The following is a 114,766-nucleotide window of genomic DNA, read 5'->3' as shown; positions in this document are numbered from 1 at the left end:
TGGGAGACCTACCCCGAGTATCTCGACGCCATCGACAAGCAGCAGTTCTCGATCGACGTCGGCAGCCAGGTCGCGCACGGCGCCATCCGCGCCTACGCGATGGGCGGTCGGGGTGCCCGCAACGAGCCGGCCACGCCCGAGGACATCGAAGCGATGGGTCGTCTGGTCACCGAGGCGGTCGAGGCGGGCGCACTCGGGTTCTCGACGTCGCGGACGATGGGGCACCGCGCCATGGATGGCGAACCCGTACCCGGCACTTTTGCCGCCGAAGACGAACTGTTCGGCCTGGGTCGGGCCATGGCCGCGGGCGGCCAGGCGGTCTTCGAACTCGCCCCGCAGGGCTCGGCGGGGGAGGACATCATCGCACCCAAGAAGGAGCTCGAGTGGATGCGGCGGCTCGGCGCCGAGATAGACCGTCCGGTGTCGTTCGCGCTGATCCAGGTGGATGCCGACCCCGGGTTGTGGCGGGAGATGCTGGATCTGTCGGCGGATGCACACTCCGCAGGCGCCCGCCTGTACCCCCAGATCGCGGCGCGTCCGTTCGGCATGATGATCGGCTTCCAGGGGCACCACGGGTTCAGCCACCGGCCGACCTACCGGCGACTGAAAGCCGAGTGCGGCCGCGAGGAGCTCGCGCAGCGGCTGGCCGACCCCGCGGTGAAGGCCGCGATCCTGGCCGAGGACGATCTTCCGGTTGATCCGTCCCTGTTGTTCGACGGCATGTTCGCCCTGGTGCAGCACTCGCTGCACCGGCTTTACGCGCTGGGGAACCCGCCCGACTACGAGCCCACGCCGGACCGCACGGTGCAGGCGATCGCGCAGGCGCGCGGCGAAGACCCGCTCTCGACGCTCTACGACCTGATGCTGGAGCGGGACGCGAGCGCGATGCTGATGCTGCCGTTGTTCAACTACGCCGACGGCAACCACGACGCGATCCGGGAGATGCTGCTGCATCCGGCCGGTGTGCTGGGCCTGTCGGACGGCGGCGCGCATTGCGGAATGATCTGCGACGCCTCCTATCCCACGTTCCTGCTGACGCACTGGGCGCGTGACCGGCGCCGTGGGGACAAGTTGTCACTGGAATACGTGATCCGCAAGCAGGCCCGCGACACCGCGCATCTGTTCGGCCTCACCGACCGCGGCACCATCGAGCGCGGCAAGAAAGCCGACCTCAACGTCATCGACATGAACGCGCTGACGCTGCACCCTGCGGCGATGGCGTGGGACCTGCCGGCGGGCGGAAACCGAATCCTGCAGGGCGCCAGCGGATACGACGCGACGATCGTCAGCGGCACCGTGACCCGCCGCAAGGACGTCGACACCGGCGCCCGGCCGGGACGATTGGTGCGTGGCGCGCGTTAGGGTTTCGTCTGTGGACGTGATGGCGGGCAACCCGGCCCGGGTGCGCGACGAGGACGCGATCGGCGACCCGCCGGCGTCTCCGACCCTGGTGCCCGCCGAGCGCTATTATTCACCGGCGTTCGCCGCTTTGGAGATCGAGCGGATGTGGCCGAGGGTTTGGCAGGTCGCCTGCATGGTGGACCACGTCGCCGAGTCGGGCGACTACTTCGAATACCGTTGTGGCCCATACGGAGTGCTGATCGTCCGCGGTGACGACGGGGTGTTGCGCGCCTTCCAGAACGCGTGCCGCCACCGCGGCAACTCGCTGTGCGTCGGCTCGGGTTCAGGGCTGCGCGAACTCAAGTGCGGGTACCACGGCTGGACGTGGGACCTGGCCGGGATGCTCAAGCGGGTGCCCAACCGCAAGGGCTTCGGGTCGTTGAAGATGTCCGAATTCCCGTTGCTGCCCGCCGCTGTCGACACCTGGGGAGGCATGGTCTTCGTCAATCTCGATGTCGATGCGATGCCGTTGATCGAATACCTGGACGCTGTTCCGGCCGACATCGCCTGGTGCAACATCAGCGACTTCCGTTGCTACGCAACGTTGACGGTCGAGGTCGAGGCCAACTGGAAGACGATCGCCGACGGGTACAGCGAGACCTATCATATCCAGACACTGCATCCGGAGTTGTTGCGCTGCGTCGACGATATTCATGCGCCGCAACAGATTTGGGTGCACGCGGGTAAGTCCGATCAGCCGTACGGGGTGCAGAGCCCACGGTTCGAGGGTGCCCTGACCGACGAGGAGGTCTGGGACGCTTACGTGTACACCCAGGGCGCGCTGATGGGAGCGGCGGAGGGCACGCCTTTTCCCGAGCGCACGGGGGATCAGACCGTCGCCGACCTGATCGCGGCCCGCACCCGGGAATTCGCGGCCGGACGCGGGGTGGATCTGGACTGGGCCGACACCGACCGCATCACGCGCCTGCACCAGTACAACGTGTTCCCGAACATGACGTTCCTGGTCAACGCCGACCACCTGACGATCATGACGTCGCGGCCCGGCCCGGATCCGGACCACGGCGAGTTGACCATGTTCCTGATGACTCGGATGCCACCGGGAGCGCCGCGCAACAAGCCCACCGATATGCGGATGTCGGCCGCCGACGCCGAACCGGGAATCGTTCTGACCCAGGACATCCGGGTGTTGCCAGGTTTACAGCGCGGCCTGCATCAGCCCGGCTTGACGCACCTGGTGTTGTCCAACGAGGAACGTCGAGTGATCAACATGCACCGCAACCTGGAGCGCTACCTCGACCTTTAAGCGCGAGCAGACGCAAAAGCGCCCCAAAACGGCACGTTTTGGGTGCTTTTGCGTCTGCTCGCGGGAGTTAGTGACGCGCGGCTTCCTGGGCGAGTTGGACACGGGACGTCAGGCCCAGCTTGGTGTAGACGTGGGTGAGGTGGGTCTCGACGGTGCGCGGTGAGACGAAAAGCCTTGCGGCGATGTCCTTGTTGCCCAGGCCGTCGCTGACCAGCCGGACGACGTCGAGTTCGGCCGGGGTCAGCGAGCCCCAGCCGGTGGACGGGCGTTTGCGCTCGCCGCGGCCGCGCCGCGCATAAGCGATCGCCTCCTCGGTGGAGAGCCCGGCTCCTTCTACGCAGGCTACGTCGAAGTCGTTGTCTCCCATCGCCTCTCGCAGCGCCGCAACCGAGGCTTCGTAGTCGGGCTGATGGATTGCATACCGCACCTCGCCGGTGCGCTGGCGGATACCCGCGGCCGCGCCGAAGAGTCGGGCCGCTTCCACATGGCTCGCACCTCGCGCGGCCAGCCCGGCAAGTCCCTCGAAGACATCGGGCGCGCCCAGCTGCGCCCCGGTATCGGAAGCACACGCCAAAGCCTCATTCGCATAGCGCTCGGCGGCTGCCCAATCGTTCTCGGCGAGAGCCACGCGGACACGGGCATTCAACGCGAGCATCCGGAAATATCCCGCGGTCACCGACACCGCCTGATCGGCCCAGAGGCGGGCCGTGCCGATGTCGCCTGTCGTGCGCTCGGTGTCAGCTCTCCACATCAGGTTCGTCGACGAAAAGCCGGCATCCGGTATCCGGCCGTAGGCCTTTGCCAGAGCGTCCTTGGCGGCCACGGCGTCTCCCGCGGCCAGGTGCGCTGCACCCAGCGCCAGATAACCGAGTCCCTCGATGGACGCGCCGAGCTCGGCGGCGGACTCGATCGCCGCCTCCGCGGCAGCGAGCGCCGCGATTGTCTTGCCCTGCCACCCGAGCACAAAGCTTTGCGCAATCAGGGCGTTGAACCTGGTCAGCAAGTCGCCGGCCGCATCAGCGTCGGCGAGTACATCGCGGACCTCGTCCTCAGCGCCCTGCAGGTCGCCACGCATCGTGCGCCCGCCGGCAATACCGTACAAACGGCACTGGCCCGAGGCGACCCGGTCACCGATCGCGTCGGCAAGTTCGCGCCCTTCGGCGGCCGCGTGCTCCGCGATCGAGCTGCCGGCCATAGACGCCGCATAGGCTTGGAAGCCGAGTAGCTGGCTCAGTCTCCAGTTGTCGCCCAGGGCGCGCGCCAAATCGATGGCTTCGACGAAGAATGTTTCTGCCTGCTCTGGGTTCAAAGCGGCCGCGGTAGCGACGCAGCCAGTGAGGGCACGGACCAGCAGCACAGGGTCGTCGAGTCGGCGAGCGATCGCGAGCGCTTCGGTGGCCTGTTCCATCCGCGCCGGCAGACCGAGCCAGCCGTCGAACAAGGCCGCGTCGCCCAGCGTTCGCGCCAGCACCGCCGGTGCGACCTCGCGATCAGCGGAGTCCGCGTCGGCGAGCGCCTCGTCGATCCACCTCATTCCTTCCCGCAGGCGGCCGCGCGTGAGCCACAGCGGCTGCAGCGACGTCGCGAGCTGCAAGGCCGACTCGATGTCACCGTTGTCGCGGCTCCAGGTGAAAGCCCCGCGCAGGTTGTCGATCTCGGATTCTGTTTGCTCGACCCGGTGCTGGTGGCCGGTGGCGGCGGGCGCGTCGAGCACGGCAGCCATCGCCAGGTAATAGTCCCGGTGACGTGCCCGCACAGCGTCCTCCTCGCCGGATTCACCGAGCTTTTCCGAGGCGTACTGGCGCACGGTCTCCAACAGGCGATAACGCATCTGACCGCCGGTGTCGTCGGCCACCACCAGTGACTTGTCCACCAGCAGAGTGAGCTGGTCGAGGACCTGGTACCGCTCGATCCCGGTGTCTCCGGCGACAGCACGCGCGGCGGCGAGGTCGAATCCACCCTGGAATGCGGCGAGGCGTCGGAACAGCACCCGCTCGGAGTCGGTCAGCAGCGCGTGCGACCAGTCCACCGACGCGCGCAACGTCTGCTGGCGACGCACGGCGAGGCGCCCGCCGCCGGTCAGCAACCGGAAGCGGTCGTGCAGGCTGTCGACGATCTCGTCGAGTGACAACGCCCGCACTCGCGCCGCCGCCAATTCGATGGCCAGCGGCATGCCGTCCAGGCGACGGCAGATCTCCTTGATTGCAAGGACTTTGGCGTCGGCTATGTCCAGATCGGATCGCACCCGCCGCGCCCGATCGACAAACAGCGCGACCGCATCGTCATCCAGCGACAGGGACGGCACCCGCCAGGTCACCTCACCTGGCACGTCGATCGGCTCGCGACTGGTCGCCAACAACGTCAACCCGGGGCATGGGGTCAGCAGCGCGACCGCCAGTGCGGCAACCGCGTCGAGAAGGTGTTCGCAGTTGTCCAGCACCACCAACATTTGACGGTCTGCTATGAACCGGGTCAACGCTTCGGTAGTGGAACGGCTCGGTTGATCGGCCAAACCGAAGGCACCCATCATCGCGTCCGGCACCAGATCGGCATCGGTGATCGGCGTGAGGTCGACATACCAGGAGCCGTTGCCGAAATCGGCGGCTACCTGCCCCGCCACCTGGATGGCAAGCCGGGTCTTACCCACGCCGCCGGCACCGGTCAGGGTGATCAGCCGGTTGCCTGCAAGGATCTGCTTCACCCCGTCGATCTCGGCGCCCCGGCCGATGAAGTTCGTCAGTTGAACCGGAAGATGTTCAGCGCCAACGTGTCTGGATGTTTTGAGCGGCGGGAAGTCGTTGTTGATGTCGGAGTGGCACAGCTGGGCCACCCGTTCGGGACGCGTGATTCCGCGCAGTTCGTGCCTGCCGAGGTCGGTCAGCCACGCATCGGGCGGCAGCGAGTCTACGACGATGTCTTCGGTGGTGCCGGACAGCACCGTCTGGCCGCCGTGGGCGAGATCGCGCAGCCGCGCCGTCCTGTTGATGGTCGGGCCGACGTAGTTTCCCTCATCCCGTAGCTGCACCTCACCGGTGTGCAGGCCGATGCGTAACCGGATCGGAGCGAGCGGCGCCCGCTGCAACGCCAGTGCGCACGCAACCGCAGCGGTGGCGCGGGCGAACGCGACCACAAAGCTGTCGCCCTCGCCTTGCTCCACGGGCCGCACCCCGCCGTGTACGACGAGTAGTTCGTCCAGCACCCGGTCCAAACGGGCAACAGCCGCCGTCATCTCCTCCTGTTGGGTTTCCCACAACCGCGTGGAGTTCTCGACGTCGGCGAGCAGCAGCGTCACCGTGCCGGTTGGCAGCTCACCCACGACCAACTCATTCCAGGTCAACGACGGCGGATCCGCACGTGGATCAGTCTCGGTCATGCTAGCCAGCATCCGCTGGCGAAGGGCTGCAAAACATCGTGGAAACCCCGTAGCGGGGGCGCATTCACTCTGCGCTCAGGGCGAACCCTGCTCGCGCTTTCGTCGCCGTAGCCGCAGATACGCCGTCTTCGGATTTCCGCGTTCTCCCCGATGATGCGCGGCCCCGAACACCAGATAGTCGATTTCGAACCGACTCGAGGAGGATCTCCATGACCGTCACGACCCAGTGCCCCGGTGTTTTCGAAGCCGGGCTTCCGACCGTCGACTACGAATCCGCCCAGCACCCAGACGACGCTCACGCGATCATTCAGCGCGTCCGCGCGGAGTCGCCGATCGCCGTCGGCGCCTACGGACCCGAGTTGCTGAGTTACGACCTCGTCCACACCGCACTCCGCGACCCGCGTTTCCGGGTACCGCAGGGCATGTTCCTTGCGGCGCAGGGAATTACGTCCGGACCGCTGTGGGACCGCATCGGCGATCTCATCATCAGTCTCGACGGCGAACAGCACCATCGGCTGCGCCGACTGGTCAGTAAAGCCTTCACACCCAAGGCGACGGCACGGTTACGCACGACGATCGTCGACATCATCACCGGGTTGGTCGACAGCGTGAGCGCGAGCGGGCGATGCGACGTCGTCACCGACATCGCCCGGCAATATCCCATTCCGGTCATCTGCGCATTGATCGGCGCGCCACCCGAGGACTGGGAGCTGATTTCGGACTGGGCCGATGACATCATGGAGGCCTTCGGCTGGAACGCCGCGAGCCAGGCGCCGCAAATTCTGGCAGCGTGGGAGGCATTCGACGCCTACCTCGACGAGATGCTCGCCTACCGGCGCCGGGCACTCAAAGACGACCTGATCTCCGAGCTGATCCGCGCCGAGGACGACGGCGACCGCCTCAATGGCGATGAACTGCGCAACATGGTCGCCGCGTTGCTGCTGGCAGGTACCGACACTACCCGCTTGCAACTGGCTGCGGCGGTGCACGTGCTCTGCGATCACCCCGACCAGTGGGCACTGCTGGGCCGGCAGCCTGAACTCGCCGCCGGCGCCGTCCACGAGTTGATCCGTCACTCGCCGATGTCGTTCGTCACCTTGCGCATCGCCGTACAGGACGTCGAACTCGCCGGCGTCACGATTCCGGCGGGCACCATCGTCGTCGTCAACACCGGCGCCGCCAACCGCGACCCCGCCGTCTACGACGATCCCGACCGTCTCGACATCACCCGCGTGGGAGCCGCACCGATGCAAACGTTCGGCGGCGGCGCGCACTACTGCCTGGGCGCCAACCTGGCCCGTCTCGAGTTGGCCGAAGCGCTGGCGGTGATGACCCGGCGGATGCCGAATGCCCGACGCACCGGGCCCGCCCTGTGGAACCGGGTGAGCGCGTTGGGTGGGCCCGTCACCCTGCCGATCGAATTCGACACCTGACAGCCAGGTATCGTGCTCACCCATCGACACAGACCGTGACCCCACGCTGCCGGAGAACGCGAACGCGCCCGGCGGTGACACGACATCCGGCAAGGTCCAGTTCGCGGGTCTGAGTGACGTGGGTCGACTGCGCGCCACCAACCAGGACCATTGGGGCGTCGACGCCGATCAGTCGCTGTTCATCGTCGCCGACGGGGTGGCCCGCAGCACCGACGGCGCGCTGGCCGCCCACCTGGTTGTCGAACTGTTGCCCACCTATGTGGCCCGCCATCTCAAGCCGGACGACGACGCCACAGCCGAGTTACTGGGACAGGCAATGATCGACTACTGCAACGACTTTCGCACCTACGCGGCCACCGACACCCGCGCCGCCGGCGCCAACACGACCGTGGTGGCTGCCGTCGTCGCCGGGTCACGCGCACTGCTGGCTCACCTCGGCGACAGCCGCGCATATCTGTTCCGCGACAACAAGATCGAACAGCTGACCCGCGATCACAGCGTGATTCAGGACCTGATCGACGCGGGCGAGGTCTCGCCCGAGGAGGCCGAACAACACCCCACCCGCGCCATCCTGACCCGGCACGTGGCGATGATTCCGGATCCGTTGCCCGACACCGCCACCGTGGATCTGCTGCCGGGTGATCGGATCCTGCTGTGCAGCGACGGATTGCACGGTGTCCTCGACGACGCCACTCTGGCCGCGATTCTCGACTCGGATCCCGAACCGTCGGATGCGTGCGCAGCCATGATCGCCGCGGCCAACGAGGCCGGCGGGCCGGACAACATCACCGCGCTGGTTGTCGATATCTCCGACGATCAATAGCCTTACGCGATGACAAGTCGCTTGGCCGTGATGGCGGCCCTGCTCACCGCACTGATTGTGCCCGTCGCCGGGTGCTCGACTTCGAGCCGACCTGCTGCTACCAGCACCAGCGCGTCGGCCCCGTCGAATCGACCGGCAACCACCACGCCCACGACGTCCGCACCCGAAGGGCCAAGGCGCCACGGAACGGCCGACGGCCTGTCCATCACCCTTGCTCCGCAAGGCGACACGACCATCAGACCGGGCGGGCGGCCGCTGTCCTTCAACGTCGCGCTGCTCAACACCACCCCGGCCGACATGAGCCAGATCGGATTGGTGGTGTCCCTGGGTCACTGCGGCTGCGGCTCACCCGAGGAACACATGATGCCGCTCGGGTCGTTGCGCATGCTCGACCCGAACACAAACAAGTGGGTCGTCGCTCCCTACAACCGGCAGGCAGGCGGAATGGACTTCCTGCTGCAGACGCTGGTGCCGCCGTTCGACCTCAAGGCCGGGCAGATCGTCAACTATCAACTCGAGTTGCAGCTCGACGCGCACCAGGACTTCACCGTCGGCAAAGGTGACGGCGCCGTCAACGTCACCAGGACCAACGTCGGCACCCATGATCCGATCGGCCCCAATCCCGCGGCGGCCCTTCGGTTTTCGGTGGAACCATCATGAGGGATGAGGGGCACTGGTCCGAATCCGCCGACGTCGTGGTGGTCGGCTTCGGGGCGGCCGGAACGTGCGCGGCGATCGCCGCGCGGGAAGAAGGCGCCGACGTCGTCGCCGTCGATCGCGCCAATGGCGGTGGCTCGACCGCGATTTCGGGTGGAATCATCTACGCCGGCGGCGGTACCTGGGTTCAGCAAGAGGCCGGCGTCGAGGACACCGCCGAGCAGATGCTGGCCTACCTTCGCCTCGAGGTCGGCGATGCCGTCAGTCCCGAAACCTTGGAGTCCTTCGTGGCGGGCAGCCCGGAGATGATCCGCTGGCTCAGCGAACGCGGCGTGCCGTTCGACTCAACGTTGTGCCCCTACAAGACGTCGTACCCGAACAACCGCTACTACCTGTACCACTCCGGCAGTGAGAACGCCGGCGCCTTCCGCAGCCGCACCCCGCCCGTCCAGCGGGGACACCGGGTGAAGGGCAAAGGCACCTCCGGCAAGGAGCTGTATGCGCCGCTGGCGAGATCCGCACTGGCCCTAGGTGTTCAATTCCATCCGCACACCATCGTCACGGATTTGGTGCAGGACTCGGCCGCCCGGGTGACCGGGATACGTGCCATGACGATGCGCGATGCGCCGCCCCGCATCCGGCAGGTGTACTCCCGGTTGGCCGCGCTGTCGACCAAACCCGGTATCTACTACCCACCGCTGCGCACTCAGATGGAACGACGGCTGCGAGGTCTCGAGCGCCGGTACGCACGCCCGATACAGATCGAAGCGCGACGCGGCGTAATCCTCTGTGCCGGCGGCTATATGGCGAACAACGAGTGGATCCAGCGGTACGCGCCGCAATACGCCGGGGGTCTGCAGCTCGGCACCAGCGGTGACGACGGCAGCGGTATCGCGCTGGCGCAGAGCGTCGGCGCCGTCACCGAGCGGATGGACAATGTCTCGGCGTGGCGATTCATCACGCCGCCAAGCGCTTTCATCAGCGCGATCATCGTCGACGAGCAGGGCCGGCGCATCATCGACGAGACCCGCTACGGCGCGGCGGTCGGACACGCCATGGTGCGACACCACGACGGCAAGGGCTGGATCCTGGCCGACGCTGATCTGATGAAAGAAGCACGACGGCAGATGATTTCGCAACCGTTGTGGTTTCAGCGCGGGCAATCGGCCGCGCAGATGCTGCTCTCGTCGTCCAAAGGCGCTTCACTGCGCGAGGTCGCCGAACGCGCCGGCATCGACCCCGACGGACTGACAGCCACCGTCGATGCGCACAACCAGGCGTTCGATGCCGGTGACCCGGATCCGGTCGGGAAGCCAAGCGATTTCGTGCGCCGCATCAGCACGCCCCCGTACACCCTGCTGAACATTTCGATCCGGCCGAATCTGTTCAATCCGACCCCGATGCTGACCCTTGGCGGTATCCGGGTGGATGAAGCCACCAAAGCGGTGCTCGACGGATCGGGCGCACCGATTCCCGGCCTGTACAGCGCGGGACGCACCGCGACCGGGATCTGCTCCAACTCCTACGTCAGCGGACTGTCGCTGGCCGACTGCGTGTTCGGCGGCCGGCGCGCAGGCACGCATGCCGCCGCTCAGCGGTTGGTGCCGGACCGCTGAATCACCAGCTCGACGGCGGCCGCGACGAGGTCGGGTTGGTGGATCTGGACGAAATGGTCACTGCCGGTGGCCTGCACGTGGGGTGTCTGCGGCCGCAGACCGACGAGTTTGGCGGTGGCGTCGCGCCAGGCCTGTTCGAGCTTGGCGGCTTTGTCGGCCGGCAGGTCCGGCGGGATCAGGAACGGTTCGGTCCGGGTCAGGACGACGGTGGGGATGGCCGGGAACGGTGCTGCCGCGGCGACTTGGGCGACACTGGCGTCGATGTCGATCTCCTCGAACCACTTCGGGTCCCCGATCTGCGCGGGCGGTGCGTCCAGTTCGCGCCGATAGTCGGGCCAGTCGGGTCCCATCAGGTCGGGGATTTCGATGCCGAACGCGTCGACGAACACCATCGCGCGCACCTGGTCCGGGTAGGTCTGGGCATACAACCGCGCGAACAGGCCGCCCAGCGAGTGCCCGGCAAGCACGTACGGGCCCGGCACGTGCGCGGCGTCGAGCAGCGTGTGCAGGTCGGTGACCACGTCGCGTGCGGTGCGCGGCATGGGCACAGGTGAGCTGCTGTCGACGACGACGGGCGGATCGGAGAAGCGCAACGTACCGGGCCGGTCGTAGGCACAGACACGATGTTCACGGGCAATCGTGGACAGCACCGCGGGACCGGTCGCCGGAGCGGTCGCGTCGGACTTGCTCCACGGATCCGACGAGTTGTGGTAACCGGATTCCAGAATGACCGTCGGGGCGCCCTGGCCGCGGCACTCCAGATAAAGGTGCCGTCCGTTGCCGATCTCTACCGGACCGGCGATGTCACCCGGGGCGAGCGGCGCGGGCCGGCTGCCCGCAGGTTTGCCGGCGCAACCCGTCAAAGCGAGAAGCAGCGCAGCGATCAACAGGGATTGGCGGAGACCCGATGCCAGCATTGGGCCATTGTGTCGGGTGTGCGCACCGGCGCGTAGGTTGAGCCTCACGTCACCACGGAGGATGCAATGAAATGTCGTGCCGCTGTGCTGCGGGGGGTCGGTGAGCGTTGGGAGATCGTCGAAATCGATCTCGGCGCGCCGCGCACCGGTGAGGTCCTGGTGCGGATGGCCGTCGCGGGTGTCTGCCATTCCGATGACCACCTGATCACTGGTGATGTGGTGCCGACGCCGGAAGTGCTGGCCGCGAGCGGAATGGTCGCGCCGGACTGGTTTCCGCTGTTGGGTGGTCACGAAGGCGCCGGCGTCGTCGAAGAGGTCGGTCCCGGCGTGACGACGGTGCAGCCCGGGGACCGGGTGGCGATGTCTTTCATCCCCGCATGCGGGAACTGCCGATTCTGCGTCAACGGCCAGAGCTACATCTGCGACGCCGGCGCCAGCCTGTTCGCTAAAGAGATGCCCACCGACGGAACCTGTCGTCGTCACCTCGACGGCGAAAAGCTGTTGGCTTACGGCCAACTCGGCACGTTCGCCGAATACGCGGTGCTGTCGGAACGGTCCGTCATCAAGATCGACGACGCGATTCCCTTTCACGCCGCCTCGCTGGTGTCGTGCGGCGTCAGCACCGGCTGGGGTTCGGCGACGGTGTCGGCGGGGACCGAGCCGGGCGACACCGTTGTCGTCATCGGCACCGGCGGTGTCGGGATGAACTCGCTGCAGGGTGCGCGCGCCGCGGGGGCAACTTATATCGTCGGAGTCGATCCCGTTGACACCAAGCGGGATTCGGCCAAGATCTTCGGCGCCACGCATACCGTCGCCAGCTGCGAGGAGGCGATCCCACTCACCGAAGCCCTCACCGCCGGGGTGATGGCAGACCGCGTCATCGTGACAGCCGGCGTGGTGCATGTGGACCTGATCCCGTTGGCGATGCGGCTGCTGCGCAAGGGCGGTACGTGCGTGGTCACCGGCATCACCCCGTACAGCGAACCCTTGGTGCCGCTGGTGTTGCAGGAGATGGTGCTGTCGGCCAAACAGCTCAAAGGGGTGCTCTACGGCGGGATGAATCCACGCACCAGCGTGCCGAAGCTGCTGTCGATGTATCGCGCCGGGACCCTGAAACTCGACGAGTTGGTCACCCGCCAATACCGGCTCGACGACATCAACGAAGCCTTCGAGGACCTGCGCGACGGCCGGAACATCCGCGGCATCATCGAGTTTGGCGACCTGTGAGTCAGCGGGCGACCCATTCCGATGTCAGCGCGAATTCGGAGAGGTACTTCGTCGCGCTCCAGCCGCCGTCTACGACTATCGTCTGCCCGTTGATGAAACTCCCACCCGGTGAGCACAGGAACGCGACGGTGCTGGCGATGTCGTCGATGCTGCCCAGCCGCTGATGGGGCGTCATCTCGGTGTTGATCTTGCGGAATCGCGGGTCTTCCAAACGCTTTTCGGTCATCGGCGTCACCGCCACCCCCGGCGCGACCGCGTTGCAACGAATGCCTGACGCCCCGTATTGACAGGCGATGTGGGTGGTCAGCGCGGTCAGTCCGCCTTTGGCAGCGGAGTACGCGCCGCCGCGGAGACCGCCGATGACAGCGAAAGTCGACGTGACGTTGATGATCGCCGCTCCGGCCCGCATGTGGGGCAGCACGTCGCGGGCCAACCGGAACGGGGCACGCAGCATCAGATCCAGGAAATAGTCCAGCGTTTCGTCGTCGGTTTCGTGTAGTGGCTTGGGACTGCCCACCCCGGCGTTGTTGACCAGGAAATCGATGCGGCCCCACCGATCTACCGCACGTTCCACGATGCGCCGCGGTGCGTCGTCGTCGGTCAGATCGACAGCCAGCGTCGCGACCCGGTGCGGATCGTCGATGGCGTCCTCCAGCTCCGCCAACCGCTCGTCGCTGCGCCCGGTGCCCAGGACCGCCATTCCCATCTCGGCGAGTTTCGTCGCGCACCCGAAACCAATGCCACTGCTTGCTCCCGTGACGATTGCGACCTGCATCTCAGCCATCCTTCTGCACCAGCACCGCTCTGATCTGATGCTTGAGAACTTTCCCCGCATCGTTTTTGGGCAACGCATCCCAGATGAAGACCTGTTCTGGCGCTTTGAATTTCGCGACACCCATCCGTTCGAGCATCGACCTCAGACTTGCGACGTCCGGTGGCTGCGGGCCGGCTGGCACGATCACCGCGCACGCCCGTTCCCCGGTGCGCTGGTCGGGAACCCCGACGACCGCGATTTCGGCGATGCCGTCGTGGCCGACGAGCCAGTCTTCGACTTCTTTGGCCGAAATGTTCTCGCCATTGCGCACGATGATGTCCTTGGCCCGACCGGTCACGACGAGGTACCGGTCCTCGACCCAACGGCCCAGATCACCGGAGCGGAAAAACCCGGCGGCGTCGAAGCAGTCGCGGTCGTCCTCCGGATGCCGGTAACCGACCAGCATCTGCGGACCGCGCAGACAGATCTCCCCTTCGCCTGCTGGCGCGGCGGGGTGGGCGGCGAGCGTGATCTCGGCGATGCCGGGTCGTCCGTCGGTGTCTGCGGCGTACCCCGCTTCGTCGGGGCGCGGTGCGCCGACGGTCGCGACGGGCACCTCGGTGCAACCGTAGACCCGGGTGATCACCGCCCGCTCGAAATGAGCGGCGGCACGGCGGATCAGCGTCGGTGACACCGCGGCACCCCCGCAGATGAACACCCGCAAATGGGGCAGGCGGTTGCCGGTACTGTCGGCGGCCGCCAGAAGTTGCTGCAGAAAAGGTGTCGCCCCGGCCATGTGAGTGCACCGCTCACCGTCCATCAGCGCCAACGCCGTTGCCGGATCCCACTTGTCCATCAGTACCGCGGTGGTGCCCAGCAGCAGCGGGCACTCGACCGCGTAGATCGAGCCGCCGATGTGGGCGACCGGGGACGGCACCAAAAAGGTGTCGCCCGGCTCGACGGCCCAGGCCTCGCGGATCTGGCGGATCAGTGCATGGATCGAGTTGTGGCTGTGCAGAACACCTTTGGGGCGTCCCGTGGTACCTGATGTGTACAGCACCAGGCGCACGGCGTCGGGGTTCAGCTCCGGTAGCGGCTCCGGTTCGGGATCGCTTAGCTGCAGCAACGCCGAAAACGGTGTGTGCGAGCCGGAATCCCCACGCACCACCACCACCTCGGGGGGCGAGCTCATCGCGGCCGCCACCCGGTCGAGCATCCCCGCGTAGTCGTGACCGCCGAATTGCCCCGGGACGAAGATCATCCCAGCCCCGACGTCTTCGAGGATCACCCGCAGATCGTGATCCCGCAGCGACGGCAGGATCGGGTTGACCACCATCCCGGCCAGCGTCGCGGCCAAATACACCACGGCGGCCTCGTGCCAGTTCGGCAACATGAACGACACCACGCTGCCGGTCGGCAGGCGGGACAGCAGTGCGCCCGCCAGGGTGGTCGCCTGGTCGTAGAGCGTCGCGCAGTCCAGTCGGACATCGTTGTCCACCAATACTATTCGCTGGGGAGAGCTGGCCGCGGCAGCGCGGATCGAGTCCGCCAGCGTGGTATGCACCCACAACCCGCGCCGGTATGCCTCCGCCGCGCGGGCCGGGTCCTGATGCGCCCGGACCGTCACCTCAACCGGCGTATCCAGTCACGCGGCGCATGGTGATCGCGTACCGAAAGCTCGACGACAGGTGCGTGTTGACGGTCACCTGCGCGATCTCGCCGTCCGAGGTTTTGTACGTGCGCCGCATCTGCAGCGCCGCCGTTCCCGTCTCGACGCCGAGCGGGCCGGCTTCCTCGGGTGGCAGCAGCACGGCGGCGATCTCCTGCTGCAACTCGGCGATACTGACGCCGAACAAGTCCTCGATCAACGGGAACACCGGGCCGGTGTGCCGTTGCAGGAGCCTGCCGACCGCGGCGAATGCCCGGTTGATGTAGTACTCCGCCCGGCACAGCGGCACCGACGCGTCGTCGGCCTGCCGGTAGCCCCGCACCGACAGCCACTGCGTGCCGACGTCGAGTCCGGTGCGGCCGGCAAGCTCGCCGTCGATTGTCACCATCGCGTTGGACTCGATGGTGAGCTGCGCCCCGGAGGCGAAGGCGAGCAGGTCGTCGATCGACATCACGTCCTGCGCATAGGAACTCGCCGTCGCCCGGGGTACCACGCGGGTGCCCGCGCGTGGCCGCGACGCGACGAGGTTGTCTTCACGCAGCCGCCGCAGCGCTTCGCGCACTGTGTAGCGGCTGACGGCGAATCGCTCGCACAACTGCTGCTCGGTCGGCAGTTGCGAGCCCACCGGATACACGCCGTCGACGATCTCCTTGCGCAGGGTGCGCGCGATCTGCAGATAACGGTGATCGTTCGAGATGGCCTGGGACATCACGGCCCGTCCGGTGACGGGCGCAGGGCCAGTACGCTGCCGTCGGCGTCGGCCGAGATGAACAACGTGCCGTCGGGCGCGGCCGCGATGCCGGCGAAGGGTCCCTGGGGTCCGGAGAACGGCGGCATGCCCTTCAACGGTTTGGCGACCACACCCGGCGCAGGTCCGACCGGCAGGCCGGACACCAGGGTGCGCCGCGCATTGGTCTGCAGATCGTAGGAGATCAACTGCTTGGCTCCGGAGTCGACGATGTACAACACACCGTCGCGCACCAGAATGCCTTCCGGGCGTTGCAGATTGGTGACGACGGCCTCGGCATTCAGGCCACCGACTTTCACCACTTGCCCGGCGCCGGCCTCCGCGGTCAGACACGCTCCGTCGGCGTCGATTGCGACCCCGATCGGTTCGCGCAGCCCGGTCGCGAGCACCTCTGTGTGTCCCGACCGCACGGACAGCACCCGCCCGGTGCCGAACTCGGCAACGATCACCCCGCCCGGCACGACCGCGACACCATAGAGTTGGTCGAAACCCTCGGCCAGTACTTCGCTTTCGTTCGCGGCCGGTCGGTAGCGGGTGACCTGTCCGATGGAGGTGGTCACGATGAACTCACCGGGTCCGCTGACGTCGACGCCGCGCAGGAATCCCGGATAGCCGGGACTGAACAGCATCGCCACGGTCTGCAGGGAGCCGCCGGGCTCAGCGGCGTAGAAGTACGTGCCGTCGGCGATGTAGAGCCGCCCATCGTGGCCGACGGTCAGATCCAGCGGCCAGTTCAGGCCACCCGGCAACACCATCCGCATCCCACCGTCCGGGGACAGCTCGGTGATCTCGCCGGTGAAGTTGGACACGAGCAGCTTGTCGTCGACGAAGGTGCAGTTGTCCAGGCCCGGATTGAGTTGGGCCAGCACCTGTTTGGCGCCGCTGCGCGGATCGATGCGCAGCACCTGTCCACTGGCCACCTGGGTCGAGACGATGAAGCCCTGCGCGTCGAACTTGACCGAGTCGGGTACCCCGAGATCGCCTGCGACGACCTGGGCTTCGCCGCCCTCCGGATCGACGCGCCAGATCTCGTTGGCGCCCATCACCGGGAAGTACAGCAGTCCGTCCGGACCGACCTCCATCGCGTTGGGCATCGGCAGGTTCTCCAACAGCAACCGGGGCGGGCCGCCGTTGAGATCCAGTTCCAGCAGCCGGCCACCTTCCCGGCACTCGTTGATGAACAACCGGTCCTGATAGACGGTGATGCCGTTGGCCGACGGAAGATCGTCGCGCAGCAGACGAGTTCCCCCGGCGGGATCGAGCATGCTCACCCGACCGTCCATCACCTCGGTCGCATAGAGGTTCCCGTTGGTGTCGAACGCGACGTCGTCGGGCGCGATGATGTCGCCACCCTTGGCGCTGACCGTTGTCACCAGTCCGGTGCGGTGATCCAATGCGCTGATCTGACTGCCGGTCACCTGCGCGATGTAGATGCGGCCGTCCGGGCCGGTTCGCAGACCGTTGGCGCCGAATAGACGACTCGGCGGGGTGACCCGTTCGAGTCGCCAGCCCTCGGCGACTTCGACCGGGTGCGCCAGTGCGTACCGCGAGGGCTGCGCCATCAGAGCCATGGTCCCGCTCGGATCCTTCCGCTTCGAAACACGTGCGTCGTCGGGACGTTATCAAGATGCAGCTAGTCCAGACAATAGCTGCGTAAGCAGCTGCCCTCATCTTGACAGGCCCGTCTCACGATCGGAATAGTGTTCTCGTATAGACAGAATGCCATATTTTGTCCGGACAAAATGGCGGCAGCGACTTTCGCCCGGCCGCAGCAACGGAAGCAGGTATGGAGGACTTCCTCAGACTCGACGGTCGCATCGTGGTAGTTTCCGGCGCCGGCGGCGGCGGTATCGGCACCACGGTGACCGCGATGACGGCCCGTGCGGGCGCCACCGTGATCGCGGTCAGCCGATCGCAGCAAAACCTCGACGAGCACGTCGCACCGCTGGCGCGCGAAGGTCTCGCGGTCATCCCTGTCGCGGCCGACGCGTCCACCGACGAAGGCATCGAGTCGATCATGGAGCAGGTGCGGCGTACCGACGGCAGCCTCTACGGTCTGGTCAACGTCGCCGGCGGCGCCGCGCCATCGACGTGGATGCCGTCCACCCGGGTCGCGCGCAGCGACTGGCGCCAGATCTTCACCGACAATCTCGAAACGGCGTTCTTCATGAGCCGCGCCGTCGCAGCCGAACTCGTTGCGCAGCAGCTACCCGGATCGATCGTGTCGATCTCGTCGATCAGCGGCATGAACAGCGCTCCCTTCCACATCGCCTACGGCACAGCGAAAGCCGCGGTCGTCGCCATGACGCGCACGATGGCTGTCGAGCTCGCACCGTCGGGCATCCGGGTCAATGCGGTCGCGCCGGGGGTCACCGAGACCGCGGCCTCGCGCACCTACACCGAAGCGGACCCCGAACGGGATCAGCGGGCGATCGCCATGGGCAGGCGGGGCCGCCCCGAGGAGCAGGCCGGCGCCATCCTCTTCCTGCTCTCGGAGCTGTCGGGCTACATCACCGGACAGACGCTGCTCGTCGACGGCGGGCTCAACCTCAAATGGAACCATCTGGGTGCCGACAACACGTCGCTGTTTCTCAAAGACGAATCCTTCCGCGCGTCGATTAGGAGGATGTGATGACCGATGTCGCGAAAGACGTGAATTCTGCTGCGGCCGAGGAACTCTCGACCCCGATGACCATCGGTGTCGACGCATACATCAGCGCGGACTATGCCCGAGCCGAGCGCGACAAGCTGTGGCGGAAGGTCTGGCAGCAGGTCGGCCGGGTCGAAGAACTGCCCGACGTGGGCAGCTACCTGACCTACGACATTCTCGACGACTCGATCATCGTGGTGCGCACCGGCGAGCACGAGTTTCACGCGCACCACAACGTCTGCATGCACCGCGGCCGTCGCTTGATCGACACCCCCGAGGGCGCCAAGAACGCCCGCGGGCGCGCCCGCAAGTCGTTCGTCTGCGGCTTCCACGGCTGGACCTACAGCCTGGACGGGGCATGCACCCACATCCGCGAGCAAGACGACTGGCAGGGGACGCTGTCCTCCGACAACACCCGACTGCGCCCGGTCCGAGTCGACACCTGGGGCGGTTGGTTGTGGATCAACATGGACCCCGACTGCGAGCCGCTGGCCGATTACCTGTTTCCCGCCGCCAAGATCCTCGACCCGTTCGGCCTGGAGAACATGCGCTGCAAATGGCGCAAATGGCTGTCCTTCGACTGCAATTGGAAGGTCGCGCTCGAGGCGTTCAACGAGACCTACCACGTTTTCACCACGCACCCGGAATTCAACAAGTTCGGCGAATTCAAGGGCTGGGCCAAGGCGCAGGGCCGGCACAGCAACATCGGCTATGACGCTCCGAAGGACATGGAGGCCACCAAGTCCAAGATCCGCCTCGGCATCGGCACCGATCCGCGTGTGTCGACCGCGGAGATGCAGATCTACACGATGGAGGAGACCAACGCCACCACCACCGAGACGCTGGTGAAAGCCGCCAAGCGTCTGGTGGACGAACTGCCCGAGGGGACACCGGCCGACAAGGTGCTCGAACACTGGTTGGCCTCGGCACGCCGAGACGACGAAGCGCGCGGCGTGGTCTGGCCGACGATTCCGGCCGACATCCTGGGTCAGGCCGGTACCGCGTGGCAGATCTTTCCGAACTTCCAGATCGGGCAGGGCCTGACCAGCGCGCTGTGCTACGGCGCGCGGCCGCACCCCAGCTACAACCCCGACAAATGCATCTTCGAGGTCTCGGTCTTCGAGCTGTACCCGAAAGGTCAAGAGCCGCAGACGGAGTGGGAGTACACCCCGGTGGGTGACCCCAGGTGGCGATCGGTGCTGCCGCAGGACTTCTCCAACATGGCCGCGGTACAGCAGGGCATGAAATCCCTTGGCTTCCCGGGCACCAAGCCCAACCCGTACCGCGAACGCAGCACCGTCAACCTCCACTACCAACTGGCGAAATACATGGGTACCGGCGAACCGCAGGAGCTTCGAGACAAATGACACTATTCGAGACCTGCGGACCCACGCGGACCCCCGACGACATCGACATCGACGCGCTGCGAGAGAAGTACCGGATAGAGCGCGACAAGCGTCTTCGCCCGGAAGGGTCCAAGCAGTACCTGGAACTCGCGGGCGACTTCTCGGAGTTCTCGGAGGTCGATCCGCACACCCCGGTGACGCCCCGAACGCCGATCGACGAGAACATCGAAGTCGCGGTTCTCGGTGGCGGCATCACCGGCCTGCTGGCCGGCGCCTACCTGAAGAAGGCGGGCGTCGACGACGTCCACATCATCGAGATGGGCGGAGACTTCGGCGGGGTCTGGTACTGGAACCGCTTCCCGGGCATCCAGTGCGACAACGACGCCTACTGCTACATCCCCATGCTGGAAGAACTCAACTACATCCCGTCCAAGAAGTTCGCCGACGGCGCCGAGATCTACCAGCACTGCCAGCGCATCGCAAAACATTTCGGTCTCTACGACGGTGCGATCTTCTCGACCCAGGTGCGCGAGGCGCGCTGGGACGAGTCGATCAAGCGGTGGCGCTTGAGCACCAATCGCGGCGACGACATCCGGGCCCGGTTCGTGGTCATGGCGCAGGGCTCGTTCAACCGTCCGAAGCTGCCCGGCATCCCAGGAATCAAAGACTTCCAGGGACACATCTTCCATTCCGCCCGTTGGGATTACGACTACACCGGTGGGGATGCCAACGGCGGACTGCACAAGCTGCACGACAAGCGGGTCGCGCTGGTCGGCACCGGTGCGACCGGGGTCCAGCTGGTACCCCACCTGGGCCGAGATGCGCAGCATCTGTACGTCTTTCAGCGCACCCCCTCGTCGGTGGACCTGCGCGGCAACGTGCCCACCGACCCGCAGTGGGCGGCAGCACTGCAGCCGGGCTGGCAGGAAGAACGCAAGCGCAACTTCCACCGTTGGTCGCCGCTGGGGGAGGGCGCGGTGTTCGACGAACCGGACATGGTCTGCGACTTCTGGACGGAGCTGGGGCGCAACCTGACCGCGCGAATCGCCGCTTCCGAGGATCCGACCGCGCTGAGCATCGAGCAGATCATGACCTTCCGCGAAGAAGAGGATTACAAGGTCATGGAGCGACTGCGGCGTCGTGTCGAGGAGGTCGTCGAGGATCCGGCGACCGCCGAGGCCCTGAAGCCGTACTACCGCTTCATGTGTAAGCGTCCCTGCTCCAACGACGAATACCTGCCGACCTTCAACCGTCCGAACGTCACGCTGGTCGACGTGTCGGAATCCAAAGGGGTGGAACGGCTTACCCCGAAGGGGATCGTCGCCGGCGGCGTCGAGTACGAGGTGGATTGCGTGATCTTCGCCAGCGGTTTCGAGATCACCACGGACATCAGCCGGCGGTACGCGCTCGACGCGATCGAGGGCCGCGGCGGCCTGTCGCTCTTCGATCACTGGCGCGACGGATACAAGTCGCTGCACGGCATGACGAGCCGCGGCTTTCCCAACCAGTTCTTCACCGGCTTCATCCAGGGCGGGGTGGCCGGCAACACCACCGCGATGCTCGAGCAACAGGCCGAACACATCGCCTACATCATCTCCGAGGCAACAGCGCGCGGTGCGGCGACCGTCGAACCGAGCCAGCAAGCCCAGGACGACTGGGTCCAGACGATCCGCGAAACCTCCATCGACGCATCGGAATTCGCGATCTCCTGCACACCCGGCTACTACAACAACGAGGGCGGCGGGGGTGGGGAAGGCATTCGTTCGGCAATCGGGGACCCCTACATGCCGGGCTTCTACGTCTTCGACGAACTCCTCGCGCAATGGCGCGCCCAAGGCGACCTCTCCGGCCTGGTTCTCGGTAAATAGGTGGCTGACTTGCGATTCGACGGCAGGGTGGCGGTTGTCACCGGCGGTGGGCGCGGGTTGGGCCGCAGCTACGCCACACTGCTCGCGGCCAGGGGGGCGGCGGTCGTCGTCAACGATCCCGGCGGTGGTCTGACCGGTGACGGTGGCGACGGCGCTCCGGCCTCTCAGGTGGTGCGCGAGATCGTCGCCGCCGGCGGTCACGCCGTCGCCAACACCGACTCCGTGGCCACCGCAGCCGGCGGCAAGGCGATCATCGACGCGGCGCTCGACACCTATGGCCGCCTCGACATCCTGGTGCACAACGCCGGGATCGTGCGCCGCGCATCGCTCAAAGAGATGAGCTACGAAGACTTCGAGGCGGTGCTCGACGTCCATCTACGTGGGGCCTTTCATGTTGTGCGGCCTGCGTTTCCGGTGATGTGCGCCGCGGGCTACGGCCGCATCGTCCTGACGTCGTCCATCGGCGGGCTGTACGGAAATCACGGGGTGGCCAACTACGCGGTCGCCAAAGCCGGTGTGATCGGGCTGTCCCACGTCGCCGCTCTGGAGGGGGCGGCCGAGGGAGTGAAGAGCAACGTGATCGTGCCGGCGGCCGTGACGAGGATGGCCGAAGGCATCGACACGTCGGCATATCCGCCGATGGAACCTGAACTGGTGGCGCCGGTGGTGGGCTGGCTGGCGCACCAGTCCTGTTCGGTGACAGGCGAAGTGCTGATCGCGTTGGCCGGTCGGGTAGCCAGGGCCGTCGTCGCCGAAGCGCCTGGTGTGTATCGGCCCTCGTGGTCGATCGAGGATGTGGACGCCGCTATCGAGGCGATCCGCGACACGTCGAACCCGGTCGTGTTCCCGGTGGTGCCGGACGGGCACGGTGAGCACATCCGCTACAGCTTTTCGATGGCCGCCCAGGACGCGCGCCGTGCCTAGCGGCGATCGCAAGCGCGGCGATAGCCGGGCGCCGCGGGTCGCCGCCAATGGACCTAGCGGCGATCGCAAGCGCGGCGATAGCCGGGCGCCGCGGGTCGCCGCCAATGGACCTAGCGGCGATCGCAAGCGCGGCGATAGCCGGGCGCCGCGGGTCGCCGCCAATGGACCTAGCGGTGATCGCAAGCGCGGCGATAGCCGGGCGCCGCGGGTCGCCGCCAATCGACCTAGCGGTCCACTGGCCGGCATCCGCGTCATCGACCTCACCGCGATGGTGATGGGGCCGTACTGCACGCAGATCATGGCCGACATGGGTGCGGACGTCGTCAAAGTTGAACCGCCACAAGGCGACAACACCCGCTATATCTCGGTGGGCCCCGCACCGGGCATGAGCGGGGTGTTCGTGAACGTCAACCGCGGCAAGCGCAGTGTCGTGCTGGACCTGCGGACCGACGCCGGGGCGCGGGAACTGCGGATGCTGATCGAGACCGCGGACGTCTTCATCCACTCGATGCGCGCCAAAGCCATTGCCAAGCTCGGATTCGGCTACGACGACGTCGCCGCCATCAACCCGGCGATCGTCTACACCAACTGTTACGGGTACGGCCGTCGCGGACCCGCCCGTGACCGGCCGGCCTACGACGACACCATCCAAGCCGAATGCGGCCTGCCGGCTGTCCAGCAGCAACTCACCGGCGAGGCCGACTACGTCGGGACCATCATGGCCGACAAGATCGCCGGGTTGACGGCGCTGTACGCGACCACCATGGCTTTGTTCCACCGGGAGCGCACCGGGACGGGTCAGGAAGTCGAAGTCGCCATGTTCGAAGCCATGGCGTCGTTCATGCTCGTCGAACACGCCAACGGTGCGCTGTTCGATCCGCCCCTGGGACCGGCGGTATATCCACGCACCGTGGCACCCAACCGTCGTCCGTACCGCACCAGCGACGGCTTCGTCGCCGCGCTGATCTACAACGACAAGCACTGGAACGCGTTCATGAACTCGGTACGGCCCCCGTGGGCCGACGAGTCGTACTCGACGCTGGAGCAGCGCGCGCGTCAGATCGACACCATCTACGGATTGGTGGCCGAGACCATGAAGGAACGCACCACCGGTGAGTGGCTGAGGCTGTTCGACGAACTCGAGATCCCCGCCGCCCCGCTGAACGAACCCGGCGCGTTGTTCGACGACCCGCACCTCAACGCCGTCGGCATGTTCGAGACCGTCGACACCCCGCACGGACCGGTGCGTTTCCCCGGCGTGCCCACCTGGTTCTCCCAGACGCCCGGCCGCGTTGCAGGCCCGGCACCAGAACTGGGCGCCCACACCGAGGAAGTGCTCGCTGAAATCGGCGCGCGCAAACGCAACAACTCCCCCAATGGCCTGCCCGATGGGGAGTTCACACTCCCCCGCAAGCGGGCGGTACCCCCGGCCCGCGAAGGAAAGGAAGTCTGACCATGACCGTGCCCGTGTACAAACGGATCCTGGATCTGTTCGAAGCCGAAGGTGTGCGCACGATTTTCGGCATCCCCGACCCGAACTTCGTGCACATGTTCCACGAGGCGGACGCGCGTGGCTGGTCGGTGGTGGCACCGCACCACGAGTTGAGCGCCGGGTTCATGGCCGAGGCGGTGTCGCGGATGACCGGCCAGCCCGGCCTGTGCATCGGCACCCTGGGCCCCGGTGTCGCCAACATCGCCGGCGCGATGATGTGCGCCTTGGTGGAGAACTCGCCGGTGATCTTCCTCGGGGGTCAGCGAGCCCGCATCACCGAACGGCGGGTGCGCCGCGGCCGAATCCAATTCGTGCAACAGGAAGGTCTGTTCACCCCGTCGGTCAAATACAGCAGCTCGATCGAGTACGCCGACCAGACCGACGAGATCGTCCACGAAGCGATCCGCCGATCGATGTCCGGTACCCCGGGACCGTCCTACATCGAGTTCCCGTCGCACGTGATCCTCGAAGAGCTCGACGTCGCCGACCCGTTGCCGCCCAACAGGTATCGCCTCGTCAACCAGGGCGCCGGAGCGGGTGAGGTCGACGAAGCCGTCCGGTTGATCCGGGCGGCCAAGAGCCCGATCCTGCTGGTGGGACACGGCGTGCACACCTCCCGCACCGGGGCGGCGGTCAAGGAACTCGCGGACCTGATGGCCTGCCCGGTGATTCAGACTTCCGGCGGCACATCGTTCATCGCCGGGCTGGAGGACCGCACCTTCGCCTACGGCTTCTCACCGGCCGCTGTCGAGGCAGTGGTGCAATCCGACCTGTGCCTGGCGCTCGGCACCGAACTCGGCGAGCCGAGCCATTACGGCAGGACGCGGCACTGGGCGAAGAACAACGCCGAACGCAAATGGATTCTGGTCGAGCAGGATCCGGTTGCGATCGGTGTGAACCGTCCAATCGACGTGCCGTTGGTCGGGGACCTGCGCGGCGTCGTCCCCCAGCTCGTCGACGCGCTGCGCGACAATCCGCGCCAGCCCTCCGCTGACCTCGATCGCTGGATTCGGGAGGACGCCGAAGAACTCGCCCAACTCGCGGAGAATGCGCCCAGCGGGCGAACCCCGGTGCATCCGGCCCGCTTCGTCGTCGAGGCGACCCGAGCCTTCCCCGAAGACGGCATCCTGGTGCGCGACGGCGGGGCGACTGTGATCTTCCAATGGACCTACTCGCAAGCCAAGCCGCACGACGTGATCTGGAATCAGAACTTCGGCCATCTCGGCACCGGTCTGCCGTACGCGGTGGGCGCGTCGGTCGCCGACGGCGGCAAGCGCCCGGTCATGCTGCTGACCAGTGACTCCGCGTTCCTGTTCCATATCGCCGAATTGGAAACCGCTGCGCGGCACAATCTTCCGCTGGTGTGCGTGGTCGGCGTCGACCACCAGTGGGGGCTGGAGGTAGGCGTCTACAAGCGCACGTTCGCCCAGCCGTCGGCGCAACCCGGGGTGCACTGGAGTAAGGACGTGCGATTCGACAAGATCGCCGAGGGATTCGGTTGCCACGGTGAGTATGTCGAGAAGGAGGACGAGATCGGCCCCGTCATCGCGCGGGCCTACGCCAGCGGCAAGACAGCCGTGGTTCATGTTTGCATCGACCCGAAGGCAAACTCCGAAGAGATGCCCAAGTACGACGAATTCAGAACGTGGTACGCCGAAGGCACCCAGTGATGCGCGAGCAGGAAGGCTGATCCCATGCGTGAATACCTGAAGTTCTACATCGACGGCCAATGGGTCGACCCGTTGCGGCCCAACACTTTCGACGTCGAAAACCCGGCCACCGAACAGGTCTCGGGAAAGATCTCACTCGGTTCGGCCGCCGACGTCGACGTGGCGGTCAACGCGGCCCGGCGCGCCTTCGCCTCCTGGTCGCAGAGCAGCCGCGAAGAGCGTTTGGACCTGCTGCAGGCCATTCTCGCCGAATACCAGAAGCGGGCAACGGATCTCGCCGATGCGGTCACCGAGGAGATGGGCGCACCGCCGTCGCTGGCTGCCGGCCCGCAGGTCCAGCTGGGTATCGGTCACCTGATGACGGCGATCGACGTGCTGAAGAATTTCTCCTTCGAACAACAGCGTGACGCGACGCTGATCCTCAAGGAGCCGATCGGCGTCTGCGGGCTTATCACCCCGTGGAACTGGCCGCTCAACCAGATCGCGGTCAAGGTCTACCCGGCATTGGCGACGGGTTGCACCATGATCCTCAAACCGTCGGAGGTGGCGCCGTACTCGGCCCACATCTTCACCGAGGTGCTCGCGTCGGCGGGAGTGCCGGCCGGGGTGTTCAACCTGGTCAACGGAGACGGTCCGGGCGTCGGCATGGCTCTTTCCAGCCATCCCGACATCGACATGGTGTCGTTCACCGGATCCACCCGGGCCGGAGTCGAAGTGGCGCGCAACGCCGCGCCGACAGTGAAGCGGGTGACGCAGGAACTCGGCGGCAAGAGCCCCAACATCGTCCTCGACGACGCGGCTTTTCAGGACAGTGTGCGCGCCGGGGTGCGCAACATGATGCCCAACTCGGGGCAGAGCTGTAACGCACCGTCGCGGATGCTGGTGCCGAATTCGCGGATGGCCGAAGCGATCGACATCGCGCGGGAGGCGGCCGAGCAGGTCAAGGTCGGTGATCCCGCGGACAAGACCGCAATCGGACCGGTGGCGTCCAAGATGCAGTTCGAGAAAGTCCAGGGCCTGATCCAGAAAGGCATCGAGGAGGGCGCGACCGTGGTCGCCGGTGGCGCGGGCCGGCCGGACTCGTTGGACAACGGCTACTACGTCAAGCCGACCGTCTTCGCGAACGTCACCAACGACATGACCATCGCGCGCCAAGAGATCTTCGGTCCGGTGCTGTGCATCCTCGGCTATGACGACCTGGACGAGGCCGTCGCGATCGCCAACGACACCGATTACGGTCTGGCCGGATACGTGTCGGGTGCCGACCTGGGCAAGGCGCGGGAGGTGGCCCGCAAGATCCGCGCCGGTTGGGTGACGATCAATCACGCTTTCGACATGAACGCACCGTTCGGCGGTTACAAGCACAGCGGCAACGGCCGCGAGTGGAGCGACGCCGGGTTCCACGAATACCTGGAGGTCAAAAGCGCCTTGGGCTACGCACCCGACGAAAAGGAGTGAGACACAGATGTTTTCCGCAGTTCTGATCGAAAAGGGCGGGGACGGCCAGACGGTCGGCGTCACCGAGGTGGACGAGGCGCAGCTGCCCGACGGTGATGTCAGCATTGAGGTCGAGTACTCCACGCTGAACTACAAGGACGGGCTGGCCATCACCGGCAAATCTCCGGTGGTACGCAAGTTTCCGATGGTCGCCGGTATCGACCTGGCCGGAACGGTGACCGACAGCGACCACAGCGACTGGAAGCAGGGTGACCGTGTCGTACTGAACGGGTGGGGCGTCGGCGAAACCCATTGGGGCGGACTGGCTCAGCGTGCGCGGCTCGACGGTAACTGGCTGGTGCCGCTGCCGTCGCAGTTCACCACCCGCCAGGCGATGGCGATCGGCACCGCCGGATACACCGCCAGCCTGTGCGTGGAAGCTCTGATCCAGCAAGGGGTTTCACCCGATGCAGGTGAGATCCTGGTCACCGGCGCCACCGGCGGCGTCGGGACCGTCGCCGTCGCGCTGTTGGCCGCAGCCGGATTCAAACCGGTCGCCTCCACCGGGAAATCGTCCGAAGAGCAGTTCCTGAAGCAACTCGGTGCCGTCGCGATCCTGGACCGCGCCGAGTTGAGCGAGAAGGGCAAACCGTTGCAGAAGGAACGGTGGGCGGGTGTCGTCGACACCGTCGGCAGCCATACCTTGGTCAACGCCTGCGCGCAGACCCGCTACGGCGGGGCGGTAGCCGCCTGCGGACTGGCGCAGGGCATGGACTTTCCGGCGACAGTTGCCCCGTTCATCCTGCGGGGTGTTTCGCTGCTGGGCATCGACAGCGTGATGGCACCCAAGGAGCGCCGCCTGACAGCCTGGGAACGACTGGCACGCGACCTGGACCCGCAGGCGCTGGATTCGATCGCCCGGGAGATCGGCCTGGGCGAGGCAATCGACTCGGCACGAGAACTGATGGACGGCAAGGTGCGCGGGCGCATCGTCGTCGACGTCAACCGCTGAGGGAGCGCTGAGATGCCCGAGCACAGTCCGCAACTCGATCTGTCCGACGTCGAGCACCGGGTCGGCAAACCCGTGGGCGGCGGCCAATTGTGGGACCCGTGTAGTTCCTCCGACATCCGCCGCTGGGTGATGGCGATGGACTACCCGAACCCGCTGCACTGGGACGAGCGCTTCGCCCGTGACTCGAAGTTCGGCGGCATCGTCGCGCCCCAGTCCATCGCGGTCGCCCTGGACTACGGGCACGGCGCCGCGCCGGCCTGCGTGGGCCATATTCCCAACAGCCACTTGATCTTCGGTGGTGAGGAATGGTGGTTCTACGGTTGTCCGGTGCGACCCGGGGACAAGCTGTTCCAAGAGCGGCGGTTTCACGACTACAAGGTGACCGAGACGAAATTCGCGGGCCCGACGATGTTTTCCCGCGGCGACACCACCCACACCAACCAGCACGGCACCCTGGTCGCCCGGGAGCGTTCCACCGCGATCCGCTACCTCTACGAGGAAGCGACCAAACGGGGAATGTTCGAAAGCCAGCTCGGTGAGATCAAGCGCTGGACCCAACTCGAACTGGAGGAGATCGAGCGGCTGCGCCGGGATTGGCTGGAGTCCAACCGGACGGGTGTTTCGCCGCGCTTCGACGAAGTGAAGATCGGTGATACGTTGCCGCGCCGGGTGATCGGCCCGCACAGCATCGCCAGCTTCACCACCGAATACCGGGCGTTTCTGTTCAACATCTGGGGGACGTTCCACTGGGTCGCGCCGCCCGGTATGGACGATCCGTGGGTCTACCAGGATCCCGGCTGGGGCAAGGATTTCGCCTTCGACGAGGAAGACGCGATGATCGATCCCCGCAAGCGCGACGGCCTGTACGTCGGCCCGTCGCGCGGGCATATCGACGCCGACCGGGCCAGCGAGGTCGGCATGGCGCGCGCCTACGGTTACGGCGCGACGATGGGCGCCTGGTGCACCGACTATTTGGCGTACTGGGCCGGCCACGAGGGCATGGTGCGCCACTCCAAGGCCGACTTCCGAACCCCCGCCTTCGAGGGCGACGTGACCTACTTCGACGCCGAGGTCGTCGACAAGAAGGCGGAATCGACCTGGGGTGTTCCCCTGGTGCAGGTCAAGCTGCGTCTGACCAATCAGAACGGCGAGCTGCTGGTGGGCTGCACAGCCGAGGTCGAGCTGCCGCTGTAGCCATGGTTGACGATACGGAACCGCCAGCGGCGCACAATCTTTCGCTCGTCTCCGGGCCGCCGCTGTCCGAGGAGCCCGGGCTCGGGACGTTGACGCTGCCGGGATTTCTGCGCGAGGTCACGCAGGCCTACGGCGAACGCGAGGCGCTGGTCTGGCACGCCGGCGACGACGTCACCCGGTGGACGTATACGCAATTGTGGGAACGGGCGGTCGAGGTAGCGCAGGCGCTGCGCGGGTGCGGACTGGGTAAGGACGCCCGGGTCGGGGTGTTGATGACCAATAGGCCCGAATGGCTTGCCGCGGTATTCGGGACGGCGCTGGCCGGCGGGGTGGCGGTCACCCTCAGCACCTTCTCCACGCCGGCCGAACTCGACTATCTGCTGCGGGCCTCCTCGGTTTCGGTGCTGCTCCTCGAGCGCCGGGTGCTGACCAAGGACTTCGCGGCGACTCTGGTCGAGCTGGAGCCGGCGATCGGCGTTGCGGGCCCGCTGCAATCGGCGAAGTATCCGTTCCTGCGCCGCATCGCGGCGGTGGGCGACGCGGCGCCCGGCATCGAGACATGGGATGAGTTCTTGGCCGCCGGCTACGACGAGCCCCGCGAAGTCGTCGAGGCGACAGCCGCGGCGGTGCTGCCCAGCGATGCGGCGGTGCTGTTCTTCTCGTCGGGCTCGACAAGCAAGCCCAAGGGAATCCTCAGCTCCCACCGCGGGGTCTCGATCCAGCTGTGGCGGTTCCGCCGCATGTACCGCTTCACCCCCGACGACCGCGTCCGGGGCTGGACCGCCAACGGCTTCTTCTGGTCCGGCAACTTCGCGATGGTGCTCGGCTCGACACTGGCCAGCGGCGGATCCCTCGTCCTGCAGTCCACCTTCGACGCCGCCGGAGCGCTCGAGTTGATGCAGGCCGAGCGGGTGAACTTCCCGTTCGCCTGGCCGCACCAATGGGCCCAATTGGAGGGCGCACCGAACTGGAACGAGGTGGACCTGAGCTGCGTCAGGTTCGCGGACTTCAAGACCCCGATCGCGCATCATCCAACGGTCTCCGGCGAGTGGTACGAGCCGGGCCACGCCTACGGCAACACCGAAACATTCACCATCACAACGGGTTACCCGGCCAACACCCCGCCCGATGTCCATCGGGACAGTTTCGGGGTGCCGTTGTCCGGGGTGACCCTGAAGATCACCGACCCGCTCACCGGGCAGATCGTTGCGCGCGGGGAGCCCGGCGAGATCGGCGTCAAGGGACCCACGCTGATGCTCGGCTATATCGGCATCCCGCTGGCCGAAACGCTGGACTCGGAGGGCTTCTTCCCCACCGGCGACGGCGGCTACCTCGACGACGACGGCCGGCTCTTCTGGCAGGGCCGGCTCACCGACATCATCAAGACCGGCGGGGCCAACGTCTCGCCACGCGAGGTGGACGAGGCGCTCATCGCGCACTCCGGGGTCCGGGTTGCGCAGACGGTCGGCGTCCCGCACGACAAGCTCGGCGAGCTCGTCGTCTCCTGCGTCGTCCCGCACGACGGAGCGACCATCGACACCGAAGAGCTGTTGGTGTTCCTGCGGCAGCGGTTGGCCAGCTACAAGGTGCCGCGTCACGTGCTGTTCTTCCGTGAGGACGAAGTGGCGGTCACCGGGAACGCCAAGATCAAGGCCGGTGAGCTCCGCGAACTGGCCGTTCAGAGACTGTCAGCCAGGTGACGTCGCAGCGTCTGACCCGAACCCCGATCGGCCCCGTACGTTAGGGTCGCTGGTGTGGCTGACGAAGAACTGAGCCCTCCACAATCCGACCGACACTGACGCCGGGAGACTACGCATGAGCGCCGAGCAGCCGACCATCATCTACACGCTGACCGACGAGGCGCCTTTGCTGGCGACCTACGCTTTCCTGCCGATAGTGCGGGCCTTCGCCGAGCCGGCCGGCATCAAGATCAAGACCAGTGACATCTCGGTCGCGGCCCGGATCCTCGCCCAGTTCCCGGACGAACTCGACGAAGATCAGCGCGTGCCCGACAACCTGGCAGAGCTGGGCAAACTCACCCAGGATCCGGACACCAACATCATCAAGTTGCCCAACATCAGTGCCTCGGTGCCGCAGCTGGTCGCGGCAATCAAAGAACTGCAGAACAAGGGCTACAACATTCCGGACTTCCCCGGCAACCCGAAGACCGACGAGGAGAAGGAGATTCGGCAGCGTTACGCCAACGTCCTGGGTAGCGCGGTCAATCCCGTTCTGCGGGAAGGCAACTCGGATCGGCGTGCGCCCAAGGCGGTCAAGGAGTACGCGCGCAGGCACCCGCACAGCATGGGCGAGTGGTCACAGGCCTCCCGCACCCACGTCGCGACCATGAAGCACGGCGACTTCTATCACGGCGAGAAGTCGATGACGCTGGACCGGGCGCGCAACGTGAAGATGGTGCTGAATACCAAGAGCGGGGAGACCATCGAGCTCAAGCCGAAAGTCGAGCTGCTCGAGGGCGACATCATCGACAGCATGTTCATGAGCAAGAAGGCTCTGATCGAGTTCTACGAAGAGGAGATGGAGGACGCGCACAAAACCGGTGTGATGTTCTCGCTGCACGTCAAGGCGACGATGATGAAGGTCAGCCACCCGATCGTGTTCGGGCATGCGGTGCGCATCTTCTACAAGGACGCCTTCGCCAAGCACCAAGAGCTGTTCGACGAGCTGGGCGTCAACGTCAACAACGGGCTGACCGACCTCTACGACAAGATCGAGTCACTGCCGGCGTCCCTGCACGACGAGATCATCCGGGACCTGCACGCCTGCCACGAACACCGCCCCGAGTTGGCGATGGTCGATTCGGCCAAGGGGATCTCGAACTTCCATTCCCCCAGCGACGTGATCGTCGACGCTTCGATGCCCGCGATGATCCGCGCCGGCGGCAAGATGTACGGCGCCGACGGGCGGCAGAAGGACACCAAGGCCGTCAACCCTGAATCCACGTTCTCCCGCATCTACCAAGAGATCATCAACTTCTGTAAGACCAACGGCCAGTTCGATCCCACCACGATGGGCACCGTGCCCAACGTCGGTCTGATGGCCCAGCGCGCCGAGGAATACGGCTCGCACGACAAGACATTCGAGATCCCCGAGGACGGGGTGGCCGACATCGTCGATCTCGAATCGGGTGAAGTGCTGCTCACCCAGAACGTCGAGGAAGGCGACATCTGGCGGATGCCCATCGTGCGGGACGAACCGATTCGGGACTGGGTCAAACTGGCCGTCAACCGGGCACGCAACTCGGGCATGCCGGTGCTGTTCTGGCTCGACCCGTACCGCCCGCACGAGAACGAGCTGATCAATAAGGTCAACACCTATCTGAAGGATCACGACACCGAAGGTCTGGACATTCAGATCATGTCGCAGGTGCGTTCCATGCGGTACACCCTCGAGCGCCTGATCCGCGGCCTGGACACCATCGCCGCCACCGGCAACATCCTGCGCGACTACCTGACCGACCTGTTCCCGATCCTGGAGCTCGGCACCAGCGCGAAGATGCTGTCCATCGTGCCGCTGATGAAGGGCGGCGGACTGTACGAAACCGGCGCAGGCGGTTCGGCGCCCAAGCACGTGCACCAGCTCAAGGAGGAGAACCACCTGCGCTGGGATTCACTCGGCGAGTTCCTCGCGCTGGGCGCCTGCTTCGAGGACATCGGGATCAAGACGGACAACGCGAGGGCCAAGATCCTGGGCAAGACTCTGGATCAGGCGATCGGCAAACTGCTGGAGAACAACAAGAGTCCGTCGCGCAAGACCGGCGAGCTCGACAACCGGGGCAGCCAGTTCTACCTCGCGCTGTACTGGGCGCAGGAACTAGCCAATCAGGACGACGACGAAGAACTGAAGGAGCACTTCGGCAAGCTCGCCGACGTGTTCGCCAAGAACGAAGAAAAGATCGTGTCCGAGCTCAACGAGGCGCAGGGCAGCGAAGCCGACATCGGCGGCTACTACTACCCGGATGCGGAGAAGACCGCGGCGGTGATGCGGCCGAGCAAGACACTCAACGACGCGCTGGACGACGCGCGGGAGTAACGCCGCGCCCTGGCGAGCTTGGCTTGGCTCCCGGCTTGGCCACGTCTTCGGGCTTGGCCGCGCCCTCAGGCTTGGCGGCGCTTCAAGCTTGGCCGCGCCCTCGGGCTTGGCCGCGAGCGTGACGCCACTGCGAAATTTTGAACGGAAAATCGCAGCCACGTCACGTTCGCGGCCACGCCCCTCAATGACAGCATGCTGTCATTGGGGGTGACGCTATGTTGTCACAATGCGCACGACCGTAACTCTGGACGACGACACGGTCGTCGTGGTGCAGCAACTGATGCGGGAGCGTGGCGTGTCGTTCAAGCAGGCGCTCAATGACGCAATACGCGCCGGTGCCCGAGGCCGTCCCGCACCGCCGCCCTTCCAGACCCGCGTCGCCGATCTGGGGACTGGTGCGCCGCCCCCTCCGCTACCGCGGCGCAATGGAACTCGGCCCGCTACCGCGTTATCCGCGCAGTCAACTGAATCTCCACCAGCGCGCCGGGAACGGCGAGTTCGGTGACGCCGACCGCCGTCCACGCCGGATAGGGTGCGACTATGAACTCGTCCTTGACCGTCGTGAAAGTCGTTATGTGCGTCTGCAATCCGACATGGTAAGAGTTGATCTCCGTCACGTCGGCGAATGTCAGACCGGCCTCGTCGAGAAGTCCGCGCAGGTTCTCGAAGGCCTGAGTGAACTGTGCCGCCGGGTCTTCCGGAACGCTGAGATCCGGTCGCAGCCCGATCATTCCCGAGCACCGCAGGTGCTCGCCGTCGATCAGCGCGGGCGCGAAATGATGGGTGTCGTAGAGCGGCTTCATCCACTCCGGAATGATTTGCTTCATGGCTTGGTCCTCACTCAGCGCAGTTGGGCAAAGTAGTTGGGGTGGTAGGGATCTCCCGCGACCAGCGACGGGTCGTTGAGGGAACTCGGATCGGCCGCGAAATTGGCCCGCTTCTCCGGCAGCGGCCGGTAGAACAACTTGTCGCCGAAGAACCTGAGCACCAGGGTGTGACGGACCGGGCAGGCCGGCGACACCGGAGCGCCGCCGTGCAGACTTCCGGAGTGGAACACCAGCGCATCGCCCGGTTCGATGTCCCACGAGATGACGTCCCAGGACGTCGGGTCCTGCTTGCGCTCGGTCTCGATGTCAGGCAGCCGGGGGAAGTGCTCCGCACCCCAGACCGGCGCGGTGGGATCTGTCGGATCGAGGTAGGACGTACCGTCGTATTCGACGCCGCGGTGCGAGCCGCGCACGAACTCCAGTGAGTTCTCCTTCGGGATCCGCTCGAAGCTGATCCAGATGTTGAGCAGGTGGGGGCCGTTGGCCGGCATGTAGGCGGTGTCCTGATGCCAGGGTGAGCGGCCGGCCTTGCCGCCGGACTTGATGAACAGTTCCTCGCCGAGGAACCAGACGTTCTGCGAATCCCACAGGGACGCAACGAATTCTTCGAGTTCGAGTTCCTTGATGAGCGCCAGGTACTGCTCGATGTTGGCGGGGTTGCCGTACTCGTTGAAGTGTTCGTCGTCGGTTCCCTCGTAGACCTTGCTGGCCTGTCCCGGGTGCGCGATGCCGTAATCGAAGCACTCCCGTACCCGCTGCAGTTGTTCGGGCGGAAACAGACCGCGGACGACGATGGCGCCGTCGGTGGCCAGGTCGTGCTTCATTTGCTGGGTGACTAGCATGGCATGCTCCTAGTTTCTCAAACTCGATTCGTAATCGACTTTAAGGTTTGCGATGAGCGGTTGTCAATGCACGAGTCGAGTCTTTGTCGAACACGGTTACCGCACAACATGATTGAGCCGAGCCATCGGCGGCTGATACGATCTCGACTCGTGTTCGATGATTCCGCCCGCCCGGCCGTGGTGCAGCGCCGCGGGATCGAACGCGTGCAGGCGATCCTCGATGCGGCCGAGTTTCTGCTCGGCGAGCACGGCTACGAAGCCGCGACGCTGAAGGCGATCGGCGAGCGTGCCGGCATCCCGACCGCCTCGCTGTACCACTACTTTTCGGACCGGCATCAGGTCGACGCCGCGCTGGTGCAACGTCATCTGCGCGAACTCGATGCGCAGATCTCCGCCTCGGTGGGCAATTCGAAGGTGCGCACCCTGGGCGACGCCGTCGACGCCGTCGTCGATCCCTACCTCGCCTACTTCCGCGAGCACCCCGACTTCCTGCAACTGTGGTTCGCCGGTCGGACCCCGACGCTGAGCGAACTGGCGCTGCAATTCGACGAGTTCCAGGCCAAGCAGTTCTGGAGCTATCTGATCGACCGGAAGTTGGTTCGCGCCGACACACCTCAGCTTGTCGTGCAGTTGGCCTTCGAGGCCGGCAACCGACTGTTCGACGTCGCCTTTCGGGGGTCTCCCGCCGGTGACGAAGCGGTGCTGGCTGAGGTGCGTCGTTTGTTGACCGCCTATCTCCAGACGTATGCGGCACGCCGGTCGAGATAGTCGGGCGTGAAGCCTGGGCGTTGGGTGTGAAGCCTGGGCGTTGGGCGTGAAGCCTGGGCGTTGGACGTGAAGCCTGGGTGCGGATCTGGCCGAAATCCCACCCTGAGCTCACTCTCAACGCCGTAGTTTCACAATGAACGCCAACGGTTCACACGCAAGCATGAAACGGCACCAGCGAATGCTCGCCGTCGGAAGTAGCCCGCGGTCGAGATAGTCGGGTGTGAAGCCTGGGCGTTGGGCGTGAAGCCTGGGCGTCGGGTGTGAAGCCTGGGCGTTGGGCGTGAAGCCTGGGTGCGGATCTGGCCGAAATCCCGCCCTGAGCTCACTCTGAACGCCGTAGTTTCACAATGAACGCCAACGGTTCACACGCAAGCATGAAACGGCACCAGCGAATGCTCGCCGTCGGAAGTAGCCCGCGGTCCGACTCCACGCTGGTATCGCACCCCATGCCTTGCTGCGAAGGCAGCAGCCAACTCTCGGAATGGCTCGCGAGTGGCGGCGGAGTTCAGTTGTCGCTGGCAAGTCGCGCAATGTGATGGCCATCAGCGATGCATAGGTCGCGATAGTAAGCACTGTCTTTTGGTCCCCTGATATTACCCACGCTCGTCGTATCCCGCTCGATGCACTCGGCCGCATCATGCATCATCGGCTCAGCAGCAAGGTTTTTGACATATCGGACTTCGTCGCGATGAAGGAGCATGTCCACCAGATTGTAAAAAGTTTCTGCCGCATATCGCGCGCTTGAACGCGACTCAGTCGAGTCCTCCCAGGCGCGAATAGAGTAAATCGTTGAAGTGAGCGCATCATTCACGACAGAGTTATAAAAACCGTAGGACTCGTCGTCCTCGTCTACGAGGCGTGCCATGAGAGGCGGAAGCAACGAGGTCAGAGTGGATACATCCCGTGTGTCGCGCACAGACCAGCATGTATCGAGTGCACCGAGCAGAACTTCCCGGTCCTCACTTTGCACGCCGTGTAGGACGTCTTCGGCTAACGTCCACGCCCGTTGTGCGCTCGAGAGCGCAAACAACCCCCGATGAACCGGCGATGCTGTTGACAGAAAACGTGCAATAGAAGTCCCGGGAAACGGCTGCATCATGACAAATTAGCTCCCGATCCATCCGGTAACAGAGTGCCGCCCGAATCAAGGATAGTCTCCGGCGCGATGCTCACCCGCACCGAAAAGACCATCCGTGGCTGAAGCTCGACGAACTAGTGACGACCAGGTGGTCAACCAGAGCTACCAGGATCTGCGCGACGGCAAGAACATTCGCGGCGTCATCATCCATTAGGGGCGCACGGTGTAGGAAGGGAAGAACACACCGTCTCCCTAGATGGCCGAGGTCCTCATGTCCCTGTTCGACATCTCCGATCGCGCCCGGCAATATCAAACCGATCTGCTCGAGTTCATGGATTCGCATGTCTACCCGGCCGAGGCGGTTTACGACCAGCAGATGCGGGACGCCGGTGATCCGCACTATCACCCCCCCATCCTCGAGGATCTCAAGACCGAGGCGCGAAAACGCGGTCTGTGGAACCTGTTTCACCCGCACCCCGAGTGGGGTCCCGGACTGACAAATCTCGAGTACGCGCCGCTGGCCGAGATCATGGGCCGTAGCCATTTGGCATCCGAGGCGTGCAACTGCAGCGCTCCGGACACCGGCAACATGGAGGTGCTGACGCTGTTCGGCACCGGAGAGCACCAGGAGCGCTACCTCAAGCCGCTGCTGGACGGCACGATCCGGTCGGCCTTCGCGATGACTGAGCCGGCGGTCGCGAGCTCAGATGCGACCAACGTCGAGATGTCGATGGTCCGCGACGGTGACGACTATCTTCTGAACGGTCGAAAGTGGTTCGCCTCCAACGGCATGCACCGCAACTGCAAGGTGCTGATCGTGATGGGTAAGACCGATCCGGATGCCGCCCCGCACCGCCAGCAGTCGATGATGGTGGTGCCGATCGACGCGCCCGGGCTCACTGTTCGGCGCAATCTCTCGGTCTTCGGCTACCAGGACCGCGAGGGACATGCCGAGATCGACTTCGTCGACGTGCGAGTGCCCGTCAAAGATGTCCTCAAGGGTGAGGGTGAGGGGTTTGCGATCAGCCAGGCCCGGCTGGGACCCGGACGCATCCATCACTGCATGCGCGCCATCGGGATGGCCGAACGCGCGCTGGAGCTGTTGTGCAGGAGGGCCCAATCCCGCGTCACCTTCGGGAAGCCGATCAGCGACAATGCCAACATCCGGGACTGGATCGCCGAGGCCCGCATCGACATCGAGATGATCCGATTGCTCACCCTGAAGGCCGCCTACCTGATGGACACCGTGGGAAACAAAGAGGCCCGCACCGAGATCGCCGCGATCAAAGTAGCCGCACCCAACATCGCATTGAAGATCGTCGACCGCGCCATCCAGGTGCATGGCGGCGGCGGTGTCACCGACGACTTTCCGCTGGCGATGGCGTGGGCGCATCTGCGCACGCTGCGGCTGGCCGACGGGCCCGACGAGGTGCACAAGCGCGCCATCGCCAGCCAGGAATTGCGCAAGTACCGCGCAGAGGCACCGTCATGACCCCCGGAGCAAAGACCGCGGGACTCGACCCCGACGCCGTCGCACGCTGGTTCACCACGCTGGGCATCGAGTTCGAGATGCCTCTGCAGTTCCAGCGGATCGGCCTGGGTCAGTCGAATCTGACGTATCGCGTCGAGGACGCCGCCGGGCGCGCCTGGGTGCTGCGCCGCCCGCCGCTGGGTCACTTGTTGGCGTCAGCACACGACGTCCTGCGGGAAGCACGCATCATCGCAGCCCTGGCCGACACCGATGTGCCCGTACCTCAAATCCTTGCCACCACAACCGATCCCGAGTTCTGCGACGCGCCGCTGGTGCTGATGGAGTTCGTCGACGGGTTGGTCGTCGACACGATGAAGGTCGCCGAGGCGCTGACCCCGCAGCAGCGTCATCAGATCGCGGTGGACCTGCCGCGCACGCTGACCAGGATTCACGCCGTCGACCTCGCCGAAGTGGGATTGGCGGACCTGGCCAGCCATAAGCCGTATGCGCAACGCCAGATCAAACGCTGGACGGGCCAATGGGAGTTGTCCAAGACGCGGGATCTGCCGGAACTCGACGACCTCACCCGTCGACTCACTGCCGCCGCACCCGAACAACGCGAAATCAGCCTGGTCCACGGCGATTTTCACCTGCGCAACCTCATCACTTCGCCGGAGACCGGGGAGATCGTGGCGACCCTGGACTGGGAGTTGTCCACCCTGGGAGATCCGTTGGCCGACATGGGTTCACTGCTCACCTACTGGGCGGAGCCGGGTGAAGCGTTGCAGGGTGACTACGCGCCGTCGACCCTGCGGGGTTTTCCCGACCGCGCGGAGATGACCCGGCTGTATCTCGAAGCGACGGGGCGTGATTCGAGTGCGTTGCAGTACTGGCACGCACTGGGGCTGTGGAAACTGGCGATCATCGCCGAAGGTGTGATGCGCCGCGCGCTGGACCATCCCCTGAACAAGGCGTCGGCGGGCACTCCCGATACCAGCTGGATCGACGCACGGGTACGCAGGGCACGCGAAATCGCCGACGCTGCCGGCATTTAACTCTGCCGCCGACCAGCCCGGTGCCAGGTGCGCATGACGTCCTTGTCTTTGACGTCGAGGGCGCCGCGCTCTTCGAACGGTTTGGCTAAGCCGCGTATCGCCGCTAACGCACGACTTCGCGGTGGCCGTCGTCGACTCGGCGGGTCCAGCCGCGGGCGTCGAGATGTTCCAGCAGCGGTATCGCGACACGTCTGGTGGTGTTAAGTGCTTGTCGCGCTTGGCTTGTGGTGAAGGGTTGATCGAGCTGGGCGAGTTGCCGCATCGCCAGCGCGGGCGCGCTGGGCAGCAGCACGATGCCGTCACGCAACCGCAGCACCCTTCCGGCGCGCTCGGCGGCTGCCAATTCACGGATGCCGAGCGTCAGTGCTTGCAGTTCGTGAGCTTCCGGGGCCCGGAACGGTTCGGCCCGGAGCCGGGTTTCCAATTCGGTGATCGCGGTTTCTGCAACGCCGAGGTCGGTGCGAGCGCCTGGCGCTCTGAAGTGGCCGGCGTGCTGTTCCAGACCCGCGTCGCGGGCGACGGCATCGACGAGGGCCTCGTCCGGCAACGCCAGCAGATCGGCCGCCGCACCCCGAGAGATGCCGTCGGCCAGTGGATCTCGTGCGGCCAAATCCTGAATCGCCGCCCGCAACCGCTGCTGCCAAACGTCATATGTCGGGGTGTGTATCCACCAATCATCGATTACGCGAACCTGTTCCGGGACCGCGGCAGGCGACAGCCCGAGCCGCCGTAGGTGGCTGGCCCGCACCGCTCCCCGACGCGCCACCTCGTGGCCGACGTCGCCGGCAGCGTCCAACCCGTTCAGCGCCGCGGCGCGCAGGGCGCTGTCGCCGCGCCGCCGGAGCGCGGGCGGTTCGGCGTCGAGCACCTGAGATCCACCCAGCACCCGGGCACTGCCCGGATCACGCAACACCAGGCGGTCACCCAACACCAACGGCAACCGGCGGTCCAGGGTGAGGCGGGCGTGCTCGTCGTCGAACGGCCGCAGCCGCGCGGGCACGGCCGCGGTGCCCACATGGACGACGAGCTGCGCGGGTGCGTCGGTGAACGGCCCGCCGGTGGTGCGGCGAATGTCGAGCGTCCGGGTGCTCGGCCACCTGCCGGGAGTGACCAGCGCATCCCCGCGACGGACGGAGTCGCGAGCGACGCCGCGCAGGTTCAGCGCTGCCCGGGTCACCGGACCCAGCCTCGGATGCGCTTCGCCGCAGCTCTGCAGTCCGCGGATCGTCACGTCCCGGCCGCGTGAGCTGCCGAGGAGTTCGAGTCGGTCACCGACGGCCAGCGAGCCCGCCGACAGGGTTCCGGTCACCACTGTGCCGGCACCGGTGATGGTGAACGACCGGTCGACCCACAGCCGCAACCGGGCGCCGGTCGGCGGAGCGGGAACGTGTGCCAGGACATCGTCCAGGGCAGCACGCAGGTCGCTCAGACCGGTGCCCGCTGTCGCCGAGACGACGACTGACGGCGCGTTGCGCAGACCGGTGTCGGCCAGCTCCGCGCGGGCCTGCGCCAGAGCTTCGGCGCCTTGGTCCGGTGCCCGGTCGGCACGGGTGACGACGATGAGTCCGTGTCGAATATCCAGTGCCGCAACGGCATCGCGGTGGTCACTGGACTGCGCCTGCCATCCTTCGTCGGCGGCCACGACGAAGCAGACCACTGGGGCCGGTCCGAGTCCGGCCAGTGTGTTGCCGAGGAACCGGTGGTGACCGGGCACGTCGACGAACGCGACTCGTCGACCCGACGGCAACGTGGTCCAGGCGAATCCGAGGTCGATCGTCAGGCCGCGGCGGCGTTCCTCCTCCCACCGGTCGGGCTCCATGCCGGTGAGCGCGTGGATGAGGGTGCTCTTGCCGTGGTCGACGTGGCCGGCGGTGGCCACCACGTGCGTCGTGTTCAGCGTTGTGCACCCAACGCCGTACGTACCGCGGCAAGCAAGCGACCGTCGTCGGCTTCGGGGATGCAGCGCAGGTCCAGCAGGCAGGCCCCGTCATGCACCCGGGGCAGCACAGCGGGGTCGCCAGCGCGCAACGCGGCGGCCGTCGACTCCGGTAGGCGCACTGCCCATCCCGGCAGCGGCACCCCGGGTGCTCCCCCGCCGCCGACGCGTCCGTCGTGCGCGACGACGGTCGCTCCCACTGCGGCGGCGAGCGTTTCGGTGCGGCTCCGCAACCGTTCACGGTCGGCGTGCAATGCCTGCGTCACCGGCGAGTCACCCGCACGGACGGTGGCTTCCAGGGCGGCCAACGTGAGCTTGTCGGCGCGGACGGCGCGCGCCAGCGGATGCCGCGCGAGGCGGCCGAGAATCTCAGCGCGACCCAGGATGATGCCGGCCTGCGGGCCGCCGAGCAGTTTGTCGCCGCTGGCGGTGACGACGTCGGCGCCCTCGGACAGCGCGCTGGCGGCGTCGGGCTCGTCGGGTAGCAGCGGGTCGGGTTGCAGCAGGCCGCTGCCGAGATCGGCGATCAGCGGAATCTGGTTGGCGTCGGCCAACTTTCGCAACTCCGTGAGCGGCGTGGCGGCGGTGAACCCGTCCACCCGGAAGTTGCTCTGATGCACTTTGAGCACGCAGCCGGTGTCGGGTCCGATCGCGGTCTGGTAGTCGTGCAGATGCGTGCGGTTGGTGGTGCCGACTTCACGCAGCCGGGCGCCGGTGGAGGCGATCAGGTCGGGCAACCGGAAGCCGGCGCCGATCTCGATCAGCTCACCGCGGCTGACGACCACCTCGCGGCCGGTGGACAATGCCGTGGTGGCCAGTACCAACGCGGCGGCGCCGTTGTTGACGACGAGCGCGTCCTCGGCGGCCGGGCAGGCGTGGCGCAGCGCCTGGCGGACGCCGACGCCGCGCTTGGACCGGGTGCCGGTGCCCAGGTCGAGTTCGACGTCGACGTAGCCGCTGGCCGCGACCAGCGCCTCGACCGCGCCTTCCGACAGTGGTGCGCGTCCGAGGTTGGTGTGGACGACGACGCCGGTGGCGTTGAGCACCGGGCGCAGCGAGGTGGTCCGGTGGCTTTCCAGCGCTGCCGCGAGGGCGTCCTGCACCTGATCGGGCGGTAGGTCACCGCGGCGGGCGCGGTCCTGCAGCTCGCGCACAATCGCGCGAACAACGTTGTCGCCGAGCCGATTTCGTGACTCCTGCACGGCGGGCAGGGCAAGCAACTGATCCGTGCGGGGAATCGCCCGGCGCGGGTCCGCTTGCGTCACTGCTCGTCCCTGCTTCCGTGGTAGGGCCGTACGCGGAGGCGGACGGGAATCGAACCCGCCAGACCGAGATACTCGATCTCACCGGTTTTGAAGACCGGGGGGACCACCAGGAACCCAAACGCCTCCACCGGTGAACTTAGTCGGACAATCGGGCCGTCCAGCCGGGGACCTCGCGGACCAACCCGGCAGCCACCCGCCCCCCGCGTACGCTCGCCCCATGACGCGGCTCACCGGGTACGCCCACGGCGGCGGCTGTGCCTGCAAGATCCCGCCCGGCGAGCTCGAAGAAGCGGTGCGCGGTCTGGTCGGCCAGCACGGCGACAACGTGCTGGTCGGTCTCGACGACGGCGACGATGCCGCCGCGGTGCTGGTCGGCGACCTCGCGGTGCTGTCCACCGCGGACTTCTTCACCCCGGTCGTCGACGACGCCTACGACTGGGGCCGGATCGCCGCCGCGAACGCGTTGTCGGACATCTACGCGATGGGCGGCCGCCCGGTCGTCGCCATCAACCTGGTCGGCTGGCCGCGCGACAAACTCCCGCTCGAGCTGATGACCGAGGTGCTGCGCGGCGGGTTGGCGGTGGCATCGGAAGCCGGCTGCCCGGTGATCGGCGGGCACTCGATCGACGACCCGGAACCGAAATACGGCATGGCCGTCACCGGCGTCGCCGACCCGACCAAGCTGCTGCGCAACGACGCGGCCGAACCAGGTCTGCCGCTCACCCTCACCAAACCGCTGGGCACCGGCCTGCTCAACAACCGGCACAAACAGACCGGCGAGGTCTGCGCCGAAGCCGTCGCAACAATGACTCAGCTCAACCGGGACGCCGCCGCAGCCGCCGCCGCGGCGGGTGCAAAGGCGGCCACCGACGTCACCGGATTCGGGCTGCTCGGTCACCTGCACAAGATGTGCCGGGCCTCGAACGTGGGTGCGGTCGTCGACCGCGCGGCTGTGCCGGTGCTCGAGGCCGCCCGCGCGGCACTGCGGGACGGGTTCGTCTCCGGCGGCACCCGACGCAACCTGGACTGGGTGCGGCCACACCTACGTCACGACGTGCCCGAGGACGACCTGCTGCTGCTGGCCGATGCGCAGACCTCCGGTGGGCTGCTGGTGGTCGGCGAAGTGCCCGGCTATGCGGTGATCGGGCACACCGTCACGGAACCGGGGATCCAGATCCGCTAACCGGCCGTCGTGATCGAGTCGTCGGTGATACCCGCCGCGCGCCGCGCCGCCAGCCGCCGCTTCTGCGGCTCGATGGTGTAGCGCGGATCGCGCGCCGACGCCTTGCCCGCCTCGAAGAAGCCGAACCGCATGAAAGCCGACGCTGTCATGAGGGCAAGGCCAGACAACACGGCGACGCCGCGGTGCCGTCCACCGAGCAAAGCGGCCAAACCGCCTGCGATAGCGAGCCTTTCGCTCCACGGCAGCATCCACCCGGGCGTGCCGTGGTGCAGCGGTTCAGTGGTCACCGGGTCCATCCGGTGCTCGGTGACCCGGGCGGAGACCAGATCGCCGATCGCACCGATGACGGCGAGCCGCCGCGCCGGGCCGGCCTCGGCGACCGGCGTGGTGATCATCGCCAATCCGGACGCGGCCATGCTCGCCGAACTGACGAACACGAACGGCAGATCCTTGTAAGCCGCGTTCCAGGTCGGGGTCGCGGTGTCGGACAGCAGCACCGCGGTGTAAGCCGCCAAGGGCGCGGCAAACACCGCGGCCTCCAGACCGGCCGGCCCCTCCACCGCCCGCAGCACCGGACGCAACACACCCAGCGGCAACCGCGACCCCGTCAGCCGATCCAGTTCCGACACCGAGGCAACGCCGATACCGGCGCTGAAGGCGCTGAGAATCCACGAGCCGACGCTCATCGGGGACGTCAGCTTGATGGTCCGCAACATGTTGACGAACCGCTCCGGCCGGCCCAGGTCGTACACCAGAGCACCCGCGCTCAGCACCACCGCCGCCAGAGCGGACAGCCGGGTATTGCGCCGCAGCAACGGCCGCCCGGTGAGCTGCGCACCCGCGGCCAGCAAGCCCGAACCTCCGGCCAGACCGCCCAGGAACAGGTAGGCCGCCACCTCGTGGCCCCACGGCGCCGGCTTGACCACCGGGCGTCCGTAGTAACTGCTGAACTCCGCCTCCGGCACCATCAGCGACTCGTCGCGGCGGCGCCGGTTACCCCGACGGCGACGCTTCGGGCCGCGGGCGGGTTCGGGCGGACGCAGACTGTCGAACTCCGACGTCGTCACCGGCGCCCCCCGAGGAATGCCCAAGCCGCCGCGGCGACCATGCCCGCTCCGGCGAGGCCAGCGCGCTTGAACATGGTCACCAGGTCCGTCGTGCACACCCGCGGATCGGGCGGCAGCCCGTAGACCTCCGGCTCGTCCAGCAACAGGAAGACCGACCCTATGCCGCCCACCCCGTCGTGCTCGTTGGCGCCGTACAGGCGGGCTTCGGTGAGTCCCTGCGCGTGCAGTTTGGCGACGCGTTCGCGGGCCTGGGCGACGAGATCGTCGTGATCGCCGTACTTGATCGAGGTCGTCGGGCAGGCTTGCGCGCACGCCGGTGTCTGGTCCTCGAGCAATCGGTCGTAACACAGGGTGCACTTCTGGGCGACACCGGTGACGAACTCGTGCCCCGGCTGCTCGGAGCGTTTGACCGGTGTGGCGTAGGTGCCGTCGCTGCGGCGTTCGACCACGCCGAACGGACACCCGGCCACACACGTGCCGCACCCGTTGCAGACGTCGTGCTGCACGACGACGGTGCCGAACTCGGTGCGGAACAGCGCACCCGTCGGGCAGACGTCCAGGCACCCGGCGTGCGTGCAGTGCTTGCACACGTCGGACGCCATCAACCAGCGAAACTCCGGAGTGTCCGGCGGGCTGGTGTCCGGACGTCCCGCGACCCCGGGCATCCCCAAATCGACCAGCGCACGCCCGGATTCGCGGGCCTGTTCGATGCGCTCGCGCCCCTGCTCGACGAACGCGACGTGCCGCCAGGTGCTGGCACCCAGCTGGCCGGTGTTGTCGTAGGACGACCCGAGTATCTGCAGGTCGCCGTCGAGCGGATTGCGGTTCCACTCTTTGCAGGCCACCTCACATGCTTTGCAGCCGATGCAGATCGAAGTGTCGGTGAAGAAACCCTTGCGTGGCTGAGGTTGCGGCCATCTCGCGTCCGCGGTGGGATCGGTCGGCCCGGCCAGCTGGCCCATCAGCCCTCCCTCTCGGCGTCGGTGACGCGCCTATTGTCCGTCTCGACGGTTACCCCCGCGCGCGACTGGTATTCCTCGATGAGCCGCAGCAATGCCTCACCCTGGGGTCGGCGACCGGGCCGGATGTCACAGGACCCCGCCTTCGATTCCTGGATCTGCACGTTCGGGTCCAGCGTGACACCCAGCAGATCGTTGGCCGCGTCCCCGCTGACGACGGCGTCACCCCCGACGCCCCAGTGATAGGGCAGGCCGATCTGGTGGATGGTCTGCCCGCCGATCACCAGCGGTGACATTCGTTCTGTCACAAGCACTTTGGCCTCAATCGCCGCGCGCGGCGAGATGATGGTGGCCCACCCGTACGGTTCGATACCGCGTTCGGCGGCCAGTTCCGGTGAGACCTCGCAGAACATCTCCGGTTGCAACTCGGACAGGTACGGCAGCCAGCGGCTCATGCCGCCGGCGGTGTGGTGTTCGGTGAGCCGGTAGGTGGTGAAGACGAACGGGTAGACGTCGACGCCGGGCTCCCCCGCGCTGGGCGCCCACAGATTGTCCTTGCGCGGGAACATGATCCGTGACGGATTCTGCTGTTGCGGGTAGAGCAGGTTGGCGACGGGGGACTCCTGCGGTTCGTAGTGGGTGGGCAGCGGTCCGTCCACCAGGCCCTTGGGCGCGAACAGCCAGGCCTTCCCGTCGGCCTGCATGATGAACGGATCGTCGCCGGCCAACGCATCCGGCCCGCCGACGTCCGGGTCGGGCCGAGCGTGCGGTGGGCGGTCTTCGGGAAAGTCGGGAACGTCGTCGCCGACCCAGCGACCCCGTTGCTCGTCCCACCAGATGTAACGCTTGCGCTCACTCCACGGCCTGCCGTCGGGGTCGGCCGAGGCACGGTTGTAGAGGATGCGCCGGTCGGCGGGCCACGCCCAACCCCACTCGGACTGGCTCGGGCTCGGTCCGCCCAGCGGCGCGCGGCGCGCGGCCATATTCACGCCCTCGGCGTACACCCCGGCGTAGATCCAGCACCCACACGACGTCGTGCCGTCGGCCCGCAATTCGGGATAGCCGGACACAGGTCGGCCGGCGTCGGGGCCGGCGAGGTGGCAGCCGTTGATCTCGGCGAGCACCGCCTCCGAGTCCGGCTCGCCGTGCTCGTCGACGGGATAGTCCCAAGTCAGATCGAGCAATGGCCGGTCGCGTGGGTCGGTCGAACCGGCGAGGCGCCGGCGGATCCGGTGACCCAACTCGACGAAGAACTGCAGCTCGCTCTGGCAGTCCCCGGGCGGGTTGACGGCCTGATGCCGCCACTGCACCATGCGTTGGGTCTGGGTGAACGAGCCGGCCTTCTCGACGTGCGTCGCCGCCGGGAAGAAGAACACCTCGGTCTCGATGTCCTCGGTGTTCAGCTCGCCCGACGCGATCTCCGGGCCGTCCTTCCAGAACGTGGCCGACTCGATGAGGTTGAGGTCGCGCACCACCAACCATTTCAGGTGCGACATACCCATCCGCTGCATCCGGCCGTGCGCGGATCCGACGGCCGGGTTCTGGCCCAGCAGGAAGTACCCGTCGACTTCGTCGTCGAGCATCGCCATCACGGTCTGATAGGTACCGTGCGGACCCGACAGCCGCGGCAGGTAGTCGTAGGCCCAGTCGTTGTCCTCGCGGGCGGCCTCCCCCCACCACGCCTTGAGCAGGCTGACCAGGTACCTGTCGGCGTCGGCCCAGAAACCCTTCTGCTGTTTGGGTCCGACCGCCTCGACGTAGTCGCGGAAGGTGTCGTGACTGCCGGCTTTGGGCATCGGCAGATAGCCGGGCAGGAGGTTGAACAGTGTCGGGATGTCGGTGGAGCCCTGGATGGTGGCGTGGCCGCGCAGCGCCATGATGCCGCCGCCCGGACGGCCGATGTTGCCCAGCAGCAGCTGCAGAATCGTTGCGGCGCGGATGAATTGAGCACCCAGCGTGTGCTGGGTCCAGCCCACGGCATAGGCGAAACAGGTGGTCCGTTCGCGTCCCGAATTCTCGGTCACCGCGCGCGCCAGGTAGGTGAAATCCTCGATGCTGATGCCGCAGACGTCGCGCACCATCTCCGGTGTGTAGCGGGCGTAATGCCGCTTGAGGATCTGGAACACGGTGCGCGGATGCTGCAGCGTCTCGTCGCGTTGCACGTGGGCATGCCGCAGCGGGGGGCCGCCGCTGCCATGATCATCCCCTGCGGCGCGCGCCGAAGCACTCGCGCCGTGTTCGTCGTCTGATTCGTGTTCGGCATAGGCCCACGTCGAGGGGTCGTAGTGGCCCGTTTCGGGATCGAACCCGGAGAACAGCCCGTTCAAATCCTCTGTGTCGCGGTACTTCTCGTTGATCAGCGTGGCGGCGTTGGTGTAGGCGATGACGTAGTCGGCGAACCACAGGTCGTGGGTGATCACGTAGTTGATCAACGCACCGAGCAGCACCACGTCCGACCCGGCCCGGATCCCGATGTGCTTGTCGGACACCGCCGACGTACGGGTGAAGCGCGGGTCGACGTGAATGACCTTGGCGCCGCGGGCTTTAGCTTCCTCCACCCACTGGAAGCCGACGGGGTGACACTCGGCCATGTTGGAGCCCTGGATGACGATGCAGTCCGCGTTGGCCATGTCTTGCAGTGATTGAGTGGCGCCGCCGCGCCCGAAGGAGGTTCCCAGACCGGGAACCGTGGAGCTGTGTCAAATACGCGCTTGGTTCTCGATCTGTATGGCGCCCGCGGCGGTGAAGAGTTTCTTGATGACGTAGTTCTCTTCGTTGTCCAGCGTGGCCCCGCCCAACGCCGCGATTTTCATGGTGCGCCGCAGGGGGTGGCCCTTCTTGTCGATGTCCTGCCAGGCGTGGCGGCGCGCTTCGATGAACCGGTCGGCCACCATGTCGATAGCGGTGTCCACGTCCAGTGACTGCCACTCGGTGGCCCGGGGCGGCCGATACAACATCTTGGTCTGCCGCCCCGGCGAGTTCACCAATTGTTCGCTGGCCGAACCCTTCGGGCAGAGCCGGCCGCGGGAAACCGGCGAATCCGGGTCGCCTTCGATCTGGACGACTCGCTCGTCCTTGACGTAGACCCGTTGCCCGCAACCGACCGCGCAGTACGGGCACACGCTCTGCACCACCCGGTCGGCCGTGGCGGTGCGCGGGGTGAGCGCCCGGGTCTGCTTGGAGGTCACCGCCGGACCGCGGCCCAACACGTCACCGGACCGCAACTGCCGCACCACGGGCCATTCCAGGAACAGGCGGGACAGGTTTTTGGGAGCCATAGTCGAAGACTAGTGCGTCCGCGTCGACGACAGCCACGCCGAACGCGGGCTCTTCGCGCGTTGACAGGCCAGTGCCGCTGAGCGAAACTCGCTTCCGATGGTCACGGGCGGCTCGGGCGACGGCTGGCGGGATCTGATTTCCGGGCTGTCGGCTGCCAGTGAAGCGATGTCGGCTGCCGAAGACGATGCCGACGCTCAACTCGCGTTGTTGCGGGCGCTGAACAATCTGCTCGGACGGGTCGAAATCGACCGTGATGTCCCCGAACTCGTGCCGTTCAACGGTTGGCGCGAGAAGTTCTTCATGGACAATCCGGATTACCGCTACTGGATCACCGACATCCGCGACGACGGCGAGTACCGGATCACCGGCAACATCGGCGACTCGGTGTATCAGTCGGTCACGGTCTACGCCGGGACGAATATCGCGACGACGAGCGCCGTGGCGCGCATCGACAGCGGCGACCTGGTACCCGACGCCGCCGGTGAGTTCTCGATCGCGTTGTCCCCCAACAGCTCCGATGATGGTGTGGCTTTGCGGTTGCCGGAAGGTTCGACCTCGGTGTGGGTGCGTTACGTCCACGACGAGACTCGTCCGGCCCGTCCGGGGTGGTGTCGCATCGAGGCGCTGAACGGTGCGGCCGTGGCACCGGTCGACCGGCGACGCGTGGACCGCGAGCTGTCTCGGGTCGGCACGTTCGTGGGTCAGCTGCCCACGCTGCTCGGGTTCGCTGTGGCCGACGACCTCAAGGCGCCCAACACCGTACGTCACTGGACGTCGATGGTCGGCGGGGCGGCGTTCACCGAGCCCGGGATCCACTATCTACGCGGAGCCTGGCAGCTGGGACCCGACGAAGCGCTTGTCGTGGAGGGGCCATCGGTGACATGCCGGCATTGGAACATCGTGCTGTACAACCGTTTCCTGAACTCGCTGGACTATCGCCATCGGGTCGTTTCACGTACCGGGGCGACCAGCACGCTCACCGACGGACGCTTTCGCTTCGTACTCGCCGGCCGGGATCCGCACGTCGCCGGATACGACTGGCTCGACACCGAAGGACGTGCCTTCGGCCTGTTCGTCATGCGGTTCCTGCAGCCGGCAACCGAACCGGAGCTGCCCACCGTGCGCCGCGTCCCACTCGGTGAGCTCGGATGAGCTGGCGCGCCCCGGCACGAAGCCCGGAGGCAGCCGCCATCTATGCGGCCGCCGAACGGGAACGCGCAGAGCATCCCGAGCGATACCTCCTCGATCCGCAAGCCGTGATCGAGAAGGCCTCGCGCCGCTGCGACGAATCGCTGTTCGCCGACGGCTGGCGCAACGGACTGGACGCGTTCTTGAAGTCAGCGCACCAGGATGCGCGGCTCAACGCGATCGGGATACGAATGGCGCGTCAACTGGCCGTCGGCAGACTGACCGCCGGTGCCACCATCGCTCAGTACCGTGCCGATCACCCCGAAGTCGCTGCCGCACAGCTCGTCCCGCCGATCGTCATCATCGGTGGCTGGCGGACGGGAACGACGTTTCTGTTCCGGCTGCTGGGTAGCGACCCACGTTTGCGCGCTCCGCTGCCCGCAGAACTCGTCGCCCCATGGCTGTTCGCCGGCCCACAACCGCCCCCGGACCCGTTCATCACCGCGCCGGCAACCCTGATGCTGCACACACTCAATCCCGATATGGCGTTCGTTCATCCGTCGGGACCCACGCTGCCCGAGGAATGCGTGTTGGGGATGGGGACCGACCTGCGCAACTGGGGTTTCACGTCGATGCTGCGGTTGCCGCAGTACGCAAAGTGGTTGTCCGAGCAGGACTTCGGCGCCAGCTACGCCCGCTATCGGGAAGTCTTGCAGCTGCTGGCGACGCACGACGACCGCCGCTTCGTCCTCAAAGCACCGGCCCACACCGCGGAACTGCGGCATCTGGTCGCCACCTTTCCCGGCGCCGTCGTCGTACAGATCGAACGCGACATCGTGGAGACGCTGACGTCGGGATCCAGCTTGTTCGCCGTGTACCGGTCCACCTACAGCGACGACGTCGATGCAGTCGAGGTCGGCCGACAACAGGTCGAGCAGAGCGAACTGTGGTTGCGTCGGGCGAGCGAGTTCCGCGCGTCGCCCGCAGCGAACGACGTGACCTTCGTCGACCTCGACTACCGCCGATTCACCGCGAATCCTGCTGCCGCACTGGATGTCATCTATCGTGCCGCGGGCATGGAGCCGCCGGGCGCACTCGAGCAATTCGTCGCCGACTACCATTCGTCGCACACCGCCGACAGGGGACGGCACCGCTACACGCCAGCGGAGTTCGGGATCGATGAGGACGAGCTGCGGGAACGGTTCGCCTTTCTGTCCCGAACGGGTGCCCCTAGACCCTCGAGGGAGAAGCGATGACGGACCGGTGCACGACATCTGCGCCCAGAGTCGTGATCATCGGCGCGGGGCTGGCGGGGATCACCGCGCTGCACGTCTTCACCCAACGCGGATTCGACGACGTCACCGTGCTGGAGAAGGGCACCGACGTCGGCGGAGTCTGGCACTGGAACCGTTACCCCGGCCTGACCTGCGACGTACCCTCGCAGATCTACCAATTCGGGTTCGCGCCCAAGCCCGATTGGTCCCATATCTGGGCCGACGGGGACGCCATCCAGCGCTACCACCGCGACGTGGTCGACCGACTCGGGCTCGCCGAGCGGATCCGGCTGAACACCGAAGTCGTTGCCGCGCAATGGGATGAGGACCGTGCCGGCTGGACGTTGTGCACCGACGCCGGCGAGGAGATCGCTGCCGACGTGGTCGTCTGCGCGACGGGCGTGCTGCACCATCCCGCCATCCCCGACATACCCGGACTCGATGAGTTCATTGGCCCGGTCGTGCACACCGCACGGTGGGACGACACCGTCGACACGGTCGGGAAGCAGATCGCGGTGATCGGGACCGGATCCACCGGCGTGCAGATCGTGTCCGCCCTGCAACCGAAGGCGCGCTCCGTCACTCACTACGTCCGCTCTGCGCAATGGATCCTGTGGGCCCCGATGTCGTTGCGGCAGAGCAGCTTTCTCGGGGCCGCGCTACAGCGCTTCCCTACCGCCCACGACTGGATGTATCAGAGGTTGCTGTGGGTTTCGGGCATTCTGGCCGACGTCACCACCCGCCCGTCCTGGCGGCGGCGCGCGGTACAGGGTTATGCCCGCCTGTGTCTGCGTATACAGGTGCGTGACCAAGCACTGCGGGCAAAGCTCACTCCCGACTATCAGCCGCTGTGCAAACGGCAAGTGGTCTCGGGAACCTATTACCGCGCAATCCAATCCGACAACGCCGAGCTGGTGACCGAGCGGATCGCCGAGGTCACCCCGGCCGGTGTCCGCACGGCCGACGGCCGGACCCGGCCTGCCGACGTCATCGTGCTGGCCACCGGATTCCTGGCGCACAACTACATGCGCCCCATGGAGATCACCGGACGCGACGGCCTGACCATCGACAAGGCCTGGGCCGCCGGACCGAGGGCGTACCGGATGACGGCGATCCCGGGATTCCCCAATCTTTTCACCGTCCTGGGCCCCAACTCCCCCACCGGATCCATCTCGCTGCAGTATTCGGCGGAACGGACGGCCAACTACATCGCCCGGTTCTTGGAGATGCTTCGCGACGGCGAGGCCACGTCGATCGAAGTGACCGAGGAAGCCACCGACGAATTCAATGCCGACGTGGCCGAGGCGATGGGACCGACGGTGTGGAACACCGGCTGCAACTCGTGGTATCTGACCGAGAACAACAGCGTCGACCTGTGGCCGTACGACCGCGCGACGCTGACGAGCATGCTCGCCGAACCGGAGTCCGGCCACTTCACGGTCCGCTAGGGCCGGCCCCGGTCAGGTAGTGCGCGAGCACCGGCCGCAACCACTCGGTCAGAGTCGCGTCGTCCATGTCGGCCAGTGCCGGAATCCGCAACACGTAGCGTGCGGTCGCCAAGCCCAGTATCTGCGATCCGACCAGCGCGGCGCGCTCGGCGGCGCGATCGGGAACGGCTGCGGCCAGGGCCGGGGCCACCCGCTCGACGAACACCTCGAGCAACGCGTCCGCGGCAACGGGGTTGGTGGCCGCGGCGCGCAGCAGGGGCAGAAACGGTCCCTCCGAACCCCACACCGAGACGAACATCGGCAGCAGCACGTCGGCGAGGCGCTCGGGCGCGACACCGGACAGATCCGGGAACGTGATGTCGAATCGCGAAGCGGCGGCGAACAATTCGGCCTTGCTTCCGAAGTAGTGCATGACCAGCGCGGGGTCGACACCGGCCGCGGACGCCACCGAACGGATGGTCGTGCGTTCGAAACCGTGGTCACCGAACTGGGACCGCGCGGTGGCCAGGATCGTCGCCCGGGTGGTCTGCCCGTCTCGGGTATCGCGCGTCCTGGAAGCCATGCCAGCAGTGTATTCAACAACTGTTGACATGGCCATCCGCGGGGTCTACGTTGAGATTCAACAGTTGTTGAACTCGCGGCAGGAGGTAGCGGACATGGCCGTCACAGCAATCCAGATCGGGCTCGATCCCGACGTGATCGACTACTCCTCGCCCGACTTCGCCCAGTTCCCGGGCCTGAACAGGGAGGGGCTGCGCGCCGCCAACGACGACAACGTCGCCGCGTTGCGCGCCGCCGGTTACCACGTCGACAACTGCCTGATCGGCTTCGGCGAGCCCGGTGCCGCCAAAGCCCGCCGGTGGCTGGAAGCCGGCCACTACGACGCGGTACTCATCGGAGCCGGCGTACGACTGGTCGCAGCCAACACGTTGCTGTTCGAAGCCATCATCAACGCCGCGCACATCAGCCAACCCGGCTGTCGATTCGTCTTCAATCGCGCGGCCCAGTCCACCCCGGACGACATCCGGCGCTGGTACCCCGAGGCGGTGGCGAAATGACCGCTCATGACGTTGACGTGCTGGTCGTGGGCGCCGGACCCACCGGACTCACCGCCGCCGGTGACCTGGCCTGGGCGGGCCGGTCGGTGATCGTGCTCGACCGCTGGCCGACGGTGAACCCGTCCAGCCGCGCGTTCGCCACCATGGCCCGCACTCTCGAGGTGCTGGACGCCCGCGGCCTGGCCGAGGATCTGCTGGCTCAGGCGCATCGGGCGCCGGGTGTGACGATTTTCGGCGGTGCGCGCATCGACCTGACCCATCTCGACTCGGCCTACCGTTTCGTGATGGTGACGCCGCAGGTCAATGTCGACCAGGCACTACATGACTACGCCGCCGCCCACGGTGCCGACATCCGCCGCGGCGTCGAAGTCACCGAACTCCAGCAAGACGCCGACGGTGTCACCGTCACGACCAAAGACGGAACCCGTTGGCGCGCACGCTATGTCATCGGTGCTGACGGTGCGCACAGCACGGTTCGCACGCTACTGGGCGCGGACTTTCCCGGAAAGACGATCTTGTCGTCGGTGGTGCTGGCCGACATCAAGGTGGCACGCCGACCGGCCGGCGACAGCCTGCGAGTCGGCAGCACCCGGAACACCTTCGCGTTCCTGGCGCCCTACCGCCGCACCGACGCCGCCGGCACCTGGTACCGCACGATGGTCTGGGACCGCAACAACCAGCTACCCGACAGCGAACCGGTACGAGACGCCGAAATCACCGGCATCCTGGCCCAATCGATCGGCGCCGACCTCGACGTGCTCGACATCGAGTGGAAGTCCCGTTTCCATTCTGAGGAAAGGCAAGTCACGCGCTATCGGCACGGCCGCGTCTTCCTGGCAGGCGACGCCGCGCACGTCCACTCCCCGATGGGAGGGCAGGGCATGAACACCGGCATCCAGGACGCGGCGAACCTGGCATGGAAGATCGACGCGGTACTCGACGGCGCCGCCGATGCCGTACTGGACACCTATCACGACGAGCGTCACCCGATCGGCAAGCGAGTCCTGCTGCAATCCGGCCTGCTGGCCCGGGCCGTCACCCTCCATCCGCGGCCGGCACGCGCGCTGCGAAACATGTTGGCGCCCTTGTTGCTACGTCGGCCCCGGGTACGGGACGCGGTAGCCGGCAGTTTCGCCGGGACGGCGCTGCGGTATCCGCGCCGGCGCGGCGAGAGCCCGCTGGTGGGCACCCGGGCCACCCAGATTCCGCTGATGACCGGACGGCGACTGACCGAATTGCAGCGTCTGCTACCGGGTTTCGTGCTCGTCCGCGAACGCGGAGCACACCCCGTCGATGCGTTCGACCTGGTCCAGGCCGAACGGACGGACGACGGCCCGGCGGTGCTGGTGCGTCCCGACGGCTACATCGCCTGGGCGGGAGACTCGACCGATCGACCGGCGTGGTCCGCGGTGCTGCGGCGCTGGACCGAAGCGGCTCTGGTCACCGCCGCCGGTAACCATCTGGCGGGCAACTGATTTCTAATCCGGCCGGCTGGGCGGGAACGGCGCGCGGTCGGCGATCGCGTCGCGGTAAGCCCCCACTCGCCCTGTCACGGTTGCCAAAACCGCAATCGTCTGGCCGTTGCGTCCATAGGCGGCAACGAATTCCCACCCGTCCGGATCGCCTTCGACAACCTCGACTGCGTCGTAATCCGTTGGCACACCCAGCATCTGGACCTTGACGGCATACTGATCGGACCAGAAGTACGGAATCTCGTCATATTCACGTCCGTGTCCGGGCCCCGCGAGCAGCGTTTGAGCCGCCACCACGCCTTGCTGGCCGGCATGGTCCCAGTGTTCGACACGCAGCTGGCGCTCATAGAGCGGATGCCACCACGACGCCACGTCACCAACGGCGACGACGCCCTCACCGCCTTCGGCTGCGCCTGTTGCGTCGCAGACGACGCCGTCGTCGACGCGCAGTCCCGAGCCGTCCAGCCAATCGGTGGCCGGAGTCACCCCCAGCCCGATGATGACAAGGTCGGCCGGCAGCTCCGACCCGTCGGTCAGTCGCACCGACTGGACCTGCCCGTTGCCGATGAACTCGTCGACGCCGACGCCGACGCGCAGGTCGACGCCATGCTGACGGTGCAGGTCGGCCCAACGGGGAGCCAACTCCTTTCCCAGCGCGCCGAGTAAGGGATTATCACCCTGCTCGACGAGGACCACGTCCAACCCGATCGAGCGGCAGGTTGCCGCGACCTCGGCACCGATGAATCCCCCACCGACGATCACTACCCGGGGTCGCGAGGCAAGGCGTTCGCGGATGGCCAGGCAGTCCTCGACCGTGCGGAGCACCAAGACGCCGTCGGGAACCGGTCCCGCCGGCCATTCGCGGGGGACTGCGCCGCTGGCGATCACCAGACCGTCGAACGGCAGCGCGAGTTCGTCGTCACCGTCTCGGACCCGCACGGTCCTCGAGGACATGTCGACGCTCAGCGCCGATGCTCCGCGCAGTACGCGTGCCTCCATATCGAATTGCGGAGCCAGATCGATGCCGGCCCGGTGCACCTGCCCACTGAGGAACTTCTTCGACAACGGCGGACGATGGTACGGCGCGTGCCGTTCGGACCCCACGACGGTGAGTTCGCCGTCGTAGCCCTCCAACCGCAACGTCTCGGCGGCCCGCGTCCCGGCGACCCCGGCGCCGACGACGACCACCCGTTTCAGATCGGTCGGCATCACTTAGTCCCGCACCGTGATCGCCTGAGTCGGACAGGACACTTCAGCGCCCTTCAACTGCTGGCGCAGCGCTGCCTCGGGCTCGTCCTGAAGTACGTGCAGCCCGTCTTCCCGCACGTCGAACACCTCGTGGCAAATGCTCATGCAGACGCCGTTCCCATCGCATGTGTCGAGATCCACCGAGACTCTCATCGCACCGCGACCCTCTCCGCTCCCCCATCGAAACTGTCGAAACGTGCTGCGCCACGCGCGCGTTCGCGCGCCGCCTTGGCCACCGGCGAATAGTTCAGGTAATCGATCGCCATCTGGCTGTCGGCTTCGGCGCCGGGGTGATGGCTGGGCCGCATGTACCGGGCGGGTGAGGTCACCAGCAGTTTCCAGGGTCCGGGCAGCCGGTACTGACGCGCCGCCCGCATCCAGTCGCGCCACCGCCATTTGTCGTCGATGGTCGGGTCGCTGTTCATCAGGTATCTGGCGCCGGCGATCCACCAGCCGATGAACAGCGGGGCGGTCATCAGCATGGAGAAAGCCCGGATGGCGTAGTTCCCGCACACGTGCTGGTAGACGTCGAAGACCAGCGAGCGGTGCTCGACCTCCTCGGCCCCGTGCCAACGCAACAGATCAAGCATCATGGGGTCGGCCTTCGCGTAGTCCAGACCGCGGTTGGTCAGCACCCACTCGCCCAGCATCGCGGTGAAATGTTCCAGCGCGGCCACATCCGCCAGGCGTCGATACAGCCACCAGCGCTTGAGCGCAGGCGGAAAGAACTTGGGCGGATCACCGAGGCTGACCGACAACGTCTTCCCGAGCCGGTCGGTGTACGGCTTGGTGTCGATGCCCTGTTCGGCCAGATGGTCCAGCACGATCTGATGCGCCCAGGCATGCCAGGACTCCTGCTGGATGAAAGGTTTGATCGCCGCTTCCAGTTCCGGATCGTCGACCAGCGACGACGCCTCGAGGACGGCCTTGATGAAATGCCGCTCTCCCTCCGGCAGCAGCAGATGCAACACATTGATCATGTGTGTCGAGAACGGGTCATCCGGCACCCAGTGCAGGGGCGTGTCCGACCAATCGAAGCGCACCATCCGGCGATACTTCGGGTATCCGTCGTGATGAAGTGCGACTTCAGGCATGAATACTCCTCCGCGAATCGAGCCTTCAAGGCGCTGCGGGCCGCACCCCGTTTTAGCTCTGCGAACAACCGTTCACTCAAACATGTACCCACCTGGCGCCATGGCGTAACGCCTCAGCGAAGGACACTTCCCTGGCAATTTGCTGCGAGCGCTCGCGTAATCCCGCCAGCTGATCTGCTTCGGCCGACCGTCAGTGTCGAGCCGCGCACTCCAAAGTTCTTGCATCGCGGCATGATAGGCCGGTGAACACCGAAATCCGTGTGCTCGACACCGAGGAACAGCTCATCGCGGCGTCCAACGTGTTCCGCACGGCGATGGTCGGATTCCCGCCGCTCAGTCTGCAGCCCGGCCAGATCGGCACCCTGCTGGAACCGGGGCGCACTATCGGGGCGTTCGTCGACGGCCGACTGGTCGGCACCGCAGATGCCGTGACCAGCCGGCTGACGCTGCCCGGCGGAGCGATCGTCGGCCATGCCGCCGTCACGCATATCGGGGTGCTGCCGTCGTCTACCCGGCAGGGCATCGCGACCGAGTTGGTGCACCACCAATTACGCGACTTCGCCGCCCGCGGCGAAGTGGTCGCGACGTTGCGGGCGTCGGAGGCGACGATCTACGAGCGCTACGGCTACGGCGTGGCGAGTTCGGTGCAGAGCGTGGAGGTCACGACGGCGCGGGCGACGTTACGTCCCGGCGCCGGCTCGGGAGGTCCGGTTCGGCTCTTGGATGCGGCCGAAGCGTGGGAGCTGCTGCCGCGCATCTATTCCGAGCATCGGCCGTCCCGGCCCGGCAGCCTCGACCGGCCCCAGGTGTGGTGGCAGAGCGTGCGGCTGCGCAACGAATCATCGCCGGGACCTTCGTATTTCGCGGTGCACGGTGAACCGGGTGCCGAGTCGGGCTTCGTGCGCTACCGTCCCATCGACACCGAGAAATGGTTCGTCAGCGATCAGCGCACCATTGTGGTGGAAGACCTCTTCGCACCAAACCCCGACGCCTACCTCGGGTTGCTGCGGTTCCTCTTCGGACTGGATCTCATTGACCGCGTGCTGTTCTGGATGCTGCCCCTCGACGATCCGCTGCCGGTGCTGCTGCGCGATCGGCGGGCCGCGAAGGTCACCGCGGTGTACGACGAGACCTGGCTGCGCATCGTCGACGTCGCAAAGGCCCTGGCGGCCCGCCGCTATGCCGGTGCAGACTCGGTCACCATCGCCGTCGATGACCCACTCTTGCAACAGAATTCGGCTACCTACGCCATCACCGGCGACGGTGCCGAGCCGACCGGGAAGTGTCCGCAACTGCGGGTCGGAATCGCCGGGCTCGGCAGCGTACTGCTGGGCGGAGCCACCTGGGCCGGCCTCGCGGTGGCCGGACTGGTGCAGGCGGAGGATCCTGCCGTGCTGGCGGCGGCCGATCGGTTGTTCGCCGTGCCGCAGGCGCCCTACGCCGGGTTCTACTTCTGACGAGGATCGTCGTTCGGTGCGGGAAGCTGCGGCTTGGTGGTCCTCGCCTGACGGCCCGGTGATGCTTGCCACAGATTTTGCCGGCCACGTCGGTGAGTGAGTACTCTCTCACCTTATGGGAACCGCTGGACGCGACCGGCTACTCGCCGAAGCGCTGAAGCTGTTCGCGGCCAAGGGGTACGCGGCCACGTCGGTGGCCGATATCCAACGGGCGTCGGGTCTGGCACCCGGATCCGGGGCGCTCTACAAGCACTTCGGCTCCAAACGCGAGTTGCTGGAAGCCGCCGTCGCGCACCGCATCGACGGGGTCGTCGCCGCCCGCGAGCAGTACGACGCCGAAGAGCCCGAGGGCGTCGAACACGCCGTGCGCACCGCGGGCCGGCTGATCTGGCACCACATGAAGGAGAGCGAGGATCTGCTGAAGGTCATGCTCCGGGAGCCCGACGAACTCGGCGACCTCGATGACAAGACCTGGCAGGTGATCACCGACAACGCCTACCAGCGATTCGCCGACGAACTCGCCGTGTCCAACCGCAGCGGCCGCACCGACATCCCGGATCCGGAGGCGGCCGCGGCGGTGGCCATCGGATCGCTGTCGTACGCCGCGACGCTGCAGGCGCTGACCGGCCGGCTGCCCGGCAACATCGACGAAGACCGCTACTTCGAGGCGTGGGTGAATCAGACGCTCAGCGTCCTCGCGCAGTACCGAACACCGAAATCGACACCATCAGGAGCACAGCCGTGACTTTCAACATGCAACTCAGCGACGACGTGATCGAGGTGCGCGACTGGGTGCACAAGTTCGCCGCCGACGTGATCCGTCCGGCCGCCGCCGAATGGGACGAGCGCGAGGAAACCCCGTGGCCGGTGATCCAGGAGGCGGCGAAGGTCGGTCTGTACTCCCCGGACTTCTTCGCACAGCAGGCCGCCGAGGAGACCGGACTGGGCATGCTGACCGCGTTCGAGGAGATGTTCTGGGGTGACGCGGGCATCGCGTTGTCCATCATGGGCACCGGGCTGGCCGCAGCGGCGTTGGCGGGCAACGGAACTCCCGAGCAGCTCGGACAATGGCTGCCCGAGATGTTCGGCACCGCCGACGAGCCCAAACTGGGTGCGTTCTGCTCCTCGGAGCCCGACGCCGGTTCCGATGTCGGCGGTATCCGCACCAGGGCGCGCTACGACGAGGCGACCGGCGAGTGGGTGCTCAACGGCACCAAGACCTGGGCCACCAACGGTGGTATCGCCAACGTGCACATCGTGGTGGCCTCGGTCTATCCCGAGCTCGGCACCCGGGGCCAGGCCAGCTTCGTCATCGGGCCCGACACGAAAGGCCTTGCGCAGGGCCAGAAGTTCAAAAAGCACGGCATCCGCGCGTCGCACACCGCCGAGGTGGTGCTCGACAACGTCCGGTTGCCCGAGGACGCGATCCTGGGTGGCCGGGAGAAGTTCGAGGCCCGGATCGCCCGGGTCAAGTCCGGCGCGTCCGCCGGCGGACAGGCGGCGATGAAGACGTTCGAGCGGACCCGGCCCACCGTCGGCGCGATGGCCGTCGGCGTGGCCCGCGCCGCCTACGAGTACGCGCTCGACTACGCCTGCCAGCGTGAGCAATTCGGCCGCAAGATCGGCGAGTTCCAGGCGGTGGCGTTCAAGCTGGCCGACATGAAGAGCCGGATCGACTCTGCCCGGCTGCTGGTATGGCGGGCCGGCTGGATGGCCCGCAACAACCAGAACTTCGAATCCGCCGAGGGCTCGATGGCCAAGCTGGTCGCCAGCGAGACCGCCGTCTACGTCACCGACGAGGCGATCCAGATCCTGGGCGGCAACGGTTACACGCGCGACTACCCGGTGGAGCGGATGCACCGGGATGCCAAGATCTTCACGATCTTCGAGGGCACCAGCGAGATCCAGCGCCTGGTGATCTCTCGCGCGCTGACCGGGTTGGCTATCCGCTAGGCCGCGCCGAGGTTCCGTCGGGCAGCTGCCATGATGGCAGCCATGGCGATTGCGTTGGATTCGGCGGTTGCGGCCGACAGTGACTCGGTGGTGGGCTCGATCGCCGTCCAGGACAGCGTCGCGGTGGCGGGTTCGGTCGCGATTGCGGGCAGTGTCGCGGTGGCCGGGTCGGCGACGACCGCAGGAAGCGTCGCGGTCGCCGGATCGGTTGCGACCGCGGGCAGCGTGGCGGTCGCGGCATCGGCGGCCACTGCCGGCAGCGTCGCTGTGGTCGCAAGCCTGCTGACGGTGGTGTGCGTCGCCGTGCGGGAATGCGTGGCGTGCCTGGCCTGCGTGGCCTGCACCCGCTGCGTTGCCTGCTTCGCGTGCGTGCGCTGCACCGATTGCGTCGGTTGCATCGGCTGCGTTAACTGCTCGGGTTTGCGAAACGTCAAGGGCGCCAGGAATATTCATCTGGTTCCCGCGGCGTGAGTAGGCACGGAAGAGGTTAGCCGGCTTGGCAGCGCGACTCGGGGCCGTCCTGTGGATCCTGGGACCAGTCGGATACCTGCTCCTGGAAGCGATCGCGGCAACCGCCCTCGGATCCGATTACAGCTACGCGCACAACTACATCAGTGACCTCGGCCTGTTCGGTCCTCGGACGCGCCTGATGCATTTCGCGTTCTGCTGGCAAGGCGTGCTGTTCCTGCTCGGAGCGGGTTTGATCATCGGTCGGCCGCCCATGGGCGGCGCCCGTGTCTTGCTCGGCCTGGCCGCCGCGAATGCCGTCGGCAACTGCATAGTCGGCACCGTGCACCGCGGCACGTTGCACGCCGTCGGGGCCGTGCTGGCGATCGTGGGCGGAAACGCCGCCGTCGTGGCCGGTTCGGGCGTGCTCAGTCAGCGCGCCTGGTACCGCAGGGTCTCCAAAGCGATTGCAGCACTGGGTTTTCTATGCTTTGTGGGGTTCGCCAGCGGGTTGCCGGTGCTGCAGTCGATTCCCAAGGGCACATGGGAACGCGGCAGTGTGTACTCGATCCTGTTGTGGCAGTTGCTCACCGCGCTGTGCCTGCTGAGTGATCGGGATCATTGACCGTCCGGTGGCCTCGCCGAGGTGGGACGGAATCCGGATTGCGCGATGGCGACCGCGACACCGTTGCCTATCGGCCCGTTCTGGTCGACGAGGACGGCCGCACCGGTGGCGACCCCGTCGTTGCTGTAGTGCGTCAGTGACGCAAGACCGATATGAGGTCCGTCGGGCAGTCGGCTCAGGGTGAGCGTGTAGTCGACGTTGATGAACTGCAACCCTTTGGTGCCCCAGTTAGCGATCGACGCCGTGATGTCGCCTGCCATTGCGGCACGGGTGAAGGGCGTGAACGGTTCGTCGTCGATCAGAGGCCGGGTCTCCTGTAGCCAGGTGTACTTGGGACCCTGCTGCTGCGTCCATTCCGGATCGGGATTCTGCACCTCGGTGCCCCAACCGTAGGTCCGGATGAACAGTGACTGGACGCCGTCCGGATCGGTTGGTAGCGGCGGCAGTTGCACCGGTGTCGACCACACCTGTCCGTCGGGCTGTTCACCGCGCCGCAAGAACAGCGCGCTGGCGTTCGCGACGATCGCCCCGTCCTGGATCAAGGTGGCTTCGACGGTTCGCAGCCGTCGCCGGTCCTGCTGCACGCGGGTGTGCACCTCGAGCGGTTTCAGCGCGGTCGGCCGGGGCAGGTCGACGGTGAGCCGTGCCGGTTGGAACTGCGGGTCGTCGACCGCGCGTTCTGCCGCCCAGCCGAGCAGGCCGCCGACAACGTGGCCGCTCAGCGAGGGCCCCCAGCCCCCTCGGGCGATAACGGTTGGGACGTAATGGTTTTCGTCACGCACGAAGTACGGCAACGAAGCCGCGTCGGTGGCGTCGGGAAAATCGCCTGGCACATGATTTTTCTACAGCACACCCGGATCGGTTCCGCGGCGGGTCACGTCAACCCCGTCAGACGAGCCGTGCGGCCGCGGTCCGGATCTCGTTGACCCGGGCCGCCGGGATGCCCCAGGGACGCTCGACTCCGACCTGCTCGTCGAGGTCCCACAGCACGCATTGCTCTCCGGGTTGAGCCACCAAGTGCCAGGCGATCACGGTGCGGCGCAGTTGCTCGTCGGCCGAATCGCTCGCCGCGCGGCTCCCCTCCGGCGCAGCACCATCGGGGTGGTGGTGCAGAAACCGGCCGTACGCCTGATCACAGAACGTCGCATACCGGGCGGTACACAGGATCAGACCGTGCCAGGCCTCGTCTACCGCGTGGGACGGCATGCCGATCACCTGTTTGTCCCGCAACGCCGGTGCGCAGCACCGAAGCCATTGGCGCAGCCCGGTCTCGATGAGCGCGCGCGGCTGCCAGGAGCACGTCTTGAAGACGGCCTCCGGCAACTGGAGATCAGCGACCGCACGGCTTGCTCGTTCGTATCGATCCTGTCGTCGATACCGCACCGCATCACTGTAGAGCGGCGCATCGAGATGCCGGCAGATACGCGTGATATCCGGCGTAACCTTGGCGCATGTCGAGCGTCGTACTGGGCATCATCGGCGGGGCCGGTGGCCTGCTGCTCTGGGGCGTCGTCCAAGGTTTGCGCAACTCGCCAGACGCCCGACGCAATGGGGGTCGTGGGATCTGGTCGTCCGGATCGGGTTCGGACGGGTCGGGTGGTTGCGGCGGCGGCGATGCCGGCGGTTGCAGCGGCGGCGACGGCGGAGGGTGCGCCGGCGGGTGTGGTGGCGGCTGCGGCGGTGGCGACTAGGTCTCGCCCAGCGCGGGTCGACGTACGTGGGACGAATTGGCCGCTGCCGCAGATGTTTGTGGTTGATGGACGCGACTCAACGAATTAAGTTGCCCACTAACGCATCTCGAGCTCAGCACGCAACCTGCGCCTGGTGACCACGCCGGAGGTGGGCGCACCGGCACCTCCTATCACCTCGGTGGACAACACCAGGCGCTATTGCGGGATGTCGACCGGTCGGGCTCCGCATCCGCACTTATCCACAGTTGAATGTTTGTGCACAGCTTGGCCTTTGGCTTCGCGTGCTTGTCGGTGCCCCTTCGTAGAATCATGGCATGCCGGCCAGCACGTACGCGGAGATCGAGGAGGTCCTCGTCGCGTATGGTGATGCTTTGGATCGTTTGTGCGAGTTGAGTTTTGATGCGCTGGACAATTCGCGGCGGATGGAGATCATGGACCGCATCGAGCGGGGGATCCGTCGGGCGCGGGTGCCTCAGCACGCGTTGATCAATCAACTCGGTGCCGAAGCCACCGCGCAGGAGCTGGGGGGTTCGTTGCGCGAGGCGTTAGCGAACCGGTTGCGGATCACCAAGGCCGAGGCCGCTCAGCGCATCGCCCACGCCGCCGATCTGGGTCCGCGCCGCGCGCTCACGGGGGAGCCGCTGGAGCCGGTGTTGCCGGCGGTGGCCGCCGCCGAGCGTGAGGGGCTGCTCGGCGGCGAGCAGGTGGGGATCGTGCAGAAGTTCTTCAAGAAGCTGCCCGAGGCGGTGGACGCACCCACCCGTGTTGATGCCGAAGCCAAGCTGGTGTTGGTGGGCACCGGGTTTCGCCCCGATGAGTTGGCCGAATACGCCCAGGTGCTCAAGGACTGCCTCAAACCCGACGGCGACTTCGAACCCGAGGAGGCCGAGCGGGCCCGCAGCAGACGCGGCATCACCATCGGGCGCCAGCAGGCTGATGGGATGTCCAAGCTCAGTGGGCTGATCTCCCCGCAGTTTCGGGCCACCCTGGAGCCGGTGTTGGCCAAACTGGGCGCCCCGGGAATGTGTAACCCCGCAGATGAGCACCCGACGGTCGACGGGCGCGCCCCGCAGGAGGCGGTGCAGCGTGATGCCCGCAGTGCTGAGCAACGCAACCACGACGGGCTGCTGGCCGCGCTGCGCGCGCTGCTGATGTCGAAGAAGTTAGGCCGCCATCACGGGTTGCCGACCTGCATCGTGATCACCACCACCCTGGCCGAACTCGAAGCCGGCGCCGGACACGGGCTGACCGCCGGAGGCACCCTGTTGCCGATGGCCGATGTGATCGCCCAAGCCTCGCATGCCTACCAATATTTGGCGGTGTTCGACAAGGACAAAACCAAAGCCCTCTATCACGGCAAGCGCATCGCTTCGCCCGAGCAGCGGCTGGTGCTGCTGTCTAAAGAGCGGGGTTGCACCTGCCCGGGCTGCACCGTCAAGGGCTACTGGACCCAGGTCCATCATCTGGAGGGCTGGTTCGCCAAGCGCCGCACCCACATCGACGAGCTGACCCTGGCCTGCGGACCGCATAACCGCATGGTCGAACTACGCAAATACACCACCTGCAAGAACGCCCACGGCCAAACCGAACCGTAGGGTCAGAACGCGTCCGTCCGGGACACTAGTGTCCGTACCGCCTACTTCCAGGCGAACAGCGGTTGCTCGAGTTCGTCGACCGGGTCGTGCTTGCCTTCCAAACACCACCATCGAAGTTGCAGCAGCACGGCGCCAGTCGGTGCGTGAATCAAGTCGTTACCCAACGGCATCTGGACCACCGGACGCGGGCTCTCCGGGATCGTGATGAAGCGCGGGGAATCCTCACGCAGTAGCTGATGCAACCCCACTCGGTATACGGCGACCACCTCCGCCGGCGCCGGCCGCAGATCGAGCCGGCCACCGCCCCAGACGACCACCGGGGTGATCACGTATCCCGACCGGGTCGGGTAGTCGTCGAGCAGGCCCAGCACGGCCGAGTCGGGCAGCGTGACGCCGACCTCCTCGTCCAGTTCACGGAGCGCGGCGTCGACGGCGGTTTCCCCCGGGTCCAGCCGACCACCCGGCAGCGCCCACTGCGCGGCATGCGACGAGAGACGAGATGTCCTGCGGCACAGGAGGAAAGCCGCACCGCCGGCTACGTCGACCATGTGTCCGTCAAGACCGCCTGGCATTGGCCGGTCGGCGATCCAGTCGTCCACCGGCGCGGGGTCCACCCTGTCCTCGCCGGCCTCGGAATCGACGAGAACCACCGCTACCGCGGCATGCCGCTTCGCGGGGTCGGTCACCGCACGCCGCTCGTGCTGCGCCAGCCGGCCCCGAATCTGTTCACGCAGCGCGTCGTCGTAGCCGATGGTCACAGCTCGACCATAGGCCGCGCGACGACCAGCACGCACCCCGATGTGACTGGGCCAACATAGTTAGGGCGCTAACTATTGGCGTACTATGGGATGCAAAGCAATTCCGAAACTCAGGAGCGATGATGGCTTCCGTGCGCCCGAACCTCTGGCAGTACCTCACGTACTCGTACGGACGGCGTCTGCCCGACTCGATGCGCGAGTGGGTTGCCAACGACCTCGCCGGCCCGGGCGCCATCCGCCGGCACATGATCCGGGTTTCGATACCGCCCCTATTCGTCCTTGCGCCGTTGTGGCTGCTGCCGGCGTCGTTGTACGTGCACCTGGAGATGACGGCGCCGATCTACATCTGGAGCCTGCTGATCGCGTTCGCACTGAACAAGGTGTGGCGACGACACCGCCTGGCGCAGCACGGTCTGGATCCCAATCTCGTCGACGTACTCAAGCGCCAACGCGACGCGCACATCCACGAGGACTACGCACGCCGCTTCGGGCCCCGCCCGGAATCAGCAGAGTGGCAGGCGAACAGTAGCCCGTTCTAGTGCGAGGAGCCGCGGAGATGCGCCGACAAACGGCCACGGCAATTGCCCCGGACATCGACCCCTTGTCGTTGGAGCGTCAGGTCTGCTTCGCGCTGGCCGTGACCAACCGCGCGGTGCTGGCGGTGTACCGTCCGTTGCTCGAGCCACTCGGACTGACCCATCCGCAATACCTGGTGATGCTGGCCCTGTGGGACAACGCCAAATCCGGCGGAGCGCCACTTTCGGTCAAAGACGTTGCCGCGCTGCTGCAAATGGATCCGGCCACCCTGTCACCGATGCTCAAACGGCTGCAGGCGCAGGGTCTGATCACCCGTACCCGCAGCGCCGCCGACGAACGGACCACCCACATCGAGTTGACCCCGCAGGGGCGCAAGCTGCGTCGCCAGGCGCTGAAGGTTCCGCCGGCGGTGGTCGAACGGCTCGGTGTCGATCTTGCCGAACTCGAGCAGCTGCGTGAGGCGCTGACCAAGGTCAACGCCGCGGCCCTGGGGGTCGGCGCGCTCGACCTGTAGGGCGCATCCGGCGGCCGACCACGGGAAATACCGTAAGCCGTACAGTACGATCTTTCGGATGGCTGGCCATCTCGTCCACAAACCCACGTTCTGCCGGATCTGCGAGCCGTTGTGCGGCATGGTGGCCACCGTCGAGGACGGCAAGCTGGTGGCGTTGCGTCCCGACAAAGACCATCCGCTGTCCGCCGGATTCGCCTGCCAGAAGGGTATTGCGTTCGCCGAGGTCGTCAACGATCCCGATCGGGTGCAGACACCGTTGCGCCGCACCGAGACCGGGTTCGAGCCGGTGTCGTGGGACGACGCGCTCGACGACATCGCCACCCGCGTCGCGGCGATCCACCGCACGCACGGCTCCGGCGCATTCGGCTGGTATTTGGGCAATCCGGCGGCGTTCAGCTACTCGCACCTGTTCGCCGCAATGTCGTTCATCAAGGGCATCGGCCGGCACAGCCACTTCTTCACGTCGTCGTCGCAGGACACCAGCAGTCGGCTCATCGCCAGTCAACTGCTTTACGGATCGCCGATGTCGGTGCCGATCCCGGACCTGTCGCGTACCGACCTGCTGGTCATGATGGGAGCCAATCCCGTTGTCTCGCACGGTAGTTTCCTGACCGCCCCACGCATCAAAGACCGCATGCACGACATCGTCAAGCGCGGCGGCCGCGTGATCGTGGTCGACCCGCGCCGCTCGGAGACAGCCGCCCAGTTCGAATGGCTGGGCATCGTGCCGGACACCGACGCGTACCTGCTGCTCTCGCTGTTGGAAGTGATGTTCAGCGAGTCACTCGTCGATCGCGCTGCGGTGGCGGACTGCGCCGACGACGTGGCATGGCTGGAACAGCAGTGCGCGCCGTTCACTCCGGAGCGCACCGAACGGCACACCGGGATCGCGCCGGCGACGGTGCGCACGCTGGCCAGGACGCTGGCGTCCACGCCGCGGGCCGCGGTGTACGGGCGCCTCGGCACCTGCGTGGGCAGACAGGGCACCCTGACCACCTATCTGATCGATGCGGTGAACCTGGTCGCGGGCAACCTCGACCGTCCGGGTGGCAGCGTCTTCAGCACGCTCGGGATGCCGGGACAGAAGTGGACGCTGAAGTTGGCGGGCTGGTCGCTGCGCCGCACCTACCGCCGCAAACGCACCCGCGTCGGGGGTTTCGGCGCGGCCATCGGGGCGGAGCCCGCCGCGCTGATGGCGAAGGAGATCACCACGCCCGGCAATCGGCAGATCAAGGCGCTGTTCGTCGGGGCCGGCAACCCGGTGCTGTCGGTCCCCAATGGCGACGAATTGGAGCGCGCCGTTGCCGGTTTGGACCTGATGGTCGGGCTCGACCTGTATGTCAACGAGACGACGGCGCACTGCGACTACGTGCTGCCCGTCACCACGATGTACGAGCGCGACGACTTCGCCGTGACTTTTCAGACGTTCCAGGCCACGCCATTCCGTCAGGTCACCGAGGCGGTCGTGGAGCCGGTGGGCCAGGCGCGCACCGAGTGGGACATCATCACCGATCTGATCGCCCGAATGGCCACCCGCACACCCGTGTTCGCAGCGCTGTCCGGGTTGCGGCGCGTGCTCGCCGCGACGGGCAGAAGTATGCAGCCCAGGCCGGTGGTCGACCTGATGATCCGGATGTCCGAAGGGGGCGACCGATTCGGTATCCGGCGCGGCGGGTTGACCTTCCGCCGGCTGTCCGGCCGTCATCCGCACGGGGTCGTCGTCGCACCGCACCTCCGAACCGGTCTGCTGAGCGAGGTGGTTGCATACTTCGACGGACGAATCAAGCTGCGGCACAACGCGATCGCGCAGGAGATCACTGCGCTGTCGAATCGGGTTGCCCCGGTGGAGTACCCGTTGCGGATGATCGGCATGCGCGAATCGCGTTCGGAGAACTCATGGCTGCACAATTCTCCACTGTTGATGCGCGGCAACCGTTCTCACACCGCGTTGATGCACGCCGACGACGCCGCGCAGCGCGACGTCGTCGACGGGGACACGGTCACGGTGCGCTCGCCGTACGGGCAGATCACCATCGCGGTGGCGTTGAGCACCGATCTTGTCCGCGGAACCGTCGCCATTCCCCACGGGTGGGGCCACAAGGGCACCGGCAGATGGCAATTGGCCAACCGGGCCGGCGGTGCGAACGTGAATCAGCTGACGTCCAGCGCCCCCGAGGACCTGGAGGCGCTGGCCGGCATGTCCTGGCTGACCGGGGTGCCGGTCGAGGTGGACGGGGCCGGCTTCGCCAACGGATCTCGGTAGCAGCGGCTCAGCCGGCGGGCGCCGAAACCGCCTCTCCCGTCCCGGAGAAACCCGCCGCGTCGCGCAACTCGGCAAAGGCGGCGACGAACGCGTCGGTCACCTCGTGGGTGTCGTCCAGCGTCGTGTCGTCGCTCAGAACCGCGACGCTGAGTTGGTCGACATAACTCCAGACGGTGATGTTCAGCGCGGCGCCCGCGGCCAGCGGTCCCACCGAATAGAACTCGGTCACCACGGCACCGGCGACGTGGCCCCGTTCGCGGGGGCCGGGGACGTTGGAGACGATCAGGTTGAACAGTTGGTTGGGCGCCTCCCGCCGCGACATCCACCCGAACGTCGCGCGGGTGAGTGTCGGCGGCACGAACTCCAGCCACCGACCGACCAGGGTCGGGCCGAGCAGTTGGTGATCCTCCTTCGCGATGCGCGTCGAGGTCCGGATCAGCCGCAACCGCTCCATCGGGTCCTCGACCTGCACCGGCAGCGACACCAGCATCGTCGCCAACGCGTTGCCGGTGATCCGGTCCGGCGAGGTGTCGGTGGCCGTGGGAATCGAGGCGACCAGCGGCCGCTGAGCGGATTCGCCGTGGTTCAGCAGCACCCGCCGCATCGCACCTGCCGTGACGGTCAGCACCAGATCGTTGATGGTCACTTCGAGCTTCTTGCTGACCGCCTTGACGTCGGCCAACGGCAGCGCGGCGCTGGCGAAAGTCCGTCCCGGCGAGAGCTTGTGGTTGAGGAAGCTGGGTGCCGGATCGAACCGGTCGGCCAGTTCCGGCTCCCGCAGACGCTGACGCGCCCGGCGCTGCAATCGGTAGGCGCCGATCACGCCGTCGCGGACCGCCGACGGCAACGTCCGGATCCGGCTCGCGTGGTCGCGGGCCGCGAACCGCGCGACATCCCCGGTGGTCGGGTGCGGCACCCCCGGTTGCGCCCGTCGCGCCGGGTCGGCGCCGGGGTCCTCCATCGTCCGGGCCATCAGATTGGCCGAGGCGACACCGTCGGCCAGCACGTGATGGACCTTGCCGATCACCGCGACGCGACGGTCGGCCAGACCTTCGGCGTAATAGAACTGCCACAGCGGGCGGCTGCGGTCCAGCGGTGAACTGGCGATCGCGCCGATCACCGCGTCGAGTTCGCGGCGGCCGCCCGGGGCGGGCACCTGCACGTGTTGCAGGTGATAGTCCAGGTCCAGTGGGGCGTCTTCGTGCCAGATCGGGCGATGGAACCGCAACGGCGCCGCCACCATCTGGTAGCGCATCGGCTCGAGCACCGGCAGTCGGTCCCGGAACACCTCGCGGAACGCCTCGAACGTCGCCTTGCCCTGGAACTCGGAGGTGTCGACGACCGCCACCTTCAGCGTGTGCTGGTGGACGTTCGGCGTCTCGCTGGCCAGCATGAACACGTCCCAACCACTGAGTCGCTTCACCGCCGCTCCTCTCAGCGAACGCGTCGGGCTACGGGACTGCCCGCCTGCCATCGTGGCACGCGGGCAACCGGCGGTGTACCGATTCGACCGCTTGGCTGACCCCGGCGACGAATGCCGTCGGCGCGAAGGTGCACCCGGCGTGCCCGGCGTCGATCTCGATCGCTTCCGCGTCCGGGATCTGGTCGGCCAGCCACTGCTGCCGACGGACGCCGAAGGCACGATCCTTCATGGTCACGACCACCGCGGTCGGCACGTCGATGTCGGCCACCCAGGACGTCGAGTCGAACCGGACCACTTCGGCGACGGCGCGGGTGATGCCGCCCGGCGACGTGGCGCGGAACTGACCCAGCACCCACTGGTGGTCCGGCAGCAGACCGCGGCTCACCGCTGCGGCGGGCTCGCAGCGCCGCGGCGCCGGGGTGAGTGACTCGATGAGGGCTGCGAACAGGCCGGTGGCCACCCGTTCGTAGGCGGCGCGACTGACCGCGGCCGCGGCGGCGCACAGCACCAGCCCGTCGACCCGCTCGCGGTGGCGCCGCCAGACCAGTTGGGCCACCAGGGATCCCATCGAGTACCCGACCGGCACGAAGGAGTCGATCTCCAGGACGTCGGCCAGCGCGGCGACGTCGTCGGCGCAGTCTTCCAGCAGCATCCGTGGCGGCGAGATCCCTTGTCCGTGGCAGCGCTGGTCGAATACCACCACGCGACCGAATTCGCGGATCACGTCCAGCGCGGGATACCACGTCATCATCCCGGTGCAGGCGAGCGAGTGCAGCAGCACGAAGGTCGGGCCGTCGGAGGGACCCGAATCGAAGACATACGTGCTGCCCCGGCCAGGGAGGTCCACGACCGCGCCGGCCGGGAGCTGACCGACGGGAGCCACCGCGGGCACCTTCGGAAACCGCATCATGGGGGACTCCACCGCAAGCTGTCGATGGGTAATTAGAACACGTTTCAGTTTCCGCCCGGCGCGGTGGCCGGTCAGCGGCGGTTGTGATCGCTACCCGATCGATACCTCGAGTGCCTCGTCCATCGGATAGGCGTCGATCAGCTGCGCCACCACGTAGTCGGTCAGAGTGCCGCGTTCCCCGTCGGCCACTTCGAACAGCAGGTCGTCGCCGAGCGGCGCCAGCATGCGTGACTTCAACCCGGCCGCCGTTATCAGCTGGTCGACGTTGATCATCGCCAGCTTGACCAAGTCGGCGACGCTGCCCTCGACGGACATCTGCACGGCGTCGCGCTCGGCGGCCAGCCGCAACCGGTGGACGCTGCTGGACAGGTCGGGCAGATACCGCCGGCGGCCCAGCAGTGTGGACGCGTACCCCGTCCGGCGCGCGTCCTCGACGAGTTCGCGGTGACCAGCCCCGGCGGTCATGTGGTCGATGATCCGCCTCTCGATGTCGCGGTAGCCCACCGTCATCAGCTGGTAGCCGTCCGCCGCGACCAGCGCGGCGCGCAGCTCGAGTCCCAGAGCCGGCCGCGACCACGCCAGCCGACCAGTCACGGCGCCGGTCGGGACCAGGATGGGATGGATGCGCCCGTCCGGGCCAATCGATTGCGGCAATTCATCACCGGCCACCCTTGCCTGATCCACCGCAATGCCCGTGGTCTCCAGCCGTGCCAGCACCCCGGCGGCCGGCAGCTCCACCCGTCCCAGCAGGGATGAGGCGTCGATTCGCGCCAATTCTTCGTCGAGCACATCGGCCAGGTCCAGGACTGCGCAGGTCCGCAGGATCAGCGCCTGCATTGCCGGCTCGCTGGCCGAAAAGTGTTGTTCTGCAACGGCTTCGGCGGGCAACGCGCAACGCATATGACGCACCAGGAGGTCGTTGAGCGACCACCGCCGCTGCTCGGGCCGCAACAAGTGCGCCGCCAGCAGCGTGTCGGAGGTGACCCCGCGCAGCGTCCAGCCGCGACCCGCCAGCGCATGCATGGTCGCCTTCACGTCGTGCACCGCCTTGGGTGGGCCCGGATCGGCCAGCCACGACGCCAATGCTGCTTCGTCGTCGGCGATCAGCGCCGCGATGTCGATAGAGCGGCCGTCGCCGTCTGCGGCAACAATCGCCAGCGCCTGGTCGCCGACGACGGCGAGGCCGAACCGATTGCCCAGACTGTGCTCGGCCAACCACGCGGCGAGCTCACCGGCGCGCAACGCCCGCCCGCGTACGTCGAAACCACCCGGCACGGTGAACAATTTTGGTGGCTGACCCGGCGCGGTCGCGACCCGGGTGTGTACGCGTGAACGCGGCGAACCTGAGCCGCTGCAGTACGGTTTGGGATCCCCAACCGTCGGCCCTAGCTACAGCAACCGCGATCGCCACCGCCCGCGTCGGCTCCCCGGTGATCGTCCGTGATGTCAGGCCCAGCGCATCGGCGTCACAGCGCTGGTCGCCCGCGCCGCCAACTGCTCGTACTGGTGCACCAGCACGCTCTTGCCCTGCACCGTGATCCAGCCGTAGTCGCCGAATTCCAGCAGCACCTTGTTCGCCGTCTCGCGGGAGGTGCCGGCCAGCTGGGCGATCTCTTCCTGCGACAGTCCGTGGTCCAGCCGCCAGGAGGTACCCACTCGCACCCCGAATCGCTTGGTGAGCAGCACCAGTTGTTGGGCGACCCGTCCGGGCACGTCGTTGAAGACGAGATCCGAAACGGTGTTGTTGGTACGGCGGATCCGGCGGGCCAACAGCCGCAGCAGCTGGTCGGCGACCTCCGGGCGCCCGTCGAGCCAGGCACGCATCGTGTCGCCCTCCATCACCGCCGCGCGGACCCGGGTCAGCGCCACAGCGGTGGAGGAACGCGGTGCGGGATCGAAGACCGAGAGTTCGCCCAGCATGTCGGACGGGCCGAGCAAGGTGATCAGCGTCTGCCGGCCGTCGCGGCCCTTGCAGCCGATCTTCACCTTGCCCTCGGCGATGATGTAGAGGCAGTCGCCGGCCTGACCTTCGACGAAGATCGTCTGCCGACGGGCGAACGTCACCATCGGTAGCGACTTCGCGAGCTCACTGAGCACACCCCGGTCCACGCCGTGGAACAACCCGGCCCGCGCCACATTGTCGTCCAGGTCGTCCACCAGACCCTGCCTCTCGTGTAGTGCGCAATGATCATACAGCACGACTAGACGACTTGTCTGACTTGTCTAGTCGCGGCCGCTTGCCAGGTCCCTGCGCGGCTCTGGTGTCGTTCCAAACCCCATCGGGGACTGCAGCCGTGCGGGCGGCAGGTGCTCCGTAGGCTGCATGAGGAGACGATGGAGGTTGCTGTGGCAGGTTCGAAGGCTGGCCAGATCCCGTTGGTGGACTATCTGGTGCTCGACGACGGCGAGCCGCACCTCGTCGCGCAGGAATGCACCACCTGCGGCGCCCGGTTCTTCGACCGACGCAACGCCTGCGCCGCGTGCTTCGCCACCGAGTTCACCACGGTTCCCGTCGCGACCGAGGGCACGGTGCGCACCTTCACGATCGTCACGTTCGCTGCGCCCGGGATCCCCACCCCGTTCGTGGCCTCGGTGGTGGACTGTGACGGCACCCAGGTCCGCGCCAATCTCATCAACGTCGAGCCCGACCCCGAGCATGTCCGCGACGGGATGAAAGTGCGGCTGGCCACGTATCCGCTGGGCACCGACTCCGAAGGCACCGAGGCGATCGGGTTCGGGTTCGAACCCGCGACCTGAGACGCCGCTCAATCCAACGCAAGGAGCAACGACATGGGCGCCAGCGACGAGATCTGGATCCTTGGCATCAAGATGACCAAGTTCGGCAAGCACCCGGACTCCGACACCGTCGACTTGGCCGCCGAGGCCGCGACCGGCGCGCTTGCCGACGCGGGTCTGACGATGGCCGACATCGGCGTGCTCGCCGCCGGGAATCTGATGGCGGCCAACGCCGGAATCGGGCAGCAACTACAGAAGCAGATCGGTCAGACCGGCATCCCGGTCTACAACGTGGCCAACGCGTGCGCGACCGGCGCCACCGCGTTGCGGACCGCGATCATGGCCGTGAAGGCGGGCGAGGTCAAGTACGGAATGGCCGTCGGCGTGGAGAAACTGTCCGGTGCCGGATTGCTGGGCGGGGGCGGCAAGAAGACGAGCGACGCCGACGTCTGGGCGCCCAAGGGCCGCTACGGCGCGGTCGCGCCGGTCGACGGGCGGATCGGCACCGAGGCCATGCCCGGCGTCTTCGCCCAGATCGGCACCGAGTACGGCCACAAGTACGGCGGGACGAGCTTCGAGTTGTTCGCCAGGATCAGCGAGAAGAACCACGCGCACTCAACGCTGAACCCGTTGGCCGCCTACCAGAAGCGGTTCACCCTCGACCAGATCATGAACGACGTGATGATCGCCTACCCGAACACGCGGGCGATGTGCTCGGCCAACTGTGACGGCGCCGCCGCCGCGATCGTGTGCAACGGCAAGACGCTGAAGTCGCTGTCGCTGGAACAGCGTCGCCGCGCGGTGAAGGTGTCGGCGTCGGTGCTGACCACCGACCCCTTCGAAGACGGCTGCCAGGTGCTGCCGAATGTCAACACGCTGACCCGCAACGCCGCGATGACCGCCTATGACCAGGCCGGCATCGGGCCGGCCGACCTCGACCTGGTCGAGCTGCACGACTGCTTCGCGACCGCCGAGCTGGTGCATTACGACAACCTCATGCTGTGTGAAGAGGGCGGCGCCGCCGACTTTTTCAACACCGGCGCCACGTGGCGCGACGGTTCGACGCCGGTGAACGTCTCCGGCGGGCTGCAGTCCAAGGGCCATCCCATCGCGGCCACCGGCATCGCCAACATCTGGGAGGTCTGCCACCATCTGCGCGGCGAGGCCGGGGACCGTCAGATCGAGAACGCCAAGGTCGGGTTGGCCCACGTGATCGGACTGGGTTCGGCGTGCGGGGTGCACGTGTTGGAGAAGTCGGCCGTTTAACCCCGGCTCGGGTGTGACCGGCGCTGCCCGGACTTCGTGCGTAATCTCGAAAAGAGCCCCGACGACGAAAGATTCACACACTATGCAGGCAACGGTGACCCCTGAAGCCGAGAACGCCATCACCGAGATCGCGCAGCGCCACGGCCTGTCCCGCGAAGCGGTGCTGGCGATGCTGTTCGCCATTCACACCGGCGGGGGCACGATGGCACAGTTCTCCATCCCCGAACTCGGCGGTTCCGGGCAGTGGATGCGGGGCGGGATGACGATGGTCGGCAACATGTTCGACAACGCACTCAAGGCACGCGTCGACGCGCTGTGCAACGAGCTGACCCAGCTGATGGCCACCACCCCCGTCTTCCGCAACGCGAGCAACGCGACCAGCGGATCCCAGCCCCACTCCCAATCGCAATTCCAAGGCGCCGGACCGTCCGCCGGCTTCACCTCCGCCAACTGGTGGCCCGCGGACCTCGGCGTGCCGAGCGCAACCGGCGGACAGAACGACGCGCGCTACGCGGTGTTCCCGAACACCCGCCGGCTGGCGATCCAGATCAACGGCGTCACAAAGGTTTTCGACACCGGCGAACACCAGATCAGCGGTGTGCAGCAACAGCAGGGCGGCGGCTACGGTTCGGTGTACTTCACCAGCCAGATCGGCACCTTCGACGTATCCAGCCTTCGTGAGCTCGGTGCGCATCAGGTGGCGGAGACCCCGGCCGCCGCGCCCGCCCCGCACTCCCAGCCGGTGTCCGCGCCGCCGGCGGGGGCGCCTGACGATTCCGCGGGCATCGTGGCGGCCATCGAGTCGCTGGCCGGGCTGCATCAGCGCGGCATCCTCTCCGACGAGGAGTTCGCCGCGAAGAAGGCGGAGTTGCTCGCCCGACTCTGAGGTGGGGCGTGGCGCGCCATCACGGCTCGTGGGAATAGCGCTACCGCGACACTGCGTTTGAAACCCGCATGAAGAAATTCTCGGATGCCGAACGTCAGCAGTTCCTCGCCGACAAGCACGTCGCCGTGCTGTCCGTCGACGCCGCCGATGGCCGGCCGCCGGCCAGCGCCCCGATCTGGTACGACTACACGCCGGGCGGGAACATCCGGATCACCACCGGCCCGGCGACCCGCAAAGCCAGGCTCATCGAGCGGGCCGGTGCGGTGACACTGGTCGTGCAGCGGGAGGAACCGCCGTACCAGTACGTGGTGGTGGAGGGCTCCGTCGTCGAGACCACCGCACCCGCCCCGGCGGACGTGCAGGAAGAGATCGCCGTCCGCTACCTCGGCGACGAAGCCGGACGCGCCTTCGCCCGGCAACTCGACGGCCAGGACACCGTGCTGCTCACCATCCGGCCCGAGCGCTGGCTCACCGCGGATTTCTCCGACGAGCTCTGAAACGCGGATTTACCTCGCGCGCAATACGGTTCGTTGACAAGCGGGGTGTGAGACGACGGCGGCCGGGTATACCTGCCGCGTGTTCGCATCCGCGCTGTTGAGCGCCGACAATGGCCGGTGACGGTGGGCGCCGGACCCATCCCCGATGACCTGCGCCGGGTGGCCGCTGCACACGGGGTGGCAACCAGCTATCGAAACGAGCGCCGTGAACCGGTCGAAGTAGACCCCGATGTCGTGATCCGGGTGCTGGGACTGCTCGACGTCGAGGCCGGCACCGAAACCGACCGGCGACGTGAGCTGACCCGGCTCGCCGAACTCGACAAGGCCGGCACACTGGCACCGACGGTCGCGGTGCGTCTGACCGGGCGACCGCATCCGATGCCCGGCGCGGCCCTGCTGGAGGCCGAAGACGGCAGCCGCAGCGAGGTGCGCGACGAGTTACCGGCCGAGCTGCAGCCCGGCTGGTACCGGCTGCACACTCTCGACGGCCAGCAGGCCACGCTGGTGGCGGCGCCCCCCGGAGTGCCTCCGACGCCGGACACGTGGGGCTGGATGCTGCAGCTCTACGCGCTGCGCTCGGCTCGTTCGTGGGGGATCGGTGACCTGGGTGACCTGCGGGATTTCGTGGAGTGGACCGCGACTGAGCACGGGGCCGGCGCGGTGCTGCTCAACCCGCTGCACGCGCCCGGCCCGACGCATCCGGTGCAGCCCTCCCCGTACACCCCGTCGAGTCGCCGGTTCGCAAACCCGTTGGCGCTGCGCATCGAAGACCTCGATGCGTACCGGCGCGCCGATCCGGACACCCGGAGCGAGGTGGATGCGCTTCGGGTATCGGCGAGCACTCCGCGCATCGACCACGATTTGGTCTGGGCGGCCAAACGGGCTGCGCTGGAGTTGTTGTGGCGCTCGGAGGGCAGGCCCGGTCCGGGAGAGGGCGCAGCGTCGGGACTGACCGACTGGGCCACCTATTGCGCGCTGGCCGAGCGGCACGGCGGCCGATGGACCCGGTGGCCAGAACCGTTGCGCGACGTCGCGAGCGCGGCGGTCGGGGCGGCGCGCCGAGAGCTGGCGCCCAGGGTCGCGTTCCACGCGTGGGTGCAACAGCGCTGCGCCGAGCAGCTGACCGCGGTGCGCCGGGCAGCCCGCGACGCCGGCATGACGCTGGGCGTGCTGCACGATCTCGCGGTTGGAGTCGACCCCGAAGGCGCCGACGCTTGGGCGCTGGCCGACGTACTCGCGACGGGGGTGAGCGTGGGGGCGCCGCCGGACAATTTCACTCCGCGCGGCCAGGACTGGGGCCTGCCGCCGTGGCGGCCCGACCGTCTCGCCGCCACCGGCTACGCGGCGATGCGGGAGATGGTGCGGGCTGTCCTCGCCCACGCCGACGGGCTGCGGATAGACCATGTTGCCGGCCTGTGGCGGCTGTGGTGGATCCCGCCGGGCGACGGCCCGGACCGTGGGACCTATGTGCACTACGACGCCGACGTGATGCTGGCCGTCCTGGCCCTGGAAGCGCACCGCGCCGGGGCCACCGTGGTGGGCGAGGACCTGGGCACCGTCGAACCGGAAGTCACCGAAGCCCTTGCGGCTAACGGGATGTTGGGCTGTGCGGTGTCCTGGTTCACCCGGGACCAGTCCGCCCCGGACGAGCCGCTGCTGCCGGCGGCGCGCTGGCCCGCGCGGGCTGCCGCCACCCTCTCCACGCACGACTTACCCACGGCGGCAGGGTTTCTCAGCGGCGAACACGTGCGGGCGCGCGCCGAACTCGGCTTGCTCGACGATGTACCGGCCGAACGGTCCGGCGCGGAGAAGGAACGGACGGAATGGCTGGCGCTGCTGCGCTCCGAAGGGCTGCTCGACGAGACGACCGAGCCCGACGACAACGCGATAATCGTTGCGATGCATCGTTTTCTGGCAGCAACTCCGAGCCGGCTGAAGTTGATTTCGCCGTACGACGTATTGGGCGAGACGCGTCAACCGAATCTGCCGGGCACGGTGGACGAGTATCCGAACTGGCGGTTGCCGCTGCCGCAGACTCTGGAACAACTGCGTGACGACGACAGGGTGGCCGAGACGATCGCCGTCTTCCGCGCGGCCGCCGGCGGTTGATGCTCACGCGTGACGCAGCGCCGACAACTCATCGGCGCGGCGGCAACACGGGAGTCACCAACTCACCGCTGGCCAGGTAACTGTCCAGGTTGCGGATTGCCAGCAGCGCCATCGCTTTGCGGGTGCGTGCCGTGGCACTGCCGATGTGCGGGAACAGCACCACGTTGTCCAGGTCGAACAGTTCGGCCGGGACGTTCGGTTCGTCGGCGAAGACGTCCAGCCCGGCGCCGCCCAGGCCGCCGGCGGTGAGCAGCGCGACCAACGCATCCTCGTCGACGACGCTGCCGCGGGCGATGTTGACCAGGTAGCCGTCGGGGCCCAGCGCTTCGAGCACGCGCCGGTCCACCAGGTTGCGGGTGTCGTGACCGCCCGTCGTGGCCACGACCAGCACGTCGACCGACTCGGCCAGTTGCACCGGCGATTCGGTGTAGCGATACGGCGAGCCGTCGACTCGACGACGATTGTGGTAGGCGATGGTGCAACCGAATCCCTGCAGCCGGGATGCGATCGCCGAGCCGATCCGGCCCAGGCCCAGGATCCCGATCCGCAGCCCGCTGACGTCCGTGGTGTAGCGGAACGGGCCTTCGTCGGTCCACCGGCCGGCCCGCACATAGCGGTCGGCGGCGCCGAATCGGCGCACCGACATCAGGATCAAGCCCAACGCCGTGTCGGCGACGGTGTCGGAAAGCACGTCCGGGGTGTTGCTCACCCCGATGCCGAGCCGCTCGGCCGCCGCCAGATCGATCGAGTCGACCCCGGCGCCGTTGTTGACGATGACCTCCAGACCGGGCAGCGCGGCCATGGTTTCGGCGTCCACACCGGGCGGTCCCGAGGTCACCACGATGCGGACCTCGGCCGCGCGCTGCGTCAGGTACTGGGCACGGCCCGGTCCGTCGGGTAGCTTCGGCAACTCGTAACGTGCGGCCAGCTCCGCTGCGAAGGTCCGCTCCAACTCACCGATTTGCAGGACATCGTTCAGCTTTCGCGCCGTCACGCGTCCATCATCACTCAACGCGGCGCGCTGCCCACCGTCTCCTCGACGGGGCGGACGAATTCGGTGCCCAGCGTGATGGTCTTCTCGGCCTTCGGGTACCACCCTTGCGGGGCGTACTGGCTGGTGTGCAGGTAACACTGGACGCGCACCTCGCGGCTTCCCGGGATGAACGTCAACAACCTGCTGATCGGTAGCGTGGTGATCGGCATGTGGTAGCGGCTGAGCGATGCGGCGTTGAGAAACCAAGTGCCCCACCGTTGTTCGATGTGGGTTTTGCCGCCGAAATTGTCGTCGGGGTGGGTGTGGGTGTGGCCGGCTATCCACAACGCCACCCGGCCCGGGTGTTGGGCCAGAAACTGTTCGAACGCACCGGAGTCCGGTTGGCTGTCGACCCAGTAGAGGTAGGACGCGCCCTGCGGAGTGCCCTGCTCGAATGGTCGATGGTAGTGCTCGCACCATCGGCCGTCCGCGTCCTTGCGCACGCCCTCCCACTCGCCGGAAGCCACCGTGGTGTCCTTCAGCACATAGTGGTGCACGGTGACGATGATCGCGTCCGGGTTGCTCAGCACCATGCGTTTCCACCAGCGGAAGGTCTCACCGGTGACGACCCCGCCGGGATTGCCGCCCAGGGTGCCGCGCCCGACCACCTGGGTGGGTTCGTTGCGGTCGCTGAGCATCAAGAACAGCAGGTTGCCGACGCGGAAGGAGTAGTGGTGCCATGTCCCGCGCACCGGGTAGCGCCGGGCCGACGGGTCGACACCGGAATAGGCCGTGTGCTGTCCCAGCGGGTCGACCCATTTCTGCCACCACCAGGCTTCGGGTTCGTCGAGCCCACTACGGTCGTGGTTGCCGCACACACTGAAGACGTCTTCGCGGCGGTGTCGACGCAGAAACCCGAACTGCCGCCGCAGTTCTCGGCCTTCGGCGTCGTCGGGCAGGTGGTGATGCGCCCCGGACATGTCACCGGCGTCGATTGCGATGTCCCAGTCGAACGGTGGCCCACCTTCGTTGCCGCCGTGCTCCGACTGCGAGATCGCCTCGGCCAGGCTGTCTCTACCGTGCTCCTTGTCGGTTCCGACATGCGCGTCGCCGAACGCCCAAATCCTGAACGGCTCAGCCATACTCGGCCTCCAGCAGTCCCCAGCGGCGGCGGATGCGCCGGTCGGCGGCGGCGAACGCGGCATCCATCACGATGCCGATCAGCAGAATGACGATCATGATGGCGATCGCCGACGGCATGTCGGTCATGTTCTGCGCATTCTCCAGGAGCACCCCGATCGAGGCGGTGTTGTTCACCAAGACCACCAGTTCGCCGGCCATCAGGCTGCGCCAGGCGAAGGCCCAGCCCTGGCGCAAACCGCTGACGAACATGGGCAGCGATGCGGGCATGATCACGTGCCGGTACAGCGCGAACCGTTGCAGATTCATGGTTTTCGCGGCCCTCAACAACAGCGGGGGGATATGGTCTGCGCCGGTGATCACGCCGATGGCTACCGACGGCGCCGCCCCGATGACGATCACGAACAGGATCGCCGAGGTGTGCAGACCGAAGAAGATGATGGCGAACGGAAACCAGGAGATGGCCGGCATGGTCTGCAGACTGGTGACGACCGGGCCGAAGGCGCTGCGCGCCAGCCTGTTCCGCGAAATCGCGGCACCGGCAACCGCCCCGATGACCACCGCCAGAGCGAATCCGATCAGCGCGCGGTTCATCGTCGTCCAGATAGCCTCCCAGAGCAGCGGCTCCTGCAGCTGTTGCCAGAGGTTCGCCAGCACCGTCCCCGGGCTGGGCAGCACGACCGACGGCTTCCAGCCGCTGAGGTAGAGGACCTGCCACGCCACCAAGATGACGGCAACGGCAAGCAGTTTCGCCCGTATCGACGCCAGCCCGGCCTTCAGCGTCGAGCCGCGCAAGCGGGTTGCGCCGGTGACCAGAGGGTGCCGGCGGGGAGCAATGTTGTTGGGAGCGGACATCATCCGGCCCCTTCTCGGTGCAGGCGGGCCGTGATGCGCGAGGCCAGTTCGGCGACGTCGGCGGTGTTGATGTCCCGCGGTCGCGGCGCAGGAACGTCGAACTCCTCCACGATGCGTCCCGGTCGAGCGCTGAGCACGATCACCCGGTCGGCAAGACGCGCCGCCTCCCGTACGTTGTGCGTGACGAAGACCACGGTCAGGCCGCGCTGCTCGACGATGCGTTCGAGTTCCCCGTGCAGGCGGTCGCGGGTCAATGCGTCGAGCGCGCCGAACGGCTCGTCCATCAACAGCACATCGGCATCTTGGGCAAGCGCGCGAGCCAACGCCACGCGCTGCCGCATCCCGCCGGACAGTTGGTGTGGCCGTTTGCCGGAGAAGTCACTCAGTCCCACCGTCGCCAGCAGGTGCGCCACACGCCGGCGCCGTTCGGCGCGCGGCACACCACGGGCCCGCAGTGCGAGCTCGACGTTGCCGGCAGCGGTCAGCCACGGAAACAGCGCCGATTCCTGAAACATCAGCGCCACCCGCCGGCCACCGGTGTCGATCACACCGCTGGTCGGCTCGTCCAGACCGGCGATCAGCGAGAGCAGGGTGCTCTTGCCGCATCCGGAAGCTCCTACGACGCACAGGAATTCACCGCTGTGCACAGTCAGCGAGATCTCGTCGACGGCGGCGGTCGTCGACCCGCGCTGTCCGTAGCGCTTGGTGACGCCGTGTAACTGCACCGCCGCGGCGGGCGGTCCTTGGTTCACCGCGCGATCCCGGGGATAGGCGACGCGCGTCATGTGGCGACCGGGGGCCGGCCGGACGCGGCCAGTACCCCGTTGAGTGGGGCCTGGTCGAACAAGCCGTTGATGTCGAGCGGCTTGAGCAATCCGATCGCGACCGCCTTGTCGACCTGGTCTTTCAGCGAGGCCATACCGGGGTCGTTGGTGAAGGTCGTCTCCTGAAACGACGCGGTCAGCACATCGGGCTCCAGGCCCTTGCCGAGCGCCCGGGCCAACGCGGCGTTGGCCGATTGCGCCGCGCCCGCCGGGTCATGGGCGATCTTGTCGTTCGCCGCGACCTGTCCGCGCAGCAGGCCCGCCACCACATCGGGATGCGCGGCCAAGAACTCCTGCCGCACCACCAGCACCGTGATGGTGTTGGGGTCAGACCACAGCCGCACCCCGCCGGCCTTGACCAACTGCACATCGAACGGCGCCGAGTCGATGGCGCCCTGGATCTGGTCGGAGATGAACTGCTGCACGATAGCCGACTCCGGGCTGGTCGGCTTGATCGAAACATCCCCTCCGCCTTGAGTATTCGTGTGTAAGCCGCTCTTGGCCAACCAGTGCCGCAGGCTGACGTCCTGGGTCCCGCCCAGTGCGGGGTCGGCCACCGTCTTGCCGCGCAGATCCTGCGCTGCATTGATCCCGGGCTTGACCACCAGCGACGTGCCGCCGCTGGCTGCGCCGGAGACGATCCTGACGGCTTTGCCACCCGATCGCTGCCAGGCGTTGAACACCGGGTTGGGTCCGATGTAGGCCGCGTCGAGCTGACCCGACAGCAGCGCGGTCACCTCCTCGGTGCCCTGGCTGAACGGTTGGGTCGTCAGGTTGACCCCTGCTCCGAGTTCTCTGCTGAACAATCCGTCGGTGATGCCGACGAGCGCGGACGCATGGGTGACGCGGGTCAGATAACCCAACCGCAGTGGGACGGCGCCCGAGGACGTCGGGGACGTGGTGGAGTGCGAGCACCCCGTCAAACCCGTTGCCAGGGCGGCAAAGGCGACTGTGGCGGCGATGGCGTTGGCGAACAGACGATGGCGCGACATGAGGGGATCCTTCGGGACTCGGCGCATCTAAGCGCCAGGGATTGCTAGACCAGGAGGCTTGCAGCCCGACAGGCCGCACGCGTGACGCGCTGCAAGTCGATGTGCAGCCGGCGGATCAGACGGCGGTGGGTCATCGGGACCGCCGGGCGCCGGAGCGGTCGACGAACAACGGGCTGGTCCAGACCTGGTGGCCGTCGAACTGCCGTGCGCGCAGGTACACCGCGCTGCTCGCGGCCGGCAGCCGCAATTTCAGGGCGCCGCTGACGGTGGCGGGTAATGCCGCGGGTTCGGCGATGCGTTCCAATCGAATCCTCAAGTTCAGACCGCCGACGACGACGTCGCGATGGCGCTCGGCGGCGAGCTCGGCGCCGGTCAGTGTGACCCCGGCGGTCAGGTCGTCCTCCTGCACCGTCGTCTCGAGTTCGAAGCGCGCTCGGGTGAGGTCGGCGACCCTGACCACGATGCCGACGTCGGAACCATAGGTGACGGTCCGCCAGCTGGCCCCGTCCTGGCTCATGCTGATGGCCTGTTCGGGATGCGTTGTGGCCCAAGGTGTTATATCGTGCACCGCGGTTCCGGCGATCGTTATCTTGCCCTGCCAGGTCGCCCAGCGGTAGCGGTCGCGGTGCCGCGCGCCGCCCCAGCGGATCCGGACCAGATTCCCGGAGAGCCCCGTCTCGCCGTGCAAGTCGCGCCGCCAGGCGGCTCCGGCGCTGTCGTACACGGCGAGGTCGTCCCAGCCCGTCGTGCCGTAGAGCGCATAGCTGGCGGTCAATTGGTCACTGTCGCTGATGATTTCGTCGCCCATCCAGTTGTCTGCGCTGCGCAGCAGGGCGACGGCGCGGGCGCCCGTCGTGGCCCAGGTGCGCCGGGCGCGTAGTCCCCGTCCGACGTCGGCGGCGGTGAGCGACGGGGCCAGGACGCCCGTCAGCCCACCGAAACCACCGAAGATGTTCGCCCCTGGCGCACCTCCGCCGGGCCTGCCGCGATGCTCGTCGCTGGCGGCGCTCGCCCCCAGCCGCAGACCCCGGGACAGCGCGTCTTCCAGGAACCATGGGCTGCTACCCCAACTCGAATGCACCTCGATCAGCCGTTCCAAATCAGGATGATGCCAATCGAGGATCGCGCGGCGGCCGCCGACATGTGGGACGAGGAGATAGGACTCCGGGTCCTTCTCGTACGCGGCGTACAACTGCGTCACCGGCCAGGTCTGCGGGGTGGGTGAGGTGCTGGACATGCCCTGGCGCCATTCCATCGAGCGGGCCAGTGTGGTGTCCTCGCCGAGGAAGACGACGTTATGGTCGCCACCGACGCCGGCGGTTCCGCACCACTCGACGCCGGGAAAGCAGACGAACGCACCGTCCTTCGATGCCGCACGGCATGCGGCCACCACGTCGACCCACGCCTCGTCGGTGATTTGAAAGTCGTTGGCGGTGTAGCCCAAGACGTCCAGCGCGCCGATGTCGCGTCCGTACCGCAGGTTCCACCCGGTGTCCTGGGTGCCGACGGTGTCGTTGGAATGCACGTGCAGGTCGCAGAAGAAGGCCCGCGGCGCCGGGAAGTCGTCGACGACATCGACCATGGTCGAACCGCGGCCGAGCACCTGTCCGCCGGATTCGGCGACCACGTCGATGCGGCCCGGGTTTGCCGGCACCACGAGCCGGGTGGCGGCCCAGCCGGTCGCCGGGGTGCGGCCCTGGGCGACCTGAACGTCGTCGGCGTAGGCGCGCAGGACGCCCGGCAGATCGGTGCAGGTGTTGCCCCAACGGTCCTGCACGTGAGTCCGTAGTTCGATCGAGGATGTGTCGGCGCGTACCAGCCGCGGACCGTGCACGACGACTCGATCGGGCGCACCCGGCACGACGGCGACCTTGCTGATTCCCGCGCGAGCCATTCGTGAAGTGCCCAGCGGGTCGACGAACAAGTGGAACTCGAACTCGTCCTCGACGAATGTCTGCACGCGAGTGCCGGGGCCTCCGAAGCGGCGGTCTCCCAGCCGGATTTCAATGACGTCGCCAGGGCGCAGATACCCGTCGACCACGTGGACGAGCAACGATTTCTGAAACGGCCGCTCCCCGCCCTTCACGTCGTAGCGGATCAGCAACTGGCGCACCGTCGCGACGCCGTCCTGCGATGCACCGCCGACCAGAGACCGGCTGACCAGACGGGCCGAGACGTAGTCGCGGCGACCGGGATCGGAGGTCTGCAAGTCCCAGTCGGAGTAGTACCGGAAGCACAGCTTCAGCCAGCCACTGTCGGCGATTCCGGAGCGGCCCACGGTGTAGGTGAACACCACCTCGGCGAGCGAGCCGGCGACCAGCCTCCGGTGGGAACACACCAGCTCGCCGAGGAAAGGCAGTGCGTCGAATTGCGCGGTGATCCGATCGCGCACCGCAGCCACCGAGCAGTCGTTGCCGGACGGCGGGCCCTGCGGGCGCAACGCCACGACTGGCGGGTGGCCGGGCACTGACATGGGCTCATCCTGCTGTCCGGCGACCTAGGAGTCCAACGAATAGATTTGATGCGATTTATCATCGATACTGATCAATCGTGAACCTGCAGCAGCTGCGCTACGCCGTGGCCCTTGCCGAAACGAAGAGTTTCACCCGGGCGGCCGAAGGCATGTTCGTGGTTCAGTCCGCGCTGAGCCAGCAGGTGCGTCGTCTCGAATCGGAACTCGGCGTGCAGTTGTTCGAGCGGACGACGCGCACGGTGACCCTCACCCCGGCCGGCGAATCACTGATGCCGCTGCTGAATCAGGTGGTGGCCGGTATCGAGCAGATCAAGTTCGACGCGCAAGCGCTCAGCGGCACCGTCGCCGGCCGCCTCACGATCGGCATGATGGAAGTCCCGTCGGAGAGCCTGGACGTGGCGGCCCTGATGGCGAATTTCCACGCCCGCTATCCCGACGTCAGCGTGACCCTGCGCAGCGGCGGCAGCGACGTCCTGATCAAGGCCGCCGGCGAACGACGACTCGATGCGGCCATCGTGGGCTCCAACGTGTCCCGGGCCGGCGACCAACTCGTCTTCACCCGGTTGTTCAGCGAATCGTTGGTGGCCGTCATGCCAGCCGATCACAACCTGACCCGCCACACCTCGGTGTCGGTCACCGAGCTGGCCGAGCTCCCCTTCATCGACTTTCCGCCCGGATACGGCCTGCGTCACGAGACAGACCGCGGCTTCGCCGGTGTGCCCCGGCGGGTTGCTTTCGAAGTCACCCGGGTGGACGAGGTCATTCACTTCGTGCGCAGGAACCTCGGGGTGGCGCTGTTGCCCGAGTCGGTCGCCAGAAGCCGCGCTGACTCCGACTCGACCCTCGCCCTGCGCTCGGTAGCCGGCGCCGACATGCACCGCCAGGTCCACCTCGTGACCACCCGCCCACAACTACGGTCGGTGGCGTGTCAGGCCTTCATCGACTGCGTAGCGGATCACCTGCGGCATACCGGGGACGGCCGCCGCTAGCGAACGGCGCACTCAATTGCGATGTGCGCGTAGTTGATACAGCCCATGGGTGGTGGCGACCACGGTTCCGGCCGCATCGGTGACCACCGCATCCAGCGTGTAATCCGCCTTGCCCTGCGCGGCCGCCTCCGCCTCGACGCGGGCGATCGTCTCGTCGTCCATCGCCGTCTCGGCGCGCAATTCCGTTGTGGCGCGACCGACGAAAGCGATGTCGACGCTCTTCACCAGCGGAAAATACTTGCCGGAGTCGAACGTCGCCAACGCGATGATGCCGCCCAGGATCTCGGCGACGGTGAACTGCACGCCGGCATAGACGACACCGAAATGGTTGCCGTTGCCCTCCACCGGAACGCTGGCGGCAGCAAATCCCCGTCGCGCTTCCAGCACCCGCACCCCCATGCGGGCAGCGGCCGGGATGGTCGATGCCATACCGGCATTCATCATTTCGACGAACTCGTCAGCCACGTCGTCGATCGTCGCACACGGGCGCGACGGCGACGGCTGCCGGTCCGGCCGGTCCAGTCAGCAGAGTCGATGGTGGTGACACCCGTTACCACCGAGACGTTTGGCCTGGTACATCGCCGCGTCGGAGGCGGTGATCAACTGGTCCAGCAACTCTTGATGCTCGCTGGGCGGAGCGTCGTCGAGCAAAATACATGCGGTGCCGATGCTGGCCGTGACCCCCGCGGTCGACGTCCCGATGGCCTTACACATCTGGCTGGCCAACGACTCGGCGTTGCAGTGCCCCGCGGTGCCGGCCACCAGGAACTCCTCGCCGCCACTTCGCGCCACCACCGTCTGGTCGTCGGCCGCGGCCAGCAACACTTGCGCGACCTGAACCAGCGCGTTGTCGCCGGCCGCGTGCCCGCGCCGGTCGTTGAGGCTCTTGAAGTTGTCCAGGTCGATGACCAACACCACCAGGTGCTCGTCGATGCCGCGCCGCGCGAGCATCATGCCCAGGGCATGGTGCTGGAACGCTCGTCTGTTGAGCAGACCCGTCAGCGGGTCACGGTCCGCGCGCAGCAAATCCCCCGCCAGGGCGCGGACCAGTATCCGGATGGCCAGTGGCAACGCGATGTTGACTTCCAGCACCAGCCACAGGTCCACCCCCGCGAGGTAGGGATGCCCGGACGCGGCCAGGCGGGCGGCCTGGAACGACGCCACGCCCGCCGCGATCGCGAAGTTGTACAGCACGAAAGCCGTCGTGTGGAAGAACGCGATGTATGCGCCGAAGGTGGCGAAGGCGATGCACCCGATCAATGCGGCGAGCGGATTGGGGTGGGCCAGACAGGCCAGGGCAACCGCGGTGTTGCACATCACCGCAAAGGCGATCGACAGGCCGCGGGTGGGCCAGCGCCAGACCCACAGCAAAGCACCCGCGACTCCGCCGGCGACAGCGATCCCGGTCATCGCGACGGGACCCGCCCCCCGAGGTCCGTCCGAGCCGGCCAGCAGCGCGATCAAGCACAACACCATCGACGACGCGATGAACGCCATCAGGGCACGGGTGGCGCCGCTCAGGCCCCGGGCCGCCAGGTAGCCGGACAGCCAGTCGAACTGGTCGCCCCGACGCCACCGGCTGAATGCCGCAGTTCCTGTTGCCTTAATTGCTTCCACCGAGATCGAAGTCGGGCCTGCGGCCCCGATGTACGGCTGCGCCGACATCGTCGAAAAAGATTATGGCTGATGCGGGGGTTTAGCTCGGCCGGGTGGTACGGCAACGCCGGCTGATCACAGGAGATTTCATCTGCCGCGGTGGGGCGGTGCGATGTAATGCATGCAAACAGTGGTCCCTTCGGGACGGACTTTGATGGTGCACTGCTCCGACAGTGCCTGCATCAAGGTGATCCCGCGCGAGGCTCGGGGGTCGACTCGCGACCGTGACGCGGGCCGGCGCCAGGTGCCGCGGTCGCTGACGCATATGTGCAGACTCCGCGCGGTCCGGTCGTAGCTGACCTGCAGTTCCATCGGTCCGACCCCATCTTGCGCGCGGTAGGCGTGTTCGACGCAGTTCGCCAGGGCCTCGTTGACGCTCAGCACGATGTCACCGACCTCTGGGGAGTCGTCCACCACCTCCTGCAGCCACCTCTGCAAATCGCGGCGGAACTTGCCCGCCGTCGAGGCGTCAGCAGCACCGGCCGAACTCATCTCGCAGACCTGGCCGACGGCCGTCCGTGACAACGAATTCATAAGTGGGGCATACCCCGTCGGCCGTGGACCTGAAACCCACGACGGGTCTCGCGGCCGCTACGAATGGATGTCGTTACAGCGGCGCGACCCGGTCGGTCCACGGGGCCGCCTGCTCGAGTTGGGCGGCCAGCTGGATCAGGAGCGATTCGCCACCCAGGGGCGCCACGAACTGCACACCGAGCGGCAGGCCGTCGGCGGTCCAGTGCAGCGGGAGTGAGATCGCCGGTCGGCCGGTGAGATTCGCCAGCTGCGTGTACGGCACCCAGCCGAGGTTCTTGTCCACCATGTCGTCGACGATGTTGGTGTAGCGCAGCAACCGGGCGCTGCGCGTCTTGATCAGGGCGTCGGCGCCGCGCTGCAGGACGACCGGTAAGTCGAACTCGCCGATCTGTGGCGGCGGCGTCGCCAACGTAGGCGTGAGCAGCAGGTCGTAGGAGTCGAAGAACTCGGTCAACCGGCGGACGTGGTCGTGGCGCCGTTGCACCGCGTCCACGTAGTCGACGCTGCGGGTCGCTCGACCGAGCGCAGCCATGATCAGGGTGTCGCGCTCGAACGACTCGTCCCCGGCGCCGGTCAAGCGCTTGGCGTCGTCGACTTCCCACGCGATGTTGACGAACCAGGTGAGCAGGAACTCGCGCGCCAGCGCGGCGTCGTCGTAGGGCGCCCGCGGCAGTTCGTCGACGAAGTGGCCGAGGTCGGTCAGCGTCCGCACCGCGCCTTCGACCGCCGCGAACGCTTCGGGATGCGGCTGGGGCTTGATCGCCGACGGCACGCGGACTCCGATGCGAAGCTTGCCGGGATCCGATCCCACGCACTCGGCAAAAGGCGCCGCGGGTATCGCGGGCAGGTACGGCCCCACCGGCTCGCCGCCGCTGATGACGTCCAGCATGGCGGCGGTGTCACGCACCGTGCGCGACACCACCCCCTGGACCGCCGCGCCGTGCATGAATTCGCTCGCCGCAGGTCCCACCGGGGTGAGCCCGCGACCCGGCTTCAGCCCGACCAGTCCACAGCATGCCGCTGGGATGCGGGTGGAACCGCCACCGTCATTGGCGCCTGCGCACGGCACGATGCCCGCGGCCACCGCCGCCGCCGATCCGCCCGAGGAACCGCCCGGCGTACGGTCCAGGTCCCAGGGGTTGCGTGCCGGCCCCCAGGCGACGGACTCGGTGATCGCCTTCGCACCGAACTCGGGCAGGTTGGTCTTGCCGAAGATCACCAACCCGGCGTCGATCCAGCGCTGCACCACCGTCGCGTGCTCGGCGGCCGGGGTGGACATCAACGAGCGGGACCCTTGCGAGGTGGGCAACCCCGCATAGTCCTGCGAGATGTCCTTGATCAGGAACGGGACACCGGCGAACGGGCCGCTGCGCCGGTCAGTGGGCGAGGCGGGGATGTCGCGCACGATGGCGTTGATCCGCGGGTTCACCACCGCCGCGCGGTCTCTGGCCAGCGTGAGCAACTCGGCGGCGGTGACCTGCCCATCGGCGACGAGCTTCGCCAGGCCGGTGGCGTCGTAGGTGCGGTACTCGTCGAAGTCCATGACCTGACCGTAGGTGTCGCCGGCGTCGCTATCCAGGTTCACCCGTTTCGGAATCCGCGGTTCTGGCGATCCTGGCGGGAGCATGGTGAGGATTCTCGAGGAGGTTTCGCGTGGACCAGCACACCGACGGCGACCCGGCGCCGGTGCCCAAGGACGCCAGAGAGACGACCGAAGCGCAGCGTGCAGAAGAGGCGCAGCTGGAGCATTCCGGCGGCGAGGACCCGGACGCGCCCGGACTGCAGCAGTCTGCCGACCGGATCGCCGACGAGAGCCGACGGTAGCGGCCGGCCGGTGCTGCGGACGGGGCTACCCGCCTTGACGTCGACTGCGTATGCCCATCGAGTCCGACACCAGCCCGCCGGGCATCACCCATTGCTGCGGCTCGCGCCGGATGAACTGGGCCATCGCGTCGGCGATGCGCTGCGAGGTCGCCGGCACCAGCTCCCGCAGCCGGGGGTCGTCGCGGGCGTACGGGCCGCCGGCGAAGATCGGCTGACCCAGCACCGGCTCGCGCAGATGTCCCTTCTGCAGGACCGTGCCGGGCACGATCGCCGCGCCGGTCCGCAAGGCCAGCAACGCCGGTCCGGCGCCGATCGTGCGCCGGGTCCCGGCCAGTTCGACTTCGACCCCTTTGCTCGTCTCGTCGCGGGAGCGGAAATAATCCCCGGCGATCACCACGACCCGGCCGCGCCGGATCGCGGCTTCCAGTTCGGCGGTGAGACTTTCGCCCTTCTCGCGGTCGACGACCACCAATTCCAGGCCCGCCTTGTGCGCGCCGCGGGTGATCACCCACTGCATCAACCCCACCTGCCGGTTGGCCACGACGGTCACCGGCACACCGTTGATCGCCAGCACGACCGGCAACGCCGCGTAGGAACCCAGATGCGGGAAAGCAACGATCACCCCGACATTTGTCTGCCGCCCCACCTCGAGCGCGACGGCGATGGGTCCCGGGTCCGCCAAATGGAAGCGCCGCAGCACAGCCGCGTGGGATGCGGTGACGAACCAGATTCCGTCGCTGGCGTTGCGGACCACCGCGCGGTACATCGCCTGGACGGGCCGCCACTTCCGTGACGAGAACTGCGCTGTCGGGTCGACGTTGTCGCGAAAGTCCTGCAGCACCTGCTGGTGCAGGCCGTGGCCCTTCCAATAGATGAGGCGGGCCGCCACGGTGGACACCGCATCCGACAGCCAGCCCGGCAGCAGTCGGTAGCAGGTCGAGACCAGCAGCGTCAGTTGCCTGCCGACCAACGAGACCCGTTGCCGGCGGCTAGGTTCTGACATCCGGCCGGTCCAGTCCTAGGTCCTCGTCAGTTCCGCGTACCGCGCGACGTGCTGGTCGGTGGTTCCGAACTCGTACTGAATCGCGGTGAGCCGCTTGAAGTAATGGCCGATCGCCAGCTCTTCGGTCATCCCCATCCCGCCGTGCAGCTGCACGGCCTGCTGACCGATGAACCGCGCGGCGCGGCCGACGGTGGCTTTGGCGGCCGACACCGCGCGGGCGCGCGTCGGCTCGTCTTCGTCGAGTTTGAGGATCGCCAGATACACCGCGGCGACCGACTGTTCGAGTTCCATGTACATGTCCACCATGCGGTGCTGCAGCACTTGGAAGCTGCCGATCGGCTGACCGAACTGCTGGCGCTGCTTGCAGTATTCGACGGTGTCCGCCAACACTTTCCGCATGAGGCCGACGGCCTCGGAGCAGATCGCCGCGGCGCCTTCGTCGCGCGCGCGACGCAGCGACGGCCCCGCCCCACCCGGCTCGCCGAGTAACGCCTCCGGGCCGAGCCGCACGTTGTCGAACGTGATGTCGGCGGCCCGCCGGTCGTCGATGGTGCGATAGGGGTGCATCTCGAGGCCCGCTGCGTCGATCTCGGTGAGCAACAACGAGATTCCGTCTTCGGTGTCCGCGGTGACCAACAGGTGGGTGGCCAGCGGCGCGCCCACCGCCATCATCTTCTGACCGTTCAGCACCCAGCCGTCGCCGTCGCGTTCGGCTCGCGTCGAGACGTCCTGCCGGTGATCGGCGGACACCGGTTCGGCATCGGCCAAGGCCACCAGCGCCGAACCGTCGATGATCTTCTCCAACAACGCGGTCGCGGCCGGACCACCGGCACGGTGCAACAGTCCGCCCGCCACCACCACGGTGTCGACGTACGGTTCGATCACCAGCGCATGCCCCAGCTGCTCGGTGATGACCATGAGTTCGGTTGGGCCGCCGCCGATTCCACCGACTTCTTCCGGGAATGTGGCACCGAGGATGCCCAGCTCGGTCGCGAACCCGCGCCAGATGTCCGGCTGCCAGCCGGCACCGGTCTTGGCGGCCGCACGGCTCTTGTCCAGGTCGTAGCGGACGGACAGGAACTTGCCCAGCCCGTCCCGTAGCAGTTCTTGCTCTTCGGTGAGATTGAAGTCCATCTACAGCCCCAGTGCCGCCTTGGCGAGGATATTGCGTTGAATCTCGTTGCTGCCGGCGTAGATTGAGCCGGCCCGGTCGTTGAAGTAGCGCAGTGGCGCCACCGCCTGCCACGGCTCACCGGCGGCGTATCCGTCCGCGGGCGGCACGAATTCGGCGATCCGGCCTCCGGGTGCGGTCACGTGCGGCTGGTAGGCGCGGCCCCACGGTCCGGCCGCCTCCAGTGCCAGTTCGGTGAGGGCCTGGCTGAGTTCGGTGCCCAGGATCTTCAGCATCGACGACGCCGCACCGGGATTGCGGCCCTGCGCCACCGCGGCCAGCACCCGATACTCCAGGATCTCCAACACCTCGGCCCGGATTCGCGCGTCCGCCAACTTATTTGCGAAGGCCGGATCGTCGGCCAGCGCTCCGCCGGCCGGCCCGGGCTGGCGTTGGGCTGCCGTGCCGATTTCCTCCGCCATCACCTGCAGGCCCGGCGCCACCGCGCCGCCACCGCGCTCGAACTCCAACAGGTACTTGGCGACCGTCCAGCCCTGGTCGATCTCGCCGAGCACGTTGGACTTGGGCACCCGCACCTCGTCGAAGAACACCTGGTTCTGTACCTCTTCTCCCGACGTCATCACCAGGGGCCGAATCTCGATCCCTGGCGAGGTCATGTCGATGAGGACGAAGGTGATGCCCTGTTGCTTCTTCTGGGAGCGGGTCGTGCGCACCAGGGCGAACATCCAATTCGCTTCTGTGGCATGGGTTGTCCAGATCTTGCTGCCGGTGCACACCAGGTCGTCGCCGTCGGAGGTGGCGGCCATCGTCAGTGCGGCGAGGTCGGATCCGGCCTCCGGCTCGGAGTAGCCCTGGCAGAAGAACACCTCGCCGGTCAGGATCCGCGGCAGGAAATAGTCCTTCTGCGCGTCGGTGCCGTAGCGGATGATCGCGTGTGCGACCATCCGAATCCCCATCGGCGACAAGGACGGGGCGCCCGCCAGCATCGATTCCCGGGTGAAGATGTAGTGCTGGGTCAGGCTCCAATCGCAGCCGCCGTGTTCGACCGGCCAGGCCGGTGCCGCCCAGCCGCGCTCGTGCAGAATCGCCTGCCACGCCATGCTCGCCTCGTGGTCGGCGTACACACTGGTCATCAGCCGCCCGGCGCGCCGCAGCTCGGGAGTGAGCTTCTGGGTCAGGAAATCCCGGACCTCGTCACGGAAGTCCAGCTCGTCCTTCGACCACTGCAAATCCATGGGTTACCGGCCTAGCGTCGTCGCAAGCGAATTGTCGGCGCGAGTCTAGCCCAGCTCGCGGATCAGCCGGCACCCTTGCCGTTGTCGACTCGATAGACCGCGCCGTGGACGGCCGCCGCGTCGTCGCTGGCGAGGAAGGCGATCACGCGGGCGACGTCATCGGGCTGCATCATCCCGCGCGGCGCGGCCGAGCGCATGATCAGGTCGTAGTTCGGGTCCTCGGGCGCACTGAATCGCTCGATCTGCGGGGTCATCATGCCGCCGGGGCATACGGCGTTGACGCGCAACCGATCCGCGGTGTACTCGACGGCCAGCGCCCGGGTCAGACCGATCAATCCGTGTTTGGCCGAGCAGTAACCGGCGGAATAGGCCTGGCCTTCGACGCCGGCTATGGAGGCCACGTTGACGATATTGCCGCCGCGGGCCAGCAGGTGTGGCAGCGCGGCCCGGCACAGGTAGAACGGGCCGTTGAGGTTGACCGCGAGGTCTTGGGCCCAGTCGTCGTCGCTCATCGACTCGGTGCGGCGCATCTGGTGCCGGCCGGCGATGTTGACCAGCACGTCGAGTCCGCCGAATTCCGCGACGCATTGTTCGACGGCCCCGCGGCAGGCCTGCGGTTCGGTCACGTCGACGACGGCGTACGCGCCTGCGTCGGCGAACACTTCGCTGAGCCGGTCTTCGTCACGCGCAATTCCGAAAACCTTTGCGCCGCGCCGGGAGAACAGCCGCGCCGTTTCCGCACCCAACCCGGACGACGCGCCGGTCACTAGCACGATCTTGTTTTCGAACGATGTCATGAATTGCCTTTCGACGTAGCTTGCGGTGAGACGAACGGAACCAGCACATCGTCGACGAGGCGGACGATCAACTCGTCGTCGATCGGGTCCCCGGTCACCAGCAGACGGTGCCACAGCACGCTCTGACCGAGCTCGCGGGCAATCTCGACGGGCACGTCGGCGCGCACGTCGCCGCGGGCGATCCCGCGGGCCAACAGCTCGCTCATCTCCTTCTTGCGCCAGCCGATCACGTCGGTGCGGAAGGCCTCGGCTAGTTCGGCATCGTGTGTCGTCGCACCGATCGCGGCCCGGATGACGCCGGCGCGCGGACCGGTGAACAGCTGTGCCCACCCGCGCAGGATCGCCAGCATGTCCTGCCGGTAACTGCCGGTGTCCTCGTGCGGGATCGCGGTGACGGCGATGCGCAGCAGGGTGTCGCGCACCAGCGCCCGACCGTCCGGCCAGCGGCGGTAGAGCACCGGCTTGCTGGTGCCGGCGGCCGCGGCGACGGCTTCCATCGTGACGCCCGCCGCACCGTGCTCGGCGACGAGTTGCAACACCGCGTCTCTGATGGCCGCATCCAGTTCCGCGCCGTGGCGTCGTGGCATCCAACGTCCTTTCGAGAAACGGTTGCGTTTCTTAGCTGGCCGACGTACGGTCTGGAGAAACGTTACCGTATCTTGGAGGTCGACATGCAGGCTCGTCCCGTTCTGTATCCGCTGCGCTCGGTCGACACCGCGACGGTGCGCATCACCACTTTCGCCCATCATCGCCGCCGCGTCACGATCGACCATCGCGTGCTCGATGGCGTCACTCCCGCGGGGCTGCTGGACTGGTTCACTCACCTCGGCGGGACCATGTCATACGGCGGCGAGCTCGTCGACCGGTATCTGGCCTGGCATCCGATCGATCACATTCGATGGGAACTGGCGAAACCGGCACCGGGTGGCGGCGCTGCGGAGGGGGCGCGCTTCCGCATCGTCGAGGCCTTCGGTGGCCGCCCGGAGTTCAAGGTCGACGTCGTCGACCGCGTGGAGAAGCTGGACGAGACGGGCATCCGCCTGGTGAGCCGAATCGCCGGGGCCATCGTCTTTCAACTCGAGCACACCTGGTCGGCGGGCGCGGACGGCGCGCACTACGTGACGGTGCTGGACGTCGGGGCGCGCACACCGCTGTTCGCCCCGATCAACCGCCTGCTCTACCGCCGGTTTCCCGACCACATGCTGCATGCCTGGGTCCGGCACAACATCGAAGAGGTGGGCCAGCTCGAATACCTACTGCCGCAACTCCGGATACCACTGGAGGGAGTCGTACCGGTGGGCAACGTCAGCCAGTGAGGCGTGATTCACGCTGTCGGCGAGAAGACGACCGGCAGCGATTCCAGGCCGCTGACGAAGTTGGCCGGGCGCAGCGGCAGCTGGGCGCCGTCGGCCAGGGTCAAATCCGGCATCCGCCGCAACACCGTGCCCACCATGGTGGACAGTTCCAGCCGGGCGAGCTGGTTACCCAGACAGAAGTGGGTCCCGAAGCCGAATGCCAAGTGGTTGTTGGGGTTTCGGCGGATGTCGAACTCCTCGGGATCGGCGAACACCGCCTCGTCGAAGTTGGCCGACTCGAACAGCAGCATGATCTTCTCCCCGGCATGAAGATCGGTGCCGTGAAAGACGTTGTCGGCGGTCAAGGTTCGGCACATGTTCTTCACCGGCGACGTCCAGCGCAGCATCTCCTCGATCGCCGAGCCGAGCAGACCCGGCTCGCCACGCAGCGCCGCCCACTGCTCGGGCCGCTGGATCAGGGCGGCGACCCCACCGGACAGGGTGTGCCGGGTGGTCTCGTCACCCCCGATGAGAATGAGCAGGGTCTCGGCGGTGATCTCGTCGTCGGAAAGCCGGCGCCCGTCGATCTCGGCGGCCACCAGAACACTCACCAGATCGTCGCCGGGATTTCTGCGGCGCTGCCCGATCAGGTCCTGCATGTGCTGGTTGTAGGCGCCCAGGGACGCCATCGATCGTGTCAGCAGTTCGGGGGAAGCCGTGGAGCTCAGCGCGACGACCATGTCGTCGGACCACGCCAGGAACATGTCGCGCTCCTCGGGCAGTACACCGAGCATGTCGCCGATCACCGCCATCGGCAGCGGCGCGGCGATGTCGGCCACGAAATCGCACTCACCTCGTTCGCAGACCGCGTCGACCAGCGCCTCACACAGCGAACGAATCGAATCTGCATGTGCAGCAACACGTTTGCGGGTGAAGCCGGTGTTGACGAGTTTGCGTCGCAGCAAATGGGCGGGGTCGTCCATGTCGATCATGTGCAGCAGCGGCGGAGTGGCGGGCCGGATGCCGCCGGCATTGGAGAACAGGCCCGGATCTCGTTCCGCATCGATCACAGCCCGGTAGCTGGCGGCGGCGGCGAGCCCGTTGCGATCCCGGAAGACCGGCCGGTGGGTGCGCATCCAGCGGTAGGCCGCGTGCGCCTCGCCGCTCGAATAGAACCGCCCGTCGGTGAGGTCGACGTCGGGCGGTGTCAACACTGTCTGCTTACTGGCCGGCGTTTTGACCCAGCTCGATGGCGTAGGAACTCACGAAACGTCCGGCCGACGGCCCGCCGTTGCAGGATCCGTCGGACTCTCCCGGCCGCTTGATCCAGAGATAAGCATCGGCGTGCCCGCCGGCGGTGGCCGTGGTGGGCGGGGTGCCCAGCGCCCGGCCACTGGGGTTGCACCAGCTCAGCGCGGAGTCGGGTGCGGGTCCGGCACCGTTGCGTCCGGTGTCGATCACGTAGTGCGCGCCGCCCGTCATCCCGGAAATGGCTTCGCCGTAGCCGGTTTCTTCATCGGTGGTGAAGAAGTTGGACACGTTCAGGCTGAAGCCGCGCGCGTGGCCGACGCCCGCGGCGTTGAGCCGGTTGGCCATTTCCTCCGCGCTCACCCAGCGCGAGTGCCCGCCGTCGACGTACACGGCGGCGTTCGGATCACGGGTCAGCGTGTCGACGGCGTAACGGACCAGGTTGTAGCGCTCTTGGCGCTGGTCACCGGACAGGCAGTCCGCCATGGCGAGCGCGTCGGGTTCGACGATGATCGCCACCGGCGAGGCGCCGAGGCCAGAGGAGATCGAGTCGATCCACGCGCTGTAGTCCGCTCCCGAGGAGAAGCCGCCGGAGGCGTAGCTGCCGCAGTCGCGGTGCGGGATTCCGTACAGGGTGATGATCGGCATGCTCCCGGCGGCCTGCGCCGCACCGACGTAACTGGCGACCCGGCCGCCGACGGAGCCGGCCGGAAACGCCTGGTCGAGCCAGTACGACTGGGGGGTGTTGGCGATGGCGGTCAGCTGGGCGCTGGGTGGATTGGCCCCGCGCGCGGCGTTCATCGCCGCCGAACCCGGGTCGACATAGAAGGGCTGCCCGGCCAACGGGTTGCCCGCGTCGACCAGACGCATCGCTGGGGCGGAACCGCTCGGGGTAGCCGTGAAAGCTCCCGCGGCAACGGCCGCCACGGCCAGGCAAGGGACGATCGATCGCGCGACTGCACCAGCAGCTGAGAACATCACGAAAGCAAAATAGTGCCGAACCGTGATAATCGCCAGCGAATCGAGGTTCTAGCAGCCGTGCCCCTCACATCGCCGAGGTCGGGTACGACCATCGCGGCGCGGGTCGGCGTAGGTTGGGTGGCACGGAGCCCGCGCGAACCGCCTGGCGATGTTCTGAGTTTCAGCACGACAGCCAGGGGTAAGCCGTGCCGAGCCGCGAACAACCAGGAGTAGCGCATGACCGACGTTGCCGCTTTGCCGCCCGATCCCGACGACACCCGGGACATCCTCACCGACCGGCAAGGCCACCCGATCTACGACAATCAGAACCAGCGCACCATCGGTGCCCGCGGGCCGGCCACCCTGGAGAATTACCACTACCTGGAGAAGATCAGCCACTTCGACCGCGAACGCATACCGGAGCGGGTGGTGCACGCTCGAGGCTTCGTCGCCTACGGCTACTTCGAAGCGACCGGAAAGTGGGGCGACGAGCCGATCGCGAACTACACCAGGGCCAAGCTATTCGCCGAACCGGGCAAGCGCACCGACCTGGCCATCCGGTTCTCCACCGTCATCGGGGGCCGCGACTCGTCGGAGGCGGCGCGCGACCCCCGCGGGTTCGCGGTCAAGTTCTACACCGAAGACGGCAACTGGGATCTGGTGGGCAACAACCTCGGCGTCTTCTTCATCCGCGACGCGGTGAAGTTCCCCGACGTCATCCATGCGCTCAAGCCGGATCCGGTCACCTTCCGACAGGAGCCCGCCCGCATCTTCGACTTCATGTCCCAGACCCCGGAGTCGATGCACATGCTGGTCAACCTGTTCTCTCCCCGCGGCATCCCGGCCAACTACCGCACCATGCAGGGCTTCGGCGTCAACACCTACCGGTGGGTCAACGCTGACGGGGAGTCGCGCCTGGTGAAGTACCACTGGATGCCCAAGATCGGCGTGCAGAGTCTGACCGAGGCGGACGCCGCGGCCATCCAGGGCCAGGACCTCGGCCACGCCAGCCGAGATCTCTACGAGGCCATCGAGAACGGCGACTTCCCGGAATGGCAGCTGCTCGTGCAGATCATGAGCGATGACGACCACCCCGAGTTGGACTTCGACCCGCTCGACGACACCAAAGTGTGGCCCGAGAACGAATTCCCACCGAAGCTGGTCGGCACGATGGTGCTCAACCGCAATGTCTCCAACTTCTTCAACGAAAACGAACAGTCCGCTTTCGGCACCGGGGTGCTGGTCGACGGGCTGGAGTTTTCCGACGACAAGATGCTGGTCGGGCGGACGTTCTCCTATTCCGACACCCAGCGTTACCGGGTGGGTGCGAACTATCTGCAACTGCCGGTGAACCAGCCCAAGCACGCCAAGGTGGCGACCAATCAGCAGGGCGGACAGATGCAGTACGGCGTCGACAACAACGGCGCCAATCCGCACGTCAACTACGAGCCGTCCATCACCGGCGGCCTGCGGGAGGCCACCAGCCCCCTACCGGACGAGGTCGGTCCCGAGATCCGCGGGCGGTTGACCAAGAAGCGGATTCCGCGGACCGACGACTACACCCAGGCCGGACAGCGTTATCAGCTGATGGAGCAGTGGGAGAAGGACGACCTGGTGCTCAACCTGGTCGACGGCATCTCCGAGGCGGTGCGCGAGGTCCAGGAGCGCATGGTCTGGCACTTCCTGATGTGCGACGACGAGCTCGGCACCCGGGTCGGCGAGGGGCTGGGCATCACCCCGGACGACGTGCGGCATCTGGAGCCGTTGAGGTCCCAGACGCTGTCGGAGGACGAAGAGCAGCGTCGGGCCAACCTCGGCAAGAACGGACCGCGCGACGTCGCAGGGCTGACGATGACGCACTGCGTGCCCAACAAGCACGTCGCCGCGGCACAGTCCTAGGTCAGGCGGCGAGCAGGTCGTCGATCTGGTTGATCGCCGCCGACGCGCCCTCGACCACGCCCATGTCCAGCACCTGCTGAAGCGCCTCGGCGGATGCGTACGTGCTGACGAATACCGCGCGGGTGCCGCCGTTGTGCTCGGTGAAGGTGTAGACGTTGCGGGAGACCGGCAGCTCGGGGTTGGGGTTGAGGTCCGAGTCGGCGAAGCCGTCGACGAAGGAGAAGCTGGTCGGCTCGTCGACCGCCGTGACCTCCCAGTACCCGGCGTGCTTGTCGCCCTCCGGCCCGGTCATGTAATACGTGACGCGACCACCGGGCGTGAGGTCGTGATCGACCACAGTCGCCGGATAGGTCGGCGGCCCCCACACTTTCTCCAGTTGACGCGGGTCGGCGTAGATCTGCCAGATCCGCTGCACCGGGGCCGCGAAGTCGGCGGTGATGGTCAGGGTCAAGTTGTCGAGGTCTTGTTGGACGTCGGTCACGGGCATGGTTCAGTCCTCCTTCGGGTCCGATGAGATGAGTTCGTCGATACTCGCGACGCGATGCCGCCAGATCTGTTCCAGCTCGGTGAGCATCGAGGCCACCGACCGCACCGCTGTCACGTCACCGCTGGCCAGCTGCTCGCGACCGGTGCGTCGCTTGGTGAGCAGGCCGGCCCTCTCCAGCACGGCGACGTGTTTTTGGACCGCGGCGAAGCTCATCTCGTAATTCACCGCGAGCGCAGAAACCGAGTGCTCCCCGGTCAGTACCCGGCGCATGATGTCGCGCCGGGTCCGGTCGGCGAGCGCGTGGAACAAGGCGTCAGCCCTGTCCTCGATGTCCACGGTCACGAGTCCAAACATACAACCAATCGGTTGTATGTTGTCAACCCCTCGCCCTTCTGTAGTCCGGCATAGACCCGCCGGTTGTGGGTATGCGGGACGGATGAGCGAATCTCCTTCTGTCGCAGGCAGCACCGTGGTGATCACCGGGGCGTCCAGTGGTTTCGGTCGCGGCACGGCTTTGGAGCTGGCCCGGCGGGGCGCGAAAGTCGTTGTGGCAGCACGCCGTCAGCATGTCCTCGACGAGCTCGCCGCCGAGATCGAGGCGGCCGGTGGGACGGCCGTCGCGGTTCCGACCGACGTCAGCGAAGCCGGTGACATAGCCAAACTCGCCGCTGTGACGCTGGAACGGTTCGGTGGCTTCGACGTCTGGATCAACAACGTCGGCGTCGGGGCGCTCGGATTGTTCTGGGACATCCCCATCGAAGACCACGCCCGCCTCGTCGACGTGAACCTCAAGGGTCTGATCTATGGGACCCACGCCGCGTTGCTTCAGTTTCGCGCACAGGGCAAGGGCACCTTGATCAACATCGGTTCGGTGGACAGCGAAGTTCCGTTGGCCTACCAAAACACGTACGCCGCCACCAAGGCGGCGGTGCTGAGCCTCGGACGTTCGTTGACCGAGGAATTGCGACTCAACGGTGACACCGACATCAAGGTCGCCACCATCATGCCGTGGGCGGTGGACACACCGTGGTGGACGCACGCGGCGAACTACACCGGCCACGCACCGCGGATGGCGGCGATGGACGACCCGAAGATCGTCGTCGAAGCCATCGTGAAAGCCTGCACCGATCCGAAGGAACAACAACCCGTCGGGGTGAAAGCGCACGCCGCCAACATCTCTCACGAACTCTTCCCGGGCCTCACCGAGCGGATGTCCGGCAAGACCGCCAAGTCGGAGATCGAGAAGGCCGACCCGGTGCCGCGCAACTCCGGTTCCATCCACGAACCGATGGCCGAAGGCACCACGGTCGGCGGCGGGATTCGCGACCGGATGAAGCGCGAGGACAGCAGCGACTGACGAGCCGCTAGTGCCCGGAGAATTCGTCCATCGAGTTGTAGACGCCGACGCGGCGTAGGTAGAGGTCCCGCAGCCGGATCGGCAGCACCGCGGTCAGGACCTTGTTCATCTTCGACGTCCACGGCATCACGACGAACGGGTCACCGGCGAGCATCGCGGCCCAGGTGCGGTCGACGACGTCTTCCTGCTCGAGCATCGGCGTGAACAGGATGCCCTTCGCGCCGTCGAACATGCCGGTGTTGATGTAGGTCGGGCAGACAGTGGTGACCTTCACCTGGTCGTGGCCGGCCTGTTCCAGCTCGAGCCGTACCGAGTCGGAGAAGCCGATCGCCGCCCACTTGGAGGCCGAGTACGCGGCCATCCGGGGGATGGCGTTCAGACCCGCCGACGATGCGATGTTGACGACACGACATTGGATGTTGGACTCGATCATCGCCGGCAGGAACTCCCGCAGCACCCGCATGGGGCCGATGGAGTTGACTTCCATGGTCAGCGTGAAGTCGCGTGGTTCGTTCTCCCAGAAGTAGCCGTTGCCGCGCACGATGCCCGCGTTGTTGAACAGCACATGGATCGCGCCGACGTCGGTACGGACCCGTTCGGCAGCCTCGGCCACCCGATCCTGCGAGGTGACGTCGACGGTGTCGTAGTGGACCTTGCCCCCGGCCGCTTCCAATTCGGTCGCGGTCTCTTTGAGCGCCGCCTCGTTGGCGTCCCAGAGGACCACCGAAGCGGCGCTTTCCTTGACGGCATTGGTGGCAAAGAGTTTGCCGAGGCCCATCGCGGCCCCGGTGACCAGAACGTTGGTTCCCTTTACGGACTCCATCTGCTGAGCTCCTCTACGGCGTCGTGCGCGAAGCGATCGGATAGCTCTATATACCCCGTTCGCGCACCGCCGAAGAAGAATTTCGTCAGACGGTATTCGCGACGGCTCGGTCGGCCCAACCTGAGTCCGCCACCACATCGGTAAAGTCGATCCGCGGTCCGTTGTTGATCGACTCGTGCAGGTGCGCGGGGAACGAGAACGGGGGCGCTTTCCCCGGATTGGCCCGAACGTCCTCGGCGATGGCCCGGGCGATCGCATAACCCAGATCGAGGCGGGGCCATCCGGCCAGCACCCGATCGGTGAAACCGGTTGAGAGACGGTGCCTTTCCCTGCCGTCGATATCCAGCGAGATTCCGCGGTGCGCGGAGGACTGGACGGGGCCGAAGCGATGCGCCAGACCGACACTGGTGTGCAGCGCGATCGCTTGCCACACGGTGTCCAATCGGTCGTCGGGCAGCGCGTGCTCGCGGAGGAAACGCACGGCGGCATCGGCTCCCTCGACCTCGAAACGCTGATCACCCGCGCCGTAGGCGGTCACACCGAGGTCGTGCAGGATGCAGGCGAGGAAGAGCAGTTCCTCGTCGTAACCTGCGCCGCCGTCAGCGGCGGCCAATTCTCGCGCGAACAGGTAGCTGCGCACGCAATGATTGGCTAGATACGGCGGTGAGACGTCGTGCAGTAAGGCCATTGCGGCCGAACAGATTTCCGTGTCCGGGAATGCCCACTGGACGAGCTGGCCAGTGTTGAAGTCGCTCATCAGATCACCGTGCCGAACCTGCACGGATCTGTACCAGTGGGTTCATTGCCAGAATCCGCCGGGATCTGGACAGACTTACCGGGTCGGCGGGCGGCAAAGGGTGTCACCGTGCACTGCCTGGTAGGTGCCCGCGTTAGTGTGCTGGGGTCTGCCTCAGAGAAAAGTTGAATTTGATGACCACAGCAGAAGCGTCGGCGATCGAATCACGGGTCGGCCACTTCTACCAGATGGACAACACCTACCTGGTCGGCCGGGAGAAGGTACGCGAGTACGCCCGTGCCGTGCAGGACTATCACCCTGCACACTGGGACGTCGCTGCCGCCGCCGAGTTGGGATATCCGGACCTGGTGGCCCCGCTGACGTTCACGTCGGTGCCGGGCATGGCCTGTAACCGGCGCATGTTCGAATCCGTCGTCGTCGGCTACGACACCTATGTGCAGACCGAAGAGGTCTTCGAGCAGCACCGCCCCATCGTGGCCGGCGACGAACTCGTCGTCGATGTCGAACTGACGGCCGTGCGCAAAGTCGCCGGCCGAGAACTGATCACGGTGACCAACACCTTCACCGACCTCTCCGGCGAGCGGGTCCACACCCTGCACACCACCGTCGTCGGTGTCACGACCGAGGAGGTCGATCCCGCCGTCAAGGCCGCCGTGCAGAACGCGATGATGCACGACGTCAAGGTGATGGTGAACGAGGCTGACGACGCGTCCTACCGGAAGACCGTGCGTCCCGACGGCGAGATCCGGATTGCCGACGGAGGCGACCGCACCCCCGGGACGCCGTCCTTCGATGATCTGCAGGTGGGCGACGAGCTGCCCTTACAGACCGCCCATCTGTCCCGCGGGGACGTGGTGAACTATTCCGGCGTCGCCGGTGACGCCAACCCGATCCACTGGGACGAGAACCTCGCCAGGCTGGCCGGGCTGCCCGACGTGATCGCGCACGGGATGCTGACCATGGGTCTGGGTGCCGGATTCGCCTCAGCGTGGTCGGGTGACCCGGGAGCGGTCACCCGGTACGCGGTGCGGCTGTCGGCGCCCGCGATCGTGTCGGCCATCGAGGGCGCCGACATCGAATTCAGCGGCCGGGTCAAGTCGTTGAACCCGGAAACCCGCACCGGTGTCGTCATCGTCGGCGCGAAATCGGGCGGGCGGAAGATCTTCGGGTTGGCGACGCTGGACGTGCGCTTCCGCTGACCCGGCGGTAGCGCGTCTGCTGACGCAAATGTTCTTAGGCACAACAATATCGGGTTCGCGCGCGGACTGAATACGACAATCCGGGTTTCCGATGCAGCTGTCGGCAAGTTTCGCGCGGGCCAAACCGGGTTACGCACTGCATTGATGGCGGCACGGACAGGGTGCCCAGCATCGCAGAGAAAGTCCAACGATGACGGCCAACGTGACCGAGAAATTGATCGATTCGCATCTGGTCTCAGGTGAGCTGAAACCGGGTGAGGAGATCGCCATCCGGATCGACCAGACGCTGACCCAGGACGCGACGGGCACGCTGGTGATGCAGGAACTGGAAGCGCTCGACCTGGACCGCGCCCAAACCGAGGTCAGCGTGCAATACGTCGACCACAACTTGCTGCAGACCGACGAGAAGAACGCCGAGGACCACGAGTACTTGCGTACCGCCGCGCAGCATTTCGGCTTGTGGTTCTCCAAGGCGGGCAACGGGGTGTCGCACCCGACGCACATGCAGCGCTTCGGCATTCCCGGCAAGACGATGGTCGGCTCGGATTCGCACACGCCGGCGGCGGGCTCGCTCGGCATGCTGGCGATCGGGGTCGGCGGTTTGGAGGTGGCCGTCGCCATCGCGGGCAAGCCGCTGCATCTACGCATGCCCGAAGTGTGGGGCGTGCGGCTGGAAGGCGAACTGCCGCAATGGTGTTCGGCCAAAGACGTGATCCTGGAGATGTTGCGCCGCCATGACGTCAAGGGTGGGGTGAACCGCATCATCGAGTACTACGGGCCGGGATTGGCCAGTGTTACCGCGATGGACCGACACGTCATCGCCAATATGGGTGCCGAACTCGGCGCCACCACGTCGGTGTTTCCCAGCGACGACGCCATCCGGGACTTCCTGCGCGCCGAGGGCCGCGAGGATGACTGGGTCGAGCTACTGGCGGACGACGGCGCGGACTACGACGTCGACGAGACCATCGATCTTTCCGAACTCGAACCCTTGATCGCCAAACCATCGTCGCCCGGCAACGTGGTACCGGTACGGGAAGTAGCGGGCGAGCCGATCGGCCAGGTGGTGATCGGGTCGAGTGCCAACCCCGGCCTTCGTGACTTCGCGATCGCCGCGGCGATGGTCGACGGTCGTCAGACCTCACCCGAGGTCAGCTTCGACATCAACCCGACCTCGCGCCAGATTCTGGCCGACCTGATGTCCATGGGTGCGACGACCTCCCTGGTGATGGCCGGTGCCCGCATTCACCAGGCGGGGTGCATGGGCTGCATCGGAATGGGTCAGGCGCCGGCGACCGGACACAACTCGCTGCGCACCATGCCACGCAATTTCCCGGGCCGGTCGGGCACCAAGGAAGACAAAGTGTGGCTGTGCTCGCCCGAGACAGCCGCCGCTTCGGCGCTGACCGGAGTGATCACCGACCCGCGGGACTGGGCTCGCGACGAAGACGTGGAGTACCCGACGTTGAATCTCCCGGAGAACAGCAGCGTCAACACCGCGATGCTGGTGCCGCCGTTGGACCCTGACGAGGCGGCGGAGGTCGATCCGGTCAAGGGGCCCAACATTTCTGGGCTGCCCGACCTGGAGCCAATTCCCGACGAATTCGAGGCCCCGGTGCTGTTGAAGGTCGGTGACAACATTTCCACCGACGAAATTTCTCCCGCTGGCGCCCGCGCACTGCCGTTTCGGTCGAACATCCCGAAGCTCGCGACGTTCGCCTTCACCCAGGTCGACGAGTCCTACCCCGACCGCGCCCAGGAGACCGAGGAAACCGGCCACGTCATCGTCGGCGGCGACAACTACGGTCAGGGTTCCTCGCGCGAGCACGCGGCCATCGCGCTGCGCCACCTCGGGTTGCGGGTCGTCATCGCGAAGTCGTACGCCCGCATCCACTGGCAGAACCTCGCCAACTTCGGGGTATTGGCGTTGGAGTTCGCCCATCCTGACGACTACGACAGCATCGAGCAGGACGACACCTTGGCGTTCAGTGACCTTCGCGAGGCGCTGGACAGATCCGATCGCATTACCGTCAAGAACGTCACGCAGGACACGACAATTGAAGTGTGTCACCGGCTTTCGCCGCGACAAGTCGAATACATCCTGGCCGGCGGACTTATCCCGCAGTTGACGAAGGAAGACGACTGACCCCGCTGGAGCATTCGGACGAACCCTTGGCTTTGGGTGTGAACACTGGGCTTTGCCGGGGCAGCCTTGGCGGGATTTCGCGTCGTGGCCTCACGCCGAAAGCCGCTGCGTCACAATCAAATCCGACACCGAAATCGTGACGCAGCCAAACGTCTTACGCTGCCGCAGGAAACGGTGCTCTGCCGGTGAAGTCAAGGTTAGACCCAGAACACCGTTCCCCGGCGCGACCTCGTTCCGCGAAGGTGCGCTCGAGCCTCGCCTGGCCAGTGGCCAGGAAACCCCAGCGACACCGACGCCGTTGTCGGACATGCCTTAGTTTGGCTAGCCCGCTATCGATTCGCGCACGTCGAGCAATGCCATATCCGCCGCCGCGCGCCCGGCGCCCCAGCCGGCGCCGTTGGACGCTGCCACCGGATGCGGCCTCGTCGATGGGAACAGACGGGCGGTGAACTCCTCGACCTTTTGGCTGGTGGCCGCCAGAACGGGGAGCAGCCGACGATCTTGTTTGATCTCTTCGGTGACCGATGCGCTGGTGCTGTCGAGCCGTTCGCCGATGCGCTGGGCGTAGGCGACGAGGAACGAATGCCGAAACGACCGGGTTCGGGTCTGACCGTCGGCGCCGCTGCGTCGTCCAGCAGCGAGCATGGCTCGGTTGGCTTGCACCAACAGCGATGTGGTGAGTAGCTCGACCAGGTTGAGGTCGGTGTCGGAACCGACGACGGTGGCCAGTCCGAGATTCTCCACCCACACTGCGCGACAGCGGTTGGCTTGGCATACTGCGTGCACCAGCACCGCCTTGGCAGCGGCGTAGGGATTCTCGATCCAGATCCGTCGAGCACCCGCCACCGGCGCCCGGCCACGGTCGTGATCGGCGATCGCTTCATGTAGCGAGTGCCTGCTCATCAGTTCTTGCGCCTTGGCTGAGAGGGCTTCCGCTTCGTCGGGGAATCCCGTGGCCTCGGCCTTGGCCAGCAAAGCGCGCACCTTGGCGAGCGTCTTCTCGTCGACGTTGCTCACTGTCGATGGGATGTGTCTGTAGGCACCGGGTGGCGGCAACAGAACCGCGAGGGCAGGAAGTCTCCCGAGCAGAGTCAACACTGCCAGGACGGCGGTCAAAGCTGCATGGCGGTCGACGCCGTTCGCCGTTGCCCAGCGCCCCATCTGCGGTACCTGCGCTACGGGACCGACGACGGTTGCAATATCGGCGAGGTCCGACCGCCATTTCGGGTGCAGTGTCGCGACCGCGTACCGCTGGGACTCAACGACGATGGCCTCGTCGAGGTAGCGGGCGTCGGCTGACTGCAACTTGCGTCGGGCGATCTCGTGCAGGTCCGAGGGCAACCAGCCGTGCTCCCAGGCCGCTCTGATCGCCTCTTGCACGGCGAGCTCGGCCGCAATGTCGAGGTCACTTTCGGACGTCCCGTACTCGGCGAGAATGTCAGCGGCGTGCCGTGCCGCGTGGTCATCAGGACACGAAGCGGCCTGGCTCAAGGCCAAGACGAGGCGTTGAAGGAGTAGCACCCGGTCCGGACCCGGGGAAAAGCCAGCGCGTTCTCGTCCGGCTGCGCCCCGACGCCGGTTCTTCTGCTTGGCTGCCCGCTTCTCACGGTTGCGTCGACTCATGCTTGGAGTCTGCCCACGGGGTGTGACAACTTTCGGTTGCAGCGCCGTCGGCTAGAGCGGATGGCGGGTCACCCGCGAACTTCACCTTCAGCGGTGGTGAGCCAGTGAGCCGATCGGCTCACTCCTCGACGGCGTTTTGGTCCAGATTTCGATTCGAGGGCACCGTCGACCGCGGCGACCGTCGCCGCGGAATCCGGTCTGCGATGCCACTGAGTGAGTTGATCATCCTGTTGAGGGTGTCGACAGCAGACTCCAGGGTGTCAGCCGTGGGTGTCAACCTCTCCACCGCGGGCGCCAGCCGGCTCAGGATTTCAGCGGCTTCGGTGAATTGTTCGAGCGGTCCATCCTTTGCCAGCAGCTTGTCGATGACACCGTCCTGTGCGAACATCCGCTCGATAACGCCGTCCTCTGCGAATATCCGCTCGACCGGCCCGTCCTTGGCGAGCAGCCGATCTGCGAGCCCACCGGGCTCCAGGATCCGCTCCAGGGCGCTACCTTCGACGGATACCCGATCGAGAAGTCCGCCGGGTGCGGTCAACAGGTCGACAACTCCGCCCGCACGCATCAGCTTGTCCGCCGGCCCGCCGCGGGCCAGAGCGCGCCCCATCGCCCTGTCGCTTTCGGTGAATTCGGCAACTCGATTGGCGCCCACGATCGCGCCCCGCAGCGGAAATACGTCGGTAATCGAGTCTGCTGTCTTCGGGGCTTCCCCGCCCAAGGATTGCTTCACAGCCCCGAGCGCGATGGTCGCAGTGGCGAGTCCGGCGTCGGCCACCGCGACACCGGCCCGCGCCGGGGCCATCGCTACGCCGGCGATGAGTTTGCTGAGGTTCACCCGACAAGTGTATGGCGCGGGTGTCGTCTTCGGGGGCGACGGGACCAGCACGGCTGACAGTGGTCCGTCGACGCCTCCGCCATTCATCCACGCCGGAGCGCCAAATCGACTGCAAAATGTCATTTTTGGCTGCATCTACAGATACTGCTGGACGGGTTGTTGCGCACTGCCTCGCGCCCGTTGAATCGCGGGAGATCGCTACATGTTGCTCGTATCGCACTTCCAACGGCAACGGCACGAGACGTCCTGCGTCACATGACAAGTGCCCCACAGTGGTCCGAATGTGCGCGCTGCGTCGATTGGTTTGCTGGTCGGAGAAGGCGAACGAGAACTGTTCGCGCAGATTGGATTTCACGACCAGGCCGGTCGGATTTCGACACGCCACCACGGCACAGTGTCGTCGAGCAGACTCATTGCGCGGCCGACCTGAAGGGGGCCGACCCCGACCCTATTGCCGATGTCTCCGTAGGCCGTGCGGAGCCAAAAGGAAGGGTTTGGACGTCTTCCGGACATCATCGACGATGCTCACCTAGTCCTCAGCCAGCGGGCGGGTAGGTGAGGTGGCCGTCATCGACATGGGCGAAGTCGCTCAACGTCGCTCGGGTTGTGGTCGTTGCGGACATAATGTGGCGGACCTCGGCTCCAGCGACGATCAGCGCATCGGTGATCAGCCTGCGGTGACAGCGCCAAGGAACCGCCTCGCTGCACATGATCGCCGGACGTTGCTGGTCGCTGAGCTCGAGCAGCTCGCCCAGTCCATCGGCGAACTCGGTGGTTTGCATGTAATCGGCGTAGTCACGGAACGCCTTGACTCGCCACGCACCGTTCGGGCTTTCGACACCAGCCGGGGTATGACGCCGGCCACCCAGTTTCTGAATCCATCGGTAGCCAATGTCGGCCGGCATCTCCTCGATTATCGCCGCTTTGTTCCACTGCGGAAACTTCCGTGACGCCGGGTAGGAGCGCACATCGACCAGAACGGTGATCGCGGTGCCGCGCAACATGGCGATTACGTCCTCGAACGCGCGTGTTGAATGACCGATCGTCCAGACACGAGGGGCCATCTTGAAACCTTCCCTGCGGTCGTAGGCGATCCGAACGCATCGAGCATTTCCCCCGGGGCGACGGCGATCGCCGTGCCGTAGCAGCCCGCCAACGGATTATCGACGGTGTTGGGAGCTGATGCCGAAGGTGTCGGAGTCGGCGAGCACGGTGTAGATCTCCCACTTCTCCGCGCCAGGCCCGGTGACCCAGACCTTGTCCTGGGTGGCGAAGCAGCAGGTGGTGCCGAACTCTTCCTCGGTGAACATGCCGACGTCGGTTAGCCGGGCGATCTCGGTGTGCACGACGTCACTGGACTCGACCTCGACCCCGAGGTGATTCAGGGCGCCGCCCTGGCCGGGGTTCTCCAACAGGACCAGCTTCAGTGGCGGGTCGGCGATCGCGAAGTTGGCGTACCCCGGTTTGATCTTGGCGGGCTCGGCGTTGAACAGCTTGGAGTAGAACGTGATTGCCGCGTCGAGGTCATCGACGTTGAGTGCGAGCTGAACACGAGACATCGGAGCCACCCTCTAAGTTGTGAGACATATATCGAACTTGCTGATCCGTTCGACTGTGTCTACCTTTTTGATATATGTCAAGACAGAGTGACAGGATGGTGTGATGCCGAAAGCGTTGCCGGTGATCGATATGACCTCACCGGTGTGTTGTGCGCCGGTCGCGTCGGGCCCGATTAGTGATGCCGATGCGTTGCAGGTGGCGTTGCGGCTCAAGGCGCTGGCCGATCCGGTGCGAGTGAAGATCGTGTCGTATCTGTTCAGTTCCCCGGTGGGAGAAAAGATTTCCGGCGAATTAGCAGCCAGCCTGGATTTGAGTGAATCGACGGTCAGTCACCATCTGACCCAGCTGCGCAAAGCCGGGTTGGTGACCTCGGATCGTCGTGGCATGAACATGTTTCATCGGGTGCGTCCCGAAGCGCTGCAAGCTCTATGCACCGCCCTGGATCCGAACTGCTGCCGGTAGAGAGCCTCTCGAAAGGTTCTCGGCTGGGAGTTGGGCGGTGTGGTCTGCTGCGGAATGTTTGTGATGGCAAAACACGTCGTGACCTGCCGGGCAGGGATAGCATCGCGCCCGTTGGGCGGGTGAGTGGGGCAGTTCCTGGGGGTCTCCTGACGACCAGGCTGGTGATAATCCCTAGGGCGAAGAGTGGTGCACGGTGTCGGTGGCGCCGCCGAATTTACCAATGCTGACGACGGAGGCGAAGAACGCGAAGACTGGTCGGCGCGTCACTGGGCCTTTGGGTTCTTGCCCGAAACAGATCGTCGGATTTGTGCATTGGCCTCGTCGTTACGGAAGCTGACCGGGGTCTCCCCCCTCGCCTCCGTCGCCTCCTGCACCAGGACCGTGGTCCGGGGGTTCCCCAGGTCCGCCCGCAGTCCCGGGGTTGCCGGGGACGGTGACTGCACCGTTGGAGCTGGAGCCGCCGGCGCCACCGTTGCCCCCGTTGGCGCCGCTGCCGCTTGCGTCTAAGAACGGAAAGTCCGAGTCATAGCCATCGCCGCCTCCGCCCCCAACGCCGCCATCACCGCCGAATCCACCCTTGCCGGAAGTGCCATTACCGCCGTTGCCGCCGAAGCCACCGTGACCGCCGTCGCCGGCCGAACCACCCGCGTCCAAAACGCCGCCGCCGGGGCGGCCGTCACCGCCACGGCCGCCGTCACCGCCCAATGCCCCGGTGCCCCCATTGCCGCCGGAGCCGCCGATCCCGCCCGCGCCGCCGTCGGTGAAGGGAAAGCCACTACTGTCCCCGCCGCTCCCGGCTTCGCCGCCGTCGCCGCCCGCGCCGCCGTTCCCGTTGCGCACCGTTCCTGCGCCTCCGTCGCCGCCGTCGGCGCCTTGACCTCCCCAGCCGCCGCCGCCGCCGTTGCCAAACGAAGTCGTAGCCCCATTGGCGCCGGCTCCACCGGCGCCTCCCTTGCCGCCGTCTCCGCCAGTGCTACCCGCGCCGCCGAGCCCAGCCCGTCCGCCATTGCCACCGTCTCCACCCCGGTCGCCGTCGCTTGCTACGCCGGGGTCCAACGCCGCGCGCTCGGCGACCTACCAAGACTGGCTGCATCACTACAATCACCACCGACCCCACACCGGCATCGGAGGCAAGCCCCCCATCGAGCGCTTTCGCCGAGGCGGCGGATTTAGTTTCACCGGCTAACCAACTTGTTAAACAACTAGGGGTCGTTTGTTGATTTCCGTTGCATCTCGACACTTGTGTAGAGATGCACCGAAGATTGACAGGACACGCCTGTCTACTTTGACAAGACTCGGGCGTGTCGCGAGAGCTTGTTAATCTTCGTTGCAAAAGTGCAGATCAGGCCCACGTTTGATGGTTTTCCGATTGGCGTTGCCAAGGACCACATATGGGGCATCGAAGGTACGGATAGTCGGTGTCGGCCATCCTCAGGCACGCTAGGCACGGAGCGATTCTTATGACGGAGGGTGTGCGCAGCACTCGCCAATGAAAGCTAGACGCTAGTTGCCGCTGTCGCCGACGCTCGCCGAAGTCTCGCATAGGTAGGTGTAGCGGCCCCAGGCTGCGGTAGCAATGCGCATAGTGGCCGTCGCGCAGTTGATTATTTCGGCGCGGTCCCCTTGGTGGACGTATCGCTCGAAGCCGCCAGGGAGGCCAGCAACTTTCCTGCGGTTCCTCTGTGAAGCCCACGGTAACCCATGTGCCACTCCACTTAGCCGCATATACATGACCTCCAGTCGGGGGCTAGGGTACGTCTCCCCTAAGAACACCGATTGCGCTTGTGCTACAACGTCTTTCTCTTCGAAGCGGTTGCCTTGTCCTGACACTGAGTGAGCGAGCCTTGTCTCGACGCTTCTCAGCATCTTGTCACGCTCCTCGATTGCTTCGTCGAATTGCGTTAGCTCATAGCCTCTTAGGCGTGGACGCATGTCATCCCGATTCACCTCCAGGAACCACTTGTCGCGGCGTACGTCGCGTGCATGAATCATCAGAGCGTTCCATCTGCGCTGTTCGGCATCACCAATTACAAGCCAATGA

Annotated in this window: 101 protein-coding genes, 1 tRNA gene and 2 pseudogenes (1 of these 104 cut by a window edge); 52 read left to right on the top strand and 52 right to left on the bottom strand. The window is 66.6% G+C overall.

What is annotated here, in order from left to right; all coding sequences use genetic code 11:
• Window positions 1–1,362, top strand: partial view of an N-acyl-D-amino-acid deacylase family protein gene (locus AC5Y4D_RS02050; protein WP_500036201.1) — the 3' portion only. Its footprint begins 399 nt before the window's first position; 1,362 of the gene's 1,761 nt are visible here — the last part of the coding sequence; its start codon lies beyond the left edge, outside the window; its stop codon occupies window positions 1,360–1,362.
• Between the two features lie 10 nt (window positions 1,363–1,372).
• Window positions 1,373–2,665, top strand: coding sequence for an aromatic ring-hydroxylating oxygenase subunit alpha (locus AC5Y4D_RS02045; RefSeq protein WP_500036200.1), 1,293 nt, complete (start codon window positions 1,373–1,375; stop codon window positions 2,663–2,665).
• A gap of 67 nt (window positions 2,666–2,732) precedes the next feature.
• On the opposite strand, the gene AC5Y4D_RS02040 is transcribed toward AC5Y4D_RS02045, so the two are convergent.
• Window positions 2,733–6,038, bottom strand: a complete 3,306-nt coding sequence (locus AC5Y4D_RS02040) for a helix-turn-helix transcriptional regulator (RefSeq protein WP_500036199.1) — start codon at window positions 6,036–6,038, stop codon at window positions 2,733–2,735.
• A 209-nt stretch (window positions 6,039–6,247) separates the two neighbouring features.
• On the opposite strand from AC5Y4D_RS02040, the gene AC5Y4D_RS02035 reads away from it, so the two are divergent.
• The 4 genes from AC5Y4D_RS02035 to AC5Y4D_RS02020 are packed head-to-tail and all read left to right on the top strand — an operon-like array spanning window position 6,248 to window position 10,567.
• Window positions 6,248–7,471, top strand: coding sequence for a cytochrome P450 (locus AC5Y4D_RS02035; RefSeq protein WP_499943785.1), 1,224 nt, complete (start codon window positions 6,248–6,250; stop codon window positions 7,469–7,471).
• Complete coding sequence (locus tag AC5Y4D_RS02030; RefSeq protein ID WP_500036198.1) at window positions 7,434–8,294, top strand: PP2C family protein-serine/threonine phosphatase; 861 nt, start codon at window positions 7,434–7,436, stop codon at window positions 8,292–8,294. Before AC5Y4D_RS02035 ends, AC5Y4D_RS02030 begins: the two co-directional genes overlap by 38 nt.
• A 9-nt stretch (window positions 8,295–8,303) precedes the next feature.
• Window positions 8,304–8,954 (top strand): hypothetical protein, encoded by a 651-nt coding sequence (locus AC5Y4D_RS02025; protein ID WP_499943783.1) that lies wholly within the window; start codon window positions 8,304–8,306, stop codon window positions 8,952–8,954.
• A complete protein-coding gene (locus AC5Y4D_RS02020; protein WP_499943782.1) occupies window positions 8,951–10,567 on the top strand; it encodes an FAD-binding protein in 1,617 nt (538 codons plus the stop codon). The genes AC5Y4D_RS02025 and AC5Y4D_RS02020 overlap by 4 nt, the downstream gene beginning before the upstream one ends.
• On the opposite strand, the gene AC5Y4D_RS02015 is transcribed toward AC5Y4D_RS02020, so the two are convergent.
• Window positions 10,543–11,484: an alpha/beta fold hydrolase gene (locus AC5Y4D_RS02015; protein ID WP_499943781.1), complete on the bottom strand. Its 942-nt coding sequence runs from the start codon at window positions 11,482–11,484 to the stop codon at window positions 10,543–10,545. The two genes, AC5Y4D_RS02020 and AC5Y4D_RS02015, sit on opposite strands and share 25 nt — an antisense overlap.
• 66 nt (window positions 11,485–11,550) lie before the next feature.
• On the opposite strand from AC5Y4D_RS02015, the gene AC5Y4D_RS02010 reads away from it, so the two are divergent.
• Window positions 11,551–12,711 (top strand): NDMA-dependent alcohol dehydrogenase, encoded by a 1,161-nt coding sequence (locus AC5Y4D_RS02010; protein WP_499943780.1) that lies wholly within the window; start codon window positions 11,551–11,553, stop codon window positions 12,709–12,711.
• A 1-nt stretch (window position 12,712) separates the two neighbouring features.
• On the opposite strand, the gene AC5Y4D_RS02005 is transcribed toward AC5Y4D_RS02010, so the two are convergent.
• The 4 genes from AC5Y4D_RS02005 to AC5Y4D_RS01990 are packed head-to-tail and all read right to left on the bottom strand — an operon-like array spanning window position 12,713 to window position 17,453.
• Window positions 12,713–13,495 carry an SDR family NAD(P)-dependent oxidoreductase gene (locus AC5Y4D_RS02005; RefSeq protein WP_499943779.1) on the bottom strand — a complete coding sequence of 261 codons (783 nt, stop codon included), beginning with the start codon at window positions 13,493–13,495 and terminating at the stop codon, window positions 12,713–12,715.
• The gene (locus AC5Y4D_RS02000) at window positions 13,488–15,092 is read right to left on the bottom strand and encodes an AMP-binding protein (protein ID WP_499943778.1); all 1,605 of its coding nucleotides are present in this window, start codon (window positions 15,090–15,092) and stop codon (window positions 13,488–13,490) included. The genes AC5Y4D_RS02005 and AC5Y4D_RS02000 overlap by 8 nt, the downstream gene beginning before the upstream one ends.
• A gap of 1 nt (window position 15,093) precedes the next feature.
• Window positions 15,094–15,843 (bottom strand): GntR family transcriptional regulator, encoded by a 750-nt coding sequence (locus AC5Y4D_RS01995; protein ID WP_499943777.1) that lies wholly within the window; start codon window positions 15,841–15,843, stop codon window positions 15,094–15,096.
• A complete protein-coding gene (locus AC5Y4D_RS01990) occupies window positions 15,843–17,453 on the bottom strand; it encodes an SMP-30/gluconolactonase/LRE family protein (protein ID WP_499943776.1) in 1,611 nt (536 codons plus the stop codon). Before AC5Y4D_RS01990 ends, AC5Y4D_RS01995 begins: the two co-directional genes overlap by 1 nt.
• Window positions 17,454–17,668: 215 nt before the next feature.
• On the opposite strand from AC5Y4D_RS01990, the gene AC5Y4D_RS01985 reads away from it, so the two are divergent.
• The 12 genes from AC5Y4D_RS01985 (at window position 17,669) to AC5Y4D_RS01930 (ending at window position 34,033) form a co-directional block, all read left to right on the top strand.
• The gene (locus AC5Y4D_RS01985) at window positions 17,669–18,514 is read left to right on the top strand and encodes an SDR family NAD(P)-dependent oxidoreductase (protein ID WP_499943775.1); all 846 of its coding nucleotides are present in this window, start codon (window positions 17,669–17,671) and stop codon (window positions 18,512–18,514) included.
• Window positions 18,514–19,899, top strand: coding sequence for an aromatic ring-hydroxylating oxygenase subunit alpha (locus tag AC5Y4D_RS01980; protein ID WP_499943774.1), 1,386 nt, complete (start codon window positions 18,514–18,516; stop codon window positions 19,897–19,899). The genes AC5Y4D_RS01985 and AC5Y4D_RS01980 overlap by 1 nt, the downstream gene beginning before the upstream one ends.
• Window positions 19,896–21,746, top strand: coding sequence for a flavin-containing monooxygenase (locus tag AC5Y4D_RS01975; protein ID WP_499943773.1), 1,851 nt, complete (start codon window positions 19,896–19,898; stop codon window positions 21,744–21,746). Before AC5Y4D_RS01980 ends, AC5Y4D_RS01975 begins: the two co-directional genes overlap by 4 nt.
• Window positions 21,747–22,670 (top strand): SDR family NAD(P)-dependent oxidoreductase, encoded by a 924-nt coding sequence (locus tag AC5Y4D_RS01970; RefSeq protein ID WP_499943772.1) that lies wholly within the window; start codon window positions 21,747–21,749, stop codon window positions 22,668–22,670.
• Between the two features lie 235 nt (window positions 22,671–22,905).
• The gene (locus AC5Y4D_RS01965; protein ID WP_499943913.1) at window positions 22,906–24,123 is read left to right on the top strand and encodes a CaiB/BaiF CoA transferase family protein; all 1,218 of its coding nucleotides are present in this window, start codon (window positions 22,906–22,908) and stop codon (window positions 24,121–24,123) included.
• 2 nt (window positions 24,124–24,125) lie between these two features.
• On the top strand, window positions 24,126–25,832 hold the full coding sequence (locus tag AC5Y4D_RS01960) for a thiamine pyrophosphate-binding protein (RefSeq protein WP_499943771.1): 1,707 nt from the start codon (window positions 24,126–24,128) through the stop codon (window positions 25,830–25,832).
• 24 nt (window positions 25,833–25,856) lie between these two features.
• Complete coding sequence (locus tag AC5Y4D_RS01955; RefSeq protein WP_499943770.1) at window positions 25,857–27,290, top strand: aldehyde dehydrogenase family protein; 1,434 nt, start codon at window positions 25,857–25,859, stop codon at window positions 27,288–27,290.
• A 7-nt stretch (window positions 27,291–27,297) separates the two neighbouring features.
• The gene (gene acuI, locus AC5Y4D_RS01950; RefSeq protein ID WP_499943769.1) at window positions 27,298–28,281 is read left to right on the top strand and encodes an acrylyl-CoA reductase (NADPH); all 984 of its coding nucleotides are present in this window, start codon (window positions 27,298–27,300) and stop codon (window positions 28,279–28,281) included.
• 12 nt (window positions 28,282–28,293) lie between these two features.
• Window positions 28,294–29,475, top strand: a complete 1,182-nt coding sequence (locus AC5Y4D_RS01945; RefSeq protein ID WP_499943768.1) for a MaoC family dehydratase — start codon at window positions 28,294–28,296, stop codon at window positions 29,473–29,475.
• A 2-nt stretch (window positions 29,476–29,477) separates the two neighbouring features.
• Window positions 29,478–31,175: a class I adenylate-forming enzyme family protein gene (locus tag AC5Y4D_RS01940; protein WP_499943767.1), complete on the top strand. Its 1,698-nt coding sequence runs from the start codon at window positions 29,478–29,480 to the stop codon at window positions 31,173–31,175.
• Between the two features lie 115 nt (window positions 31,176–31,290).
• On the top strand, window positions 31,291–33,528 hold the full coding sequence (locus AC5Y4D_RS01935) for an NADP-dependent isocitrate dehydrogenase (protein ID WP_499943766.1): 2,238 nt from the start codon (window positions 31,291–31,293) through the stop codon (window positions 33,526–33,528).
• Window positions 33,529–33,754: 226 nt separating this feature from the next.
• Window positions 33,755–34,033, top strand: coding sequence for a ribbon-helix-helix domain-containing protein (locus AC5Y4D_RS01930; RefSeq protein WP_499943765.1), 279 nt, complete (start codon window positions 33,755–33,757; stop codon window positions 34,031–34,033).
• On the opposite strand, the gene AC5Y4D_RS01925 is transcribed toward AC5Y4D_RS01930, so the two are convergent.
• Both AC5Y4D_RS01925 and AC5Y4D_RS01920 read right to left on the bottom strand, forming a co-directional pair.
• A complete protein-coding gene (locus tag AC5Y4D_RS01925) occupies window positions 33,969–34,355 on the bottom strand; it encodes a RidA family protein (RefSeq protein WP_499943764.1) in 387 nt (128 codons plus the stop codon). The two genes, AC5Y4D_RS01930 and AC5Y4D_RS01925, sit on opposite strands and share 65 nt — an antisense overlap.
• 14 nt (window positions 34,356–34,369) lie before the next feature.
• The gene (locus AC5Y4D_RS01920) at window positions 34,370–35,197 is read right to left on the bottom strand and encodes a phytanoyl-CoA dioxygenase family protein (protein ID WP_499943763.1); all 828 of its coding nucleotides are present in this window, start codon (window positions 35,195–35,197) and stop codon (window positions 34,370–34,372) included.
• A gap of 150 nt (window positions 35,198–35,347) precedes the next feature.
• Between AC5Y4D_RS01920 and AC5Y4D_RS01915 the strand changes: the two genes are divergently transcribed.
• Complete coding sequence (locus AC5Y4D_RS01915; protein WP_499943762.1) at window positions 35,348–35,965, top strand: TetR/AcrR family transcriptional regulator; 618 nt, start codon at window positions 35,348–35,350, stop codon at window positions 35,963–35,965.
• Between the two features lie 505 nt (window positions 35,966–36,470).
• On the opposite strand, the gene AC5Y4D_RS01910 is transcribed toward AC5Y4D_RS01915, so the two are convergent.
• On the bottom strand, window positions 36,471–37,061 hold the full coding sequence (locus tag AC5Y4D_RS01910; RefSeq protein WP_500036197.1) for a hypothetical protein: 591 nt from the start codon (window positions 37,059–37,061) through the stop codon (window positions 36,471–36,473).
• A gap of 253 nt (window positions 37,062–37,314) precedes the next feature.
• Between AC5Y4D_RS01910 and AC5Y4D_RS01905 the strand changes: the two genes are divergently transcribed.
• On the top strand, window positions 37,315–38,535 hold the full coding sequence (locus AC5Y4D_RS01905) for an acyl-CoA dehydrogenase family protein (RefSeq protein WP_500036292.1): 1,221 nt from the start codon (window positions 37,315–37,317) through the stop codon (window positions 38,533–38,535).
• Window positions 38,532–39,569, top strand: a complete 1,038-nt coding sequence (locus AC5Y4D_RS01900; RefSeq protein ID WP_500036196.1) for a phosphotransferase family protein — start codon at window positions 38,532–38,534, stop codon at window positions 39,567–39,569. The genes AC5Y4D_RS01905 and AC5Y4D_RS01900 overlap by 4 nt, the downstream gene beginning before the upstream one ends.
• 103 nt (window positions 39,570–39,672) lie before the next feature.
• On the opposite strand, the gene selB is transcribed toward AC5Y4D_RS01900, so the two are convergent.
• From selB to AC5Y4D_RS01885, 3 genes are all read right to left on the bottom strand, one after another.
• Complete coding sequence (gene selB, locus AC5Y4D_RS01895) at window positions 39,673–41,448, bottom strand: selenocysteine-specific translation elongation factor (protein WP_500036195.1); 1,776 nt, start codon at window positions 41,446–41,448, stop codon at window positions 39,673–39,675.
• 14 nt (window positions 41,449–41,462) lie between these two features.
• Window positions 41,463–42,770, bottom strand: coding sequence for an L-seryl-tRNA(Sec) selenium transferase (gene selA, locus AC5Y4D_RS01890; RefSeq protein WP_500036194.1), 1,308 nt, complete (start codon window positions 42,768–42,770; stop codon window positions 41,463–41,465).
• A 32-nt stretch (window positions 42,771–42,802) separates the two neighbouring features.
• Window positions 42,803–42,896 (bottom strand) — tRNA-Sec (locus AC5Y4D_RS01885).
• Window positions 42,897–42,987: 91 nt separating this feature from the next.
• Between AC5Y4D_RS01885 and selD the strand changes: the two genes are divergently transcribed.
• Complete coding sequence (gene selD, locus AC5Y4D_RS01880; protein WP_499943757.1) at window positions 42,988–43,953, top strand: selenide, water dikinase SelD; 966 nt, start codon at window positions 42,988–42,990, stop codon at window positions 43,951–43,953.
• Here selD and nrfD read toward each other — a convergent pair.
• From nrfD to fdh, 3 genes are read right to left on the bottom strand one after another with little or no spacing between them, the layout of a single operon-like run.
• Window positions 43,950–45,020: an NrfD/PsrC family molybdoenzyme membrane anchor subunit gene (gene nrfD / locus AC5Y4D_RS01875; protein ID WP_499943755.1), complete on the bottom strand. Its 1,071-nt coding sequence runs from the start codon at window positions 45,018–45,020 to the stop codon at window positions 43,950–43,952. The genes selD and nrfD overlap by 4 nt on opposite strands.
• Window positions 45,017–45,982: a 4Fe-4S dicluster domain-containing protein gene (locus tag AC5Y4D_RS01870; protein WP_499943754.1), complete on the bottom strand. Its 966-nt coding sequence runs from the start codon at window positions 45,980–45,982 to the stop codon at window positions 45,017–45,019. Before AC5Y4D_RS01870 ends, nrfD begins: the two co-directional genes overlap by 4 nt.
• The gene (gene fdh, locus AC5Y4D_RS01865) at window positions 45,982–49,257 is read right to left on the bottom strand and encodes a formate dehydrogenase (RefSeq protein ID WP_500036193.1); all 3,276 of its coding nucleotides are present in this window, start codon (window positions 49,255–49,257) and stop codon (window positions 45,982–45,984) included. The genes AC5Y4D_RS01870 and fdh overlap by 1 nt, the downstream gene beginning before the upstream one ends.
• Window positions 49,258–49,354: 97 nt before the next feature.
• Between fdh and AC5Y4D_RS01860 the strand changes: the two genes are divergently transcribed.
• Genes AC5Y4D_RS01860 through AC5Y4D_RS01850 form a run of 3 tightly spaced genes read left to right on the top strand, consistent with a single transcriptional unit; the run spans window position 49,355 to window position 53,108 of the window.
• Window positions 49,355–50,410, top strand: a complete 1,056-nt coding sequence (locus AC5Y4D_RS01860) for a DUF1214 domain-containing protein (RefSeq protein WP_499943752.1) — start codon at window positions 49,355–49,357, stop codon at window positions 50,408–50,410.
• Entirely contained in the window at window positions 50,407–51,642 is a 1,236-nt protein-coding gene (locus AC5Y4D_RS01855; RefSeq protein ID WP_499943751.1) for a sulfotransferase family protein, read from the top strand. Before AC5Y4D_RS01860 ends, AC5Y4D_RS01855 begins: the two co-directional genes overlap by 4 nt.
• Entirely contained in the window at window positions 51,639–53,108 is a 1,470-nt protein-coding gene (locus AC5Y4D_RS01850) for a flavin-containing monooxygenase (protein WP_499943750.1), read from the top strand. The genes AC5Y4D_RS01855 and AC5Y4D_RS01850 overlap by 4 nt, the downstream gene beginning before the upstream one ends.
• Here the strand turns inward: AC5Y4D_RS01850 and AC5Y4D_RS01845 are convergent.
• The gene (locus tag AC5Y4D_RS01845; protein ID WP_499943749.1) at window positions 53,095–53,670 is read right to left on the bottom strand and encodes a TetR/AcrR family transcriptional regulator; all 576 of its coding nucleotides are present in this window, start codon (window positions 53,668–53,670) and stop codon (window positions 53,095–53,097) included. The two genes, AC5Y4D_RS01850 and AC5Y4D_RS01845, sit on opposite strands and share 14 nt — an antisense overlap.
• A 94-nt stretch (window positions 53,671–53,764) precedes the next feature.
• On the opposite strand from AC5Y4D_RS01845, the gene AC5Y4D_RS01840 reads away from it, so the two are divergent.
• Together AC5Y4D_RS01840 and AC5Y4D_RS01835 are read left to right on the top strand one after the other, a co-directional pair.
• Window positions 53,765–54,166, top strand: coding sequence for a hypothetical protein (locus tag AC5Y4D_RS01840; RefSeq protein ID WP_499943748.1), 402 nt, complete (start codon window positions 53,765–53,767; stop codon window positions 54,164–54,166).
• Window positions 54,163–55,641 (top strand): FAD-dependent oxidoreductase, encoded by a 1,479-nt coding sequence (locus tag AC5Y4D_RS01835; RefSeq protein ID WP_499943747.1) that lies wholly within the window; start codon window positions 54,163–54,165, stop codon window positions 55,639–55,641. The genes AC5Y4D_RS01840 and AC5Y4D_RS01835 overlap by 4 nt, the downstream gene beginning before the upstream one ends.
• Before the next feature lie 3 nt (window positions 55,642–55,644).
• Here AC5Y4D_RS01835 and AC5Y4D_RS01830 read toward each other — a convergent pair whose 3' ends face one another.
• Genes AC5Y4D_RS01830 through AC5Y4D_RS01820 form a run of 3 tightly spaced genes read right to left on the bottom strand, consistent with a single transcriptional unit; the run spans window position 55,645 to window position 57,980 of the window.
• Window positions 55,645–56,847: an NAD(P)/FAD-dependent oxidoreductase gene (locus tag AC5Y4D_RS01830; protein WP_499943746.1), complete on the bottom strand. Its 1,203-nt coding sequence runs from the start codon at window positions 56,845–56,847 to the stop codon at window positions 55,645–55,647.
• A gap of 3 nt (window positions 56,848–56,850) precedes the next feature.
• The gene (locus tag AC5Y4D_RS01825; protein WP_499943745.1) at window positions 56,851–57,039 is read right to left on the bottom strand and encodes a ferredoxin; all 189 of its coding nucleotides are present in this window, start codon (window positions 57,037–57,039) and stop codon (window positions 56,851–56,853) included.
• Entirely contained in the window at window positions 57,036–57,980 is a 945-nt protein-coding gene (locus AC5Y4D_RS01820; RefSeq protein ID WP_499943744.1) for a metal-dependent hydrolase, read from the bottom strand. The genes AC5Y4D_RS01825 and AC5Y4D_RS01820 overlap by 4 nt, the downstream gene beginning before the upstream one ends.
• A 242-nt stretch (window positions 57,981–58,222) precedes the next feature.
• On the opposite strand from AC5Y4D_RS01820, the gene AC5Y4D_RS01815 reads away from it, so the two are divergent.
• The 5 genes from AC5Y4D_RS01815 (at window position 58,223) to AC5Y4D_RS01795 (ending at window position 62,462) form a co-directional block, all read left to right on the top strand.
• A complete protein-coding gene (locus AC5Y4D_RS01815) occupies window positions 58,223–59,437 on the top strand; it encodes a GNAT family N-acetyltransferase (RefSeq protein ID WP_500036192.1) in 1,215 nt (404 codons plus the stop codon).
• 115 nt (window positions 59,438–59,552) lie between these two features.
• Entirely contained in the window at window positions 59,553–60,182 is a 630-nt protein-coding gene (locus AC5Y4D_RS01810) for a TetR/AcrR family transcriptional regulator (RefSeq protein WP_500036191.1), read from the top strand.
• Window positions 60,179–61,390 carry an acyl-CoA dehydrogenase family protein gene (locus tag AC5Y4D_RS01805; RefSeq protein ID WP_499991533.1) on the top strand — a complete coding sequence of 404 codons (1,212 nt, stop codon included), beginning with the start codon at window positions 60,179–60,181 and terminating at the stop codon, window positions 61,388–61,390. The genes AC5Y4D_RS01810 and AC5Y4D_RS01805 overlap by 4 nt, the downstream gene beginning before the upstream one ends.
• 42 nt (window positions 61,391–61,432) lie before the next feature.
• Window positions 61,433–61,861 (top strand): hypothetical protein, encoded by a 429-nt coding sequence (locus AC5Y4D_RS01800; protein ID WP_500036190.1) that lies wholly within the window; start codon window positions 61,433–61,435, stop codon window positions 61,859–61,861.
• 25 nt (window positions 61,862–61,886) lie between these two features.
• A complete protein-coding gene (locus AC5Y4D_RS01795; RefSeq protein ID WP_500036189.1) occupies window positions 61,887–62,462 on the top strand; it encodes a DUF998 domain-containing protein in 576 nt (191 codons plus the stop codon).
• On the opposite strand, the gene AC5Y4D_RS01790 is transcribed toward AC5Y4D_RS01795, so the two are convergent.
• Complete coding sequence (locus tag AC5Y4D_RS01790) at window positions 62,456–63,244, bottom strand: thioesterase family protein (RefSeq protein WP_500036291.1); 789 nt, start codon at window positions 63,242–63,244, stop codon at window positions 62,456–62,458. The two genes, AC5Y4D_RS01795 and AC5Y4D_RS01790, sit on opposite strands and share 7 nt — an antisense overlap.
• Window positions 63,245–63,350: 106 nt before the next feature.
• Entirely contained in the window at window positions 63,351–63,845 is a 495-nt protein-coding gene (locus AC5Y4D_RS01785; RefSeq protein WP_500036188.1) for a UCP032817 domain-containing protein, read from the bottom strand.
• A gap of 68 nt (window positions 63,846–63,913) precedes the next feature.
• On the opposite strand from AC5Y4D_RS01785, the gene AC5Y4D_RS01780 reads away from it, so the two are divergent.
• Together AC5Y4D_RS01780 and AC5Y4D_RS01775 are read left to right on the top strand one after the other, a co-directional pair.
• Entirely contained in the window at window positions 63,914–64,153 is a 240-nt protein-coding gene (locus AC5Y4D_RS01780; protein WP_500036187.1) for a hypothetical protein, read from the top strand.
• 314 nt (window positions 64,154–64,467) lie between these two features.
• Window positions 64,468–65,748 carry an HNH endonuclease signature motif containing protein gene (locus AC5Y4D_RS01775; protein ID WP_500036186.1) on the top strand — a complete coding sequence of 427 codons (1,281 nt, stop codon included), beginning with the start codon at window positions 64,468–64,470 and terminating at the stop codon, window positions 65,746–65,748.
• A gap of 41 nt (window positions 65,749–65,789) precedes the next feature.
• Here the strand turns inward: AC5Y4D_RS01775 and AC5Y4D_RS01770 are convergent, their stop codons facing one another.
• On the bottom strand, window positions 65,790–66,506 hold the full coding sequence (locus AC5Y4D_RS01770; protein WP_500036185.1) for an NUDIX hydrolase: 717 nt from the start codon (window positions 66,504–66,506) through the stop codon (window positions 65,790–65,792).
• Between the two features lie 122 nt (window positions 66,507–66,628).
• Between AC5Y4D_RS01770 and AC5Y4D_RS01765 the strand changes: the two genes are divergently transcribed.
• Genes AC5Y4D_RS01765 through AC5Y4D_RS01755 form a run of 3 tightly spaced genes read left to right on the top strand, consistent with a single transcriptional unit; the run spans window position 66,629 to window position 69,820 of the window.
• Window positions 66,629–67,045, top strand: a complete 417-nt coding sequence (locus AC5Y4D_RS01765; RefSeq protein WP_500036184.1) for a DUF5313 domain-containing protein — start codon at window positions 66,629–66,631, stop codon at window positions 67,043–67,045.
• Between the two features lie 17 nt (window positions 67,046–67,062).
• Complete coding sequence (locus AC5Y4D_RS01760) at window positions 67,063–67,557, top strand: MarR family winged helix-turn-helix transcriptional regulator (protein WP_500036183.1); 495 nt, start codon at window positions 67,063–67,065, stop codon at window positions 67,555–67,557.
• Window positions 67,558–67,615: 58 nt separating this feature from the next.
• Window positions 67,616–69,820, top strand: a complete 2,205-nt coding sequence (locus AC5Y4D_RS01755) for a molybdopterin-containing oxidoreductase family protein (protein ID WP_500036182.1) — start codon at window positions 67,616–67,618, stop codon at window positions 69,818–69,820.
• 7 nt (window positions 69,821–69,827) lie between these two features.
• Here the strand turns inward: AC5Y4D_RS01755 and AC5Y4D_RS01750 are convergent, their stop codons facing one another.
• The 4 genes and pseudogenes from AC5Y4D_RS01750 to AC5Y4D_RS01735 all read right to left on the bottom strand — a co-directional run bounded on the left by AC5Y4D_RS01750 (window position 69,828) and on the right by AC5Y4D_RS01735 (window position 74,301).
• Entirely contained in the window at window positions 69,828–71,243 is a 1,416-nt protein-coding gene (locus tag AC5Y4D_RS01750; protein WP_499993251.1) for a WS/DGAT/MGAT family O-acyltransferase, read from the bottom strand.
• Window positions 71,244–71,271: 28 nt separating this feature from the next.
• Entirely contained in the window at window positions 71,272–72,150 is an 879-nt protein-coding gene (locus AC5Y4D_RS01745) for an alpha/beta fold hydrolase (protein WP_500036181.1), read from the bottom strand.
• A gap of 93 nt (window positions 72,151–72,243) precedes the next feature.
• Window positions 72,244–73,428, bottom strand: a pseudogene (locus AC5Y4D_RS01740) (DNA polymerase); the annotation flags it as partial.
• Window positions 73,429–73,599: 171 nt separating this feature from the next.
• Entirely contained in the window at window positions 73,600–74,301 is a 702-nt protein-coding gene (locus AC5Y4D_RS01735) for a Crp/Fnr family transcriptional regulator (protein ID WP_499943910.1), read from the bottom strand.
• A 186-nt stretch (window positions 74,302–74,487) separates the two neighbouring features.
• On the opposite strand from AC5Y4D_RS01735, the gene AC5Y4D_RS01730 reads away from it, so the two are divergent.
• From AC5Y4D_RS01730 to AC5Y4D_RS01710, 5 genes are all read left to right on the top strand, one after another.
• A complete protein-coding gene (locus tag AC5Y4D_RS01730) occupies window positions 74,488–74,910 on the top strand; it encodes a Zn-ribbon domain-containing OB-fold protein (RefSeq protein WP_499943726.1) in 423 nt (140 codons plus the stop codon).
• A 33-nt stretch (window positions 74,911–74,943) separates the two neighbouring features.
• Window positions 74,944–76,155: a thiolase family protein gene (locus tag AC5Y4D_RS01725; protein WP_499943725.1), complete on the top strand. Its 1,212-nt coding sequence runs from the start codon at window positions 74,944–74,946 to the stop codon at window positions 76,153–76,155.
• Window positions 76,156–76,237: 82 nt separating this feature from the next.
• Window positions 76,238–77,041 carry an SHOCT domain-containing protein gene (locus AC5Y4D_RS01720; RefSeq protein ID WP_499943724.1) on the top strand — a complete coding sequence of 268 codons (804 nt, stop codon included), beginning with the start codon at window positions 76,238–76,240 and terminating at the stop codon, window positions 77,039–77,041.
• Between the two features lie 68 nt (window positions 77,042–77,109).
• A complete protein-coding gene (locus tag AC5Y4D_RS01715) occupies window positions 77,110–77,538 on the top strand; it encodes a pyridoxamine 5'-phosphate oxidase family protein (RefSeq protein WP_499943723.1) in 429 nt (142 codons plus the stop codon).
• Window positions 77,539–77,655: 117 nt separating this feature from the next.
• Window positions 77,656–79,647, top strand: coding sequence for a 4-alpha-glucanotransferase (locus AC5Y4D_RS01710; protein ID WP_499943722.1), 1,992 nt, complete (start codon window positions 77,656–77,658; stop codon window positions 79,645–79,647).
• A gap of 28 nt (window positions 79,648–79,675) precedes the next feature.
• Here AC5Y4D_RS01710 and AC5Y4D_RS01705 read toward each other — a convergent pair whose 3' ends face one another.
• The 6 genes from AC5Y4D_RS01705 to AC5Y4D_RS01680 form a co-directional block, all read right to left on the bottom strand.
• On the bottom strand, window positions 79,676–80,641 hold the full coding sequence (locus AC5Y4D_RS01705; RefSeq protein ID WP_500036180.1) for a 2-hydroxyacid dehydrogenase: 966 nt from the start codon (window positions 80,639–80,641) through the stop codon (window positions 79,676–79,678).
• A gap of 14 nt (window positions 80,642–80,655) precedes the next feature.
• Complete coding sequence (locus AC5Y4D_RS01700; protein WP_499943720.1) at window positions 80,656–81,762, bottom strand: hypothetical protein; 1,107 nt, start codon at window positions 81,760–81,762, stop codon at window positions 80,656–80,658.
• Entirely contained in the window at window positions 81,755–82,615 is an 861-nt protein-coding gene (locus AC5Y4D_RS01695) for an ABC transporter permease (protein WP_499943719.1), read from the bottom strand. Before AC5Y4D_RS01695 ends, AC5Y4D_RS01700 begins: the two co-directional genes overlap by 8 nt.
• Window positions 82,615–83,340 (bottom strand): ABC transporter ATP-binding protein, encoded by a 726-nt coding sequence (locus tag AC5Y4D_RS01690; protein ID WP_499943909.1) that lies wholly within the window; start codon window positions 83,338–83,340, stop codon window positions 82,615–82,617. The genes AC5Y4D_RS01695 and AC5Y4D_RS01690 overlap by 1 nt, the downstream gene beginning before the upstream one ends.
• A gap of 56 nt (window positions 83,341–83,396) precedes the next feature.
• On the bottom strand, window positions 83,397–84,431 hold the full coding sequence (locus tag AC5Y4D_RS01685; RefSeq protein WP_499943718.1) for an ABC transporter substrate-binding protein: 1,035 nt from the start codon (window positions 84,429–84,431) through the stop codon (window positions 83,397–83,399).
• Window positions 84,432–84,561: 130 nt separating this feature from the next.
• Window positions 84,562–86,904: a CehA/McbA family metallohydrolase domain-containing protein gene (locus AC5Y4D_RS01680; RefSeq protein ID WP_499943717.1), complete on the bottom strand. Its 2,343-nt coding sequence runs from the start codon at window positions 86,902–86,904 to the stop codon at window positions 84,562–84,564.
• A gap of 77 nt (window positions 86,905–86,981) precedes the next feature.
• Here AC5Y4D_RS01680 and AC5Y4D_RS01675 point away from each other — a divergent pair, with 77 nt between their 5' ends.
• The gene (locus tag AC5Y4D_RS01675; protein WP_500036179.1) at window positions 86,982–87,893 is read left to right on the top strand and encodes a LysR family transcriptional regulator; all 912 of its coding nucleotides are present in this window, start codon (window positions 86,982–86,984) and stop codon (window positions 87,891–87,893) included.
• A gap of 12 nt (window positions 87,894–87,905) precedes the next feature.
• On the opposite strand, the gene AC5Y4D_RS01670 is transcribed toward AC5Y4D_RS01675, so the two are convergent.
• From AC5Y4D_RS01670 to AC5Y4D_RS01655, 4 genes are all read right to left on the bottom strand, one after another.
• A complete protein-coding gene (locus tag AC5Y4D_RS01670) occupies window positions 87,906–88,358 on the bottom strand; it encodes a YiiD C-terminal domain-containing protein (protein ID WP_499943715.1) in 453 nt (150 codons plus the stop codon).
• Window positions 88,359–88,415: 57 nt separating this feature from the next.
• Window positions 88,416–89,558, bottom strand: a complete 1,143-nt coding sequence (locus AC5Y4D_RS01665) for a GGDEF domain-containing protein (RefSeq protein WP_499943713.1) — start codon at window positions 89,556–89,558, stop codon at window positions 88,416–88,418.
• Window positions 89,559–89,636: 78 nt separating this feature from the next.
• Window positions 89,637–90,083 (bottom strand): ATP-binding protein, encoded by a 447-nt coding sequence (locus tag AC5Y4D_RS01660; RefSeq protein ID WP_499943712.1) that lies wholly within the window; start codon window positions 90,081–90,083, stop codon window positions 89,637–89,639.
• Window positions 90,084–90,156: 73 nt separating this feature from the next.
• Entirely contained in the window at window positions 90,157–91,626 is a 1,470-nt protein-coding gene (locus AC5Y4D_RS01655; protein WP_499943908.1) for an amidase, read from the bottom strand.
• 110 nt (window positions 91,627–91,736) lie between these two features.
• On the opposite strand from AC5Y4D_RS01655, the gene AC5Y4D_RS01650 reads away from it, so the two are divergent.
• Window positions 91,737–91,907 carry a hypothetical protein gene (locus AC5Y4D_RS01650; protein WP_499943711.1) on the top strand — a complete coding sequence of 57 codons (171 nt, stop codon included), beginning with the start codon at window positions 91,737–91,739 and terminating at the stop codon, window positions 91,905–91,907.
• 25 nt (window positions 91,908–91,932) lie between these two features.
• On the opposite strand, the gene AC5Y4D_RS01645 is transcribed toward AC5Y4D_RS01650, so the two are convergent.
• The 5 genes from AC5Y4D_RS01645 to AC5Y4D_RS01625 form a co-directional block, all read right to left on the bottom strand.
• Window positions 91,933–92,910: a lysophospholipid acyltransferase family protein gene (locus AC5Y4D_RS01645; protein ID WP_499943710.1), complete on the bottom strand. Its 978-nt coding sequence runs from the start codon at window positions 92,908–92,910 to the stop codon at window positions 91,933–91,935.
• Window positions 92,911–92,925: 15 nt separating this feature from the next.
• Window positions 92,926–94,044 (bottom strand): acyl-CoA dehydrogenase family protein, encoded by a 1,119-nt coding sequence (locus tag AC5Y4D_RS01640; protein ID WP_499943709.1) that lies wholly within the window; start codon window positions 94,042–94,044, stop codon window positions 92,926–92,928.
• On the bottom strand, window positions 94,045–95,277 hold the full coding sequence (locus tag AC5Y4D_RS01635) for an acyl-CoA dehydrogenase family protein (protein ID WP_499943708.1): 1,233 nt from the start codon (window positions 95,275–95,277) through the stop codon (window positions 94,045–94,047). It abuts the gene before it with no gap.
• Window positions 95,278–95,339: 62 nt separating this feature from the next.
• A complete protein-coding gene (locus tag AC5Y4D_RS01630; RefSeq protein ID WP_500036178.1) occupies window positions 95,340–96,074 on the bottom strand; it encodes an SDR family NAD(P)-dependent oxidoreductase in 735 nt (244 codons plus the stop codon).
• Window positions 96,071–96,661, bottom strand: a complete 591-nt coding sequence (locus tag AC5Y4D_RS01625) for a TetR/AcrR family transcriptional regulator (RefSeq protein ID WP_500036177.1) — start codon at window positions 96,659–96,661, stop codon at window positions 96,071–96,073. The genes AC5Y4D_RS01630 and AC5Y4D_RS01625 overlap by 4 nt, the downstream gene beginning before the upstream one ends.
• An 84-nt stretch (window positions 96,662–96,745) precedes the next feature.
• On the opposite strand from AC5Y4D_RS01625, the gene AC5Y4D_RS01620 reads away from it, so the two are divergent.
• Window positions 96,746–97,390: a hypothetical protein gene (locus AC5Y4D_RS01620; protein WP_500036176.1), complete on the top strand. Its 645-nt coding sequence runs from the start codon at window positions 96,746–96,748 to the stop codon at window positions 97,388–97,390.
• Window positions 97,391–97,398: 8 nt separating this feature from the next.
• Here AC5Y4D_RS01620 and AC5Y4D_RS01615 read toward each other — a convergent pair whose 3' ends face one another.
• Together AC5Y4D_RS01615 and AC5Y4D_RS01610 are read right to left on the bottom strand one after the other, a co-directional pair.
• On the bottom strand, window positions 97,399–98,583 hold the full coding sequence (locus AC5Y4D_RS01615) for a cytochrome P450 (protein ID WP_500036175.1): 1,185 nt from the start codon (window positions 98,581–98,583) through the stop codon (window positions 97,399–97,401).
• A gap of 7 nt (window positions 98,584–98,590) precedes the next feature.
• Entirely contained in the window at window positions 98,591–99,595 is a 1,005-nt protein-coding gene (locus tag AC5Y4D_RS01610; RefSeq protein WP_499943704.1) for a glycoside hydrolase family 6 protein, read from the bottom strand.
• Between the two features lie 219 nt (window positions 99,596–99,814).
• Between AC5Y4D_RS01610 and AC5Y4D_RS01605 the strand changes: the two genes are divergently transcribed.
• Entirely contained in the window at window positions 99,815–101,476 is a 1,662-nt protein-coding gene (locus AC5Y4D_RS01605) for a catalase (RefSeq protein ID WP_499943703.1), read from the top strand.
• A 1-nt stretch (window position 101,477) separates the two neighbouring features.
• On the opposite strand, the gene AC5Y4D_RS01600 is transcribed toward AC5Y4D_RS01605, so the two are convergent.
• Window positions 101,478–101,963 carry an SRPBCC family protein gene (locus AC5Y4D_RS01600; protein ID WP_499943702.1) on the bottom strand — a complete coding sequence of 162 codons (486 nt, stop codon included), beginning with the start codon at window positions 101,961–101,963 and terminating at the stop codon, window positions 101,478–101,480.
• Between the two features lie 3 nt (window positions 101,964–101,966).
• Complete coding sequence (locus AC5Y4D_RS01595; protein ID WP_499943701.1) at window positions 101,967–102,305, bottom strand: ArsR/SmtB family transcription factor; 339 nt, start codon at window positions 102,303–102,305, stop codon at window positions 101,967–101,969.
• A 94-nt stretch (window positions 102,306–102,399) separates the two neighbouring features.
• Between AC5Y4D_RS01595 and AC5Y4D_RS01590 the strand changes: the two genes are divergently transcribed.
• The gene (locus tag AC5Y4D_RS01590; protein ID WP_499943700.1) at window positions 102,400–103,320 is read left to right on the top strand and encodes an SDR family NAD(P)-dependent oxidoreductase; all 921 of its coding nucleotides are present in this window, start codon (window positions 102,400–102,402) and stop codon (window positions 103,318–103,320) included.
• Window positions 103,321–103,327: 7 nt separating this feature from the next.
• Here AC5Y4D_RS01590 and AC5Y4D_RS01585 read toward each other — a convergent pair whose 3' ends face one another.
• Complete coding sequence (locus tag AC5Y4D_RS01585) at window positions 103,328–104,143, bottom strand: SDR family oxidoreductase (protein ID WP_499943699.1); 816 nt, start codon at window positions 104,141–104,143, stop codon at window positions 103,328–103,330.
• An 85-nt stretch (window positions 104,144–104,228) separates the two neighbouring features.
• Window positions 104,229–104,900, bottom strand: coding sequence for an HD domain-containing protein (locus tag AC5Y4D_RS01580; protein WP_499943698.1), 672 nt, complete (start codon window positions 104,898–104,900; stop codon window positions 104,229–104,231).
• 173 nt (window positions 104,901–105,073) lie between these two features.
• On the opposite strand from AC5Y4D_RS01580, the gene AC5Y4D_RS01575 reads away from it, so the two are divergent.
• Both AC5Y4D_RS01575 and AC5Y4D_RS01570 read left to right on the top strand, forming a co-directional pair.
• A complete protein-coding gene (locus AC5Y4D_RS01575; RefSeq protein WP_499943697.1) occupies window positions 105,074–106,099 on the top strand; it encodes a fused (3R)-hydroxyacyl-ACP dehydratase subunits HadA/HadB in 1,026 nt (341 codons plus the stop codon).
• A gap of 190 nt (window positions 106,100–106,289) precedes the next feature.
• Entirely contained in the window at window positions 106,290–108,245 is a 1,956-nt protein-coding gene (locus AC5Y4D_RS01570) for an aconitate hydratase (RefSeq protein ID WP_500036174.1), read from the top strand.
• 321 nt (window positions 108,246–108,566) lie between these two features.
• Here the strand turns inward: AC5Y4D_RS01570 and AC5Y4D_RS01565 are convergent, their stop codons facing one another.
• The 4 genes from AC5Y4D_RS01565 to AC5Y4D_RS01550 all read right to left on the bottom strand — a co-directional run bounded on the left by AC5Y4D_RS01565 (window position 108,567) and on the right by AC5Y4D_RS01550 (window position 112,262).
• Entirely contained in the window at window positions 108,567–109,868 is a 1,302-nt protein-coding gene (locus tag AC5Y4D_RS01565; RefSeq protein WP_500036173.1) for a DUF2786 domain-containing protein, read from the bottom strand.
• A gap of 118 nt (window positions 109,869–109,986) precedes the next feature.
• Window positions 109,987–110,703 carry a hypothetical protein gene (locus tag AC5Y4D_RS01560; RefSeq protein ID WP_499943693.1) on the bottom strand — a complete coding sequence of 239 codons (717 nt, stop codon included), beginning with the start codon at window positions 110,701–110,703 and terminating at the stop codon, window positions 109,987–109,989.
• A gap of 536 nt (window positions 110,704–111,239) precedes the next feature.
• Window positions 111,240–111,767: a DUF488 domain-containing protein gene (locus AC5Y4D_RS01555; protein ID WP_499943691.1), complete on the bottom strand. Its 528-nt coding sequence runs from the start codon at window positions 111,765–111,767 to the stop codon at window positions 111,240–111,242.
• A gap of 96 nt (window positions 111,768–111,863) precedes the next feature.
• Window positions 111,864–112,262: an ArsI/CadI family heavy metal resistance metalloenzyme gene (locus AC5Y4D_RS01550; RefSeq protein WP_499943690.1), complete on the bottom strand. Its 399-nt coding sequence runs from the start codon at window positions 112,260–112,262 to the stop codon at window positions 111,864–111,866.
• A 103-nt stretch (window positions 112,263–112,365) separates the two neighbouring features.
• On the opposite strand from AC5Y4D_RS01550, the gene AC5Y4D_RS01545 reads away from it, so the two are divergent.
• Window positions 112,366–112,725, top strand: coding sequence for an Rv2640c family ArsR-like transcriptional regulator (locus AC5Y4D_RS01545; RefSeq protein WP_499943689.1), 360 nt, complete (start codon window positions 112,366–112,368; stop codon window positions 112,723–112,725).
• 324 nt (window positions 112,726–113,049) lie between these two features.
• Here AC5Y4D_RS01545 and AC5Y4D_RS01540 read toward each other — a convergent pair whose 3' ends face one another.
• Window positions 113,050–113,781 carry a hypothetical protein gene (locus AC5Y4D_RS01540; protein WP_500036298.1) on the bottom strand — a complete coding sequence of 244 codons (732 nt, stop codon included), beginning with the start codon at window positions 113,779–113,781 and terminating at the stop codon, window positions 113,050–113,052.
• Here AC5Y4D_RS01540 and AC5Y4D_RS01535 point away from each other — a divergent pair.
• Window positions 113,777–113,911: pseudogene (locus AC5Y4D_RS01535) on the top strand (integrase core domain-containing protein); the annotation flags it as partial. The gene AC5Y4D_RS01540 and the pseudogene AC5Y4D_RS01535 overlap by 5 nt on opposite strands.
• Between the last annotated feature and the right edge of the window lie 855 nt (window positions 113,912–114,766).

This window comes from Mycobacterium sp. NGS67 (assembly GCF_059812185.1).
Note: the sequence above shows the minus strand (reverse complement) of the source record. Positions and strands in the feature narration are given on the sequence as shown.

Excerpts from the sequence above, each read along its gene's own strand:
- AC5Y4D_RS01935 (WP_499943766.1), top strand. The coding sequence starts at position 31,291 with ATGAGCGCCGAGCAGCCGACCATCATCTACACGCTGACCGACGAGGCG.
- AC5Y4D_RS01685 (WP_499943718.1), bottom strand. The coding sequence starts at position 84,431 with ATGTCGCGCCATCGTCTGTTCGCCAACGCCATCGCCGCCACAGTCGCC.
- AC5Y4D_RS01870 (WP_499943754.1), bottom strand. The coding sequence starts at position 45,982 with ATGGGCCAGCTGGCCGGGCCGACCGATCCCACCGCGGACGCGAGATGG.
- AC5Y4D_RS01825 (WP_499943745.1), bottom strand. The coding sequence starts at position 57,039 with ATGAGAGTCTCGGTGGATCTCGACACATGCGATGGGAACGGCGTCTGC.
- AC5Y4D_RS01800 (WP_500036190.1), top strand. The coding sequence starts at position 61,433 with ATGGCGATTGCGTTGGATTCGGCGGTTGCGGCCGACAGTGACTCGGTG.
- AC5Y4D_RS01570 (WP_500036174.1), top strand. The coding sequence starts at position 106,290 with ATGACGGCCAACGTGACCGAGAAATTGATCGATTCGCATCTGGTCTCA.
- AC5Y4D_RS01620 (WP_500036176.1), top strand. The coding sequence starts at position 96,746 with ATGCAGGCTCGTCCCGTTCTGTATCCGCTGCGCTCGGTCGACACCGCG.
- AC5Y4D_RS01905 (WP_500036292.1), top strand. The coding sequence starts at position 37,315 with ATGTCCCTGTTCGACATCTCCGATCGCGCCCGGCAATATCAAACCGAT.
- AC5Y4D_RS01715 (WP_499943723.1), top strand. The coding sequence starts at position 77,110 with ATGAAGAAATTCTCGGATGCCGAACGTCAGCAGTTCCTCGCCGACAAG.
- AC5Y4D_RS01975 (WP_499943773.1), top strand. The coding sequence starts at position 19,896 with ATGACACTATTCGAGACCTGCGGACCCACGCGGACCCCCGACGACATC.
- AC5Y4D_RS01765 (WP_500036184.1), top strand. The coding sequence starts at position 66,629 with ATGGCTTCCGTGCGCCCGAACCTCTGGCAGTACCTCACGTACTCGTAC.
- AC5Y4D_RS01925 (WP_499943764.1), bottom strand. The coding sequence starts at position 34,355 with ATGAAGCAAATCATTCCGGAGTGGATGAAGCCGCTCTACGACACCCAT.
- AC5Y4D_RS01995 (WP_499943777.1), bottom strand. The coding sequence starts at position 15,843 with ATGTCCCAGGCCATCTCGAACGATCACCGTTATCTGCAGATCGCGCGC.
- AC5Y4D_RS01580 (WP_499943698.1), bottom strand. The coding sequence starts at position 104,900 with ATGAGCGACTTCAACACTGGCCAGCTCGTCCAGTGGGCATTCCCGGAC.
- AC5Y4D_RS01745 (WP_500036181.1), bottom strand. The coding sequence starts at position 72,150 with ATGCGGTTTCCGAAGGTGCCCGCGGTGGCTCCCGTCGGTCAGCTCCCG.
- AC5Y4D_RS01730 (WP_499943726.1), top strand. The coding sequence starts at position 74,488 with ATGGAGGTTGCTGTGGCAGGTTCGAAGGCTGGCCAGATCCCGTTGGTG.
- AC5Y4D_RS01550 (WP_499943690.1), bottom strand. The coding sequence starts at position 112,262 with ATGTCTCGTGTTCAGCTCGCACTCAACGTCGATGACCTCGACGCGGCA.
- AC5Y4D_RS01610 (WP_499943704.1), bottom strand. The coding sequence starts at position 99,595 with ATGTTCTCAGCTGCTGGTGCAGTCGCGCGATCGATCGTCCCTTGCCTG.
- AC5Y4D_RS01590 (WP_499943700.1), top strand. The coding sequence starts at position 102,400 with ATGAGCGAATCTCCTTCTGTCGCAGGCAGCACCGTGGTGATCACCGGG.
- AC5Y4D_RS02025 (WP_499943783.1), top strand. The coding sequence starts at position 8,304 with ATGACAAGTCGCTTGGCCGTGATGGCGGCCCTGCTCACCGCACTGATT.
- AC5Y4D_RS01720 (WP_499943724.1), top strand. The coding sequence starts at position 76,238 with ATGCAGGCAACGGTGACCCCTGAAGCCGAGAACGCCATCACCGAGATC.
- AC5Y4D_RS01555 (WP_499943691.1), bottom strand. The coding sequence starts at position 111,767 with ATGGCCCCTCGTGTCTGGACGATCGGTCATTCAACACGCGCGTTCGAG.
- AC5Y4D_RS01565 (WP_500036173.1), bottom strand. The coding sequence starts at position 109,868 with ATGAGTCGACGCAACCGTGAGAAGCGGGCAGCCAAGCAGAAGAACCGG.
- AC5Y4D_RS01600 (WP_499943702.1), bottom strand. The coding sequence starts at position 101,963 with ATGCCCGTGACCGACGTCCAACAAGACCTCGACAACTTGACCCTGACC.
- AC5Y4D_RS01840 (WP_499943748.1), top strand. The coding sequence starts at position 53,765 with ATGGCCGTCACAGCAATCCAGATCGGGCTCGATCCCGACGTGATCGAC.
- AC5Y4D_RS01945 (WP_499943768.1), top strand. The coding sequence starts at position 28,294 with ATGCCCGAGCACAGTCCGCAACTCGATCTGTCCGACGTCGAGCACCGG.
- AC5Y4D_RS02005 (WP_499943779.1), bottom strand. The coding sequence starts at position 13,495 with ATGGCTGAGATGCAGGTCGCAATCGTCACGGGAGCAAGCAGTGGCATT.
- AC5Y4D_RS02040 (WP_500036199.1), bottom strand. The coding sequence starts at position 6,038 with ATGACCGAGACTGATCCACGTGCGGATCCGCCGTCGTTGACCTGGAAT.
- AC5Y4D_RS01545 (WP_499943689.1), top strand. The coding sequence starts at position 112,366 with ATGCCGAAAGCGTTGCCGGTGATCGATATGACCTCACCGGTGTGTTGT.
- AC5Y4D_RS02020 (WP_499943782.1), top strand. The coding sequence starts at position 8,951 with ATGAGGGATGAGGGGCACTGGTCCGAATCCGCCGACGTCGTGGTGGTC.
- AC5Y4D_RS01850 (WP_499943750.1), top strand. The coding sequence starts at position 51,639 with ATGACGGACCGGTGCACGACATCTGCGCCCAGAGTCGTGATCATCGGC.
- AC5Y4D_RS01700 (WP_499943720.1), bottom strand. The coding sequence starts at position 81,762 with ATGGCTGAGCCGTTCAGGATTTGGGCGTTCGGCGACGCGCATGTCGGA.
- AC5Y4D_RS01910 (WP_500036197.1), bottom strand. The coding sequence starts at position 37,061 with ATGCAGCCGTTTCCCGGGACTTCTATTGCACGTTTTCTGTCAACAGCA.
- AC5Y4D_RS01900 (WP_500036196.1), top strand. The coding sequence starts at position 38,532 with ATGACCCCCGGAGCAAAGACCGCGGGACTCGACCCCGACGCCGTCGCA.
- AC5Y4D_RS01575 (WP_499943697.1), top strand. The coding sequence starts at position 105,074 with ATGACCACAGCAGAAGCGTCGGCGATCGAATCACGGGTCGGCCACTTC.
- AC5Y4D_RS01855 (WP_499943751.1), top strand. The coding sequence starts at position 50,407 with ATGAGCTGGCGCGCCCCGGCACGAAGCCCGGAGGCAGCCGCCATCTAT.
- AC5Y4D_RS01775 (WP_500036186.1), top strand. The coding sequence starts at position 64,468 with ATGCCGGCCAGCACGTACGCGGAGATCGAGGAGGTCCTCGTCGCGTAT.
- AC5Y4D_RS02035 (WP_499943785.1), top strand. The coding sequence starts at position 6,248 with ATGACCGTCACGACCCAGTGCCCCGGTGTTTTCGAAGCCGGGCTTCCG.
- AC5Y4D_RS01845 (WP_499943749.1), bottom strand. The coding sequence starts at position 53,670 with ATGGCTTCCAGGACGCGCGATACCCGAGACGGGCAGACCACCCGGGCG.
- AC5Y4D_RS01605 (WP_499943703.1), top strand. The coding sequence starts at position 99,815 with ATGACCGACGTTGCCGCTTTGCCGCCCGATCCCGACGACACCCGGGAC.
- AC5Y4D_RS01980 (WP_499943774.1), top strand. The coding sequence starts at position 18,514 with ATGACCGATGTCGCGAAAGACGTGAATTCTGCTGCGGCCGAGGAACTC.
- AC5Y4D_RS01640 (WP_499943709.1), bottom strand. The coding sequence starts at position 94,044 with ATGGACTTCAATCTCACCGAAGAGCAAGAACTGCTACGGGACGGGCTG.
- AC5Y4D_RS01665 (WP_499943713.1), bottom strand. The coding sequence starts at position 89,558 with ATGTCGGCGCAGCCGTACATCGGGGCCGCAGGCCCGACTTCGATCTCG.
- AC5Y4D_RS01725 (WP_499943725.1), top strand. The coding sequence starts at position 74,944 with ATGGGCGCCAGCGACGAGATCTGGATCCTTGGCATCAAGATGACCAAG.
- AC5Y4D_RS01660 (WP_499943712.1), bottom strand. The coding sequence starts at position 90,083 with ATGAATTCGTTGTCACGGACGGCCGTCGGCCAGGTCTGCGAGATGAGT.
- AC5Y4D_RS01760 (WP_500036183.1), top strand. The coding sequence starts at position 67,063 with ATGCGCCGACAAACGGCCACGGCAATTGCCCCGGACATCGACCCCTTG.
- AC5Y4D_RS01755 (WP_500036182.1), top strand. The coding sequence starts at position 67,616 with ATGGCTGGCCATCTCGTCCACAAACCCACGTTCTGCCGGATCTGCGAG.
- AC5Y4D_RS01695 (WP_499943719.1), bottom strand. The coding sequence starts at position 82,615 with ATGTCCGCTCCCAACAACATTGCTCCCCGCCGGCACCCTCTGGTCACC.
- AC5Y4D_RS01830 (WP_499943746.1), bottom strand. The coding sequence starts at position 56,847 with ATGCCGACCGATCTGAAACGGGTGGTCGTCGTCGGCGCCGGGGTCGCC.
- AC5Y4D_RS01630 (WP_500036178.1), bottom strand. The coding sequence starts at position 96,074 with ATGACATCGTTCGAAAACAAGATCGTGCTAGTGACCGGCGCGTCGTCC.
- acuI (WP_499943769.1), top strand. The coding sequence starts at position 27,298 with ATGTTTTCCGCAGTTCTGATCGAAAAGGGCGGGGACGGCCAGACGGTC.
- AC5Y4D_RS01955 (WP_499943770.1), top strand. The coding sequence starts at position 25,857 with ATGCGTGAATACCTGAAGTTCTACATCGACGGCCAATGGGTCGACCCG.
- AC5Y4D_RS01860 (WP_499943752.1), top strand. The coding sequence starts at position 49,355 with ATGGTCACGGGCGGCTCGGGCGACGGCTGGCGGGATCTGATTTCCGGG.
- AC5Y4D_RS01645 (WP_499943710.1), bottom strand. The coding sequence starts at position 92,910 with ATGTCAGAACCTAGCCGCCGGCAACGGGTCTCGTTGGTCGGCAGGCAA.
- AC5Y4D_RS02010 (WP_499943780.1), top strand. The coding sequence starts at position 11,551 with ATGAAATGTCGTGCCGCTGTGCTGCGGGGGGTCGGTGAGCGTTGGGAG.
- AC5Y4D_RS01920 (WP_499943763.1), bottom strand. The coding sequence starts at position 35,197 with ATGCTAGTCACCCAGCAAATGAAGCACGACCTGGCCACCGACGGCGCC.
- AC5Y4D_RS01820 (WP_499943744.1), bottom strand. The coding sequence starts at position 57,980 with ATGCCTGAAGTCGCACTTCATCACGACGGATACCCGAAGTATCGCCGG.
- AC5Y4D_RS01780 (WP_500036187.1), top strand. The coding sequence starts at position 63,914 with ATGTCGAGCGTCGTACTGGGCATCATCGGCGGGGCCGGTGGCCTGCTG.
- AC5Y4D_RS01835 (WP_499943747.1), top strand. The coding sequence starts at position 54,163 with ATGACCGCTCATGACGTTGACGTGCTGGTCGTGGGCGCCGGACCCACC.
- AC5Y4D_RS01810 (WP_500036191.1), top strand. The coding sequence starts at position 59,553 with ATGGGAACCGCTGGACGCGACCGGCTACTCGCCGAAGCGCTGAAGCTG.
- AC5Y4D_RS01655 (WP_499943908.1), bottom strand. The coding sequence starts at position 91,626 with ATGGACTTCGACGAGTACCGCACCTACGACGCCACCGGCCTGGCGAAG.
- AC5Y4D_RS01990 (WP_499943776.1), bottom strand. The coding sequence starts at position 17,453 with ATGGCTCTGATGGCGCAGCCCTCGCGGTACGCACTGGCGCACCCGGTC.
- AC5Y4D_RS01930 (WP_499943765.1), top strand. The coding sequence starts at position 33,755 with ATGCGCACGACCGTAACTCTGGACGACGACACGGTCGTCGTGGTGCAG.
- AC5Y4D_RS01625 (WP_500036177.1), bottom strand. The coding sequence starts at position 96,661 with ATGCCACGACGCCACGGCGCGGAACTGGATGCGGCCATCAGAGACGCG.
- AC5Y4D_RS01985 (WP_499943775.1), top strand. The coding sequence starts at position 17,669 with ATGGAGGACTTCCTCAGACTCGACGGTCGCATCGTGGTAGTTTCCGGC.
- selD (WP_499943757.1), top strand. The coding sequence starts at position 42,988 with ATGACGCGGCTCACCGGGTACGCCCACGGCGGCGGCTGTGCCTGCAAG.
- AC5Y4D_RS01960 (WP_499943771.1), top strand. The coding sequence starts at position 24,126 with ATGACCGTGCCCGTGTACAAACGGATCCTGGATCTGTTCGAAGCCGAA.
- AC5Y4D_RS01680 (WP_499943717.1), bottom strand. The coding sequence starts at position 86,904 with ATGTCAGTGCCCGGCCACCCGCCAGTCGTGGCGTTGCGCCCGCAGGGC.
- AC5Y4D_RS01635 (WP_499943708.1), bottom strand. The coding sequence starts at position 95,277 with ATGGATTTGCAGTGGTCGAAGGACGAGCTGGACTTCCGTGACGAGGTC.
- AC5Y4D_RS01585 (WP_499943699.1), bottom strand. The coding sequence starts at position 104,143 with ATGGAGTCCGTAAAGGGAACCAACGTTCTGGTCACCGGGGCCGCGATG.
- AC5Y4D_RS02015 (WP_499943781.1), bottom strand. The coding sequence starts at position 11,484 with ATGCTGGCATCGGGTCTCCGCCAATCCCTGTTGATCGCTGCGCTGCTT.
- AC5Y4D_RS01940 (WP_499943767.1), top strand. The coding sequence starts at position 29,478 with ATGGTTGACGATACGGAACCGCCAGCGGCGCACAATCTTTCGCTCGTC.